The organism is Vagococcus acidifermentans (assembly GCF_003987655.1).
GTDB lineage: Bacteria > Bacillota > Bacilli > Lactobacillales > Vagococcaceae > Vagococcus_B > Vagococcus_B acidifermentans.
The window spans coordinates 1-115,343 of the sequence record NZ_NGKC01000010.1 but is presented as its reverse complement, the minus strand read 5'-3'; the positions used below and the strand labels follow the sequence as shown (position 1 = coordinate 115,343).

Genomic DNA, 115,343 nt, shown 5'->3' with positions numbered 1-115,343 from the left:
AATACATACCGGACTCAAATGCCGGCAGCATCTCTTTAACCGCCAGCAGCAGTTCGTTAAAGCCCGTTGTCGGCTGATTGAACTTCTCTGAAAGCAAACTGTAAAAGTACATCGGGCTGATGGTTTCTTTTGCCGGTGTCACCTCTGCTTGATTGCCGTAAATGAAGTACTCGGTCAGATGCAAGTTTTCTTGGGAATTTTTTTCTTTGGTTTCATCAGAATAAAGGCTCGGTAAATGGTCACCCCAGAAAACTACCAATGTCGGCCGGTCCAATTCATCCAGCCCTTGTAAGAAAGTTGGCAGAGAACGGGAAGAATAATAGATGCCTTGAGCATAATTGGTCAGCCCATTCTGGTTCTCATCTCCTGTCACTGGGAATTTTAATGACTCATAGACTCCTTCATACGGGAGATGGTTCTGCATGGTCACCAGGTGGACAAAGTTAGGCTGCCGGTCATCAGACAACTGCTCCAGCACTTTATTGTAAGCCGCTTCATCTGAAATATAGAGAGACGGACGCTCTGCGTCAGTAATGCTGCTTTCATCCAAAAACTTGTCAAAGCCTAACGTTTGATATACATCTTGCCGCTTATACATGGACGTGTTATACGGATGAATCGCGGTTGCCTTGTAACCTTGTTCTTTTAAACTGGACACAATCGAAGGAAAATGCTCAATTTTAGGCAAAAGCATGGTGTACGGTGTTGTCATCTGCGGTGCAAAAACTTCCATGGCAAAACCGGTCAGCGCTTCAAATTCAACATTGGCTGTCCCGCCGCCATAGTTTTGAGAAAGCATCTGCCCACTAAATGTACTATCCGCAATCTGACGGTAATCAGCCAGCGGGTCGCCCTCTACCGAAATGCCGTTAATCCTCAATGGATCAGAAAAGCTTTCCGACATAATGTAAACAATATTCGGCAGGATTTGTTCAGAACCGACAGTCTCATTTTTAGCCGCTGCTTTTTTGTTGTACTCGGATACTATATTATTAACAGATGCTTTAGTATAATCTTCTGGTTTATCCATGGGAGTGACTTTCAAATTGTACAAAAAGCCGCCCATAAAGCCGGTGTTGTAGTAATTCATCTTTTGGCTGTAAGGAATCCATGCAGCCGTTTTATTGTACGTTTTCCGCAGTAAATTGTGCTCATTATTGAAGTCGCTAATATAAACGAGCAGCATTGTGGACACAACCAGCGATATAATCCGGACTACCTGGCTTGTTTTTGAAAAAGACAAACTTTTAATCACTGCATACACGAATAAAAAGATGCTGGCTGCTGCGAAACAGATAATCACACTAAATGGTACCGTACCAATGATGTCCTTCATCAGACCAAACTCAGTAATCATTTTTAAATCATCCGGGTAAATCGGCTCCATGCGATAAAATAGCTTCCAATAGTTTGCATAGCCCAAAACAGCGAGAATCACCACATAAAAAATAGTGCCAATCAACCACGAACCGGCCGCACTAAGCAGGAAAACCTGAAAAACAAGTAAGACAAACGCACCAAGCAAAAACTTCTCAGTATGCCAGGATATTGCAAATTTAGTTGCCAACTCCCAGGAAAAATCATTTTGGCACAGTTGGAGATAGTAATTACTCGCCAAAACAATCAAAACGGTTGCGCAACTTTGCCCTGCCAGACGCCACTTTTTCAAAGGAAATATGTTATTATGAATGATATTTTTCATCATATCTTTATCACTCTTTCCGATCTTTAAACAACCCTAAAACTAACTAACTCATTTCCAAAACTCATCATACACCGTAATCGGCAAGTGACGTTTATGTTGTGTTTTGCGGTACCAGCTTTCGATGACCGCAGCCGCATCATCGCTGACCTCTTTTCCTTCTAGGTAATCATCAATCGCTTCATAACTGACTCCTAATGCTTCTTCATCTGCCAACAGAGGTCTCTCTTCCTCCAAATCAGCTGTCGGCACCTTCTCGTAAAGTGCGGGTTGCGCACCAAGTTCCTGCAGCAGCTGCCGTCCCTGGCGTTTATTCAAACGCGCCAGCGGTAAAATATCTGCCGCACCATCGCCGAACTTCGTGAAAAAGCCCGTCACATTCTCCGCTGCGTGATCAGTCCCGATGACTGCTCCTTTCATGTCGCCGGCAATAGCAAACTGTACAATCATCCGCTGGCGGGCTTTGATGTTCCCTTTATTAAAGTCAGTAATAGACAGCTCATATTTCAGCGAATTTACAGTTGCTTCCACCGCAGGTTTTATGTCAACTACCAACGTTTTATCAGGTGCAATAAACGCCAGCGCCTTTTCAGCATCTTCACTGTCGCTCTGTCTGCCATAAGGCAACCGAACAGCCATAAACTGATACGACTGGTCACCGGTTTCTTCTCTCATCTCAATCATCGCCAGCTGTGCCAGGCGCCCGGCAAGCGTTGAATCCTGTCCACCGCTGATTCCCAGAACGAAAGTTTTTAGAAAATCATGTTTCTTTAAATATGCTTTCAGAAAATCCACACTGCGGCGAATCTCCTCTTTCGGATTAATAGCCGGTTTTACATGCAGTTCATTGATAATTGTCTGCTGCAACGGTCTCATCCAACTTCCCCCTAAAAAAATATTTGTCATTTATTATATCACATAGTCTCCATATAACCGAAAAAAACAAATAAATATTCAAAGTATCCTTGTTAAATTGAACGGCGTGTCATTTAACTGAATGATAGCGAAAAGTTAAAAAAAATGATTTGTAAAAATTCAACATAAAACTGTACATAGCTACCCCAAAAACTTGGAATCTGTGCACAGTCTGATGAACTGGACTATAAAAGTTCAGCAATATCTTCATCAATAACCAGATCAGTAATAAACTTCATGTTGAGTAGAGTTTGAACACTTTCAAGCTTTTCTTTTCCTGTCGCTACAATGGCTACTCGGGGAATTTTTTTTATATCCTCTAGTTCAATGCCAAGAAGGCGTTGCGAGAAGCCCTTTTTCAAAGGTGTGCCATCAGCAGTAAAAATCGTACTCCCAATGTCTCCAATAGCGTGTTCACTTTTAAGCAGCTCTGCTTCTTCTTTAGAAATATATTTCAATTTTTTATAGGTTGATGAACGGATGGGATCACTCACTCCAAGGATTGCGAAGTCAACATTTTTCCCTTCATCGATAATTCCCTTAATTAATTCTGTTTGAAGAAGCATTTTTTTTACTTCTAAAGTATCTGCAATTGCTGGTGCATAGAAATATGAAACATCGCAACTGTATTTTTCAGACAATACAAATGCTAAATGATTGGAATGAAAGCGGACCTCTGAAAGTCCTATTCCACCAATCAAAGGTGTAATTTTCAAGTGATTCAAATTTAGAAAACTAGCTTGTGAAACGTATTCATAAAGCGTTGTTCCCCAGCCGATTCCCAATTTGCTGATATTTTTTAGCATAGGTTCGATGAGTTCGACACACAGCTTTCCTGCAGCAGCCTTCATTTCTTTTTGTGATTTTGCCGCAATCTTCACATTTTTTAAACCATACTTTTCAATCAAATGTTCTTGCAGCTTCAACAAATGCAATTCGTGATGTTGAATCGAAATTTTGACTATTCCTTTTTCTTTCGCTTCATGGAGTAAAGAAGCAACTGTCGGACGTGAAATGTTTAATTTTTTTGCGATTTCACTTTGTGTAGCCTCATCTTCATAATACAGCACAGCAGTCTTTAGCATAAGATCTTCTCTATCTAGCATCTGCCTATACACCTCTCTCTGTTTTCTGTAACATATGTTCATTATAAATTAATCTTTATCATATGATATCCGTGGATTCCATTGACTTTTCAACTTAATTATACTATGATTTTTACAAAAGTAAACGTATTTTTACAAATGTAAAAAGGAGTGGGTTCTCGTGTTAGTCAATTCAAAAGAAATGCTTTTAAAAGCTAGTCAAGAGGGCTATGCCGTACCAGCTACAAATTTTATTGACCTTGATTCTGCTAGAACATTTGTCACAGTCGCGGAAAAGCTGAACAAGCCTTTGATATTACCATTTGCTCAGGCTCATAAAGAATTAATATCGTTAGAAGAAGCGGCGTTAATCGGCAAATACCTAGCTGAAAAGGTTACCGTACCGGTCGTATTGCATCTCGATCATGGGGAAGACTTCGACTTCATCAAACAAGCTATTGATTTAGGTTTTACCTCTGTCATGATAGATGCCTCTAAAGAAAGTTTAGAAAATAACATCGCCATCACTAAAAAAGTCGTCGAGTATGCACACCAAAGAAACGTAACAGTAGAAGCAGAGCTGGGACATGTGGGAGCAGGGACTAATTACGAAAATCACGATAGGACGGATTCTATTTATACAGAGGTGGAAGATGTCCAAACATTCGTGAAAAAAACAAATGTGGATTCTTTGGCTATTTCGATTGGAACCGCTCATGGTGCTTATCAAGGAACACCAAGCATAAACTTCGATCGATTATCAGAAATTCGTGAAATAACGAATGTTCCATTAGTATTACATGGAGGTTCTTCATCTGGCCATACTAATCTTAGTCGTTGTGCAGTCAATGGCATTGCAAAAATAAATATCTTTACTGATTTTCTGAATGCTGCATATCAAAAAAACATGGATGGTCATCCAAAAGATTATATAGAAATGAAACAACTTTCCAACGAAGCAATGACAGAGGTTTTGGAAACTTATTACAAAGTTTTTGTGACGAAGAATGCGGAATAATGGAGGGAGCAAAAAAATGTCAAATAAAATCAAGTACCCGTTTTTTGTTTTTAATCCCAAATCATATTTATATGGTGAGGAATTAATAAAGTTAGCGAAGCGTGCTGATAAGCTTGCTTCGAAATATCCAGAGTGTTCTGTGCTGGTAACTGTCCCTTTTGCCGACATCTCCGCCGTTAAAAATGCCACAGAAAATATTATCGTGACTGCTCAGCATATGGATGGAATTAGACAAGGACGAGGGATAGGGCATGTATTGCCTGAATCAATTTACCATGCAGGAGCACGCGCAGTTTTCTTGAATCATGCAGAACGGCCAATGACAGTCGCCGCCTTGGCTCAAGCAATCAAACGCGCAAAAGAGCTGGGCATCGAAACAATCGTCTGTGCAGATTCTATTCCTGAGGCCAAAGCTGCCGCAATTATGGGTGCAGACGTTATTTTATGTGAACCAACTGATCTGATTGGGACAGGGCAAACGAGTGACAGCAGTTATATTGAACAAACAAATCAGGCAATTAAAGAGATTGACGAGAATATTTTAGTAATGCAAGCAGCTGGGATAAGCACGCCGGATGATGTTTACCGGACAATTGAACTAGGGGCTGACGGTACTGGATGCACTAGCGGAATCACTAATGCTGATTCACCAGCTGACATGTTAACTGATATGATCGAAGCTTTAGTAAAAGCTTATAAAGAAAGAGGGTAAATGCAATGACTGTAAAACATGAACAATTGTCACTTGAGACTCATTCAGGAAAAGTTACTTATTTAGATATTACGTTGCAATTAAGAAACGCCATCAAAGAATCCGGGATTCAAGACGGATTTTGTGCCATCACCACACCACATACGACTTGCTCAGTAATCTTTGAAGAATATGTACATGATAAAGATTGGAAAGGTGATGAATTTTTACAAGTCGATCAAAATCGGATTTTAGATAAACTGATTCCAAGACAATATACTGAATCAGATTATCTGTACCCTGGCCCCGCACATGTGGAATTTCTAAAAGATTTAGCCGCAAAAGATCCGAATTATTTGCCTGATCCAGTCTCAATTTTAAACGCAGATGCGCATATCAAAGCGTCTCTCTTTGGTGCCAGTGAAACAGTCATTATCAAAGATGGCGAACCGTTAATCGGTTCTGTCGGCTATGTGTATTTTGTTGATTGGGATCAAAATCGTGAGCGTACACGTACTTGCAATTTAATGATTATGGGAGAATAAATCTAGCCTGGAAGCAAGAGCCGTGTAAAAACATACGGCTTTGCTTCTTTTTTTGCTGGCAAATACGAAGAGTCGTCTGTTGGATTCCAAACTTTAATACTGACGTTGGTTATGTTGTCCCTTCCAAAGACAAATTAGTCACTGCTTTTTTCCATAAAACACGTTCATAAAATTCGATCCGTCTTTTGATATTCAACAGTTATGGATGACGTTTTTCAAATAAAGAAGACTCCGTGAAATCAATAATCTCATGGAGTCTTCTCTATCTTTAACTTACAGAACTATTACAAATCGGCTTTTTATTGCAAACCATCAAGAATCAGTTTCTGGAAATAGTTATTTCATCACCAATTGACAGTGTCGGAAATTTTGCCGGTTTTACCTGAATCGCACCAGGTAAGATTTCATTGTCGCCCTCTCGGAAATAGACAGAGATATGCCCCAATTCCTCAAAGTTTTTATTCGCCAGATTTCCCACATCCACAATCTCATAGCTGTCGTTGCCGAAAGATATATGACCGCCTGGTTTTAATGGGTTCTCTTCAGCAGTTAGTTCTTCATGAATCACACATATGGACTTAAGCTCATCCGGGACATTAGAACCAAACAGTATCACCAGATTTTCTTCTTCAAAGGCCGGCACGAGCTCGCCAATATCAATAATTTTTGCAGTATACATTTATGCACCTCACACATTATTTGTTCGTTCCACAACCTGTTTGTTTTCAATCTTTCTGTTACAGCAGCAACTGCAGCGGATTTTCCAAAATCTCGACAATCCTGCTCAAAAAAGCCGCTGCCGGAGCTCCGTCTGCTGCACGATGGTCGAACGACAAGCTAAGCTGTAAAACAGGGACGTTGACAGGTATCATCTGTCCGTCTTCTTCCTTCATTATACAGGACTTGGTCATGCCTCCAACACCTAAAATCGCTACTTCCGGCGCATTGATGATCGGCGTGAAGTTCTCGACACGCGAACGTCCCAACGAACTGATAGTAAATGTTCCGCCCTGCATGTCATCAGGATTCAGTCGTCCCTCTCTGGCTTTTCCTGCAAGGTCTTTTGCTGTTTTAGTCAGTTCAGCCAGCCCTTTATCCTGAGCATTTCTAATAACCGGGACCAACAATCCGTCTTTGACAGCTACTGCCAGACCGATATTGATTTCCTTGTGGAGATGGATACCGTCATCAAGAGCATGTGCATTGAAAACCGGAAACTCTTTAAGCGCCACTGTCACCGCTTTAACGATTAATTCTGTATAAGACAGACGCAACGCTGTCCGCTCTTCCACCACCGGCAACAAGTGCTGGCGCAGCTTGTCTATTTCAGACATATCCACCGAAGCATTCATTGTCACATGGGGAACAGTCGCTTTGCTTTGACTCATTCGATCTGCAACAACTTTTCGCATGCCTGACCACGGAATAACTTCTGCTGTTTCAGCTTTTTCTGTTTTTGCCGGTGCGGCGACAGGTACTGCCGGCTCCGGCTTGTATCTTTTCACATCCTCCGCTTGAATCCTGCCCCTCGGACCAGACCCTTCGACTGCAGACAAATCAATTTTCCGCTGTCTTGCCAGCCTTCTGGCAGAGGGAGTTGCCCGAATCAAAGTGGTTACGGGCTTTGATTTTTCTTCTATCGCGTCAGCTGCATTAGGCGTATCTGGCTGCTCTGCTTCAGAGACTCCCGACTCGTCTTCTTGAACAGATGGCGGTGCGGCATCAGGGACACTTTCCCCTTCCTCTCCAATATAAGCAACAATTGCATTGACCGGCGCACTGTCGCCGTCGCCAAGATAGCGCTTTAATAAAATGCCTTCTTCATACGCCTCAACTTCGATAGCTATTTTATCTGTCATCACTTCAAAAATCGGCTCGCCAATTTCTACTGATTCACCTTCCTGCTTTAACCAGGTTGTAATGGTACCTTCTGTCATCGTTGAACTTAATTTCGGCATTAACACTTCATGTGCCATGTCGTTCCCTCCTTAATTTCCTGTCATCAGCTTGCGGCAAGCGGTGATTATGTCCGTCACTTGCGGTACAGCTAATTTTTCCAGCTCAGGATGATAAGGAATCGGAACTTCTTTGCCGGCAAGCCGAACAACTGGCGCATCTAAAAAGTCAAAACTTTCATTTTCAACAATCACACTGGCAAGCTCGGCGCTAAATCCGCTGCGTTTGACCGCCTCTGTGACGACAACCGCTCTGCCTGTCTTCATGACCGAATGGACAATTGTCTCTTTATCCAAAGGCACCAGCGTTCGTGGGTCGACCACTTCGATATCAATGCCTTCCTTTGCCAGCGTTTCTGCAGCTTCAAGGGCTTTATGTACCATAATACCAGTAGCAACGACCGTGATATCCTTGCCTTCTCTTTTGACATCTGCCACGCCAATCGGCAATACATATTTTCCTTCCGGCACATCAGATGATGTCCGGTAACATAATTTATGTTCATAAAACATCACAGGATTGTTGTCAAGGATTGCAGCATGAAGCAAACCTTTTGCATCATATGCAGTTGCCGGCTGAATCACTTTCAATCCCGGAATATGTGCCGTCCAATTTTCCAAACTCTGTGAATGCTGTGCCGCAGCACCGGTCCCAGATCCTCCGGGTGTCCGCATAACCAGCGGAATTGTCGCTTTGCCACCGTACATATATCTGATTTTCGCAGCTTGGTTAACGAGCTGATCCAACGCAATTGTAATAAAGTCAGAAAATTGAAGTTCAAATACCGGGCGCATCCCCGTCATTGCCGCTCCAACCGAAGCACCGGCAATCACTGCTTCAGATATTGGGGTCGAACGAATCCTATCTTCACCGAATTCCTCGACCATTCCACGACTGACACCGAAGGCACCGCCGTAAACACCGATATCCTCACCCATCATAAAAACGTCTTCATTTTCTCTCATCGCTTCCGATAGTGCCTCTCTGACAGCTTCTGCATAGGTAATCTCTCTCATCGGGTATTCCTCCTAATCCGCATACACATTCTCATACAGCGTATCCAGTTCCGGCATCGGACTGGCTTTTGCATATGTTACGGCATCTTCAATTTTCTGTTTTGCCGCTAATCTGATGGATTCAGATTCTTCCTCAGTCAAGATGCCCGCATCAATAAACCGTTCTTTTGCTAGTTTGATGGGATCACGATTAGTCCGCCAATCAGCCTCTTCTTCTTTTGTCCGATACTTCTTAGCATCCGACTTGGAATGTCCTTTCCAACGATACGTGAGCGCTTCAATTAAAGTCGGTCCTTCACCTGCACGCGCACGTTCAACCGCTTCCCATGTCGTGTCAATAACAGCCATAATGTCATTGCCGTTAATTGTCACTCCCGGAATACCATATGCTTTTGCCCTATCGGAAATATTTTCCACATTCGTCATCTTTTTAACAGAACCGCTCATCCCATACTGATTGTTTTCAATAAAGAAAATAACAGGCAAGTCCCAAACCGATGCCAGATTGATGGACTCATGGAAACTGCCTTCGTTAGTGGCACCGTCTCCGCCATAACTCACCGTTACGGTGTCTGTTCCCTTCATCTTTGCTGTCAAAGCAGCACCTGTTGCAATCGGAAAACCGCCGCCAACGATACCATTCGCGCCCAAATTGCCTGTATCCAAATCAGCAATATGCATTGAGCCGCCTTTTCCTTTATTCGTGCCGGTCGTCCGTCCAAATAATTCAGCCATCATTGCATTGATATCCGTTCCTTTAGCAATGGTTTGACCATGCCCTCTATGTGTCGCGGTAATCCAGTCTGTTTTTCTTAAAACAGCACCACTGCCGGCTGCTGTCGCCTCTTGACCTACCGCTAAGTGCGTCGTACCATGTATCAGGCCTTTGGCAAACAGTTGGTCAACCTTTTCATCAAAATAACGAATTTCCCACATCGTGCGAAAAATTTTTATTAATTCTTCATCGGATAATTGCGCACGATTTGGTATCGACATCTTCATCATATACACTCCTTTAACAGACTAAATAAAGTCAAGAAGCATTTTACCTGTCGTTTCATCCGTGATGAGCGTGTTAATGAGTCCGCCGTTAATGATTGCATGAATACTTTCAACTTTATCTTTCCCGCCGCAGACGCCGATAACTTTCGGGATTTTAGCCAAATCAGCCAATGAAATGGACATGACACGTTCATTCCACAGACAATCGACCAATGCGCCGTTTTCATCAATAAAATTGTAGCAAATATCACCTACGATATCTTCTCTCTCAATATCCTTCGCCAGTTCACTTGTTTTTTCAGAAAGATAGGCTTTGGTCATCGTGGAATACACAGGAAGTCCCCCCACACCGACAATCGCAATGTCGACCTGTCTAGCCTGCTCAAATACTTTTTTGATAAATGACTGTTCCATGAATACTTTTTTAGCCTCTAAGGAGTCTACCGTGATTGGGGCATGCAACTCTACTGCATTTGCACGGCCGTTTTTGGCAAAAATCTGGCAAACAACATTGGCTTGAATATCACTGTGCTGCTGCCCCAAACCGCCAACAAGCGGAATAAACGTCACATTATCTGATTTGGTCTTCGAAAAAAAGTTTTCCGCAGCCTCATGGACAGTCGTCCCGGCAGACACCCCGATTGTCTGATTCGGCTGGATGATTCGAGATAAGTATTTTGCTGCAGTCGTTCCCAACTTTTTCTTTAACCGCTCTTCTTCCGTTGGAGCGACACAAATAACTTCTTCGAGATTATATTTCCGTTTTATTTTGTCCTCAATGTGTTTATACGGATGGATCATTTCATCATGAATAATAATTTCAACAAGCCCGATTTCTCTCGCTTTAGTTAAATATTTTGATACCAGCGAACGGCTAATATTGAATTCTTTAGCGATATCCGACTGTTTTGCACCGTCTTCATAGTATCTGGTTGCAATATTCGCTAATAATCTCATATCTTGTGAATAACTCATGGTATTCTTCCTTTCATTGTCTCTGCTGCACGACCAATTGCCCTTTCCTGCAAACAGCAAAATGCTTCTCCTAAATATTACTAAAAAACGCGCAGGAAGTACAACTTGGGGCGGTGTAACAGGCCGCTAATGAATGGTTGAATGAAACCCCCATCCGTAATAAGCTTTATTTATCGAATGTACTGTCTTGAAGTTTCCTCAACTGCCAGACAGTTGTTGATTCATCTAAAGTCACATCTTCCTCTGTTATGAACGTACCTGCTTTAATCGGTCGACGCGCTACGACCTCACCTGAAATCAACCCTATCGGAATATGCCCATTTTCCTTCATGTCGCTATGTGTTTCAAGTACTCCGCGAACACAGTAGCCACCGATGCCGTCCAGTTTTTCGCCAACTGCAATGTCTTTTTTCGTCACTGCAACAGTCTCCGAAATCGGAGCACCCAATGGTACAATGGCATGATCCTGCTGCAAGACAGCTTTGGCAATAGTTACTGGTGTTTCGAGACTGGCCAAGTGGAACGGTCGGTACAGCAAGTGATGATCCCGTTCGCCCTTCTTCATCAAATAATTCAGTTCATTGCGAACGCCTTCATTCTGTCCCTTGACAATCACAAACACACCTGGCGCCAGTCCGTCAACATATTCAACCACACCAAATTTTTCAAGAACTCCGCCGTTTTCCTTCAAGTTTAAATCCTGAATCACTGAATCCACATCGCCTGATATTCCGTGCATGCCGACTTTGTCCGGGACAAAACCAATTGCATTGGATAGTAAGTTCATTTCAGCCATTGTTTTAGTACCATCTTGAAATGCTGCCAGCATATGAGGAGCCATGTGTTTCTCTGCTGCTTCTTTTTCACACGATGACGGGTTCGCATCAACCCTCAGTTTATTGTTTTTCCCTTTTCCTGCAACCAGCACTTCCATACCCATTGATTTGGCAAACTCAAACAATTCGACAGTCGCCGCCGGTTCATCACCATCTGATCCTGTATAGACTAAACCAGCTGATTGATACAGTTTATGCATTAGCGGCCCAATTGTCACATCAATCTCAACATTAAGCAACACAAGCTGCTTTTTAGCAATCAATGTCTCCAATGCAATTTTCGCACCTACTTCGGTAACACCTGTTGCATCTACCACTACATCAACTGACTCATGATGGATAACTTCCTTGAAATCCGTTGTGACAAGAACATCATTACTCTTTTCTGATCCTGTTCGATACGCATCTGCAGCCACCTGTGCATAATCGAGTCGGATATCACTGATACCCGCAACGGCCATACCAGGTATCGTGGCTATCTGCGCAATCATACCGAACCCCATCTGTCCAGCACCGATGACACCAACCTTAATCGGATCATTTGCTTTCTGTCTTTCTAACAATTGTTGATAAATCGTCACGACAATAACCTCCTTAAACATTTGTTATTACATGTAACATATGATACAAACAAATCATACTTCATGCCTATACCAATGTCAATCTCGTGAACAACTTTTTGTTAAAAAACCTTAAATTAAAACATATTCCAATACACTTTCACAAAATTAACATATGTTCCAATATGTATTTTTTTACAAAAATTATTGACTTTCTAAATGACGGCTTATATCATGATAAGTGTAAAACGCTTACTTTTTATTGGAGGGATGTGTCATTAATACTTATTCTGGCTTGATGATTTTATTTATTGGATTTTGGTTGCTTCAAATAGGTCTCTCTTATTTTCAACACAAAAACTACAAAGAGGTGCTTAATGAAATCAAAAAAATGAAAACTGGGTATTTGGGGGTGGGAATAGCAAAAGCAAAATTTAAAGTTGGAAAAGGTGTAGTGACATTTCTGGTCACCGATGAAAACAAAGTGATTCTTGATTATCAAGAAATGTCAGGCTATACAGTTTTTGCCCGCTTTAAAAGAAATCAGCGTTTTGTAGGAAAAAAAGCTGAAGATATCAGGCAATCACTTAAAGGCAAGCAACAAATCACTGCTTTCAATCAAGCGTTGACACTCATTGATAAGGAACTTTTAAAAATGGAGGGATAGGAACATGGATTTCTTAGTTAAACTAGCGGAAAACTTCATTGGTATTTTTAATGCAGGAGGCGAGAATCTCGTTGGCCTGATTACCGGTATTCTGCCAACGTTAATTGTCTTGTTGACTTTTGTAAACGCTCTTATAAATTTAATTGGTGAGGAGCGTGTCACTCGGTTCGCTCAATTCTCCACTAAAAACATTATTTTACGTTACTCGGTCTTTCCATTACTTGCAGTGTTCTTTCTTACCAACCCGATGTGTTACTCATTCGGACGCTTTCTCGAGGAAAAACAAAAGCCGGCATTTTATGATGCGGCCGTTTCTTTTGTCCACCCGATAACCGGGCTGTTTCCTCACGCCAATGCCGGCGAACTGTTTGTTTGGACAGGCATCTCCTCTGGACTCACGACATTGGGGCTGTCCGTTATGCCGCTGGCTGTCAGATATTTCATTGTCGGTTTAATCGTCATTTTAATTCGCGGTATCTGCACTGAGATGCTGACAAAAATCATGTGGAAAGAACAAAACAACTCATAAAGTTAGGAGAGAAAATAAATGGCAAAATCAGTCATTGTATCTAAAGGAACTAAAGGTTGGGGCGGGCCTTTAACACTTGCTCCTTCCGGTAAAAAACAAATTGTCGCATCAGTGACCGGGGGCGGCATACATCCGGTAGCAAAAAAAATAGCTGATGCGTTAGGTGTACAGGCAAAAGACGGATTTAATGAAAAAGTCGACCCGGAGGAAATGATTTGTGCTGTCATCGACTGTGGCGGAACAGCAAGATGCGGCGTTTATCCGAAGCTAGACGTGATGACAGTCAATCTTCATTCAACGACACCATCCGGTCCGCTGATGAAATTCATCAACGAAAAGAATTTTGTCTCTGGTGTTACTGTGGATAATGTTCAAATAGCTGATGCAACAGGTGTTATCAAACCTGAAGTCTCTGCCGCTTCAGAAGAACCTGTTAAGAAAGAGAAAACGCCAACAGCAGAAACAACTGAACCTGTTGAGGAGAAAAAAGGTTTATTAGGGATAATTAATCGAATTGGCCGATCTGTTGGTAATGTGGTAGGTATTTTTTATCAGGCCGGGCGCGATACCATCGACATGGTAATTAAAAACATTCTGCCATTCATGGCATTTGTCAGTATGCTGGTCGGATTGATTAATTACACAGGCATTGGCAATGCTATTGCCGCGGCTGTTAAGCCGCTATCAGGTAATATTATCGGCTTGATTATTCTATCCGTTATCTGCTCAATCCCAATACTCTCACCAGTTCTTGGGCCAGGAGCTGTTATTGCGCAAGTTGTCGGTGTATTGCTAGGTGTTGAGATTGGAAAAGGCACGATTCCACCAGCAATGGCTTTGCCGGCATTATTTGCCATCAACTCACAGGCCGGTGCGGATTTTGTTCCCGTTGGACTAACTCTTGCTGAAGCTGAGCCATATACAGTCGAAGTGGGGGTGCCCGCTGTTCTGTTTTCCAGACTGCTGACCGGGCCGGTGTCCGTTTTGATTGCCTGGGTATTTAGTTTAGGCATGTATTAAAATAATCGAGTATAAGGTAAGTGATTATTTCACTTCCCGACCTCTCACACCACCGTGCGTACGGTTCCGTACACGGCGGTTCAGTATCTTGTGTAAACAGACTCCACTAATGAGCTTAAGGAAACTAAGCCCCATTAGTGGGGTCTTTTATTACTTATTGCCACGTATATTTTTTGCACGATATAGTTTGTTTTTCATCTTGATTCACGTATAATGGAACTTGGAGAGGTGATCTGATGGAAAATGACAAAATGAATTATGTCATTCGCTGCTCTTGCCGCAAACAGTTCACAGGTGTTACTTTCGAACCACCAACCGTTGCTTCCGGGTCTCCCAGTGCTGATGACCATATCGCCAATTCCAAGACAGAACCAGAGCCTCATGAAGTCCTAGGAACAATTTCTGGAAACTACGCAACTTTTGTCTGTCCTCATTGTCAAAAAACAATTACAAAAAAGCGCAAGCGTACAGGTTAAACCTGTACGCTTTTTATAACTGCCGCCGATTGATAAAAACCGACAGAAGAACACAGCATCCGCTAAAGAATCATCTTTTAGCGAACGCTGTGTTCTTCAAATCTTGATTAGTCAGTAACTGCTTAGCCGGTTTCATGGCTATTTTAGACAAATTACCAGACCGAAAGTCTCTCTTCAGGCGGCAAGTACATCTTGTCTCCCTCTTGGATATCAAACGTTTCATAAAAATCATCCAAGTTGGATAGTTGAATATTGGTTCTCAGCTTACTTGGCGCATGGTTGTCAATTAATAATAATTGTTTTTTGATCTCAGTGGTTGATTTCTCACGCCAAATACCACCTAAAGCAGTAAAGAATTCTTCCAAGTCTGCATCTTCTTCTTTTTTCAATGTTTCCAACGAAACCGAAATACCTGAAGAATCCGCCATGTTTTCGCCTACTGTTTGTTTTCCGTTCACTTTTCCGCCGGCAAATTTCAATCCGTCAAACTGCTTGACAAAAGCGTTGGTTCTTTTTTCAAATTCAGCATAATCCTCTTCAGTCCACCAGTCTTTCAGGTTGCCGTTTTCGTCAAACTTAGCCCCGTTCGGATCAAGCGCATGTGACAATTCATGCGCAATGACCGTTCCGATACCGCCATAATTTTGGCTGACTGTACGCTTGGCATCATAAAACGGCGCTTGCAATATGGAAGCAGGGAAACAAATCGAGTTGTTTTGCGGATAATAAAACGCGTTGACCTGATGAGCCGGGATTTCCCATTCTCCTTTGCCGCCCGCAGTTGAATATTTAGCAAACACTTCTTCAGTTTGTTTTTGCTTGAATGCAAACCAATTATCAAAAATACTCTTTTGAGTGTCAATGGTAATATCATTGTAGTAATTCGGCAAAGCTTCCGGATACCCGATCAGTATCGTTATCTTATCTAATTTTTTCAGTGCAGTTTTCTTCGTCTCATCCGACATCCAAGCAGAATTCTGAATCTTGACTTTGTATTCGTCAATAATGTTTTCCGTCATCTGAATGACATCATTTTTGGCGTCGCTTCCTAAGTACGTTTGACCATAGTATTGCCCGATAGCATCAGCAAACAATTCGCTGGCTGTGTCGTATGCTGCTTTTTTAGTCTCTGCCTTGCTCTCTTCGGACGATTTTTTCTTATCCGCATCATCTTTGCTGCTGCCGTTTGCGATGTCTTCGGAAAGGTATTCAGATGCATCTGACAACATATCAATATACATCCAGTCTTTCATACTTGCAAAATTTTCTTCATTAATAATCTCATTAATGTGTTCCAGATATACTGGATTCACGACATTGATTGTATCCGGGACAACACCGATTACATCTTGAGCAGCCTTGCTCAAGTCAATACCTTTAACAGCGGCTTTTGTTTCATCAAACGAAGACGGATTATACAAATTGATAAAATCAGATTTTTCTTCGGTTGTTTGCGAGTAACGAGCAATCAGTGAATCGAACGCAAAGTAATTGTCGACCATGGTCGCTGCTTCTTTTTTCGTCTTGCCGACTGCCAGCAGCAAGTTGGTAAATGTTTCTCTGTTCTCGTCACGCTCTTTTTTGCCTTCTTTACTGTCTTCTTCGTAATAACTTTTATCCGACAGCAGTATTGATGGCGTGTCGACAACCAGCAATTTCTTTTCGGAGTCTTTCATATCTGTCATCACAGTTAAGTTAATTGGCAATGAGTAATTACTGATTGTCAATTCGCCAAATGACTGGCTTAAATCCTCTAGTGACGACAGTTTGTCAACTGTTTCCAAGTATGGAAGAACCGGTTCTGCACCTTCTTTGTTTCTTCTATCCGTGTCTAGCATCATTTCATAAAAAGTCAGAAATTTTTGGACGTCTGGCGTGCTTGGCTCAAGTTCACCTGACAGCATTTTGTCAAAATCTTTAGCCAGCGAATCTGAAATCTTTTCTGATATTTCAGTGAATGCATTCACCGGTTTATCCTCATCGATTTTGGTCTCGGCCAGCCACTCCTGGTTGACACTGCCATAAAAATCATCTTTTAAATTGACAGTCTCTGCCTTTTTGGAACTTTTTTCCGTCGTATCAGCTGGTTGTGACGTTTTTTCGCATGCCGATACTCCTAAAGTCACCAGCAAAAGTAACATTAACCCTGAAAATTTCTTTCGTTTCACCAACAAACCCTCCATTTAATTTTATTATTTAAAGAAATTGTCATATAGTTGTATTTTTTAATTTATTAAAAAAACACAAAACATACGATTGTTAAACTACTTGTAGATTTTAACATATTACTAACTCTTTTTCAAAAAATAAAGATTAATAAAACGAAATAGTTTATTTACAGATCTTTTGTCAATTACTGGACATCAGCAATTTCTCAGAAATCCCTTAAGAAAGCAACAAAGCAGGCAGCTATGACCTACTTTCAATCAGACACTTTGCTTTTTTTCTTCCACAACAACCAATTGGCTGCGGTAATAAGTAGGAGGAATATTAAAATAGCAATGACAACATACGACCATGTATGAGACTGCTGTTTCAACGTCACATCTGTCGCATTTAATGCTTGCGCCTGTTTTTTCTCGATGTTGAAATCTTCTTCAAACTGCCAGTGATGTGTGAATCTGTCTTCCTGACCATCATCACTGACTGTAACAAATTCTCCAGTATCACTCTTATTGGCATAAATCATCAGAGATAAATGGTAGTCGCCCGATTCTAGTGCGGCACCATTTAAAGAGATAGGAAGAGAGAAATTGGAGTTGGGAGCTATTTGTAAACCGGATTTGTCTTCAGCATATAAGACTTCCGAACTGCCTTTTTTTGTGATTTCCGCCTGAATAGCCACTTGGTTGATATAGGTTTTCTGATCGTTTTGCACATTAGCTAAGATGACATTTCTGGCATTAATCTGATCCGCTTTAACCTCGCCCAGCAGCAGATGCGGTTCCACCTCGTTGAAATTTTGACGCATTAACAATGCGACAACATAAGAGTATTCATTTTTTATCGACAGCCCCTGCTCTGTTTTACCGGTTTCTTTTTCTTTGTCCAACACTTCCTTAAAGGTGATTCCGCCGGCAAGTACACCGTCAAACGGCTGGCCGGGCATGGTTACTTTGAAAGGCACTGTTGTTTCGCTTTGCGCCTTTAACTCCACCATCTCTTGAAACTCGACATAATCGCTTAAATCAATATCCAAACTGTCATCTTTTACCGAATTGCTTTTGCCATACTCAACCACACCATTGGAATTTGTGGTGGCGCTATTGACCGAAACAGCCACGGTAATGTCTTTATCCGTATCGTTCCGCAGCTTGACATGCAATTCTTCTTGCTGATTAGGGGGCAGCTGTAAATCGAAATAGGTTTTTCCTTTATCTGTTTGACTTTCTGGAATCACAGTCGTTACTGCAAAATTAAATTCACTGGCTGCAGCTGTAACAGTATGCCACAGCGCTAATATCAGCACACATAAACTAACTGCAAGTTTTTTTCTTCCCTGCAATTGAATCACTCCTCAACTATTATAAAGACTAATGAACAGAGTACTGCCATCCTCCTGTCAACAAACACTCCGTTCAGAAAGAGGGCTATTTCCACTCCGCTTGCGATAGTTCAAGCGAGTACAAATAGCCCTCATTCAACTTTACCAAACACTTATACAACCCTAACCCGACAGTGCCGGCATTTTTATTTGACTCTGCGTCAATTTGTTAAAAGCAGACTTCTCTCAGCACAACTTTTTCTCTTAATTACCCGGTACGTCTGTCAATGTCCAAACCAATTTGGTTGAATATTTTTCGGCGTATTTAGTGGTTGCACCCGGGACGTTTAATTCAATACTTTTTGCGCCTGTTTCAGCGTCTGTTCCCCAGTCCAGCAAATATGTGCCGGCACCATTCCCAGCACTTGCAACCATCACATTTTGCTGGGTCCCATCCGGATTCAGTGTTATTGTTTCCTGACCTGCGGGTTTACCCGATTCGGAAATTGTCACGACATGACCGTTTTTAAAGGTGATTTCAGCACCTGTCAGTTCTTTACCCGATGCAGAGGTAAATTGTCCGTCTTGATTAACTTTAAGTGTCCAGCCCGACTCTGTTCCGCGATTATCAGTCACCTGTACAAAGTTGGGACCCTCTTTGATAATACCGGTAGGATTACCTTCTTCATCCAAAGATTGATATTTTTGCGCAGCTGCATAGTAAACCTGATCTTCAGACGTGATTTTTTGTACGCCAAAATCTAAACTAGATGCAAAATCGATGGACAACGGGCCGTTAGTACCGGGATTCGGGCCTTCCGGATCAGTTGGATCAATTGGTTGGATTGGATCGGTCGGATCGGTCGGGTCGACCGGATTAGTCGGATCTTCGCTGGCTCTGAATTCAACCATACCGTTTGATTGATAGACACCGCCGTCTTCTGCCAATGTTTGTAGCGGTGCTGCTAAAACACCTAATGCAATAGCCGCTGCTGTTAATTGTTTTGTTTTCTTCATCTTGACATTCCCTCTTTAAATTTAAAAATTATTTGGTACATCTAATAATAACCATTCTAGTTTTCCTTTAAAGGTTCCTAACCGTTGATATTCTACTGGGATATCTGCTTTGATGCCGAGTTTTGCGCTTGGATTAAGCATGCCCGACAAGTCAGTCAACCCGTTTTTGTCACTTGTAAAAATCGTCACTGCCGATTCGCCTAATACAGTTGCATTTTTTTTGTTCACAAATGAAAGAACGCCCGGCATTTCGAAATCCCCCGCACTTAGCGGCTGTCGCTGTTTTAACTGCAATGTCCAGCCTGTTGATTTACGTTCATCCAATATAGCCAGTCCGGCAGAAGGCTTGCCGAAAGTCGTGACAAGTTGGTTGGAAACCTTGTGTTTTCCCAAATCAATCTTCTCAGGAGTCTCCTTAAAATAAAGTCTGCCCGCTCTGTAATAAAAATAAATATCTGTCGACTCTTCCGCAAAGACACCTTCCGCATTCCCTGAATCATGGTCGAAAACATAGCCCGCAATACTGACAGGTTCTTCTTTATAGCTGCTGCCGATTTCTCCAATCAGCTCTTTAGAAGGTGCTATGTCCCGTTTTTGCAAATCTTGATAGTGAATTGTGAGTGTTTTTTCTTTCGGTGCGGCAATTGTGAGTGTCACCTGATTGGTATCATGGAACGGGGCTGAGTCTTCTAAATATGTAAAATACATGGCTAATTGTTTCTTTGGTGTTGCATCATTCAACGTCATATCCAACTCGATGATTGTCTGCTGGCCCAGATTAAGATAGTCGATTAAGTCAACCACTAATTTGCGGTCAACCATCGTGACATCCTTGCCTGAAACCTGTTCGCCGTCGATTCTCAAAGACCCGTCCATATAATCTAATTCTTCCGGTAACACCAAACTGACTTGCGGCTTTCGGTCATCAAGGTAATCATTTTTTATTTCCAGCGTATTCTTCAACGTCACTTTGTCGCCTTTTGAAGCCTCACTAGCCATTGCGAATTCACCGTCATTCACACTGATTTCTGCACTGGAAGAAATATTGGTAGGAATTTGTGTGATAGCCAGCAAATTTTCCTGATATTTCGTACCTGTTGAGGAAGTAAATCCCCAATAGACACTTGTCGATCCGAATTGTTGGCGAAGATTCGTTACGGCATAAGAGGCACGTCCGACACCTTCCAAATCATAGCTCAACTCTTGACGTTCAGCATCCCAGTGCACAGTCAGCAGACGCCACTTACCATTCGATAAATAAGTGTTTGCAATGCTCACACCTGAGTGCTCACCGCTGCGATGATTATTATCGCCCTTTGGCGTGACAAAAGCCACGTGACCGTATCCTTTGTCTCCTGATATCTCTTTGTCCATCTGGTCTTTCGAACCGGTATTGAGATAGGTGTCAAACTCTATCGACAGCGCATTTCTGACATAAGGTTCACCTGACTTGGTGGAAAATGCGCCGATCCCCATGCCGGGAGAACCAATCACTTCATTCGGTGCGCTTGCCATCCTCGGATCATTTGTCAGCGTGAATGTCATCCCGTCTCCGGCATCAAACGAACGCCTGCCTAAATACAAATAGCTTTTAAAGGTAAAGTCTGACAGCAGGCTGATTTTCTTTTGCGACCAAATTGCCCCGTGCTGTGACTTGGCTTCCGGATTTAATTGCAACAATTTGCCGTCTTCTAAAATACTCGTGCTGCTCCCAATCGGTGCTTGAAATACTTTATCCAACGGAATAATATTCGGATCGTCAGGCAAGGAAGAAAATTGCTCGCTATTATGCTGAAAATCATCTGTATCAATCGTTTCACTTGTTTCTTCTGTAGGGACTTCCTGCATCGTTTCACGGGTTTGCGTTCTGATCTCCGATGAATCTTCCAGCGCACTTTCGACTGTCATCGTCTCTAACACTGACATTTCTTGCGGCAGCTGCTCATACGATGAATCAGACGCAAGCAACATATCACGCGATGAGCGTGTGCCGGCCGTAGCCGACAGAGCATCAACAGGGACAACCGTCGCAAAAATGAGTCCGCTGAGTAAATTGATTAACAGTATTTTTTTTAACATGCTTCTTCTCCTCTAACTGTTAATTGTCAGGGACATCTGTTAATGTCCAAATCAGTTTCGTCCGGTAAGTGACCGCATCTTTCGGCGTCGCCCCGGGTACTGATAACTGGATGGCTTTCGTCACATTGACTGTTTGAATGTGCCCGTCTTTGTCACGTTCGTTTATTGTTTCGACTGTTCCCCAGTAAACAACCCATGTTCCGGCACCGGCACCTTGAGCCGCCGCAACGACGACGGATTCGACACCTGGAACAAGGACGACTTCATCTTTCGCTGTTGGCTGCCAGACTCCTTGGACATTACTGTCGACTGTTGGATGGGTCAACTTGATTTGAGAGCCTGTCAACACTTCATTGACCGTCTTCTCCGTTGCCCGAAACTGCTCATCCTGTTTGACTGTCAGTGTCCAGCCACTGTTAGTCCCCCGATTATCCGACACTTGGACAAAGTTCGGCGTTTCCTTGTGCCCGTTCAGATACGTTTGCGCACGTGCAAAGTATACTTTGTCTTGATTGGAAATGCGGTTGACGCCGAAATCCAAGCTGGATGCATAGTCAATTGATAATGGACCTTGCGTACCTGTTCCGGGATCTTCCGGCGGAGTCGGGTCAACCGGATTGGACGGGTCCGGATTTTCTGGGTCGACCGGATCAATCGGGTCTGAATTCGGAATGAATTGCACTGTCCCGCTTGAATGATACTGTTCTTCCTCTTCTGCTTCCGCAAAGACGGCTGGCGATGATGCCCCAAACAATAGTGTCAGTAAAAGAATCAGCGGTCGTTTCTTGTTTATCATATGACTCTCCTTCCACTGATTAATCGTTGTTAGGTGTGTTTTCCAGCGACCAAACTAAGCGTGTCGCATATTGACGTGCCAATTTAACTGATTTACCCGGAACAAAAAGTTGAACGGCATCTTTGTTTGCTTCCGCATTTGAGCCGAAGCGATACACCCAAGTGCCGACACCTGTTTCCTGTTCAGCATTTACTGCTAAGACACTGGTTTGACCAGGTATCAATACAATTTCCGATGAAACAGTTCCGGGGGTATATTTCGGGTCAACCAAAGAAGTCACTTCGCACTTGGTAAATGTCAACTGTGCACCTGTCAATTCATCGCCATCAGCTGTTTTAAACTGCTCCGGCTGAGCGATACTTAATTTCCAGCCTTCAAGCGTGCCGCGTTTATCTGTTATTTGCACATAAGTCGGTTTTTTTGACCCGTCCTGCATCTCATCTGGTGCCGCATAGTAGGTTTGATCCAGTGTTGAAATATTTTGTACGCCAAATTTAAATTTGGATCCGTAATCGATAGACAGGGCGCCGCCAGTGCCTGGATCAGGGGGATCGACCGGAACAACCGGGTCGGTGGGGTCCGGATTTTCAGGGTCAACGGGCGGTGTGATACTGCCATCGCCAGATTCAAACGTAATCGTTCCTTCAGGCTGTGTATCCTTTGAAAATATTCCTTCTGCATGCACTTGGACAGCGGTTACAGAAGCGGTTAACAACAACATACCAGAAAGTGAAAGCATTCCTTTATTCATCACGCAGTGCCTCCCTTTCCTGTCACGCGGCTGACTAGCAAGAGCACAACTAACACAAAAAAAATCCCTGACGCACCCAAAAGCGGAGACGTTGTTTCTCCAGTTTTTGGCAGATTAGGCTTTTCGGATAAAGAGTAAGCCTGGCTGCTGTTAGCTGTTTCTTGTTCCTTTTCACTGTAGTCATACTCACCATAAAAACCAGTTTGTGCTGGTGATTGAATTTTATTTGTCTCTGCATTCATTTTAGTACTGAAACACATCCTTGACATAACTAAGAAACCAACATCTTCTTACAACGTACTTTTAATATCACCTTCCATTTCCATATGATATTTAATCGTTCCGGCCAGAAACTTAGTTACTATTATACTGAGCGGAAGAAAAAAAAATATTCAACTTTTTAGAAATAGGGACAAAAAAATGAATCAGAATTTCACTATTTTTATCCTCATATTTACAATGAAAAAAACTGCGCCGGAAATCCTTGATATTATCAGGAAACAAACAGGTTTTCCCTTTGTTCTCTGCTGCACGCAGTCATCGTTCAGCAGCTGTTCAAATAGCATTTTAATGACAAATATGATTCATTTTGCTGTTTAAACATAGTATTAAAATCGTTTTTGTTTTTCCCTTCAGACAGCGGTGTTGCTTCTACACTTTCCGAGAGCACAAAAAAATAGACCCCACTTTTACCGTGGAGTCTGTTAAGTACTGGCATTTCGTCAATCGGACTACTCTGCTGCGTTTTCGTCTTTGATACCGTATTTCTTGTTGAAACGGTCGATACGTCCGTCTGCTTGAGTAAATTTTTGACGTCCTGTATAGAATGGATGAGAATCGGAAGTGATTTCCACTCGAATCAGCGGATACGTGTTGCCGTCTTCCCATTCGACAGTTTCTTGTGATGTTTTAGTTGAGCCAGATAAGAATTTATAGCCTGTTTGAGAGTCCATAAAAACTACTGGATGGTATTCTGGGTGAATGCCTTGTTTCATATTTTTTCTCTCCTTTGCCCTGAATCATTTGCTGAAACAGAGTTATTTCCGTTTTACAACATTACTATACTAACATGATTTACCTGATTAGGCAATCATCTTTGTATTATTTTCGGTGATGATTTTTTCCAAACGACACATCTTTAAATGCTTCAAAAAAATGTTGATTGCTTTTTGTTTTTTTCAGGAAATTTAACAGCTGGCCTGTCACTTCAAGTGAATCGCCTGTCATGTTGCGGCGCAACTTCCAGATTTCTTCAAGATGCTCCGGCGTCATTAACATTTCTTCACGCCGCGTTCCCGATTTTTTGATGTCAATTGCCGGGAAAATTCTTCTTTCCGACAATTCCCGCGACAGATGAAGTTCCATATTCCCGGTTCCTTTGAATTCTTCATAAATCACATCGTCCATGCGGCTGCCGGTTTCAACAAGTGCTGTCGCAAGTATCGTCAGACTGCCGCCTTCCTCGATATTCCTCGCCGCACCGAAGAATCGTTTTGGTTTATAAAAGGCTGCCGGATCAATCCCGCCGCTCAATGTCCGTCCGCTCGGCGGAATCACCAAATTATAAGCACGTGCCAGACGCGTGATGCTATCCATCAGAATGACCACATCGCGTTTGTCTTCGACTAATCTCAAAGCACGGTCAAGTACCAGCTCGGCAACACGGGTGTGGTTTTCCGGCTGCTGGTCAAACGTTGACGACACGACCTCACCATTGACGCTTCTCTCAATGTCAGTTACTTCTTCGGGCCGTTCGTCAATCAAAAGAACAATCAAATCAACATCCGGATAGTTTTCACTGATGCCGTTAGCGATTTCTTTGATAATACTTGTCTTCCCGGCTTTCGGTGGTGCAACAATCAACCCCCGTTGACCAAAACCGACTGGTGAAAAGATATCTATCATGCGGGTTGCCAAGCGTCCGGGCTTGGTTTCCAACTGAATGGCTTCATTTGGATACAGAGCAGTCAAAGCCGGAAAATGAGGACGCTCCTTAGCTTCTTCAGGATTCTTCCCATTGACAGTATCAACGTGCATTAATCCGTAGTAACGTTCGGTTTCCTTTGGCGGACGGGCCTTCCCGGACACGCGGTCACCGTTACGCAAACCAAACCGTCTGATTTGTGAGGAGGAAATGTAGATATCCTCTTTACTGGGCGTGTAGTTTATCGGACGCAAAAAACCGTAGCCTTCTTGTGACACAATGTCCAGAATACCTTCCATCATAAAGAAGCCCTGTTTCTCGGCCTGAGCCCGGATAACAGCCAGCGACAGTTCTTTTTTATTCATTTGACTATAATACGGAATTTTAAATTCCTTAGCGTAACTGTATATTTCTTTCAGAGTTTTATTTTTTAACTCTCCCATTGTTAAATAGTCAGACATTTATTCCGCCTCATCTTTTCTAATATCTTCGGTTATTTCCATGTAGACATCTGCACCCAAATGACGCAGTTTTTCGATAATATTGTCATACCCTCTTAAAATATTATCCACATTGGCAATGCGGGTCGTACCGTTCGCCATTAAGCCGGCAATAATCAGGCAGGCTCCGGCCCTTAAATCACTGGCTTTGACATCTGTACCGTGCAGTTCGCTGTCGGGACTTCCGCTGATGGCAATCATGTTGCTTTCCACTCTGGCATTGGCACCCATACGGACTAATTCCGGTATATGATTGACCCGTTGTTCATAAATTGTATCGGTTACGAAACTTTCGCCATCCGCCTTTAATAAAAGCGGAGTGATTGGTTGTTGAAGATCAGTGGCAAAACCGGGGTAAGGTATCGTTGTGATATTAACTGGCTTCAATGATTTGACAGGGTGGACAGTGATGGCATCTTCTTCAATAGTCATTTCCACGCCCATTTCGACAAGTTTGGAGATGAAACTTTCCAAATGTTCATAAATCACATTTTGAACACGGATGCCATCGCCGACGGCTGCTGCCAGGGCTAAGTAAGTGCCTGCTTCAATTCGGTCAGGAATAATGGAATGACGGCATCCGTGCAATTCTTTGACACCTTCAATCCGAATCTCATTTGTACCGGCACCTCTGATTTTGGCTCCCATATTGTTCAAAAGTGTCGCAACATCAATAATCTCCGGTTCTCTGGCGGCATTTTCGATGATTGTCCGTCCTTCAGCTTTTACTGCTGCGAACATGACGTTAATTGTGGCACCGATGGAAACCATATCCATGAATATTCGCGTACCTTTCAATCCATCCTCCTGCGTCTTCAAATACGTTGCTCCATGTTCGGTACTGACTGTCGCACCAAGGGCTTCGAATCCTTTAACGTGCAAATCAATCGGACGCGGACCCAAGTAGCAGCCTCCCGGAAGTCCGACGACTCCTTCGCCGAACTTACCAAGCAATGCGCCCATGAAATAATATGAAGCCCGCAAGCTGTTTATCTTACCGCTAGGCATTGGGACAGAAACCATATTTTCCGGGTTGATCGTCATCCGGTGATTTTCAAAGCTGACCTGCACCCCCATCAGTTCTAGAATTTCTTTTAATGAATGCACATCCTTTATATCAGGAACGCCTTCCAGCACAACCGGGGAATCTGCCAGAATGGCTGCCGGAATCAAGGCAACCGCACTATTTTTAGCTCCGCTGATGGTGACTTCACCTTTTAGGCGGCGGCCACCATTTACTATCATTTTTTTCATAATGTCACTATTTCCTCACTTTGTTCTTCAAAAAAGCCGCTTAACTAAGCAGCTTTTACATTATCTCTTTATATGTCTGTTGCTATTCTACCATATTCTTCATAATTAACAAAGCTCTAACAAATAATAAAATAGTGATAAAAAAACTGATTATCCCATTTTAAAGGGACAATCAGTTTTATCTGTTTAATGAGTCAGTAAATTAGGCTTTGCCCTTTGAACCAAACCATTCGATACGTTGTTTCACAAGTTCAGTCACAGCTGCTGTACCAGGTGCCAACAGTTTGCGAGGGTCGAATCCTTTACCGATTTGGTCTTTGCCTTCTTCGATGTATTTGCGTGTTGCTGCCGCAAAGACTTCCTGACACTCAGTGTTGACGTTGATTTTTGACACGCCAAGTGAGATAGCTTTTTGAATCTGATCTAATGGAATACCGGATCCACCATGTAATACCAAAGGAATGCCTTCAGTAATATCAGCAATCTTTTCAAGTGTTTCAAAGCTCAAACCAGCCCAGTTTTCCGGATAAGAACCGTGAATGTTTCCGATTCCCGCTGCCAGAAAATCAATACCAGTGTCAGTCATTGCTTTACACTCTTTCGGATCTGCAAGTTCGCCGGAACCGATCACACCGTCCTCTTCACCACCGATGCTGCCGACTTCACACTCAACGGAAACACCTTTTGCGTGTGCTTTCGCAACAACTTCTTTGGCTTTTTCCAGGTTTTCGTCAAACGGTAAATGAGAGCCGTCATACATGACAGAGCTGTATCCCATTTCAATGCATTTCAGGGCATCTTCATATTCGCCGTGGTCCAAATGCAATGCAACAGGCACAGTGATTCCCATTGATTCGATTAAATCTTCTACTAGGTGAATACATACTTGATAGCCGCCCATATATTTTGCAGCACCCATTGATGTCTGTATGATGACAGGTGAATTAGATTCCTGTGCTCCTTGTAAAATTGCTTTTGTCCATTCCAGATTGTTGGTATTGAACGCGCCAACTGCATATTTGCCTGCGCGAGCTTTTTTCAACATATCCGCTGCTGATACTAAAGTCATTTTCAAATTCCTCCCAAGTGGAAAACTTTTTTGTTAAGTTATGTTCTTAACCGACATACACATTTTATCAGATATGACACGACTTAGCCAGTAAAAATCAGTCTTTTTATTGTTTTCTGAAAAAAATATTGTTTTCAAATCAATTTGATTCGTCTGCTGACGTGGCAGAAAATTTTTTCAGCTGCTGCGCGCTGGTCGGCCATCAGCTTCAATTTAAGGAACAGCCGCACCTTTATTAATATAAGCCGAATCCTTCGTCGCTTGTATCAATATAGATACTTTTTATCTGACTGTAGGCATCCAGCATGGACTTGTACGTTTCGCGCCCGATACCTGATTTCTTATAGCCGCCAAACGGAGAACCCGCCGGTATTTGATTATACGTGTTCACCCAGATGCGGCCGGTTTGTATGCCGCGGCTGACTTTTAGCGCCGTATTGAGATTGGCTGTCCAGACACCGCCGCCAAGACCATACTCTGAATCGTTTGCCAGTTGAATGACTTCATCTACTGTTTTGAATTTGATGACAACAGCTACAGGGCCGAAAATTTCTTCGCGGGCAACCACCATGTCGTTTGTGACATTGGTTAACAGTGTAGGTGCGATGTAGCAACCCTTGCCAAACGCCCCTTCTGTCAAACGGTGTCCGCCGGTTTTCACCTCTGCGCCTTCTTTTTTACCGATATCAATGTAATTCAGAATCTGGTCCACCTGTTTTTCATTGACCTGAGCACCCATTTGTGTCTGCTCTTCCAAAGGCAATCCGACGACCACGGCCTCAAACTCCTTCGCCAGCGCATCAACAAATTGGTCGTATATCCCTTCTTGTACAAAGATTCGGGAGCCAGCACAGCAAACTTGTCCTTGATTGAAGAGGATCCCCAGCTGCGCACCTTCGACGGCTTTCTCAAACGGCATGTCGTCAAAAAATATGTTGGCTGATTTTCCGCCCAGCTCCAGTGTGGCAGGGATCAAACGTTCCGCAGCGGCTTTAGCCACCGTGTAGCCGACCTCTGTCGAACCGGTAAAGGCCAGCTTGTCAAATCCGTCATGATGCAGCATGTATTCGCCTGATCTCGAGCCTTTGCCGGTAATAACATTCAGGACACCAGCCGGCAGCAGCGGCCCGATCAGTTTAGCCAGCTCCAGCAAGCTCAGCGAAGTGGAAGATGACGGGTGAATGACAATCGTGTCGCCAGCCGCCAATGCTGGCGCAAGTTTCCACGCTGCCATCAACAGCGGAAAATTCCACGGGATGATTTGACCGACCACACCAATCGGCTCCCGGATCACAATGCTCAGCGTGTCCTTGTCAAACGTCTGTGCCGTCCCTTCTTCGCTGCGTATCACACCTGCGAAATACCGGAAATGATCCGCACTCAACGGCACATCAATCGCTAACGTTTCACGCAAGGGTTTGCCGTTATCCAGCGACTCAACTTTCGCCAGATGCTCCGTGTTTTCGTCAATGACATCCGCAATTTTCAATAATAAATTGCTTCTTTCAATCAGAGGAACATTGCGCCATTCTTTCAGCGCTTCCGTCGCAGCTTTTACCGCAAAATCAACATCCTCGGCTGTTGCATCAATAAAATCTGCCAGCTTTTCGCCAGTTGCCGGTGAAAAGCTTGTCATTGTGTTGCCCTTTGAGCCGTCTGACCACTCACCATTAATGTAAAGTCCATAGCGCTCATCCAGTTTTACTAAATCAGACATTCATTATCCCTCCAATTTGTGAAAGTATACCTGATATTGTATGCGGTTTCATTATATTTGTCAACACATTTAGCTGAAATATCACGAAAAAGAACGTCTTTTATAATAAATAAGACGTCTTATTTAAGTTTTTTTGTCGGCGGAGAGTGTTTGTTACAGGTGAAAAAAAGACAAATAAGTGCTTGAAGCACCTATCTGTCTTTTATTTCTTTAATATAACAACTATTTATTTTGTCTGAAAACGCTGCTTAACGCTCTTCATCGTTAAGTTCGTCTTCATCCTCATCAAAGTCTAAAGAATCTTCCGAATCGTCAACGATGGTCAAATCCTCTTCCACGCCTTCTGGAATATCGTCTTCATCCAAATCATTGTCAGCACCGATTTCAGATAAATCTGAGGTGTATTCTTTGATTTCTTTGTCATCATCAAGCTCATCATCATCGTATAATTCATCATCTTCTTCTTGATGGATATCAGCATCTTCTGGGTCATCGTCGTTGTAGTCCACGTCCACACCAAGAAACGCGTTGACTTTTTTCCGTTTTTTACGGTGCGGTGTGTCCTCATCGTCTTCATCGATGGATGAAATTTCTTCGTCAATCGAATCGATTGGGTACCACGCGCGCAGTCCCCAGCGGTTGTCGCCCAGAGAAATAAAACTCCCGTCGATATTTAAATCTGTATAGAATTGCGGTAAGATATCCCTAATATCGCTGTCTGCTTTTTCCAAGAAATTTTGTATTTGATTCACCAAATCTGAAAAGTCAATAATATCACCACGCTGCTCCAAAATAGCATGTGCTACTTCAATCATGGACAGTTCGCTTTTATCTACACCATCGAAAACTTTCAATTCCAAATGATACACGTCCTTTCACAGTCTACTCCCTATCATACAATAATCAGCCATTAAAATGCAATTCTAATAGCTGATTTTCCAAAATATTTTTAAGCTGTAAAATTTAAGCGTAAATGATACACACCAAGCTTATCCGCACCGCCATACAGCTCATAGTCGACAAGGATGGAACCGGAAATCGGCTGGTCCCGCAAACTGACTCGCAGATTGCTGGTAAATGTCGATACTTCGATCATGCCGTAAGGTGTTTTATAGAAGGTGTCGTTGCGTTTTTGATAATCAAATTTCAGGCGCAACCGCATCTCGCCTGCTCTGATAAGCTGGACACTTCCGTCAGGCAGAATTTTGACCGTAACCGGCACCGCCTCTTCGGATTCTTCTTGGGGTTCCTGATAGCGGATATACAGCGTCCCGCCGATTTGCACGATTTGCCCCTTTGCTTCCAGGAAATACTCTTTCTTTTCTCCGCCCTGAAACATTTCTGTTTGAACTTGGATATGAACGGGGACCGTTTTCCTCGCTTCCATGCACTTCACCTCAATTACATATTTACTTTCTATTTTCAGTTGTTTTGGCAGATTTGTCAATATTGTTGCCATTTCTGTCAGATAGAGCGTTCATCTTTGTATCTTTTCTGTTAAATAGTATAATAAATGACGAATGACTAGTTTGTTAAAGGAGATTTGTATGACCTATCCATATATTTTGTTTGAACAGCCGACATTTACCCACGAACAGCGATTCGATCCGTTCATTTACACCGACCTATTGATACAGTATGCCGGTGAGCAGCAGCAGCCGCTGATACATGTCTGGACAATGCGCAACGAAGTCATTTTAGGCATGATGGACACCCGCGTCCATGATTTGAAGCGCGGTGTCGATGTGCTGCATGACTATGGCTATGAAACTGTCATCAGAAATTCCGGGGGGCTGGCAGTTGTTTCTGATGAAGGAATCGTAAATATTTCCCTCATCCTTCCTCAACCAGACAAAAAAATCAGCATCAATGATGCCTACGAGCTGATGAAACAGCTAATTGAAACCATACTGGCCGGCTACGATGTGCGCATTGATGCCTTTGAAGTCACTGATTCGTATTGCCCCGGCGACTATGATTTGAGCATCAACGGCAAAAAATTCGCCGGCATCGCCCAGAGACGCATAAAAAACGGCGTGGCGGTCATGATTTATTTGAGCGTCAACGGCGACCAGCAGAGACGCGGTCGTATGATTCGCGATTTTTATCAAGCATCTTTGGGCGGCGATTTTGGCAAAAACGGCTTTCCGCCGGTATTGCCGGAAAGCATGGCCAACTTAACCGAACTGGTCGATGACCAGCTGACTCCGCAAGCGCTCATCCGCAAATTGCAGGTGACCTTGCCGGACATGATTGCTTATGAAGAATCACATCTGGCCGAGTTTCTCAACTCTTCTGCGTTTCAAACGGACTATCAAAAACAACTGGCGCGCATGACGACCCGCAACCAGTTTCTGACACAATTAACGGGGGAATTAATATGAGCCGAGCTTACAGCGACATGACCTTACCAATCGAAAAAGTATTCCGGGACCCGGTCCATAACTATATCCATGTCGAACATCAAGTCATTCTTGATTTGATTGATTCCAAAGAATTTCAGCGCCTGCGCCGCATCAAACAGCTCGGGACGACCTCTTTCACATTCCACGGGGCTGAGCATTCCCGCTTTTCCCACTCACTTGGAGTGTACGAAATTACCCGGCGTATTTGTAATATCTTCAAACGGAATTTCCCGATTGAGGATAATCCGGAAAACGGCTGGGATGATTCAGAACGGCTGGTCGCCTTGTGTGCGGCTTTGCTGCATGACATCGGGCACGGTCCGTACTCACATACATTTGAAAATATTTTTGACACAAACCACGAAGAACTGACCACAGCCATCATGACATCTCCGGAATCGGAAGTGTATCAGATTTTAGCCCGTGTCGAAGCCGATTTCCCGGAAAAAGTCGCCAGTGTGATTGCCAAAACATACCCTAACCAGCAAGTTGTCCAGATGATTTCCAGTCAGATAGATGCCGACCGCATGGACTATTTGCTGCGGGATGCCTACTTCACCGGAACGGAATACGGCACATTCGACCTCACCCGGATTTTACGTGTCATCCGCCCGGACAAACATGGCATCGCCTTTCAAATGAGCGGCATGCATGCTGTCGAAGACTATATCGTCAGTCGCTATCAGATGTACATGCAAGTTTACTTTCACCCTGTATCCCGGGGGATGGAAGTCATTCTTGACCACCTGCTGAAATACGGCAAAAAACTGTATGCTAAACAACCGGACTATTTTGAACGGACGTCGATTTTACTTGTACCGTTTTTAAACGGCCGCTTCACGCTCAGCGATTATTTAAAATTGGACGACGGCGTGCTCAACAGTTATTTCACGCTGTGGAGTGAGTATGACGACCCGATTCTAAGCGATCTTGCCAAACGATTTCTGAACCGGAAACCCTTTAAATCAGTGACCTTTGACGCAAGCACCAAAGAAGTCCTGCCTGTGCTTAAGGAGATTATCGCCAAAGTCGGATTTAATGCCGAGGTTTACACAGCGGTTAATTCCAGCTACGACCTCCCTTATGACTTTTACCGGCCTGAACAGGAAAAATTCCGGACACAAATTGAATTAATCCAAAAAGATGGTACACTAATAGAGTTGGCACAAGCCAGTGATCTAGTGGCTGCATTGGCAGGGCAAGGGCACGGCGACCAGCGCTTCTATTTTCCAAAAGAAATGCTCGGCCAGGCGGATACCCCTGCAATCACCTTGTTTGAAGATGACCTGACTTATTTCAACAGCTACATTAAAAATGGTGCGATTCAACTAACTAAGAATTAAGGAGTTTTTACACACATGTCTATTAAAATGATTGCCATTGATATCGATGGCACGCTACTCAATTCACAACATCAACTGACGGACAAAGTGAAGCATACCTTGCAGCAGAAATCAGCAGAAGGCGTAAAAATCGTGTTGGCCACCGGCAGACCGACAATCGGCACACACCACGTCGTTCAGCAGCTTGGCTTCAACACGGATGACAACTTCATTATTTCCTACAACGGCAGCCTCGTCTCATCGGCAGGGTCAAAAAAAACATATGTCAAACATGGTCTGACTTACGACGACTTTCTGGAAATCGAAGTGCTGTCGCGGGCAATCGGTGTCCATCTGCATTTTCAAGACCAGCAGACGATGTACACATGTAACCGCGACATCAGTCCGTATACAGTGCACGAAGCGTTCTTGACACGTATTCCCCTAGTGTATCGAACGGTGGAAGAGATAACGCCGGAAATAGATATCATCAAGGCGATGTTCATCGACCATCAGGACGTGCTTGATGCAGCAGCCAAAAAAATCCCGGCCGCTTTTAAAGAAAAATTCACCACGGTCAAAAGTGCGCCGTTCTTTTTGGAAGTCCTTAATCCGCTGGCCAGCAAGGGCAATGCCGTCCGCGAGCTGGCAGGAAAGCTAAATATCCAGCCGTCTGAAATCATGAGTCTAGGCGACAATGAAAACGACCTGTCGATGATTGAATTTGCCGGTATCGGTGTTGCCATGGGAAATGGGCTTGACAGTGTCAAAGAAATTGCGGATAAAATCACACTATCAAACGATGAAGACGGTGTCGCCTACGCCATTGACAAATGGGCGTAACAACAAAAGTCTAAACGGTTAATCAATGTTACCGATTATCCGTTTAGACTTTTTTGCCACTGAACAACGGCCCACTTGTGGCTTCCGCGTTTCAGACGGTCGATTGCTTCACTGACTGGAAACCATTCCAAATGATTAAATGTTTCCAGCGGTGCCTGCTTGGCCTGCCAAGACTGCGCAACATAAAAATAGCCCGGATTGTGAAATGCAGTTTGGCGGTGGCGGGAATAAAAAAATTCGTCCGCCTGACCTAAATATGCGCCGACTTCGATGACGTATCCCAACTCTTCCATCGCTTCCCGATGCAGTGTTTCTTCCTGCGTTTCATCGCCTTCGATTTCGCCGCCCGGCAAAAAATAAGCTCCGTTAGGCGCCTGAACCAGCAACAGCCGGCTGTTGTCAGCACTCTGGATGATGATATATGCCGCAAAACGTTTCTGATAGACCAAATCGGCCATTTTTTCCCCGAAAACTGGTATGTCCATGCCTACTCTCCTACTGTTTCATACTTTTATCAGTCATTGCATACGAATGATTCTTTATTAATATAACACAAACAGCGATGCAGATGCCAGACAATAAAGTTACATGCCGCTTTTTGAAAAACAGATTGCCAAAAACCGAAATAATAGAGCAATTCTTCAAGTTATGTTACACTTGAATCGTAAAAAAAGAAAGGATGATGACACCTATGAAAATGGCTCACACCTGTGTGCGCGTCAAAGACCTGGAGGCTTCCCTTGATTTTTATCAGCGGGCCTTTGGATTTGTGGAAAGCAGGCGCCGGGATTTTCCTGAAAACAAATTTACACTGGTTTACCTCACACTGCCGAACGACGACTATGAATTGGAGTTGACATACAACTACGACCATGCCGCCTATGATTTAGGCAACGGCTACGGTCATATCGCCATCGCCACCGATGATTTGGAAGGACTGCACGCGCAGCAAAAAGCAGCAGGCTTCGATGTCACCGATTTGAAAAACCTGCCGGGCGTTCCGCCTTCTTATTATTTTATCGTCGACCCTGACGGCTACAAAGTGGAAGTCATCCGCGAAAAATAATGCACAGCCGGCCGCGTTAAAAACGGCTGGTTTTTTTTATGAAAAAACGCATGACACTCTGCCGTTTGCGTGACAGAGTATCATGCGTTTGTTTGTCTTCTAAGTTGATGCAGGTCGGAATTGACCAGCAGTGACGTTTTAAAAATTCATCAATGTCAAAATATCGTAATCCTTGATTTTTTCGCGTCCCTTCAAGTCGTCCAGTTCCACAAGAAACGCACAGCCGACCACTACTCCGCCAAGCTGTTCGACCAGTTTGATTGTTGCAGCTATCGTGCCGCCGGTTGCCAAGAGGTCATCGCAAATCAGGACTTTCTGACCCGGTTTGATGGCATCTTTATGGATGGTCAATACAGCAGAACCGTACTCCAACGCGTATTCGACTTCAATCGTCTCCCGCGGCAGTTTACCTTTTTTTCTGGCCGGTGCAAAACCGATGCCCAGCTCATAAGCAACCGGACAACCGATGATAAACCCGCGGGCTTCCGGTCCAACGACCATCTCCACTTCTTTTTCTCTGGCATAAGTGACAATTCGATTGGTCGCTTCACGGTATGCCGCACCATCTCCCATTAATGGCGAGATGTCACGGAAGATCACCCCTTCAGCAGGATAGTCCGGAATGCTTGCGATGTAGTCTTTTAAATTCATGTTGTTTCCTCCTGTTGTAAAAACCATTGCTTGATATCTTTTATATCACTGAATAAGAAAAATTCTTCTATGCGTATTTTTTCAGTCATTTCCTGATAAAACCGGCTTTCTGTCAGCGGCCGTGTTGCCGGACTTTCCACCCGTTTCATCAAGCCATCATCTATTGTAACAAATCCCAACTCAAAAAACACGTTAATCATGAAAATAACCGTTTGCCGTTTCAGCCGTAAAAAGGACGCCACATCATCAAGTTTATAGCGGACATCAATCACCTTGAATTGCGCAATCAGTTTAAATAATCTGCCAAACTGCTCTCTAGTCGGCAAGCCGTTCAAATAATATTCCTCCCGGCTTGTCACAAACAAATACAGACGCTTGCAGCCTGTCGCCTGCACCAGCTCTTTCACCAACTGTTGATTGTACGGACAGTCCACCAGTACTAAGTCGTCAATATGAATCGGGACATCGGATGACGGCACGCTGCCGTCTTTCAGCAGCAAGATTTTTTCTTCCGGCACCTGCTTCAGCAAATCCAGATTTTTTTCATCAAACAGCGCATACGCGACCCGCCCCTCAGGCAGCGGCATCTGCGACTGTCCCCGCTTGCCGCGGCAATCAAACACTTGCAGTCCCTCAACTGCGAAATCAGCAACCGCCAGCTGAGGTTTTCTGAATCCGTTCCACTCATTGACAGACAGTTGTCCCACAACTTGAACGTCATTGCCGTCAGCAAATTCATGAATGTCTGCTCCCATGCCGAAAGCAATACAATCCAATTCGTTTCCTTCGGTCACCATCTGGAACTTCAAATGACTGAAATCAGCGCCGATTTGTTTCGCTTGGCGGATTTTTTCCGGCATCAGTAAAAAGTACGGCGACGGATTGTCAGTGCCAAACGGCGCCAAAAGCTGCAATGATTGAATAAACGGCAGTGTTGCTTCCGAAACTTGAAGCCTCTGGTCAATCGTCAACTCCTGACCTTGAGACATGTCGATGCCCGTCTGCGTCACATAATCAGCCAAGCCGGCTTTGACATGGTCAAGATTATCCGCAGGCAGCGTCAGACCGGCAGCCATATGATGCCCGCCAAAATGTGTCAAGTACTCTTTGACAGAAGACAAGGCGTCATATAGATTTAAAGCTTCCGTGCTGCGTCCCGACCCCTTAACAGTCAGACCATCTTCGCTAACTGACAGCACAAGCGCCGGTCTGCCTGTTTCCTGCACGACACGGCTGGCGACAATCCCTAAAATGCCTTCGTGCCAGCCTTTCTTCGCCAGCACTTGCACAGGGGCCTCCGCCAGCTCCGAAACCATCTCCAGTGCTTCTGCTGTTTGTCGTTTCACGAGCTGCTGGCGCTCATCATTTTTCTGCTGGATAAAAGTCGCCAGATTAGCAGCCTCGACATCATCAAATGTCGTCAACAGTTCCACACCAGGTGATGCGTCACCGAGCCGGCCGATGGCATTCAGCCGCGGACCGATGGCAAAGCCCACTGTTTCTTCAGTGATGTCTGCCTGTGAAATTTTAGCGGTCTGGCAAAGCATCTGCAAGCCGATTCGCTCCGTCTGTTTAAGCGCTTCAAGTCCATGTTTGACCAGTACTCTGTTTTCGCCCGTCAACGACACCAAATCGGCAATGGTTCCGATTGCCGTGATATCTAAAAATTCTGCCGGCACCTCATCCAACAGAGCGGTCGCAACTTTGAAGGCCACACCGACACCCGCCAAATCACCGAAAGGATAACGGCCTTCAGGATGCCGCGGATGAACAATCGCATAAGCAGCCGGCAGCTCCGGCGGCAATTCGTGATGGTCGGTCACAATCACGTGGACGCCCTGCTCCATTGCATACTGAATGGCATCATGTCCCGCCACGCCATTGTCCACGGTCACAATCAGCTGAATACCAGCTGCGATAAACTCTTGATAAACGGCCGTGTTAGGACCGTAACCGTCTTTGAAGCGATTCGGCAAATAATACGTTACATCGCCCCCGATCAACTCGATAGCCTCTTTCATCACTGTCGTACTCGTGATACCGTCTGCATCATAGTCGCCGTACACGAGAATACGCTCGCCCCGGGCAACGGCATCCTGAATACGCTGAACTGCTTTTTCCATATCGTGCATCGCATACGGATCGTGCAATTCAGCCAGAGACGGATTAAAAAAAGCAGTCAGCTGTTCCGGCGAACGAATGCCGCGCTGCCAAAGCAGCTGTGATAGTGCTTCAGGCAAGTTGCGCGCCGCAAGCTCGGGAAGCAGCACATCTGCCTCATCAGTTGTTTCTTGTAATACCCATTTATATCGTGACTGTTTCACATTAACACTCCTGTCTGTCAGCATGACATCAAAAAAACAGACTATAAACAGTCCGCTTACCACTCTTAATATTAACATAAAGCAGAAAATCACTCAATAAAAGTTGACCCGAAAAGTACCAAAACCAGATTGTCACATGAACAGCCCTGTGTTAAGATGAAAAGTGTTTTAAAATAAAGGAAGGTGTTGAACATTCGCAAGAAATTACTGATCATCTTACTAATCGTTCTAGGGATTGAGCTGACATTTATCGGCTTTCAATTTTTGAAACCAACTCAGACTACCGACGTTACAAAAACTTCCGCATCAAGCCGGACCTCAGAAAAAGAAACGGCAACCACGGCTGACAGTTCGGAAACAAACGCTGACCCTTGGATTGAAAGCAGCGAAGAAATCAGCTTCCCGATTCTGATGTACCACAGTTTAGCGGAAAGCGAAGGCAACTCGCTGAAAATCCCGCCGGCCGAATTCCGTGAACACATGCAGTGGTTGAAAGAACATGATTACTACACACTCACACCGGAAGAAGCGTACAGAGTATTGACTGAAAACAAAAAGCCGGCTGAAAAAATCGTCTGGATCACATTTGATGACGGCTACCTGAACAATTACGAAGACGGCTTTCCCATATTGAAAGAACTGGACCTCAACGCGACTATCAACTATATCGTTGACAGACAGGGGGCGTCAACTTACATTGATGTCCCACAGATGAAAGAAATGAAAGACAGCGGACTGGTCCACATCGAGAGCCATACGATGAATCATTTAGAAGTGGACAAGCTGGCCGAGGCTGATTTAGCGTATGAGCTCAGTGAATCAAAAGCTTTTTTTGACAACACATTGAATCAGGAAACACTGCTGCTTTGCTACCCTGCCGGAAGGTACAATGAAACAAGCAAAACAGCTGCGGCTGATGCCGGTTATAAAATGGCTGTTACGACCGAACCAGGGTATGCCCGGGCATCCGACGGTTTGTTTGCATTAAAGCGCGTGCGAATCTCGCCGGGCTATGACGGCGAAGGATTTGGACAGTTGATTACTGCTTATCAATAGAAAAAAGAGATTTGCCATCTGGCAAATCTCTTTTTTAGCTCTTACTTGGTACCAAATAAACGGTCGCCCGCATCTCCGAGCCCGGGCACGATGTAGCCCTGTTCATTTAGTTTTTCATCCAGTCCGGCAGTATAAATATCGACATCCGGATGTGCATCCTGCAACGCTTTGACACCCTCAGGCGCTGCAACCAGACAGACAAATTTGATATTGGCTGCACCGCGTTTTTTCAGCATATCAATTGCCATAATAGCCGAACCGCCGGTTGCCAACATTGGGTCCACTACAAATAATTGACGTTCAGCAATATCAGCGGGCAGCTTCACGAAATATTCCACCGGTTCCAATGTCTCGTGGTCGCGGTACAAACCTACGTGTCCGACTTTGGCTGCCGGGATCAGTTCGAGCATCCCGTCCACCATGCCGATACCGGCACGCAGAATCGGTATAATCGCCACTTTCTTACCGGTCAATGTTTTTTGAATTGTCATGCCCATCGGCGTTTCGATTTCGATATCCTCCAACGGCATGTCCCGTGATACTTCATATGCCATCAGCATGGCAATCTCATTGACCACTTCGCGAAACACTTTTGTGCCGCAGCTTTTATCCCGAATGATTGTCAGCTTGTGCTGAATCAGCGGGTGGTCAATTACTTGGAATTTTCCCATATCAAGTCTCTCCTCTTGTTTTTATTCTTGTTTATTGTATCTAAAAATCAGTGAATTGGCTAGTCGCAAATGCATCTTTTTTATGAATAAAGAGGATGTTTTTTAGTCAACTCGGCAACTTGTGTTCTGACACCTTCAAGAATCTCTTCATTTTCGTAGTTGCTCAGCGCTTCAATGATCAGTTCCGCAACTTTCGTCGATGCCGCTTCATCAAAGCCCCGTGTTGTGATTGCCGGTGTTCCTATGCGGATACCGCTTGTTTCAAACGGACTCAATGACTCGAATGGAATGGTGTTCTTGTTGACTGTAATATTCACTGCATCCAGTACCTGCTCAGCTGTTTTGCCTGTAATGCCCAAGTCGCTGACATCAATAAGGAGTAAATGATTGTCAGTATCTCCGCTAATCAGCCTTGTGCCGATTGCCTGATTGAAGACACGTGCCATGGCTTTGGCGTTTGCCACCACTTGCTTCGAATAAGTGATAAATTCTTCGGTGCCGGCTTCTTTCAACGCCACAGCTTTAGCAGCGATGACATGTTCAAGAGGACCGCCTTGAATGCCCGGGAAAATATTGCTGTTGATTTTTTTGGCTAAAGCTTCATCGTTGGTCAAGATTAAGCCGCCGCGCGGACCTCTCAACGTTTTATGTGTCGTCGACGTGACGATATCCGCATAATCGACCGGATTTTGATGCAAACCGCTTGCCACCAGACCGGCAATGTGCGCCATGTCGACCATCAGTTTCGCACCGACAGAGTCTGCGATGTCCCGGAATCGTTTAAAATCAATGAAGCGCGAATAAGCACTGGCACCTGCCACAATCAGTTTCGGCTGATGTTTTCTTGCTAAAATCTGTAACACTTCATAGTCAATGACTTCGGTTGCCGGGTCCACACCGTATGATACAAAATGGTATGTTTTCCCGCTGAAGTTGACAGGCGAGCCATGGGTCAAATGACCGCCTGAACTCAAATCCATGCCTAAAATCGTGTCTCCTGCCTCCACAAGAGACAAATAAGCAGCCGTATTCGCTTGTGAACCGGAGTGAGCCTGAACATTGGCAAACTTCGCATTAAAAAGTTTGCACGCGCGTTCGATCGCCAGGTTTTCCACAACATCTACAAATTCGCATCCTCCATAGTATCTGCGTCCCGGATAACCTTCCGCATATTTGTTGGTCAATACGCTTCCCTGTGCTTTCATGACGGCATCGGAAACAAAGTTTTCTGAGGCAATCAGCTCAATATTAGCTTCCTGCCTGTTCTTTTCATTTTCGATAGCTTCCCATAACACATTGTCTTCAACACTTATACGCATCATATCACTCCTTAATTAAGATAGACACATTGTAACATATTTAAGACGGCGAATGAAGGCATCAAACTTTTAAAACGTTTTTTTATCGGCAGATTTTTGCAGCCGGTTCATGTAAGCCACACCGAGTCCTTCGGCCGGAAAAGTTTGAACGAAAATCACATCAAGATTTCTGTCCGGCGAATCCAGCTCCCGCAATCCTGCAAAGAGATTAGCCATTGACTGACTCACACTCCCGTCATCTGACAACTCATACACATTCGACGAAGGGATATCAAGCGACCGGATGATGCGGCGCGCTGCCAGAATACCGGCTTTTTTGCCATGCCGGCGGGCCCACGCAACAGCTTCGTGCCAGTTATTTTTTTGCCAATCAATCATCATCACTTCCGTATCAGGGGCGTAATGTTTGTATTTCATGCCCGGAGATTTTGGCTGCACATCTTTAGACACTTCCTGAACAGCAGTTCTGACCTCGCCGATAACTGCCTCCAGCTGTTCCTGCGTGATAGCTCCCGGCCGTAAAATAGTCGGCGGCTCATCCGCTACCGACATATCCAAAACCGTCGACTCAATACCAACGACCGTTTTGCCGTCGTCCAAAATGCCTGAAATTTTTCCGTGTAAATCATGGTAGACATGTTCAGCTGTTGTTGGACTCGGTTTTCCTGACGTATTGGCACTTGGGCCGACAAGTGGTACACCTGCCAATTTGATGAGTTGCAGTGTTTTTTTGTTATTTGGTACACGAAATGCACCTGTGGATAACCCGCCTGTCACAACCGACGGTAAAACACCTTGTTTCACCGGGAAAATCATCGTCAGCGGCCCCGGCCAGAAAGTATCCGCCAATTGCCTGGCTTTTTCTGAAAAGTTATCCACATACTGCCGCACGTCATTTTTATCAGCCAGATGAATAATCAGCGGGTTGTCGCTAGGTCTGCCTTTGGCCTGATAGACCGCTTTGACCGATGCGCTGTTAGTCGCGTCAGCCCCGAGTCCATAGACTGTTTCTGTCGGAAATGCCACCAGCTTTCCTGCACGAATCAGCGCCGCTGCTGTTGCAATGTCTTCTTCCTGAAATATTTTTGTTTCCACAGTTTATCCACACCCTTTTGTTTAGAAACTACAATTAAAAGTTGTTTTCATGGGACTTTCTCCACAAACTGTGGATATCCGATTTGTCAAGTGTGGATAACCTTGTGGATAGAAAATAATCCCTTTTCATTCGCGATTTAATCATGTTTTTTATCTATTTAGCTGTTTTAAAATAATTTTTATACACAGGCGGTTAGAAAATTCTCACCATCCGCGCCTGACCTGCCATATCCTGTTTGATTACTACCTGTTTTTCCGGATATGTCTTTTGAAACAGACTGCCGACAGCATCACCTTGCCGGTAGCCGATTTCCAAATAAATCCTGCCTGAATCACTCAGAACGTCCCGGCTTTGGGCGGCAATCTTCCGATACACCGCAAGACCATTATCCTCCGCAAACAGCGCCATCTTCGGTTCGTATGTCCGCACACTGGCATCCATCACTTCCCACTCATCCGAACTGATATAAGGCGGATTCGAGACAATCACGTCAAGACAGACGTCTTTCAGAACAGACAGCGTGTCTCCTTGTAAAAATGTCACATCAACACCATGCGTTTCGGCATTTTCCCGGGCGACGGACAGTGCAGCCGGCGATAAGTCGACGGCAAAGACTTCCCACGACGGACGATGTTTTTTCAATGTGACAGCAATAATGCCGGTGCCCGTGCCGATGTCGGCGACACGCAGCGGCGCATCACCGTTCTCTTGCAAAATCCATTCAACCAGTTCTTCTGTTTCCGGTCGCGGGATGAGCGTATCACTCGTGACTTTGAACCGGGCTCCGTAAAATTCGCAGGAGCCTATGATATATTGCGGCGGGACATCGACGAGCAGCTGCAGAACATCAGCTGACAGCTGCTGCTCTGCAGCGGTTGGCATCGGCTGGGACAGATTCAAAACCAACTCTGTTTTTGTCCAGCCGTTGCGCTCCATCAGCAAATATTCAGCTGCTGCCGCTTCTTTGCCGTGACTCTCCAAAAAAGAGGAAGCCCAGTTCAGGACTTCCAAATAAGTTTTTCCGCTATCCATTTAATTGCTCCAATTTTTGCGTCTGATCGTAAATAATCAGTGCATCGATGATTTCATCCAGTTTACCGGCTAAAATCTGGTCCAGTTTCTGAATAGTCAAGCCGATCCGGTGGTCTGTGACTCGGTTCTGAGGAAAATTGTACGTCCTGATACGCTCGGAACGGTCCCCTGTCCCCACAGCGGACTTCCGGTTAGCATCGTATTCGCTCTGGTTGGCTTGTTGTATCTCATCATAAACACGTGCACGCAAAATCTTCATCGCTTTCTCCCTGTTTTTCAGCTGGGAGCGTTCGTCCTGCATCGCCACGACGATTCCCGTCGGCAAGTGCGTCAGACGAACAGCTGATGCCGTTTTGTTGACGTGCTGGCCGCCGGCACCGCTGGCATGATAAATATCCACGCGAATATCCTTATCATCCAGCTCCACTTCCACATCTTCCACTTCCGGCAGGACCACGACCGTTGCCGTTGACGTGTGGACACGTCCTTGAGACTCTGTCTGCGGCACACGCTGGACTCGATGCGCGCCGCTTTCATATTTCAACTTCGAAAACACACTCTCTCCTGAAATCATCGCAATGACTTCTTTATACCCGCCGATACCGGTGATATTAGCTTCCATGACTTCAAACTTCCAGCCCTGGGATACCGCATAGCTTTGGTACATATTCAGCAAATCGCCTGCAAATAACGCCGCTTCGTCTCCGCCGGCAGCACCGCGGATTTCCATGATGATATTTTTATCGTCGTTATGGTCTTTAGGCAGCAGCAGCACTTTGATTTGTTCTTCCAACTGCTCCTTTTCCTCTTTTAAATCAGACAATTCTTCTTTTGCCAATTCGCGCATGTCATCTTCCAAGTTCTCGTTCAACAGTTCTTCTGTTTCTTCAATACCTGTCACTACTTGTTTATAGCGGCGGTAAACTTCTACCGTCTCCCGTGTGCTTGCTTCTTCTTTTGACAACTGCATAAAGCGTTTTGTATCGCTGACGACATCCGGGTCGCTCAACAGCTCGCCAAGCTCTTCATATCTGTCTTCAATCGCTTGTAACTGATCAAACATAATTATTTTTTTCTCCTTTTTACTCTATACTTAGTCTTTTTCTTAAACAGCTCGCATCTGACGCTATATCGGGGGATTGAGGTAATGCTTCCGGCAGACCGGAAAGTAAGACTCATTGCCGCCGATCTGGATTTGCTCGCCAGTGTACACTGGTTTGCCGTCTTGGAGCCGCAGATTCATAGTAGCTTTTTTGTGACAGAACCAGCAGATGGTTTTCAGTTCTTCAATTTTGTCTGCGTACAGCAATAAATACTCAGACCCTTCAAACAGCGAATTGCGGAAATCATTTTTCAGTCCGAATGCCATGACCGGAATATCCAGCTCATCCACAATTCTTGCAAAAGCCAGAACGTGATGCTTTTCTAAAAATTGAGATTCATCAATCAGTATGCAGTAAGGTTTTGGTGTTACTTGGCCAATCATCTCAAACACATCGGTTTCATGATAAATCGGAATCGCTTCCCGCCGTAATCCAATCCGGCTGGACACCACACCTATCTCATCCCGGTTGTCGAGACTGCTGGTCATGATGATGACTGATTTTCCTTGCTCTTCATAATTGTGGGCAACTTTAAGAATCTCAATTGTTTTGCCGCTGTTCATTGCACCATACTTAAAAAATAATTGTGCCATTCGTTCTGTCCCTCATCTCTAAAATCTTCCTATGCTAGTATACTGTAAAAAATTAAAAAAATCATCTCTAAAGTCAGGAATAACCAAAAAGCAAGAAGGAAAGCTGCCCGCCAAGCGGCCTTCTTCTTGCTTACAGCTTATCTCACGTCATAGACAGCCCTGTATGTTTTTTCCAAATGGTCAAGCAAATACTTGGGATTCAGTGCCTCTCCAGTTGCTTCACGAATCAGCTGGTCAGGTTTGCGCGAACCGCCAAACTGATGGATGTGCCGGGTCAGCCAAGCGCGAATCGGCAAATAGTCCCCGGCTAGTAACAGATCATCAACCGACAGCTCCTTGTTCATAGCCGCATATAATTGCGCCGCATACATATAACCGAGTGCATAGGAAGGGAAGTAACCGAAACTACCACCCGCCCAGTGAATATCTTGCAGGATGCCTTCCCCGTCATTTTCCGGACGAATACCCAAATATTCCTCGTATTTGTCATTCCAGATTTGCGGTAATTCTGCCACAGAAACATCTCCGTTGAACAGCATTTTTTCTATTTCATACCGGATAATGATATGCAGCGGGTACGTCAGCGAATCAGCTTCGATGCGAATCAAGCTGCTTTCTGTTTTGTGCAGTCCGTTATAAAACGTCTTGCAGTCAATATCCTGAAACGTGTCGCCGGTGATTTGCCGGAATATTGGGTACTGTGTGTCCCAAAAATGCGGATGTCCGCCAATCATTTTCTCGTAAAACAATGACTGGGACTCATGAATCCCCATCGAAACACCACCGGCAAGCGGCGTATAGTCATACAGCGCATCAATATTCTGCTCATAGATGCCGTGCCCTGCTTCGTGAATGACACCAAACACAGCCATTTGCACTTGGTTTTCCATCCAGCGCGTGGTAATGCGGGCATCGTTGCGGTTCACGTTCATCATGAACGGATGAACTGTTTCATCGAGCCGTCCGCGGTTGAAATCATAGCCTAACTGCGAAACCGCTTGGGTAACGAATTGTCTCTGCAGCTCTTTAGGCACCCGCCGCGTCAAAAAATCAGTTCGCGGCGCCTTCCCCTTCTCCGCAAGCAGTTGGCGCAGACGCAGAAGACCGTCTTTCAGCTCGCTGAATACGCTGTCCAGTTTTTCTGTCGTCATTCCGGGCTCATATTGGTCCAGCAGGACATCATAAGGGGTCTTTTCCTGTTTTCGCCAAAGCGGGATAAAAGTTTTGTTAAAATCAACGAGCTGTTCCAGTGTATCTTCAAATAGTTTAAAGTCGCCAGCCGCCCGTGCTTCCGCCCAGATGCTCTGCGCCTTGGATGTCAGCTCTGCATACGCCTGAAACTCTGCTGCCGGGATGCTGTGATTCAATTCATATTCTTCTTTTGCTTTCTCATAAACAGCTTGTCCGAACGGGGAAAGTTCGTCAGGATGGTTGGCGAAGTAAGCCATGAAATTGCCCATCTGCTGACCGTTCGCCTTGTCAAATGCCAAACCGGATAAATAACCTGAAACTTCCGCGCGATAGCCGGCACTTGCCGCCGGCATCCCGGTGTTGTTATCCCATTCCAGCAAACTTGTCGCCTGTTTCAGCAAGCTGATTTCTTTCAAATAAGATAAAAATTCAGTTTCCTTAGACATCATATCCCTGCTTTCACTGTCTTATTTTCTTGGCGGCCGCTCGCCCCAATACTGGAACAAATCCGTGCGCAGCGCCCCGTTGTATAATTTCCGTTTTTTTGTTGCTTTTTCGCCGTAATAAGTTTCAAACGCCAAGTCGCTGGTCAAAATATACTTGCTCCACGTTTTCAGCGGGCGGTACATGGTCCCCATATCGCGGTATAGTTGACGCACAGCTTCTTCCTCACCGAGACGCTCGCCGTATGGCGGATTGGCGACTATCACGCCATATTCCTTCGTCGTCGTAAAATCTGTCAACTGCATCTGTTTGAACGTGATGGCGTCCGCCAGTCCTGCTTCTTCCGCATTAGCTTTGGCTATCTCAATCATTTTGCCGTCAATATCCGTGCCGAGTATATCCAGCTCTACATCATAATCTGCCTGCGCTTCTGCTTCTTCTCTGACACGGCGCGCCGCCTCAGCATCAAACCATGCCCATTTTTCACAGGCAAAGTCACGATTGTATCCCGGTGCAAGATTGTGTCCAATCATGGCGGCTTCGATGCAGAATGTCCCTGACCCGCAAACCGGGTCGTAAAAAGGACGGTCCTTGCGCCAGTTCGTTAGCAGTATAATCGCCGCTGCCATATTTTCTTTGAGCGGCGCACCGCCTTTATCGAGACGGTAGCCGCGTTTAAACAAGCTGGGGCCGGTCGTATCCAGCGTCAAGGTCACGTGGTCTTTCAAAAGAGCGACTTCCAGCTGGAACAATGCCCCTGTTTCCGGCAACCGGCTGTAGCGGGAATAATGGTCGCTCAACCGTTTCACAATCGCTTTTTTGGTGATTGCCTGACAGTCTGACACACTGAACAGCTTGGATTTGATTGATTTGCCGGCAACCGGAAAATTGGCATCCAGCGGCAAGTAATCTTCCCACGGCAAAGCGGCTGTTTTTTCAAACAGCTCTTCAAACGTTGTAGCTTTGAACTCGCCCACGACGATTTTTACTCTGTCAGCCGTGCGCAGCCACATATTTGCAGTCATGATGGTGCGCATATCGCCGTCAAAAACCGCTTTGCCGTTTTCCACCTGACACTCTATCCCTAAGTTGCGAAGTTCTCTGCCGACCAGCGCTTCGATACCGCTGGCAGCCGTTGCAATTAATTTAAATCGTTTAGTCATAGGTTTTCTTCCTTTGTTTTGTTTGACATATTTCCATAAAAAAACCTTCCGTGAAAGGAAGGAACACCTGATAATCGCAGTTTTCTATAAGCCATGTTCTGTATCAGCACTTCTCAGGTCAAAAAATGCTGACGATAATCATCTGTCTACAGATTGCTCTGTCCCTTCTCTAAGTTCAGTTCCTTGAGAAAGGTGCCCCTACCATATGTTTGGGTTGCTCGCTCGAGGGGTTTACCCGTTCCACTCGATTTATTTCTAAATCGACTTCGTCACTGTGGCACTTTCAAGGGTACTCCAGCATGACTTGACGTTTTAGCTGTTTTTCCTGCCGTTATCCCCTTATAGGGAATACCTTAACTTATTTTTTCGTTAAGCACGAACACTACAAGCATCTCAGCCTGTGCGAGCATGGACTTTCCTCAGCCCGGTTCTGCGACCGAGCCGCGATTATCCGAAAACTGCGACGCATCATTCAATTAAAAACGCTTTGTGGCTTCCAAATCTTCTTCCGGTGCGGCAGCAGGCGCAACACCGCTACTTCTGGTTGCAGAAACAGGTGTGTCTTCCGCTGCTACTCTGGCGCCAAAAACATGTTTCTCAAGATTGGACAAACGCTTCAAAATATCAAAATTAGTAGCCGAGCTTGCTTTTGGCACATCCGGCTTGACTCTGGACAAGGTCGCCTGATTTTTCGTCAACTGGTCGACCTTGTTGACCAGGCGCTGATTTTCTTCTTTCAGCATAATCAGTTCCTTATTATACGATTCATAATCCTTTATGACATTATCCAAAAACTCGTCGACCTCAATGGGGTCGTAACCTCTCATTTTTGTCTTAAATTCTTTTTGAAGTATTTCACGCGCTGAATAAATCAATTTTGCCATTATTTACACCTCATTATTTCTCTCTGAAACTTCATATTTTGCACTTATTGTAACGAATAATACACGGAAAAGCAAATCCAATCACACAAATTTCAAGTTTAATCATTCTTTTTTAAATCTGTGAAAAAACAAATAAGATAATATTAATTTTCCTGATTTCTTTCCAATTCACACTGTGATTTGTTATAATGACGTACAGGAGTGTGAATTTATGTGGCAATAAACTATCCAATCGGTACTGCCGCAGGTCGTTTTACCGGCGACCCGCGCAAAAAAAATACCCGCATTTTGAAGAAAAAAACGGAATTCGGCAATCGCGGGATGTCTTTTGAAGAAGACATCAATCAAACCAACCAGTACTATCTGGCGAAAAGTATCGCCGTCATTCACAAAAAACCAACTCCCATTCAGGTAGTCAGCGTTGATTACCCGAAACGCAGTGCTGCAGTCATCACAGAAGCTTACTACAAAGAAGCTTCAACGACCGACTACAATGGTGTTTATCAAGGTAGATACATCGACTTTGAAGCAAAAGAAACGAAAAACACGACATCGTTTCCCTTGAGAAATTTCCATCAGCACCAAATCGACCACATGAAACAATGTCTCTCGCAAAACGGCGTTGTCTTCGTCCTTCTCTGGTTTTCCAGTTTGAAGCGCTGCTTCCTGCTGCCGGCAGAAGACGTGATCGACTGTTGGGATAAACACCTCCAAAACAGCAGAAAATCAATCCCGTTGACTCTCATCGAGTCAGCCGGATATGAAATCTCCCTGGGAATCGCGCCACGCATTCCTTACCTGGCTGTTTTGGATGAACATATGTTATAAAGGAGATTCATTTTATGGAAAAAGAGCCCATGCGCGCATCAAAGACCGGAAAGAAACGGGCGAAAAACAAGAAGAAAAGAAAGCTCGGTTTAATTATCGGGATCATTGTTTTGCTGGTCATTCTCATCCCGCTGGCCATCGGCTCCGGACTATTTTTTTACTATGTCAAGGATACACCGGAACTGGATTACAGTAAACTTGAAGACACATTATCTTCCAAACTATATGATAACAACGGCAACCTCATCCTTGAGTTAGGGGAAAAGAAACGCGAAACGATTAAATCCAATGAAATCCCGCCGCAGCTGAAAGACGCTGTCCTGTCAATTGAGGACAAACGGTTTGAAAAGCATATCGGCGTGGACCCGATACGAATTGCAGGCGCAGCAATTTCTAACTTTAGGGGGAATCAGTTACAGGGAGGCAGTACGCTCACCCAGCAATTGATCAAACTCTCTTACTTTTCGACAAAGACTGAAGATCAGACACTGAAGCGAAAAGCTCAGGAAGCCTGGCTCTCAATCCAGCTGGAAAAGGAAAAATCAAAAGACGAAATTCTCACTTACTATATCAATCGCGTATACATGAGTAACGGCGTTTACGGCATGCGGACGGCTGCCGAAACTTTTTTTGACAAGCCGATTACTGAACTGACACTTGCCCAGTACGCTTTATTGGCGGGTCTGCCTCAATCGCCTAACGATTATGACCCGTATGTGCACCCGGAAGATGCCAAAAAACGGCGGGACATCGTTCTGAATGAAATGCTCAAAGACAAAAAGATATCGCAGTCTCAACACGATGAAGCTGTGGCGACACCAGTTGATGACGGATTAATCGAACAAAAACCTGATTCTGAAATCATGAAAGTGGCGGACAACTACATCAAACAAGTTTTGGAAGAAGTGGAAGAAAAAACCGGCAAAAATGTCTACACGGCTGGGCTGGACGTCTACACCAATTTGGATATGGCTGCACAAAAATATTTATACAACCTAGTCAACAGCGACGACTCGCCGATTAATTTTCCAAACGACGACTTCCAGACTGCCGTTTCATTGATGGATAATACAAACGGACAGGTCCATGCACAAATCGGCGGACGCAAAATTAAAGAAAAAGGCCAGTTGATGTACAACGGTGCCGTGAGCAACAAACGGGACATCGGCTCAACAGCCAAACCGATTGTAGCTTACGGGCCGGCTGTCGAAACCTTGAATTATGGTTCCGGCCGTATCGTTGTGGACGAACCGTATACTTATGCAGACGGGACGAAGCTGAATAACTTCGACTTTAGATATAGAGGGCCAATGAGCATCAGGGCTGCGCTGTATGAATCAAGAAACGTACCGGCTGTAAAAACATTAAAAGAAGTCGGCAATGATGAATCTGCCGCCTTTCTCAAAAAAATCGGCATAGACGAGGCTGTCTATGAATCAACAGCGATTACGCTAAATGTCAGCATGGAGAAATTAGCGGCCGCCTACTCGGCATTTGCCAATGGCGGAACCTACTACAAACCGTCTTACGTCAACCGAGTCGTTTATCCGAACGAAACAGAAGAAGTTTTCGAACCGGAGGGCAAACGGGCGATGAAAGAGTCCACCGCCTATATTATAACAGATATGCTCAAAAATGTTATTCAGCAGGGTACCGGGACAGCGGCTTCCATCCCCGGGCTGTATCAGGCCGGCAAGACTGGGACATCGAACTATTCGGATGCCGATTTGCCAAAAGTAAAAGGCTACGGCAACCCGGATATCACCTTCGCCGGCTATACGACCAAGTATGCTTTAGCGGTCTGGACAGGGTACGAAGATTACAAACGGGCCATTTATCCATGGGAACAGCAACTAGCGATGGACATTTACCGCAACTTCATGTCCTATCTTTACACAGACATGGAAAGCACCGACTGGAAACAGCCTGACAGTGTGGTCAGAGTGGGGAACGAAGTCTATGTGAAAGACCATGTCAACGATCAATTTAACTATTCAAGAACTTGGACGACCACAACCGAAGTGACTGTCACAGAAGAAGAAACGACCGTCAGTTCGTCTGAAACATCAGAAGAGTCCGAGACGCCGCCATCAAGCAGTCAGACACCGCCTAGCGAGTCAGCTCCGGCGCCGACACCGTCTCAACCAAGCTCGGAACCGCCGGCTCAAAACAGCTCGGCTCCTCCAGCAAATAACAATCCGGACACAAATAAAAAAGAGTAAAACCTCAGACAGTGATACTTGCCCTCTCAATGCCAATGGCGTGAGGGGGCAAGTATCATTTTATCTGAGTTTTTTTCAAGGTAATGTATGTTGCTCATTCAATATCTCCCTGAGCTGGCTGCATCAGTCAAACGTTTAGCCCTTCAACATGTTTACGCGTTCTTTGATAGCTGGCGAATGGAACAAAAAACTGCCTGCTACAACAGAATCCACACCGTTTTCTTTACAGAGCAATACTGTTTGATGGTTTATACCACCATCGACTTGAATTATATAGTTCAACTTGTTGCGTCTTTTGTAATCTGCTAAATAGTTTGTCTTTGCCATAGTTTTTTCAATAAATGACTGTCCGCCTTTCCCTGGCACAACCGTCATTTGTAACACAAGGTCAACCAATGGTAAACACGCAGCGATTTGGTTGATCTCTGTCTCCGGATTTAAGGCAATGCCTGCGTTTATGCCGTGACTCTTTATTGTACGTAATAGGTGGAGAATATCTCCGTCAGATTCTATATGCAAAGTTATTTGGTCAACGTTGGCCTTGATCAGTTCTTGTACAATGTGTGTCGGATTTTGCACCATTAAGTGACAGTCTAAAAATAAATTTGTCCGTTGTTTGATGTCAGTTATCAGTTTAACGCCAAAACTAATATTCGGAACAAAATTACCGTCCATGACATCAAGATGAAGCCAATCAGCACCGCTTTTTTCCACGTCTCTGATTTTCTTTTCCATTTCCAAGTAGTCAACATCCAGAATCGAAGCACCAACTAGCATTGTTCAGTCACCTCAATGTCGCGAATCATCTTATTTCTCACATCATATTTTCCGCCTAAATATGAACTGCTGAGCCATGTGTTAACGATATTCAGCGCATCATCTTCGCTAATTACTCTTGCGCCCAGACACAATACATTGCTGTCATTATGCTCCCGAGTCATCCGTGCCGTAAACAAGTCGTGCACCAGTGCTGCACGTATCCCGTCATACTTGTTGGCTGCAATCGACATGCCTACCCCTGTTCCGCAAACCAAAATACCCAAAGCATCATCCAGTTCTCTCAGTTTGGTAATAACTCTTTTGACAGAAACCGGAAAATCCATGGATTCCGTAGTAAAACTCCCGCAATCAATGACCTCGTGTCCCTGTCCTGCCAAACATGTGACAATTGCCCCTTTTAATTCAAAACCTGCATGGTCGTTTCCTATGACTATTTTCACTATTCACGATACCTCCATTTGGAACTGACTGGTTCCTTTTTAGTTTGTTTTCTTATTCACAAATAAGCGTAAGATGATGACAACCTATTACTAAAAGAATAGGTTGTCACTAGCATTATTTAACGTCGTTGGATTTAATCATGACTTTTATTTCTTTGCCTGACATGACTGCATTAAATGCCTCCCGCCAATTTTCCAATTCAAAGACCTTTGTTATCATTTTATCCACTGAAATTGCACCTTTATCCAATAAATGAATCGCGATCGGCCAGTCTTCAGGATTTTGCGAGCGGCTGCCCACATAGCTGATTTCCCTTTGAATGATTGATTCTAAATCGACTGAATTAAATTTGTCTTTAAATAAGCCGACTTGAATCAGTTCTCCTTTTTTCTTGATGTAAGGAATACAATCATTAATTGCGTGAATCGAACCTGACGCATCATAAACTTTATCAACACCCGCACCGTCAGTGACTTGATTGATCAACTCTTTTAATGACTCTTTTTGTGTATCGATGATGTAGTCGGCGCCAAGTTCTTTTGCTAGTTCCAGCCTGTGCATGTCTTGAGTAATCCCTGAAACAATGACGGTCGAACCTATTTCTTTGGCTATTTGCAATAAATACAACCCTATCGGCCCCGGGCCAATAATCAAAATCGTATCTTTCAGTTCCAGTCTGGATTTTTGATACATCGCATGTACACAACATGCTAACGGCTCAGACATGGCTGCTCCTTCGTAACTAAGCGTATCCGGCAATAGATGAATACTTTCTTCTCTTGCCAAGACAAAGTTTGCCATACTGCCATTTTGTTGAGTGCCTAATCCTTTGCGGTACGGACACAAGTTATAATTTTTGCTTTGACAGTATTCACACTCGCCGCAGACTGAAAAAGTCGTTTCACTGGTGACCCTGTCGCCCACTTTGACCTTTGTGACGTCTTCGCCGACTTCCACAACTTTTCCTGAAAATTCATGACCTAATATGACTGGTGTCGTAGGATTACTGTACTCCCCTTTGAACGTGTGAATGTCTGAACCGCAGATACCGGTGTAGGCAACTTCGATTAACACTTTATCCTCAGTCGGCTTTGGGACCTCCAACTTAATCAGTTCCATTTGATCGTAACCGTTCTTCGTTTTACAAACTCCTATCATTTCCAAACGACTCATCTCTTTCTTTTTTAAATAATAGTAGAAACTAACTCCGAAATCTTGAACAGTACCCATTTCAAGAAGTTACCGCCTGTATCCAGATTAGTGATTTGAGCAGCCCCTTCCGGAAACTCGACAATTCCTTCAGCCATGGATGTAAGAATCGGAGAATAGTCGGTCGCCATCAAGAGCGCAAAGACCATCACAATCGTACATGTAATAACTGAATGCAAAATATTTCCTTTTCTGCTTGGAACAATCATCCCGACAAAGAACGGAATTGTGGCTAAATCACCGAATGGCAGGACTCTGTTGCCTGGTAAAATAACAGCTAAAAACAATGTGATCGGAACCATCAGCAGACCTGTCGCTAACGTGGCAGGCGCACCCGTGGACAGCGCCGCGTCCATTCCTAAATAAATCTCGCGGTCTCCATACTTGCTTTGTAATAATTTCTGGGCACTTTCTTGAATAGGAATCAATCCTTCCATCAAGATTTTGACCATTCGCGGCATTAAGAACATGACAGCCCCCATTGTCATTCCCATTTCGACGATACCGCCCAAGTCATAGCCGCCTAGAAAAGCAAGGGCAGCACCAATAATGATACCCATGACCATCGGCTCGCCAAACACACCAAATCTTTTTTGGATGGTTTCCGGATTGACGTCCAGTTTTTTAATACCTGGAATCTTAGCTACCAGTCGGCCAATCGGAATACCTAACATAGCATAACCAATCGTTGAACCGGTAGAGAAAGTGACGCCATCTAAACCATAGTATTCTTGGATTTGCGGGGCAGTTTTGTCTGCCATGATTTGAACCACTACTGTACAAATGATTCCCATTAATATCCCGAACAAGAAATTGCCGGTAACGATGTAACCTGTTGCGGCTACTGCACTCATGTGCCAATAATTCCAAATATCAATGTTTAACGTTTTAGTCCAATTAAACATCAGCATCACAATATTCACGATTAAAATAACAGGAATCATGACAGCGGCAATCGGCTGCGCCCACGTGCCTGCTGCGACAGTCGGCCAGCCGGCATCAATAATCGTTAAATTCAATCCAAATCGTTCCACCATGGCTTGAGCTGCCGGACCAACACTGGTCGTTAATAAATTAATGACGAGGTTGATGGCAATCATCCCGATACCCACTGTGATCCCTGAAAGCAATGCTTTAGTAGGCTTTACACGAAACACGATACCAACAATGAATATGATAATCGGTAACATCACACTAGGGCCTAAATTTAATATCCCTTGAACAACATTCATTAAACTATCCATACTGTATCATCCTCCGATTTTTTACTTGTTTAAAATATCCTTTGCAACAGAAACAATTTCGGCCTCCGCTTTATCTACCCCGATGCCAGTTAGAAACGCCATGCCTTTAATTGCCGGAATGGAATATTCTGTCGGGAACATCGTCGTTGATATTAACATGTCAGCTTCTGCCTGTTTATTCGCTGCCTCCGAAATTTTTATTTGAATAATTTCGGCAGGTATCCCGTTTGCTGCAAACAATTCTTCCACTTTTTTAACCACAATTGTTGATGTTGCAATTCCTGCACCACATGCGATTAGAACCCTAATTTTTTTCATCTTTCTGATCTCCCTCTTCAATTAATAATGTTTTAAGTTCATCAAAACTATTTAACTGTGTGAATTTTGTGATGACTTTTTCGTCTTGCAGCAATGCTATCAGTGTCTGCAACATTTCCAATTGGCTGTGCGGCTTCCTTAAACCTAAGACAAAGACGATTGTCACTAACACGTCTTGCGTGTTATCTTCCATTGATTGAAAAACCACCGGTTCATCCAGCACATAAACAGCAATAAATTCTTTCTTGACATAGTCTGCATCTGTATGGGGAATGGCTGCCCCGATGTTTCCTAGACTGATACCTGTGGGGAAAGTTTTTTCCCGTAAGGTAATCTTTTCAAGAAATTCCTCCGTGACAAATCCTTGTTTCAACGCATATTCATAAACGTCTTCAAACAAACTATCTTTTGACGCTATTTTTTTGTTAAAAAAAGACAATGACGGTGTTAAAAAGTTAAACAGTTCTTCATAGCTCATTTTTTTCCCTCCTCAATACTAAATTTACATAGTTCTCTTAATATTTCTGATTCAGTTGTTTTTTTCTCCACATCATTCAGCCGAGTAGACATAGATAAATTTAGTAGTTCATAAAGGACATTGATATGTTCTTCCTTGTCTATTGAGGACAACAAAACTATTGTTTTAATCTCACCTGCTTCACTGGCTATGCCGTGTTTTAAAACGGCAACACTGATTCCTAACTTTTTCGCACCAAACTCCGGACTTGCATGTGGTAAAGCTATCTTATTGCCTAACAAGACATACGACGGCAACTGGGGCATTTGATCAATAATCGTTTCAATGTATCCTTTTGTGATAATATCCTTATCGTATAAAATAGTGCCCAAATCATGGATGACTCTTTGCCAAGAAACTTCATTAGGGTAATACAGAACAGCATCCTCTGTTAATAAATCCTTTAATCCTACACCATATTGCGGTTTGCTTATGTAAGACTCGCTCACTTTTTTGCTGTTTTGGAGACTTTTTCTTAACATCGCTTCATTTTCAATAACTGCATATTTTTTGACGATATTTATGATTTCATCTACAGAAATTTGTTCTAAGAGATTCTCTTCGTCATAAGTCAAAACCTCATCTCTTAGCTGAACCTTATCTTTGTCTGATAAAAAGCTGTCAACTAAAAATACTTTTTTTTCAGTTTCCAGTGGAACAACAGAAAAAACATAATCAACATCTTCAATATCCGACTTGTAAAAACTTCTAGTCGACATTGTGCTGATAAACTCGATTTCCGGTAAAATCGTTTCCAGTGTCTTTTCTAAAAGTGAAGAAATGGAAAGACCATTCGGACAAACAATAATCGCTTTTTTGTGCTGATTTATTTTAAGCAGATGATCGTTACTCATTAAGTGTCCTGAGATGATCAGCGTGATAAAGAAAATTTCGATTTTCGGCAAACTTTTATCAAAAAATAATTCTAAAGGAAAAATTGATTTACTGACTAGGAAATAAATAGAACTCAAATCGGAATTGTCATTCATATTGAGATAATTATTATTCAGATTCATATCATATTTTATGCGGTAATAAGCCGGCGACATATGGACCATCAGTTTGTCAATTAGAGCCTGTTTATCCTGTATGGTTATAAACGCTATTTTTTCAAATTTATTGATGCTTTCTTCCACCGCATGTTTCATCTTCGTCAGCTGATTGACGGACAAAATGTTTTTTCGGGAGACGTTGGTCGTAAGCAGCTGTAGTGTTAAATAAAGTCTTTCATTTTCATTGATGTCTTCCATATCCCAAAACAGTTTGTCTGTTACGAGGTATTCCTTCGTATCAGACAACTCCCGTGCATTGATTTTGAAAGAGTAGTTAATCAATCTGCCCCTTTCTATCCTTCTGATAATAATAATCATCAACAAAGGGAGGGCCAGAATGCGGTCATCCGTATACTCAACTGATAATTCTTTTTCAATTTTATAAATTTTGTCTCGGAAATCTCTCAGCTCATCTTTGTCGATTTTAGACGCCTTTAGTATCAGCGCCTCGCCGATGCTTCTGGTATACAATTTTTCAATGATGTTTTTCAACACTAGCCGCTTGTTCCACTCATCGCCTTGAATAACATAACCGCTCGCCCGATCGAAATGAAGACTGAGATGATATTCATCTAAAAGCAGATTTAACTCTTTGACATCTCTAAGAATGGTGTTCTTGCTGACTCCCAGCTCGTCAACTAAATGGTCTAAAGAAAGGTATTCTTCACGGCTGAGAATAATCAACAGCGTCACATAGATTCGTTCTTCCATCGAAAGAATGTAATCTTCAACCGACAGTTCTGTCACATTGAACAGCTTGCTGAATTCAAAAATAACCTCCTCTTCAATTAAAAACTTTCCCTGTCTTGTCCTAGTAATAATGCCAAGTCCCTTTTCTTCAAGATAGTCATTGATTTTTTTTATCGTATAATTCAATTGCCCGCGGGACAATTCAAAACTTAGTGATAAATCCTTGCTTGAAATACTAGGGTTTTGTATCAATTTTTCCAAGACTTTCATTGACCGTTTATCTAATTCCATATCCCTTTTTCCTTTCTATACTTATAATCTATCGAAAAAACGCTTTCTGTTCAAAAGGTTTTAGTCACCATTTTTTCACATAGTCGTATGCAACATGAGACTCTTACAATTCATAAGCATCTTAATTGTACACTACTTTCTTGTCCCTGCTGGCTTTGCAACATTAATCATTATGTTGCATAAATACTTTATGCAACAAGGGAATTAAGCGCCAACAAATGCAAAAATACATAAAAATACCTGCAAGCCGCTAGGACATTTGAACTGCCGACGGCTCTAAAGCATACAAAAAACCGCCTTCCAGATGTTAAATGTTTGTTCAAACATCTGGAGGGTGGCTCCATACTAAATGTAAATTAACAGTGTGTTTACTTTCCCTTACGGTCTGTTTCTTTCTGGCCAAATGCACATAAATCGAGCAGCGGGCAGTCGTCGCATTTGGGACTGCGCGCAGTGCAGTGATAACGGCCGAATAAAATCATCGTGTGATGTGTCTGGACCCATTTTTCCTTTGGGATTTTTTTCATCAGCGTCTCTTCAACTTCAGTGACTGAGGCTGACTGCTTGCAAATCCGCAAGCGTTTGGATACACGCTCAACGTGGGTGTCGACTGCAATTGCAGGTACGCCGAAAGCATCGCCGGCAACCACATTGGCGGTCTTTCGTCCGACACCGGGCAAAGTCATCAACTCCTCAATGGTTTGCGGCACTTGGCCGCCAAAATCATCCAGCAGCATCTGTGCGGTCTTTTTAATATTATTCGCTTTATTTTTATATAAACCAATCGTCCGGATTTTGGCCATGACATCATCCAACGGCGCTGCTGCCAGCGCCTCCGGTGTCGGATAAGCCGCAAACAGCTCCGGCGTCGTTTTGTTGACCGAAACATCGGTCGCCTGTGCACTTAAAATAACTGCTATCAGCAGCTGAAACGGCGAATTGTGATTCAATTCCCCTTTTGCATCTGGAAATAATTGCTCCATGCGCTTAACTGCTTCTTGTGTTTTTGCTTTTGAAAGCACCTTATCCCCTCCCGTTTTTATCCGGCTCAAGCCAATTATATAGCGGTACTTCCGGCAGCTGCTCATCTTCCTGAACAGTCTGGTCCTGGATTTGTTCGCGCCTGCGGAGCTGGTCTTTTTGAACCTGGTCTTTCGTTTTCAGATTCTTCCGTTCCCATGCCAGCAAAATCCGGTCGATGTATTTCAAACTGTATGCCTGATTCAAGACTGCTTCCCGTAAAGCCAGCTGTATCAGCTCGACACTGTATTTATCTTCATTCAGCCACATGCCAATCGTTTCGATTTCAATCGGCGACAGCGGTCTTGAGAATTCTTTTTCGAACCGCTGGTACAATTCGCGGACATCATTTTTCTTTTCCTGCTGCTGTTGCTGCTGCTCCACTTGTTCGAAGTAATAAGCCACTTTTTGGAAAAACAGCGTCAGGTCATAGGCGTCCTGTGTTTTCCCCTCGGCATTTTTTTGTGTTTTAATGGCAATCACTTTTTTGGAAATCAGCGACTGGACAAGCTGGAACACCGTGTCCTGTTTTTCTCCCATCCGCTCGCCGACTTCTGCTAAATCAGGGAAAAAGTCTCCTTTTTGGGCATCATAACTCAACTGCAAATACAGCAGCAGTTCTTTGTCTGTCATCCCGATGCGGTGGTAACAGCTCAACACCAGATTGGAGATATTCATCTGGCCGGCTTCTAAATATCGGTACAAATCCAACACGACTCTCAACTCACTTTCAAGAAACAGTATAACAAAAAAAAGAAGAAGTTGGTATGCTCTTCTTCTTTCATTCTAATCACAACATTATTTCAGTGATTCCTGCATGATTTTCTCACACAAGTCATTATACGATATTCCGACGGCTTGCGCTTCGACCGGCAAAAGACTGGTCGGCGTCATCCCCGGCAGTGTATTGGCTTCAATGCAGTAAACTCGCTCATCCTGATCAACCAAGAAATCCACGCGGCCATAAACTTCAAGATGCAGCAATTCTTTAACCTGCCGTGTCATGTCTTGAATTGTGTGATGCAATTCATCGGAAATATCCGGTGGAGACACCTCTTCGGTGGCACCCGGCTGATATTTATTGCGGTAATCATAAAACCCCTGCTTTGGAATAATTTCAACAGCGGGCAATATTTGGTCGCCAAGAAAGCCGCATGAAAATTCCCGTCCATCAACAAATTCTTCAATAATAACTGTTGAGTCCAAGAAAAGGGCAGCCTCAACTCCTTGACGGCACTCTTCAACGGTCTGTGCAATCACGACACCAATACTGGAACCGCCGCTAGCCGGTTTGACCACACAGGGCAGTGCCAGGTGAGGCAACAAGTCGTCAAATTGGGAGACACTCTGAATCGTGTGGTACGCTGGTGTCCGGATACCGTGATGGGCCATCAGTATTTTAGACAAGTGCTTATCCATTGCCAAAGCTGACGCCAGAAAACCCGATCCTGTGTAGCGAATACCTAACGTATCAAATGTTGCTTGAACTTTGCCGTCCTCTCCAGTTTCGCCGTGCAGACCAATAAATACAATATCAGCCAATTGACAGATTTTCAGAACATGAGGTCCGAAAACTGACGACTGTTCATCCAGCACACTTTCGCCAACACTGGCTTCGATGGTATAAGTTGTAGTCATTTCCTTTTGTGCATCATAAACAGAAGCAAACGAGCTGAATGTGTCAAGCCCTAACGCCATGTCAATCAGAACAGCCTGATGGCCGTTGGCATTCAATGCCCGGCAAATACCCTGACTTGTCACTAGCGATACCTCTCTTTCGGTGGAATATCCGCCGCCAAGCACCACAATTTTCATCGTATCTCTCCTTTTCTTGATAGTATCTCCATTATAGCAAATTTTTTTGACACTTGTCGTTAAACAAAAGATTAATGAATGTTTAACAATCACATTTCTGTTGGTATTTCAGTCATACTTTTTATATACTAAACAGTGACAACACAACAGGAAAGAAGGGTCATTGTGAGTATCAGTGTCATTTTACTTGTCGCAGGCTTGATTATGCTCGCGCTTGCTGCAGCAGGCTATCGCGTCTTTCAAATCATTTCCTTGCGCAACACATCATTTCAACTATCCATATCGCCAGAAACACTTTCTCCCCAAAAAGAATACTTTTATGCGCATAGAAACGAACAGCTCGAATGGCTGGAAAAATGGGGCTACAAGACTGTCTACATTAAAAACAGTCAAAAAAAACGGTTGGCTGGCTATTATTTCGAAGCAAACGAACCAACAGATAAAACAGTGCTGGCAATACACGGCTACCGCTGCGACGGCGGTTTTGAAGAATATATGTACCACATCCCGATGTTTCTCGAAAAACTGCAGATGAATGTACTGGTCGTCGATAACCGTGCCCATCACCACAGTGAAGGCAACTATATCGGATTTGGCTGGATGGACCGGCTCGACTGCCTGCAGTGGCTGGACTGGCTGATTGAACAATACGGACCTCAGCAGGAAATATACTTGCAAGGGATAAGCATGGGGGCAGCGGCTGTCCTCATGACTGCCGGCGAACAGTCGCTGCCGGAGCAAGTCAAAGGCGTGATTGCTGACTGCGGCTTTTCGTCCGTCTCCGAAGAACTCCGCTATGTGATGAAGCAGGTGATGAAACTTCCGACCTTTCCGCTTCTTCATATTGCCAGTCTTTTTAACAAACTATTCGCGGGATTTTTCTTCTCCGAAGGCGACACGCGTGCGGCAGTGCAGCGCATCCGCATACCGGTGCTCTTCATCCATGGCGACACAGACACATTTGTCCCGACATCCATGGTTCATCAATTGTATCAGGCCTGTTCGGCACCAAAAGAACTTTATCTCGTCAAAAGCGCCGCCCATGCCGATGCCTATCTCAGCGACACAGAACGCTACTACCAGTTTGTCCGCTCATTAGTATACGGTCAGACAGCAAACAAAAATTTAAAAGAAGTATAAGACTGGGATTGCCACTGTTTTTTTCGCAGCAACTAAGGTATGATAGAGAAGTTATATTTTTATTTAGGAGGTTCTTTATGAACAAATCTGATTCATTAGAAAAAGCTCACACCAAAGAATGGTTCTTGCGGTTTGTCAAAGGCATGTTCATCGGGTCCGGTTTTATCCTGCCAGGTGTCAGCGGAGGTGCCCTGGCAGCAATTTTCGGCATTTATGAGCGGATTATTTCTTTTTTAGCGAATATTACCAAAAACTTCAAAGAAAACTTTTTCTTCTTCCTGCCAGTAGGCTTAGGGGGGATTACCGGCATCTTTTTACTGTCCTTTGTGGTCAGCTTCGCCATCGGAGAATATGAAACAGTCATCATGTGGTTCTTTGTCGGCTGCATCATTGGTACTGTACCGTCACTTTGGCGCGAATCAGGCAAAAAAGGCAGACAAACGCCTGATTATATCGTCATGGCTATCACATTTACTGTCGGGCTGCTGTTTCTTATTTACGGTCAGAAATTATTCAGCGGCAGCGTTGCCCAAAATTTCGGCACATGGATGATTGCCGGTGCGCTCATCGGTCTAGGTGTTATTGTACCTGGCCTTAGCCCGTCAAACTTCCTCCTTTATATGGGTATGTATAAAGCCATGTCAGACGGAATCAAAACTCTTGACTTCAGCGTCATGATTCCCATTGCTCTGGGCGGCGCCGTTTGTGTGCTTGGTTTGTCTAAAGTGATGGACTACATTTTCAATAAATACTACGCAAAATTGTACCATTTCATCATGGGTATCGTGTTCGCTTCAACCGTTATGATTATTCCAGTCGATTACAGCGGGTTTTCATTAACTGGTTATCTGGCCTGCATTATCTCCTGCTTTTTGGGTGCTGCATTAGGCTGGTGGATGAGCCGTCTGGAAGAAAAATACAAATAATAACAAAAAGCTTCTGTCCTTTGAGGGACGGAAGCTTTTTTATTGAAATGCCGAAAAAAAAGACATTATCTTCATATTCAACTTGACTGTATCAGCGTACAGAAAATTACCGCCATTCTTATACAGTTGACCGCCATTGTGAATCAAAGTCAGCGGATGTCTGTGAAAGTAAGTTTCCTTGGTCGTATTGCCAAGCATCGGCGAAAGAATATCGCGGGAATACGATTCTGCCAGCTCGACAGTATTGGTTTGACCGTTTTCTGCAATATATTGGATATAATTGATGCCAAAATTATAAGCTTGTACTGCCGTCCAGACATCGCATCCTTGGTTTTCAGCTTCTTGAATAACTTTTGCAAGATAAGCCACACCGGACTCAATACTCTCAGCGCTAGTCGTAATCTGGTTTCTCACACCGTATTTGCTTTCACTGCTTTGCATCACATCCAGATGATCCCCTTTTGTTTCTGTCAGAATGATTGCCAGAACAACATCTTCATAAGCAGAAATGCCATTTTTTTCTGCGGCATCCTTCACCATCTGTTCCCAGCGCTTCACAGAGTCGACCTGTTGTTTCGTCCGATACACAGAATAACCGGTAAGTGCCAGCACTGCGATAACCAGCACCAGCAAGATTTTTTTTAACACCTTAAATTTTTTTCTTCGCTTCCTCATTAACTAACCAGCCCGAACCTTTCCGATTTGGATTATATGCCAGTATCCATCATACTATGAACTTATGAATAATTCGACTATTTTATTTGATGGTTTATAGAAAACTTATACATTGAATCCAAAAAAACCGCCAGACATTCCCATGCTCTGGCGGTTCGGCTTGCCGATTATTTTTCTTGCAAATGCTGCTCGATACATTGGGCAACTTCTTCAATCGACTTGTTTTTGACATTGACAACAGTCGCTCCCAAGTTTTCATACAGCTCTTGCGAAAAGGCCAATTCATTTTTGATTCTGTCCAAGTTGACATACGCAGACTCCCCGCCCAGCCCCAGCGAACTGAGTCGCGCCTGACGCACATTCATGATGTATTCAGGTTCTGCCGTCAGTCCGATGAGACGCCGCGGTTCGATTTGAAATATTTCTTGGGGCACCGGTACTTCGGGAATCAGCGGCAAGTTGGACACTTTATAAGACTTATTCGCCAAGTACATACTTAACGGTGTCTTCGATGTCCGGGAAATCCCGAGAATCACAATATCCGACTTTAGAAAACCTTTCGCATCTTTGCCGTCATCATACCGCACGGCGAACTCGACAGCCTCGATACGATCGAAATATTCCCGGTCCAGCTGGTGCAGTGACCCGCTCTTATAAACAGGTTCGACATTCGTTTGCTCGGACACCATGCGAATCAAGTCGGACATGTAATCAATGTAACGCAATCCTGTCTTTCTGGCGAAAGTTGCGCAACGCTGATTTAATCCCTCATCCACAAGAGTCGTCACAACAATCGCTTTTTCCTGCAAGGCATCAGCCAATACCGGAACCAGATCTTCTTCACTGTTGATGAACGGAAATTTTTTGATTTCAATATCTGTTAATGTGGGAAACTGCGCCAGCACAGCATTTATCACCCGTTGAGCGGTCTCTCCGATTGAGTCTGACACCACAAATATCTTTGCCTCATTTTCATTTGCTCTACGCATTCTTTTCCTCCTCAATACCTATTTGAATAAAATGCTCCATCACACGCGTTTTAGAAATCTTGCCAATCACTTTTTTGGATGCTTTGTGCTCCACGACAGGAAGCGAGTCAACCTCATGCAACGTCAACAGCCGCCCTGCTTCCAGCACTGTCGTTTCCGGATCGCACATAATAATGTTCGGCATACGCGTCATGATGACTGCTACTGGGGTCTGATTATCATTAGTGTTCATCATACTCCGTAACAAATCTTTGCGGGAAACCAGTCCGACAATCTCCCCTGTTTCCTCGCTCACCACGTACAACGAGCCAACATCATACATGAATAAATCTGTGACTGCACTTTGAACAGTCGTATTGGGAGTGACAATAACCGGCGACAACATCATGTCACCAATCTTTTTATCAAACAGCTCTTCGTGCAGCAAAGGATCAAAGCTCAATCCTGAATAAATGTACCCTACTTTTGGCCGCGCATCTAAAATGCCTGTCATTGTCAGAACCGCCAAATCACTGCGCAGTGTCGGCTTCGTGAGCCCAAGCTGGGCCGCGATATTGTCCCCGCTGATCGGCTCGTTCTGTTTCACAATGTCAATAATTTTTTTCTGACGCTCACTTAATTCCATAACTGTTCCCCTTTATATCTTAGTTGTTAATTCCGCTCAACTCCCCTGATAGCACTTTGGGCTGCTGCAATCCGCGCCACTGGAATTCTGAATGGTGAACATGACACATAGTTCAGTCCGACATCGTGGAAAAATGCGATGGACTCGGCATCGCCGCCCAGTTCCCCGCACACACCTATTTTCAATGACGGTTTTTCCGCTCTGGCTTTTTCCACAGCAATCCGAATCAGTTCACCCACACCCGATTCATCCAGCGTTTGAAACGGGTCTTGTGCCAGTACACCGTCTTCCAAATATTGATTGATATATTTAGCCGAATCATCCCGCGAAAAGCCGTAAGTCATCTGCGTCAAGTCATTAGTGCCAAAGCTGAAGAAGCCGGCTGCTTCAGCTAACTCATCTGCAATAAAGCAGGCTCGCGGCAGCTCGATCATGGTGCCGATCGTGTAGGAAATTGAATCGCCGGTTTCCGCTAAAACGGCGGCTATTTTTTTGTTCAACCGTTCAGTCAGATCCGTTAACTCCCTTGTCATACCCACCAGCGGAATCATGATTTCCGGCTGCACATTCTGCCCCGCCTGCTTCAAACGGACAGCACTTCGGATAATCGCTTCTGCCTGCATCTCATACAACTCCGGATATGTCATCGCTAGTCTGCACCCGCGGTGGCCCAGCATCGGATTGATTTCTTTCAAGTCAATCACACGGCGCTCCAACTCTTGAACAGGCATATCCAGCTCTTTGGCAATATGTTCCAGTTCTTTGCGGTTAGTCGGTAAAAACTCATGCAGCGGCGGGTCAAGCAGGCGAATCACAACTGGGCGCTCTCCGGCCAGTTTGAATATTTGTTCAAAATCCGCTTGCTGAAACGGCAGCAGCTGTTGCAGCGCGTGCTTGCGTTCTTCAACAGTGTTTGCCAAGATGAACCGGCGCATCTCCAACAGACGTTCCGGACCGAAAAACATATGCTCCGTCCGTGCCAGACCAATCCCGGCAGCACCAAAAGCCAACCCTGCTTTAATGTCGTTCACAGTCTCCGCATTCATCCGCACAGACAGCCTGGCAAACTCGTCAGCCCAGCTCATGATCGTCCTGAAATTTTCGCCTTCTTCGGTCACTGTCGTCGGGATGTCCCCAAGATAAATCTCGCCGCGGCTGCCATCGACAGAGATGACATCACCTTCTGACAATTGGCCGCCGGGATACGTCACTGTTTTATGAAACTCGTCGATTTCCAAATCACCGCAGCCCGCCACACAGCATGTCCCCATCCCTCTGGCGACGACAGCGGCGTGCGACGTCATGCCGCCGCGGCTGGTGACGATTGCTTCACTGCTGACCATTCCCTGAATATCCTCCGGCGAAGTTTCCTGTCTGACCAAAATAACTTTCTCGCCAAGCAAGGCGTGCTCTTTAGCCGCATCTGCATCAAAATAAATTTTGCCCGATGCAGCTCCCGGGCTGGCCGGCAGACCGGCTGCTGAAACCAGCGTCGCAGACTTGAGGTCTTCATCGGAAAATACCGGATGAAGCAGCTGATTGACGGAATTCGGGTCAATCTTCATCAAACTCTTCTCTTTAGTGGTAATCCCTTCCTTGACTAAATCCACCGCAATTTTAAATGCTGATTGCGCGGTACGTTTGCCGTTTCGTGTTTGCAAAAAATACAACTTGCCTTTTTCAATTGTGAATTCAATGTCCTGCATGTCTTCGTAATGAGCTTCCAATCTGGCTGCTACCTTTTCAAACTCGGTATAAGCTTCCGGCATCGCAGTGGCTAATTCGCTCATCGGATTTGGCGTACGGATACCTGCAACCACGTCTTCGCCTTGTGCATTCAGCAAGTACTCCCCAAAAATCTTTTTCTCGCCGGTAGCCGGATTCCGTGTGAATGCAACACCAGTGGCACTGTTTGAACCACTGTTTCCGAAGACCATCAGCTGCACATTGACAGCTGTCCCAAGATCATCAGGAATATCATGAATCGACCGGTAAACTTTCGCCCGTCCATTGTTCCAAGAGCGGAATACAGCTTCGATGGCATCAAATAATTGTGTCTCAGGATTTTGCGGAAATTCTTTCTTTTTAGATTCCATGTAGATTGATTTAAAACAAGTTACGACTTCTTTTAAATCTTCCGCTGTAAAATCAGCGTCCGACTCATAGCCGTGTTTAGTTTTGAAAAAATCTAAATAGTTTTCAAACCGGCTGCTGTCTATTTCATAAACAACGTTTCCAAACATCTGCAGCAGACGACGGTAACAATCATAGGCAAATCGTTCGTCATTGGTTTCCTGCGCCAGACGTTCCACATTTTCATCATTTAATCCGAGATTCAAAATAGTATCCATCATCCCCGGCATCGAAAATTTCGACCCGCTGCGAACAGACAAAAGCAGCAAGTCCGTCGCACTCGAAAACGCCTTGCCTGTTTCCTTTTGAAGATTTGCCAGAGCTTGTTTAACTTCATGGATCAGTTCGTCCGTCAGCTGCTGCGTTTCAAGATACTTCATGCACGCTTCTGTTGTCACTGTAAATCCTTTGGGAACCGGCAATCCTAAATTGGTCATTTCAGCCAAGTTAGCCCCTTTACCGCCCAGCAAACCTTTCATGCCCGCGTTGCCTTCATCAAATCGATACACAAATTTAGCCATAAAACCCCTCCTAAGAGCAATTGATGTACATTACTCATTATATAATACGTCTTATTTAAAATCAATAAGACATTCTATTTTTCTGTTAATACATGTCATAATCAAAAAAACATGTGATTTATCAGTTAGAAAGGAAATATGACCTGTTATTGAAGCTGTTAAGATAATTCTTCCGCCGGCCTCCGCCACGTGTAAAGATTAAAATCTGCCATCAACACATTATTTGGAACCTGCCGGACCATTTGATGAAAAGAAAAACCCGAGCGGCTGTACAGATTATTCAAAACTGCTTTTTCCGCCATGCAATCAAGGCGTATCTCGGTGATTTGCGACGGGCGATATGTTTTCACAGCTTCCAGCAGCTTTTGACCTTCATTTTTTCCCGTATAGCTGTCTGCCAGCGCCACCTTATGCAAATAATAGACGCCGTCAATGCGTGCATCCCCCCATAATCTGACGTCCCAATCAGTTGGCTCTTCATAAAGATAGAAAACGCCTGCCGCCTCTTGTTCCTTCATATAAAGATAAACGGTGCCATTATTGATCCTCTCGTGAATCATGGGCAGTTCGCCGTCTTCAAGGACATGTGCCCATTGAAGAGAGCCTGTCAACTTAATTCGGTGAGCAGCTTGCTTCAAAATAGTATTAACTGTCTGCACATCATTTGCAAGGGCTGGTCTAATCGCCATCCGCATTTTCCTCCTTTGGTGCTGCAACATCTCTTTTGTCGCCGGCTAATGTTCTTTCCAGTACAATCGTTTGACTTAAGACTGAATGTAATAAAAGTGTACCATAGTTCCATATAATTGCTGCCAATATTTTGCTGATATAATAGAACTTTTTAACACATAAAAAATGGGACTGATAGTTTTTTATCAATCCCATAAATCGTATAGCCATTTTTCAACCCGTTACAATTTCCCCGACTAATCCGGCCGGGCCAGCGCAAATTTTTCACCGAACTTTACATACTCATTTCCTGCCAGACGTCCCACAGGCAATAAGTTTTCAGCCAGCACGTATTGTTTGTCTGCATCATAGACTTCCTCAGAAAGATAGACTTCTAGCGCTTCAATCAAAAACATGTCGCTGACAACAGCTGTTTGCTCGCGGTTATAAACAGGAACATACTGATAAACTTTCCCTTCAAACCGGATAGCAGCTTCTTTAATGCCTGGAACCGAAACATGCTTGCTGGGTTCCATTTGCAAGTCAACTAGGGACAGCTCGCTTTCAGTCATTGGCAGGCTGGCTGCTGTTTGATTCATTTCGGCAGTATTCTTTTCTGAAACAATGTGAATGACGGCCTCGCCTGTCTCTTTCAAATGCACAGCTGTATCTTTAGGCTTGCCGTCTTTTCTAGTGAATGTTACTGAAAAAAGCGGGACTTGATCACTCACCAAATTAAAAAAGCTAAACGGCGCCACATTAACAGTTTGACCATCCGGCTTCAATGTGGTGATCCAGGCAATCGGCCGAGGCACGACACTGCCTGATAAAAATTTATATTGTTGTTTTTTAGTTAGTGTGTGAAATGAAAATTGATGCATGAAAATCGCTCCTTTTTTTACAGTCTATCATGTTCCTTAGAATTTCACTATAATATTGACTGTTTTCTCACTCCCTAAACTCTTTCTGTTACAATATATATATGACTAACGAAATGAGGGAAACATATGACAGATAAAACAATGACGTTGATTACAGAATTGACCAATATCCCATCGCCGACGGGACAAACACGTGAAGTCATCACGTTCATTCATGACACGTTGAGCACGTACGGCTATCAGCCTGCCCGGGACAACAAGGGCGGATTGACTGTCGCCGTTCAAGGAAAAAACAACCAGCAACAACGGTACATCACTGCTCATATCGACACACTCGGGGCAATGGTGCGCGCCATCAAACCGGACGGCAGACTCAAAATAGATTTAGTCGGCGGTTTCCGATTTAATTCTATCGAAGGAGAGTACTGCACGATTCACACCCAGAGCGGCAAGACAATTACCGGAACTATTCTGATGCACCAGACAAGTGTCCATGTCTACAAGGATGCCGGCACAGCAGAACGAAATCAGGAAAACATGGAAGTCAGACTGGATGAAAAAACCTTTTCTAAAGAAGAAACAGAAAAACTCGGCATTCAAGTCGGTGACTTCATCAGCTTTGAGCCGCGGACATGCCTGACAGATTCTGGATTCATCAAGTCGCGTCATCTGGACGACAAAGTCAGTGCAGCTATTCTCATGCGCTTCTTGATGACATATGCCAAAGACCAGACTGAATTACCGTACACAACATATTTTTATTTTTCAAATAATGAAGAAATCGGCTATGGCGGCAACGCCAATATCCCGAAGGAGGTCGTGGAATATTTAGCAGTTGACATGGGAGCCATGGGAGATGACCAGCAGACAGATGAACATTCGGTGTCGATTTGCGTCAAAGATGCCAGCGGTCCGTATCATTTAGGGCTTAGAAACCACTTCGTCCAGCTGTGCGAACAAAACCATATCCCATACCAGCTTGATATCTATCCTTATTACGGCAGTGACGCCTCCGCTGCGATGCGGGCCGGTGCCGATGTCAAACACGGATTGATTGGCGCCGGTATTGATGCCAGTCATGCATTTGAAAGAACACATACCGATTCAGTCAAAGCAACAAGCAATTTGGTAACAGCTTATCTTTACAGTCAGCTTTCTATCTGATTTCTAATAGTATTAAAAACTTCCATGTATTTTTCACTATTTGCAAGAAACATCAGGGGCTTTGCTTGACTCTTTGCACAATTACGGGTAAGGTAAGTACATAAGCTTATATTATAGTGCGGGAAATTAGTGTCACAAAACCGCGATGAGCAGGCAATAAGTAGGTTGCTTAAGTCTTTCCTACTAACACATTCTAGAGAGATTAGCCGTAATTATTTCTGATGTCTTTAGACCTGCCTCTCATTGTAATATCAAGCAGTTGACCCGTTGTTTAAAAATGCGACACTCATTTTTAAAAAAGGCGATTGGCCACAAGGGAAATCCCCTAATGGCACAAACTGATGTGAGGAATAATCTAAGGAGGAAAATAATTATGTCAGTCATACTAAAAGTAGAAGAAAGAGCTGTCAGACCGCGCTCAATCCGCAAAAAATTGCGTAAAGAAGGCCGTGTGCCAGGTTCTGTATACGGAAAAACAATTGAGGACGTTACTATTTCAGTTGACGCACAAACACTGGATAAAACTATTCGTCAAAATGGATTAAACGGTGTTTACACGTTGGACGTCAATGGTAAAAAAATCAATACTCTGTTGTTTGACTACCAGTTGGATACATTCACTAAAGACTGGGTCCACGTTGAATTTTTAGCTGTTGACATGAACGAAGAAACAGAAGTCGAAGCAGAACTTTCAGTCGTTGGAACAGCCAAGGGAATGAAAGAAGGCGGTATTCTGGAACAAAGCCTGTATTCTGTTGTTGTTTCCGCAACACCTGACAAATTGCCTGAGCAAGTTGAAGTAGATATTACAGACCTTGCAATCGGTGATGCACTGACGATTGCAGATATTCCAAAACATGACGATTACACTATCGTCAATGACCCGGAAGAGCAAATCCTCGTCATTGGTGCACCTAGAGCTATCGAAGAAATAGAAGAGACTGAAGAAGGAGAAGCTCCGTCAGAAGAAGAGTAATCCTTTCAATCAAAATATTCCCCTGCAGGCCTAGGTTGCCCGCAGGGGTTTTGTTTTATGCTGACGGCAGGCACGCTCGTCTTCTTTTGCGAAACGTGGTTAACTATTTGTATTCATATATAGGAGGATGATACACATGATACAAATTACAACTGGTATTGAACATTTGGCTGAACTTGAGACACCTCGTAACACGCATCTGATTTTAGACCCGCTGGATGGTAAGCCGAGGCCTTTGGTGCTGATTTGTCCGGGCGGCGGCTACCGTTTGATTTCCGTTGAGGACGAAGGACGGGCGATAGCTGACTGGATGCATCAGCTGGGCTATCATGCCGCTGTCTTGGCCTATCAGGTGCTGACGATTAATCCCGTTGATTTTCTAAATGGCTTGGAGCAAACGATGCAGCATTTGCGCTCACTGCCTTATGTCAGCCATATCTACGTCATGGGCTTTTCAGCAGGCGGTCATGTTGCCGGCCTTATCAGCACAGCTATTGATACCCGGCCGGACGGCATGATGCTGTCATACCCTGTCGTCTCTATCGCCGGGGAATGCGCCCATTGCGGCAGCCGGGATATATTTCTCGGTACAAGTGGTGAAAAAGCAGAAGACTATTCGATTGAACGTCTAGTTGACCGGGCCACTCCTCCTGCGTTCATCTGGCACACTGCTGCCGACCCGGTCGTTCCAGTGGAAAATAGTTTGACCTTAGCCCGCGCGCTGTCCAAAAACAACATCCCTTTCGAGTTGCATGTCTTTCCGGAAGGCGGTCATGCGCTAAGCATTTCCGGGGATGTGCCGCATACGCATCAGTGGAAAAATTTAGCAGAAAACTGGCTGAAAATGCAGTCGGAAAAACATGGCAGCTAATAATAATTAACCGGCAGATAAGATGTCTGCCGGTTTTTTATCGTCTGCGTTCTTTGCTGTTCAGAAATACCGCTGGTAAATGTCGCGACAAATGCTAAAATGTCATTTACTCCCATAACTGCCTTTCTATTTTTCAAAAAACTCCAATCATAACAGCAAATATGTCTGGCTGTTAAGATTGGAGCTTTTTTATCTTTATATCTGCAATCTCTCTAAACGATTTGTGCGCCTAATGTTCCTTTCATGTGTTTCAATGCCCAGTCATGTCCGACCGGGTCAAAACTTTGGACAGCTTGTTCATGAACCACTAGTTTATAACCTAAATTGTAAGCGTCAATCGCTGTATGCAACACGCAAATATCCGTACAGACACCCGTCAGATGTACTGTCTGGATGCCCCGCTCCCTCAGGCGGATATCCAGATCTGTGCCGCTGAATGCTGAATAGTGACGTTTGTCAATCCAGTAGACTGTGTCTTTGTCCTTTTCCGCCTGATACAATGGTGCCAGCGCCCCGTACAATTCCCGGCCGGCTGTGCCGATGACATTGTGTGGCGGAAACAGGTCGTTCTCCGGATGATACTGGTCAGCCGGGTCATGCCCGTCAATGGCAAACACGACGAAATCACCGTTAGCGATAAACTGTTTCGTCAAACTTACCAAATGCTGCTCAATTTGCTGGCCGGCTTTGCCGGTTGTTAATTTACCGTCTGTTGCAACAAAATCGTACGTATAATCAATTGAAATCAATGCTTCCATTTTTATTACCACCTTTACGCTAATTCTTTCAACAACGACATGACCATGTTGGCGGATTTTTTTCCTGCTTCAACAATAAATGTGTCAAAATCAACACTGGCACCGGCATCAGCGACATCACTGACCGCCCGGATGACAACAAAAGGCACTTGGTACCGAAAAGCCACTTGCGCAATTGCCGCCCCTTCCATTTCATTGGCCAAAGCTTGCGGAAAATGTCCCTTGATTAGACGAATCTTCTCTGCACTGCTGACAAATGTGTCGCCTGAAACGATTAAACCGACATGGATGTTCTGCCCGTTTTTCCGTGCTGCCTGTGACGCGGCCTCAATCAGCCGTGTGTCCGCTTCATAGTAAAGCGGCATGCCCGCCATCTGTCCGTATTGATAGCCGAATGCCGTCACGTCCACATCCGAGTATGCTACCTTGTCCGAGATAACCAGATCGCCGATTTTCAGCTGTTGGCCGATGCCGCCAGCCGATCCTGTATTAATCACAACATCCACTTGGTAACGACTAATCAGCAATGTGGCTGTGACGGCAGCCAGCACTTTGCCGATACCGGACAGTGTCACAATGACTTCGTGCTCATTGATTTTTCCTTTGTAAAAAGTTGCGCCGGCTTCTTCCCAAACTTCTGAGTCTGTCAGCTGTTCGGATAAAAGCACCACTTCCTCCGACATAGCTCCGATAATCCCGATTTTCATTGACCGTCTCCTTATAAATAAAATATGGCATACGCCGTTATAGCCAGTAATATAATGACAACCACAATCGCCAAATTCAGCCAGCGGTTGCGTTTTTTCGCCTGATTATAATCCTTTACCCGGCGGCGCGTCAGCAGTTGATGGTCCTCTTCCTGAAAGCGGATATCATCCGTGCGGTCGTCCGGCTTTTTCTTTTTGTTAAACACATACATCCTCCTCAGTTATCAGGACATAAAGCTCTCCCAATAAAGAATAGCATACATTGTCTTTGCATCACAAATAGTACCTCTGACAATCTCCTGTTTGGCCTCGGCCAGTGTTAATTCGATAATCTCCAAAAATTCATCCTCGTCTGGCGGCAGCGGGTCGGCCGATTTTTTTAAATCCGTCGCTAAAAATAAATAGTGGCGTTCATCGCAAAATCCGGGCGATAAAATAAAATCAGCAATCGGAGAAATGCTGCCGGCAATGTAATCTGTCTCCTCTTCAAGTTCGCGCACTGCTACCGCCTCGGGGTCTGTCTCCCCTTGTTCGATTTTGCCCGCCGGGATTTCGAGTATTGTCCGTTCCAGCGGCTTGCGGAACTGTTTGACGAGCACTATCTTCTGCTCAGCAGTCAAAGCAAGCAAACCGACGCCGCCATTATGAAATACCAATTCACGTTGTGCGGTCTTGCCGTTGGGCAGTTCCACTTCGTCTAAAGCAACATCAATAATATTGCCTTTAAAAATTTCTTGTCTGTTTATTGTTTTTTCATTAAAATCCATAAGCTTCTCCTTGAATCTGTCTATAAATGTGGTTATGATTAAATTTATAATACCTTTAAGTGACAGTTATTTCAATTGAATTTTCTCAATAGCTGATTCAACTGTCTTATTTTCAAGAAATCAATCTGAGGACTGAGTATTAATTTTTTCAGCTGTGCTAAAATAAACTCAGATAATCAAATTTTGCAACAGGAGTGAGTTCAGTGAAAAAAAGACGAAGTTTACTAAAAACTATTTTCATAATAATAGCCGGCATCTTTCTGCTGTACCTTGTATCAAACTACTTTTACTGGAATTGGCACATGATCATCCGCTCAATGATAGTCCCGCTGATTATCATTATAGTTGGTATTTACTTCCTGAAAAAAAGCTTGACAGGGAACCGCAGCAGCGAAAGCGACGATATTCCTTCATTGTCGCCTGAAAAGGAATCGCACTATGTGGAATTGGGTATGACCGAGCAGGAAATCACTTTTTTCCGCGAAACAATGGCATCTGCTAAAAAACAAATTAAACAACTTGAAAAAAATATGAACAGCCTGTCAAAATTAAAAGCTATCAATTTGCGAAACGACACATTGAAAGCATCTAAAGCCATGTTTAAGGAAATGGTGAAGGAGCCGACCAAGCTGCATCAGGCCGACCGCTTCCTCTATGCCCATTTGCCGAATATCGTCGAGCTGACGGACAAATACATCGAAATCAACGACCACGAAATCAAAAACAAAAGCACCTATGAGGCATTGAACGATAGTGCCGAAGCCATTGATGCGGTTTCAAAGCTAATTGTTGAAGACTACAACCGGTTTGTATCAGATGACTTGGAAGAATTGGAAGTAGAGATATCTATTGCCAAACAAAATATAAACAGGGATAATAGCCTTAAGGAAGACTTGCAGTCCGATAATGACAAAGAGGAGAATCATGTATGACCGACGAACTAAACAAACAACCCGTGACCGATGTCACTCCGGTAAATGATACATTAGAAGATTTACTAAGCAACCCGTTTTCAGACCCTAACGCGGCGAAGCTGACAGCCAGCCAGAAACAGGAATTGAAATCCCTGGCCGACCAGAATGCTTCTGTCAAAATCCTTGACAAACTGCCCGAAGACCGCAAAAAACAAGCCATCGATTTAGCTGCACAAATCGATACGAACGACAGCCAGGCGGTTCTGAGCTACGGGGCGGCGGCCCAGCAGAAGCTGAGCGAATTTTCTCACAGCATGCTGTCGCATGTTCAAACGCAGGACATCGGCCCAGTCGGAGATTCATTGACCGAGCTGATGTACCGGTTGAACGAAGCCAGCCCGAGTGAGCTTGAAGCCCAAGACCGCAACGTCTTTAAACGCATTTTCGGCAAGGTGAAACAGTCCGTTTATGAAATTACCGCCAAGTATCAGAAAATCGGCGCGCAAATCGACAAAATTGCCGTAAAGCTGGATAAAGAAAAAAACGGTCTGCTGCACGACAACCAAATGCTGGAAACCTTGTATCATAAAAACAAAGACTATTTTGATGCGCTGAATATTTACATCGCTGCCGGCGAGGTAAAGCTTGACGAACTGGTGACGACAACGATTCCAGCAGCAATGGAAGCTGCTGAAAAAAGCGGCGACCAGATGGATGTGCAAATCGTCAATGACTTGAATCAATTTGTCGACCGCTTGGACAAGCGGACACATGACTTGCGTTTGGCACGGCAAATCACGATTCAGCAGGCACCGCAAATCCGGCTGATTCAAAATACCAATCAGGCGCTGGCTGAAAAAATTCAAGCGTCTATCAATACAGCCATTCCGCTATGGAAAAATCAAGTAGCTATCGCATTGACACTTCTGCGTCAGAAAGATGCCGTGACGGCACAACGTCAAGTGTCTGAAACGACCAATGACCTGCTGAAGAAAAATTCAGAGATGCTGAAGATTTCTGCCATTGAAACAGCTGAAGAAAACGAACGCGGTATTGTCGATATCGAAACCTTGCAAAAAACACAAAACGATTTGATTGAAACCATTCAGGAAACACTGCGTATCCAAAAAGAAGGTAAGGAGAAACGCAAGAATGCCGAAATCGAATTGGCAATCATGGAAGAAGATTTGAAGAACAAACTGCTCGAAATGACCAATAATTAAACTAAAACCATCTCTTGATTTAACTATCAAGAGATGGTTTTTGCTCACACGCCGGCTTCTCTGCTTAATAAATCTATCAAACTGTTTTTTCCAATAAACCTCAGCATCACCCTCGGTACCAGCAAGCACAACAGGAGCACCAGCGCAAACACGCCGGCAACAGGCAGTAGCGGGATGACAAACGGCATGGCGTCGCTGTTATTAAGCTGGAACAATCCATAAGCTATGGCGACACCGCCGGTCGACACAAACAACAGGGACAAGATGCCGTACCCTGCACCCTCCAACATCACCAGTTTATTCAGCTGCTTGCCTGTCATACCGATACTTTGTAAGATAGCAAATTCATGCTGGCGTGTCATGATGCTCGTGGTCATGACGTTGACATAGTTCATAATACCCAGCAGCGCCAGCATCCCTGCCAGAATCACACCGAATACCGTCAACTGTTTTTCTGATTCTTGCATCGCGTCATAGCGCGCAATCTTGGATTCCACATCGATTTCTTTATCATCGGAAATCAGTGCCAGCAACTGCTTTTCCAGCTGACGGTCGTAAGATTCATCATAAATGATTTCAATTGAATCAATCAGCGGGTCATCTGTCAGCTTGGCAACTGCCTGTTCACTGATGAGCATCTCCGGATAAAAACCTGAATAACTAGCAGATGGCAGTGCATTGCTGGCATCAATTGCGGCAATCCGAAATCGCTGTGTACGCTCACCGTTTACTACTTCAAAGTCAGAGCCACTCACATCAGCCAGTGCCTCTGCTGTCTTCCAAGTAGTCCGCAAAACCGCTGTTTTCCCTGCAAGAAAATCGTTCTTATTAACTGTTAAATTCCCGCTAGCTGCCAGCTCATCAAAATAAGCTTCATCAATACCGGAGGCAACGCTAATAAATTCCTCAGGCTTTTCTGCCATGCGTTTCAGCCCCTGCTCATAATTCTCGAACATCATACCGCTGTCATACATCTGCTTGACATACGCATGGAACACCTCATCCTGTTTAGGAACGACCACTTCTGTCGCAGTCAATTCATAAACTTTCTTAACTCCTGTTGTCTTTTTAATCCGGTTCATCAGCTCCGGCGTGAATTTTTGCTTTTTAACATCATTAGCTGCTGTTTTATTCACTAATGTCATGTCATTAGCCATTATATAATCTAATACCCGGTCTGCGCGATTGCTGTCTAGAAAGGTAAAAATCGTCAAAAAAGCGGTCAAGCCGATAAACAAGGACAAAAATACGATGACTGCCTGCTTTTTGTCGCGAAAAAGATTTTGCCAAGCCATGTCAATCAGACGTTTCTTGCTCTTGCTTGTTCCCGCCCGCTTGTTTGATACGTTGGTGTAGCGGGCTGCTTCAATTGATGAAAAAGTTCCCGCTATGCGGGCAGGCTTGCGGGCACTGATATAAATAGTCAATAATGTGAACAGCCCTGAGCCAAGAAAAATCAGCGGGTGAAAGCTGACTGATTGACCCAGCTCATAGTTTGACGTGCTTTCCAAAAGGGAAGGCACCAGTCCGAATGACAACAATGCCCCTGCCAGCAGACCAAGCGGAATGCCGAACACCGAAACTTTCAAAAGCTGCATGAACACCAGTTGGCGTAATTGCCGGCTGGTTGCGCCAATCGTCCGCAACAACCCGTAAAACCTGATATCCTTGTAAATGGAAATCGTCAGTATGTTGTAAATCAGTAAATAAGAGCTGACGATTATCAGCAATATCAGTGCAAACAGCACAAGCAGCATCCGGCGCGTCTCACTTAAAAGCTCAGTGTCGGCAAAGATGACTTGCGGCGAGACAAGGCCGGCCTGCGCCTCCATTTTCTTCACGTCAGCTTCATTAATCAGCGGATTGTGAAACGTCAGAAGCAGACGACTCTTATCCAAGTCGGTCACAGCTGCCTTAGTTTTTGTGAAAAATTGCTCCGAAACAAAGCCGCGGTTGCGGTTTGAATAGTCATTGTAATATCCCGACAGTGTAAACGTCCGCTGGACAAGCTCCTGATCAGTCGCATAGGTCAACGGCAGGACCATGCCGACTTGCGGCTCGTCTATCCCCATTTTCTTCAAAGCCTTCACTGAGAGCAGCAGCTCCCCTTCTTTTTGCGGATAGTCGCCTTCGACATATGCCAGTGCCGGTTTGAACTGTTGCTCCCACCCTGTCCGGTCAGTCCACGCCAAAGTTGTGTCCACAGCTATGCCGTCAAATTCAGTAATCGTGGCGCAGCCTGCCAAAATACCAGTATGCTTGACATTTGGTATCTGTTTAAATGCCGCAATTTGTTTGCCGGTCGGCCCGGGAACAGAAGCATCGTACAAACTACCCTCCAACTTGACATTCCGCTCTTTGACTGCTTCCAAGTAACTAATACCCAGACTGAACACTGCTGTCAGCATAAATCCGGCCAGAATCACTGCCGCAATCAGCGACACATTCCGCTGGCGATTACCTTTGAACTGAGTGCGGGACAGCTTCCAAATATTTTTTTTATTAGGTACTGGAATCATTGCGCATCACCTGCTATCCTGCCGTCTTCAATGCGGATGATACGGTTTGCCATCTGAGCGATTTTTTCATCATGCGTAATCATCAGGACTGTCTGATTGTATTTACGGCTAGTGGCATTCATCAAACCTAACACATCCAGACTGGTGACGCTGTCAAGATTCCCTGTCGGTTCATCAGCTAGTACGATAGCGGGTTTCGTCGCCAGCGCACGGGCAATAGCCACACGCTGCTGCTGCCCGCCCGACAGTTTTCCTGGCAGCACATGAATTTTATCCGTCAGACCTAATAGATGCAAAAGCTCGTTGACATAGGCCTCATCGACGTCACCGCCGTCCAGTTGAATCGGTAAAACAATATTGTCATAGACAGTCATGAGCGGCAGCAGATTATACTGCTGAAAAACGAATCCGATCTTCCGTCTACGGAAAATCGTCAATTCGTCCGCAGATAACTGCGAAATATCTTGTCCGTTGACGTATAGTTTACCGGAAGTCGGCGTCTCCAGTCCACCAATCAAATGCAGCAAGGTTGATTTGCCGCTGCCCGATCTACCGACGATAGCAATGAACTCCCCTTGCGAAACTGTCAGCGACACATTATCAACCGCTTTGACGAGTGTCTCTTCTTTTCCGTAATGCTTGCTCAGCTGCTCTGTTTTTAATATCTCCATTTTATTGACCTCCCTACATTCTTGGAATATACATCAAGCATACGAAAAAAATCTGTCAGAGAGCTGTCCAGAATGTGACAGTTCTGTCAGATTTTAGTTCGCGGCAAGTACAGAGCGAAGCAAGCACCCGCCCCTTGCGAAAGAACACTCAAATAACCATGCTGGGCCGTCAATACTGTTTTGGCCAAATACAACCCGATACCCAACCCGGCCGCCCGGCTACTCGCTGTACCGCGGTAAAACCGGTCGAAAATTTGTGCTTGCTCTATTTCCGGGATTCCCGGTCCTTCATCGCAGACAGTGATACAATGAAAAAATTCGTAGCGTGTTACAGTCACACTGACTTTTCCTTGGACGGGCGAATACTTCACCGCATTATCCAAAATGTTCAACAATGCTTCTTTCGTCCAACGCCAGTCAAAGAAAGCAGTCGCGTCTGTGTCCTGATACTCAAGCGTGACCTGTTTTTTTAAAGCAGCCAACTTCATATCTTTGACACTTTCCCTGACCAACAAACCGATTGGCTGGTCTTTGACAGCAAGCTGGATAAGCCCCTGCTCCAAATAGGACGTCCGCACCAGCGATTCAACAAAATCAGCCAGTTTTTGAGCCTGCTGTTCAATTTCCCGGGCTAAATCATTGCCGCCTGCAATTTGTTCACTCAGTAGCTGACTGTACAGCAACACATTGGACAGCGGTGTTTTGAGTTGATGGGCGATGTTGGAAATAGTGGCCTGAACTTCCTGCATGGCTTCCTGACTGTCAGAGGCATGTTTTTGTTGAATTGACAGAAACTGATTGAGTTTGTCTTCAATAAGAGAAAGATATGCTTCATCATACACTGTTTCAAGCGGCACACCGGCAATCGCCCGGTTCAACTGCTGGTCAAGCCGTGCCAACAACTGTCGGCTTTTTTTCCGCTGACAGTACGCATAAACAAGCGACATCAAGGCAACTGCCACACAACTCGTGATAACAACTATCATAACCTGCCCTCCCAGCGGTACCCGATACCGTACACTGTTTTGATAAATTGCGGTCTCGTCGGACTGTCTTCAATTTTTTGACGCAGCCGCTTAACGGTGACAGACAAGGCATTTTCATCCACAAACTCACTATCGACCGACCAGATTTTTTCAATTAACGTTTCTCGCTGCAACACCTGATTTTCATTGGCAACCAAATATTTCAATAATTTCTGCTCCGTTTTGCTCAATTCAATCAGTTCATTGTCTTTTTTAAACACCATGCTGTCAAAATCAAAGAAAAAAGCGCCCCGCGTATACGGCAGCGGCTGACCGGCAGTTTCTTCATACCGCCGCAGTACTGCATCCACACGTGCCCTCAAAACCATCAGACTGAATGGTTTGGTGATATAATCATCAGCACCGTAGTCCAACCCTGTCACAATATCAATCTCCAAGCTGCGCGCAGTCAAAACAATCACCGGCACACGCTGTGTCTGTCTCACTTCCCGGCAAAAAGAAAAACCATCGCCATCCGGCAAATTGACATCAAGCAAAAGCAAGTCATAGCGGTGGTGCATCAGACTGTCGCGGGCTGCCGCAAGCGATGACACCCGTTCCACGCGGCGCTGCGGGTTGGAAAGTGCCAGTGCAATACCTCGGCTCAATGCTTCATCATCTTCTATAACTAATAGTCTTTTCATTTTGTCAGCTCCTTCCTTATCGGTTATGATTGGCTCTATCGTACCATTAAACCTTTCTTTTTCAAACCTGTGTTTAAACTATAAAGCATGGCACCTGTCCTGTTGACGGCGTCATGCTTTAAAAAATCCCCTCTGCTTCGTCTGTTTCCCACAGCGGCAGTTTGATTGGCTCAAATGTCTTCGGCTCCAAGTTCGTGATGGTAATTCCCAAGAGGCGGATGCCTTTATCAAGGAGTGTGATGTCTTCCCAAATGGCCTGCGCATGAAAAAAAATCGTTTCCTGCTTTGAAATGAAATCAGGCAGTGTTTTGCGCTTTGTCACTGTCTCGTACGCGCTGTCCCTGACTTTGAGCACGACCGTTTTACCGTGCATTTGATGTTTGTCCAGCGATTTTTCCACTTTAAACGAAAGCTCGCGCAACTCGCGTGTCACCTCTTCCTCAGTGGTCAGCACCTTGCCGAATGTATGCTCCCGCCCGATTGATTTACGCTCCCTGTAAGGAACGACTGGCGCATCATGCACACCTCTGACCTTCCGATAGAGCGAGTAGCCCATCTTGCCGAACTCGCGAATCAGATCCATCTCTTTCATGTCGTACAAGTCGGCACCTGTAAATATCCCCAGCTCATGCATCCGCGGCACTGTTTTTTTACCAACTCCGTGAAATTTTTCAATCGGTAATTTCTTTAAAAACTCTTCGGCATTTTCCGGTAAAACAACTGTCAGCCCTTTCGGCTTTTCATAATCCGATGCCAGCTTGGCAAGAAATTTATTGTAGCTGACTCCCGCTGAACAGGTCAGATGTACTGTTTCCCAGATATCCAGCTGAATCATCCGGGCAACCCGGATAGCGCTTTTGGCCTGAATCTTGTTTTGCGTCACATCCAGATAAGCTTCGTCAAGTGACACCGGCTCTATCATATCTGTATATTTTTTAAACACTTTATGAATCTGCTGGGACACTTCAGCATAATGTGCCATGTTGCCCGGGACAAATGTCGCGTGCGGACACAGCTCGTAAGCTTTTTGCGCGCTCATCGCCGAATGGATGCCATATTTTCGTGCTTCGTAGTTTGCTGTTGTGACGACACCGCGTCCGCCAGTATCGTGAGGGTGGCGGGCAATGACCAGCGGCTTGCCGACAAGCAACGGGTTGTCCCGCTCCTCAACAGATGCATAAAACGCATCCATATCAATATGGATGATTTTCCGTGACGTATCTTTTTTTAAAGGAAACTTTAAGTCCGCCAATCGCCTTCCTCCTCTCTCCCTTTTATTATAGCGTAATTGGACGGCAAACGGGATGAGAAGTGCTTTATCAGCAAGTCCCGCTTGATAAAACTTAACAGTTGTTATTTTAACGTAGGTTATTGACAATCATTTTTCACTGTGTTAGATTTATTAAAATCACATAAAGGAGTGAGAAACACATGACGAGCAGCGTTTACCTGACAGTCCAGTCAAGCTGTTGTTGTATGGTGCATGAAAGCAGCATACTGATTCGTCGTGACTATTAACTGTTATTACTCTTAGCTGATTCGGAGCCGGCAGATGCCGCTTCTGATAATTTTAATGTACAAGAGGTGCAGCGATGATAGCCTGTACCTCTTTTTTGTACTTAAAAAGGAGGAATGAAGGAGCTGACAAATGAACGACTAAGCACGTTAATACATACTAAACAAACAGGGGGAACTACCATGACAAAAAAAATAACTGCATTTTTGCTATCGATACTGACTGTTACTTTTTTCCTCGCCGGTTGTCAGAAAAAATCAGCTGAAACGACCGGTCAACACGTGCTTCGTGTCGGAACAGAAGGCACATACGCACCTTTTTCCTACCATAATGATCAAGGGGAGCTGACCGGCTATGACGTTGATGTCGCCCGGGCAGTTGCCAAAAAAATAGGCTATGACATAGAATTTGTCGAAGCCCCGTGGGATGCCATGCTGGCGGCTTTTGATTCCGGCAAGTCCGATGTCATCTTTAATCAGGCTGGCATAACTCCGGAACGTGAGCAGAAGTATCTCTTCTCCACGCCTTATGCGATTTCCCATCCTGTGCTGATTATTCATAAAGACAATCATAGCATTACCGGTTTTTCGGATGTTCGCGGCAAAGTCCTAGCCCAAACGCTGATGAGCAACTATGTCGAACGTGCTGAAGAGCTGGGCGCGACTGTGACGGGAACGGACGGATTCAGCAAAACTGTCCAACTGGTCAGCGAAAAAAGAGCGGACGGCACTTTGAATGATGACATTGCTCTGTATGATTACTTGAAACAAAAACCCGATGCGCCAGTTAAAATCGTCAGTGTAGCGGATGATGCGGTCAAATCAGGGGCAATGCTGCATAAAAAAGACCGTGACCTGCACAAAAAAATTGACCAGGCTATCCAGGAACTGCTTGCTGACGGCACACTGGCAAAGCTGTCCGACACCTATTTCAATAAGGACATTTCAAAATAAGGAGCTGCGATGGAACGTATATGGGTAATTAGTCAACAGGCGGTCTTGCCGATGACCAAGGCGCTCCTGCAGGTCACCGTGCCGCTGACGCTGCTGTCATTTTCCGCCGGCTTCATCTTGGCAGCTTGGGCTGCGCTGGCAAGAATTTCAAACCGTCTTATTTTAAAACAAACTGCCGCAGCTTATGTCTGGCTGTTTCGCGGTACGCCGCTGTTGGTGCAGTTGTTTGTCTGCTTCTTCGGTCTGCCGTCTGTCGGGATACAACTGGATGTCTGGTCTGCCGCGCTGATCACCTTCTCGCTGAATACCGGTGCTTATGCTTCGGAAAGCATTCGTTCCGCTATCCTAGCGGTCCCCAAAGGACAATTTGAAGCCGCCACTTCGCTTGGCATGAACAGGTGGCAAGTCATGCGCTGGATTATCGCACCTCAAGCATTAAAAATTGCATTGCCGCCATTGTCCAATAATTTTATCAGCTTGGTAAAAGATACCTCATTGGCTGCAAGCATTACACTTGTGGATGTCTTTATGACCGCTCAGCGCATTGCCGCACGGACTTATGAACCGCTGCTCTTGTACAGTCTGGCTGCTGCTTATTACTTGATTGTTTGTACCGCCCTCAACTATTTGCAGACACATCTTGAAAAAAAGCTGACAGTTTATTGATTTATCTAAAAAATGGTTATCTGCCTTTCGTATAGCAGATAACCATTTTACTATTTTTAATCCGCAAACAGCGGTTCGTTAAAGACGATTTTTTTGCCGTTCTTAGCCACTGCTGCAGAGATGCCGTATGGCACGACGCATCGCGGGTACGCGTGGCCAAAGTTCACGTTATACAAAATAGGCAGAGACGCATCGGCAACAGTTTCCAGCAAAATACGGCGGTATTCCTGATAATAGGCTTCATTTTGCGGTTTACCGACGATGACCCCGTTTACAGCGTCAAATATACCTGCCTTCTTCAAAGCCAAAAGCTCCATCCTGAATGATTCCGGCGTAGGCTTCACTTCACTCGTTTCAATAAATAAAATATTATTTTGCCAATCGGAAATCGCCGGGAAAATCTGATACCTTTCGCAAAAAGCTTTTGTATCAGCATCAGTCAGCAGCTCATAAAGACTCTCCAAGCAGCCGCCCAGCAGTTTTCCTTGAAAATCACGTGTCCCTCGTTGAAGCAGTTCAAAACCGTGACATTCCTGATGAACAACGCGAGGCTGACCAATAGCATTTTCCGAAAAATCAGTCCGTTCTTCATACCAGATGTCACTGGCGATAATCTCGTCGGCACCGTGAAAATAGCTTTTAAACCAGCTGGCAGTATACGGCAGCATCCCGTCAGCCAGCTCGGCCAAGTCAGTGAGAAAGGCCGGCCCGTAATAGGTGGTCAAGCCCAGCCGGTAAAACATCAGATGGTTGACCGTTGTATCGGAAAACCCGCTGAACAGTTTCGGCTGGCTTCTGACCAGCAGCCGAAATTCAGCATCTGCCATCAAGTACGGCAGTATTCTATAGGTATCAAAACCGCCGATGGCGCAAATAATCCCCTTGATTGAATCATCTTTAAACGCCTGCTTTAAGTCACTGGCACGCGCTTCCGGATGGTTCTCCAAATAAGCTGTTCCCTTTAACGCATTCGGCATGAAGACTGGGGCCAGTCCGAATTGTCTCAGCCTTTTTATTCCTAGTTCCAATTGATGACGGCAGCTGTCTTCGCCTAAAATGCCGCTTGATAAGCTGACAATAGCTACTTTGTCGCCAATTTGTAATTTTTTTGGTTTAATCATCGTAGCCCTCCAAAAAGTTTTATGAAAAGGCGGCGATTACCTTAGTTATAGTCTGGTTGTTAGAGTGGCAAATCATCAACTGCCTCTTCTATCGCAATCAAATCCTCTTCTTTTTCAAGAGAAATCCCCAGCTGGGAACAAAAGTCCCACAGGCAGGTAACGAGCGGATCCAGCCGCACATGAATCGTTCGCGGACGGCCATAAGAATCAATAAAATTACCAACAGCGCTGATAACTTTATCAAACAACTCCTTGTCAGTTTCCATTAAGTCAACAAACACAAGCATCTCGCTCTCCTCATCTGCACCAATCAAAAGACAGGCAAATGACTCCGGATGCTCTTCATCAGCCACTACCGGAACATAAAAAGCCGTGATTTCCAGTGTCCGGTCCACAAACTTTTTCTTCTTGTACTTGCTGATCAGCAGTTCATTCGTAAAAGGAATGTCTTCGTATGGACGCAAATGTTCAAAATTGTACGGAAGTACTGAAACAACCGGCTGATTGTCTTTTAAGCTTGTTACCACATGAATATTTCTTCCTGCTAAATCGGCAGCAACCAAATCGCCTGATGCCAATGCAGCAAAAGCCGGCAGGAGCTGTTCATAACACTCAATCATCAGAGATACTTCATCCGGATGAAATTGTCTGGCAACTTTACCGATCCCAAATGCGGTATACGACAGCCAATTTTTTTTCCCTCTGAACTTGTACCCCAGCTGTTTAATCAGCGCGTACTCTTCTTCGGACAACTCATTCCGGTCGTTATAATAACCAATCAACGCTTCCTGTGTTGCTTCGGGGAAAGACAGCGGATCGACAACTGTTGACATACCGGAAAGCATACTTATCAACGCTTTTTGTCCCTTCTCCGTATGATAAACAGCAATGCCGAAACATTCTTCGTTTTTTCCCATGACGCTGACAACAATCGGTACGGGATGATCTGCAAGATGCAGAACAATAAGATCACCGTCATATAAATGTTTCCAAGGGGCAACTTGCTGAATCTCTATTCCTAAATCAAAAAGTTTTCTCCACTGTTCAAGCTGTTCCATCGAACTCCTCCTCATAAGATTCGCATATAGCCGTTCCAAAAGACATTATCATCAGTATACCATACAGTTGCCTGATACTCTTGAAAAAAATTACCTCTACGCTGCGTTTATGTTATAAGCGCCATTCAGACTTTTTTTGTTTTCACTTGCAGCTGCTGGCTTAATCATGCTGACTGCCCGAAAGCAGTTCCTCAATTTCTTCTACTATTTTTGGCTGTTGCAAAAACAGCGCAATCTCCAGAATGTTTTGCAATTTCACTTTGCCTTTCAGCTCATCTTCAAACATGAACAGAATCTTGGCCTCATAAGCTTCGACCAGCAACTTGTACCCGCACATCTGAATGCCCTTCGACAAATTGCGCAGCAGGGATAAATACTTTTTAGCCTGCGGGGCATCCTGTTCTATAATCATTCTGTTGATACAGTTTGACAGCAAGGCTGCAAACAGTTCATCGCTGCCCCGAAACATCGCATATCTTTCCCTGACTCCCAACGCCTCGTTTAACAATGAGCACATCAAGTCATAAGGCAGCAGGTAACAAGTGTTCGCAAAAAATGCCAAATCCTTCAACGTCCATGTACGCAAGTCCGAAAAATAGCGAATCACCAAAGCCAGCTCTTTTTCCTGCGGCGGATTCCCTTGTCGAAAGTTTTCCAGCAGTTGATAGCTTGCCTGCTGGACCCTCTCAACACCGACAGCCTCTCTTTCTAACAATTGCACCAGCTTCTGAAAAGAATCATTTTGCGACGTATTCCACGTTTTCGCAATCAAATATTGGAAATGCTCATCCTCCGGCGGCTGGTAACCATTCATAATCCATTGAAATTCATCCATTGATATCATCAAATGCTGCAGCACTAAGTAAAATTTTTCCGCACTGATGGAGCGTTCGCCGTTTTCAAACTTAATGGCATTCGTTTTGGAACAGACACCGGTATAAACATGTTTGATGGACAAGTCTTTGCCTTGACGGATGTGTTTAATGGTTGGTCCGTACATCAAAAAATCACCTCTCACAGATTAGTCAACTTTAGTTTACCTCTTAGCAGTTTGTTTAGCTAGCCGATTTACCATAGATGTAACAAGAAGGAGGTTTTTAGAATGCTCTCAGTTATAAAACAGCATCGCCTATTTGCTCAACTGACCAGTATCAATCTGCTTTCCGGAATCGGTGACAGACTGTTTTATACAGCCATGCTGACCTTAGCTGCTTCCTTGCCGCAAGCCGATTTGGGTATCGTGATTGTCACTGTTTCAGAATCATTGCCAATCTTATTCAGTTTTCTGCTTGGGAATCTGGCCGACAGAATGCCGCATAAATCTCAAAAACTGCTGCGAAACGCGATTGGGCGCGCAGCAATCTATCTAGTCATCGGCCTGCTCATCCGCTACGACAGCACACTGAAAATCATCGTCATGATGGCTGCCTTGAATTTTTTATCCGATTTGCTGGGAAATTACTCGTCAGCATTGGGAGCGCCGTTCATCAAACTGTTAGTACCGGCAAAGAACATGGAAAGTGCGCAAAGCCTAGTCAGCCTGACCTCACAATTAGTCGCCGTTGCAGCCAATTTTGCCGGCTCGTTTTTATTGGGGATTGTCATGATTTCAAGCATCGCCTACATCAACTCAGCTGTCTTTATGGTCACAGCTATCGGTTATGCGCTGATTCAAAAAAAACTCGCTGACAAAGAAACAACCATCACGATGGTGACTTCACATGAAAATATTTTGGCAACAACGCTTAAGACCATTACTAAAATTGTCAAAAACCGGCCTGTTTGTCATGATATCATGCAATTGGCACTGGTCAACGGCTTCTTTGGCGGTTTGACACCTGTGTTTGTCATGTTTCTCAACCAGCATCCTGAGCAAGTCATTTTTTCAAACGCCATGACCATTTCCTTACTGTCTGGACTCAGCACTTTATTCATTATTATCGGGAATATACTCAGTCCGATAAAACTGAGACAGTTCAGCAACAGACAGCTGATGACCTTTGCCGACTCTTTTATCTGTTTGACTGCAGCCGGTTTCCTGATGTCGAATCTGCTGACCATTTTGCTGGCAATGTCCGGTCTGTCGTTGCTGCTCGGTATGATTCTGCCGAGATTTACAGCCAACATCATCAGCAGCTATCCCCCGGAAAACTTAGGCGGTATCATGACGACTGTTAATTCATTATTGGTGATGGCCCCGCCCCTCACCGGCCTGCTCTTTCCGGCGATAGCACTTGTCAATTTGAAAGTCGTCTATCTTTGTTTTTTAGGTTATGGCATCGTTGTCATGTTTATTGGAAAAGCAGAATAATTTGGTACTTATCAAGACAAGCCTTTCAACGCTAAAGTTAAGAACTTGAGACAATCAGTACTGAATTTACTATAACCGGACACTCACCACACAAGTACACAAAAAAACGTCAAATAAAGGCTAGCTTTTCAAAAAAGCTAGCCTCCTTACACGTTTTCAATTAATTTATTTGGCAATCAGTCATAACTTGCACTCATTTTCGTTTTACTCGGTTTTAGTTGCAGCACCTTTCTATTTCAGTTTAGTCATATGTTTTTCACATTCTTCAGCTTACTTGAATTTAAATGTCTGAAAAACAGCTTTATTGACAGTCCATTTCTCTACCCTAAGTTTCAGCAAACATTATGCTCCCCGACTAAACTGGCTATTGTATAATTCATAATAGAAACCTTTACTCGCCATTAACTCATCGTGATTTCCTGTTTCAATAATATCACCGTCCTTCATTACTAATATCTTATCAGCATCACGGATTGTTGATAGACGGTGAGCAATTACAAAAGAGGTTTTATCTTTCATCAGTTCATCCATTGCATCTTGGATAATTAATTCTGTACGGGTATCAACGGAGCTTGTTGCCTCGTCCAAAATAAGAAGCGGTGCATTTTTCACCATCGCACGAGCAATTGTCAGTTGCTGCTTCTGCCCTTCAGAAAGCGTGCTTGTATCATCAAGTACAGTGTCGTATCCATGTGGCAACGTCCGAATAAAATGGTCTACCCCGACTTTTTTACAAGCAGTGACAACTTCTTCAAAAGGCACATCCTGTTTGCTATAGACTATATTCTCCAGCACTGTCCCTTCAAAAATCCACGTATCTTGCAATACCATACTAAACTTATCACGTACGTTCGCCCGTGTTAATTCGTGTGCTGGCACCCCGTCTAGCTTTATACTACCGTCATTTAATTCGTAAAACCTCATTAATAGATTAATCATTGTCGTTTTCCCTGCACCGGTCGGACCAACAATAGCCACCTTTTGTCCTTTTTGTATCTTACTGGAAAAATCATGAATAATCATTTTATCAGAAGTATATCCGAACTTGACGTGTTCAAACTCGACATCTCCTTTAATATCGTCAAGCTTTTTAGTAATATGATGCTCAGTCGCTACTTCTTCTTCAGACAGAAATTCTTGGATACGTATGCTCGCTGCCGAAGCCGTCTGCAAATCTGAGATGATCTGTGTCAGTTGAGACAAAGGATTATTGAATTGACGAATGTAGACAGTAAAGGCAACAATAACACCAAATTCAATGCGTCCCATTAATACCAGAACCGCTCCTAATACACATACAACAACATAACTCAAATTACCGATGAAACTCATCAACGGTGTCATAATCCCTGATAGGAAATGCGCTTTCCAGCCGTTAGTATAAAGTCTGTTGTTTATTTTTGAAAATCCTTTTCTTGCGTGGGCAGATGCATTATAAACTTTAATCACATTATGCCCCGAATAAGCTTCTTCAATATAACCATTTAAGTTTCCTGTCTCTTGTTGCTGCTTGTCAAAATATGGTTGAGATCTAACTGTGATGAATCTTACAATAGAAAATCCAACCAATGTGACTAATACTGCCGACGTAGCCATAATAACATTCGTAGTCATCATCATAATAAATGATCCTACGAGTAAAGTTACTGACGAAATAACAGTTGGTAAACTCTGGTTAAGTGTACGGCCAATCGTATCGACATCGTTTGTGATCCGACTTAATACATCTCCATAACTTATTCTATCAAAATAAGACAGGGGCAACCTGTTTATTTTCTTCGCAATCTGATTCCGTAAATCATCGTTTACTCTTTGTGTCACACCAGCCATCAAATAGCGTTTGATATAGTTAATAACAAAACCGATACCGTAAATACTCATCAATATCGTACCAATTTTTCCAATAGCCGCAAGGTCAATTGTACTGTGCAGACCTTCAAGAATGAGATTGGTGATGATTTCCAGCTGTTTAGGACCTATTAAGATAAAGAATGCCCCGACCACTGCCAGAATAAGGACAACAACAACTGATACTTTATACGGTTCACTATAACGAGCAATTGCCTTTAGGCCCTCGAACTTTTCCTTATCTTGTTTCAATGTCCAATTCCTCCTCAGTTAACTGAGATTTTGCAATCTCGTAATATATATTACAGCTTTTTAAAAGCTCTTTATGTGTTCCGATACCTGCTACTTTTCCTTCATTTAACACGATAATTTTGTCTGCATCCATGATTGTCCCAACTCGTTGTGCCACAATCAATGTGGTCGTTCCACTTGTATGTTTTTTTAGTCCTTGGCGTACGAGGCTATCTGTTTTGTAATCAAGTGCAGAGAATGAGTCATCAAAAATTAGAATTTCAGGATTTCTCGCTACTGCACGAGCTATGGAAACACGTTGTTTTTGACCGCCGGATAAATTGGTACCAAGTTGCGCTACAAAGGAATCAATCCCATCGGGAAGTTTCTCTACAAACTCTTTGCCCTGTGCCACTTCAAGTGCAGTATAGATGTCGCTGTTGCTTATCTCATCTTTGCCATTGTTGCCAAAGTTGACATTGGAAGAAATACTGCCGCTAAACAAGACCGCTCGTTGTGGAACATAGCCTATTTTATTATTCAATGCCTCCATGTTATAATCCTTCACATTAACGTTGTCAATTAATATTTCTCCTTCACTCACATCATAAAACCGTGGAATCAAGTTGATTAGAGTTGACTTTCCGCTTCCTGTAGAACCAATAAATGCAACAGTTTCACCAGGCTCTGCCGTAAAGCTAATATCTTTTAAAACATACTCTTCTGCTTCCGGATATCGGAAACTGACATTCTTAACCTGAATTTTACCTTTGGTTTCTAAATTTTCATCAGTAATAGCCCCATCTAAAATAGTAGGTTTTGTATACAATACCTCATTCACCCTTTTAGCAGAAACGGACGCGCGGGGCAACAGCATAAAAAGAATGCTCATTAACATAAAGGCTGCGATAATCTGTAAAGCATAAGATGAAAAAACAACCATGTCACTAAAAATAGTCAGTTGATTTTCGGCTGCTGCGTTGTTGATAATAATCGCACCCAACCAATAGATACCCAGACTAATTGACGACATTGCAAAATTGAGACTAGGCTGTAAAAAAGAAAGGACGCGCGTAGCAAACAAATTATTTTGAGCTAGATTTGCGCTAGCTTTCTCAAATTTTTCTTCCTGATAGTCTTCTGCATTATATGCTCGCACTACTTTGATACCTGTGAGACTTTCCCTAGTAATGCGGTTGATGTCATCGGTAAGTTCCTGTACTTTTTTAAATTTAGGGATAGCAATAAAGACAATCAAAAGTATCACAACTAATAAGAATATAATGCCCCCTCCCACCAATGCAGACCATTGCCAGCTTTTACCGGCAATCTTGTCTATGGCTACTATTGCTAAGATGGGGGACTTAATCAATACTTGCAACCCTACAGCAATAAAAAGCTGCACTTGCGCTATATCATTCGTGGAACGAGTAATAAGGCTAGGAGTTGAAAAACGATTGATTTCTTCCATAGAAAAATCTTGCACTTTATTAAAAATTGCAAATCTCAATTCCCTTCCTAAAGAAGCAGCCAGCTTTGCTGCCAGATAACCAACAATAACTGAGGAAGCAACGCTCCCCAGCGAAATAAGCAACATCTTCCCACCTGTAGAAGTTATTTGGCTGACTTTTGAACCAGGCGTTTGTACTAACATTGTGATCTTTGACATATATTCTGGGATAGTTAAATCCAGTTGTACTTGCAGCAAAATCAGAGCTACTACAAATATAAGAGTTATCCAATCTTTTTTTCGTAAATACTTTAGATTTTTAATCATTATTATTTCCTTTCATATTTGTATTTTTTAATTTCACAATTTCTTTTTTTAGTTTCACAATCTCGTTTACTAACAAATTAATTTCGTTACTGTTCAACTCTACAAATTCCTGTGTTTTTTTCCCTAGCATGTAATAAGAGCTTTGCAACTTTTCTTCTAACTCTTGCAGTTGTTTAGTCAACATGATTAATTTGTCTCTATCGCATTGCATGGCGCACCTCCTGAGTTTCTTATCTTTATCGTAAGAAATAAAGATGCTGCAATCAACTTTCAAAAAAAGCATTTTGTTCTAAATCGAACAAAATACTGAAAGTGTCTCGAAATAAATTGAGGCAATCATGTAATAAGCCAAGATTAAAAGAGAATAACTAGTCCGGATATGGTACACTTAAAATACAAAAAAAAAGGAAATACAAAATATGGAAATTAAAAAGACGAAAATAAACAGAACAACTATTACTTTATATAAAACAATGTTAGAACTCTTAGAAAGCCAAAGCTTTGACGATATTACCGTCAATGACATTTGTCAAAGTGCGATGATAAGCCGCTCTACGTTTTATTCTTATTTTAACGATAAGTACGAATTAGTCATTTTTACATTGCAGCAAGAACGAGCGGCGCTTGAAATTGTGAAGGGAAAAAATATTGAACAAAATTTGTTGAAATTATTATACCGTTTCAAAGAAAAGAAGTGCGTATATAAAAACTTGCTGCTGGCACAAACAAATCGAGAATTAAGTCAAATGATTATGGAACACACAGGCAAATTTGTTAGACATGCTATAGAAAAAACAGCTGTTTCAGAAGAAGCTCTGAATCTTCAAACCACTTTTTGTACGAGTGGTATTTCAGGTATCGTCATCTGGTGGTTAAAAAATGATTTCCCTATCACTGAAGAAGCACTGACACAATATATTCTTGATTTTACTAATATCACATAACATCATATAAGTTAGCCAATTGCAAAAATGTCATCGTTATTTAATTTACTGATAACTCCTGTTGTGGGATATTACACTGAGCTGAGCGAAACAACATGCCGGCCTGTACTAGTACGGCAGCAATTTCTTCCAACCAGCACTCTTCAAACAGCTTGTGGGCGTAACAATCCAGGCATTGTACAATGCTCATCAAGGCTCGGTCGTCAATCGGGATAACGCTGACTTTGAAAACAAAGTGGTAAACCTGAACTTAATGTCTTTCATTTGTTCTTCATACTCTGATTTAAATGAACGCGAACCGTTTCTGTCACCAAAATTACCATGATCAAGGTCAGAATGTTCATAGTTTATAAAACAGTTGCCTCAGCCTGAACAAGGAATTGATGCAGATTTCCATTGGTGCAAAATATTTTACGCTACCAAAGCAGCAACTTGATAAAAAACATAATGGAACTTAAAAAAATCCGTACATTGGGTTCATCTACAAAAAAAGACCTCTTCAATGTCAACAATCGACATTGAAGAGGTCTTGGTGCTAATTTAAAAGCACTATTTATTCAAATTATAAAAAGCTTTCAATCCTTTGTAAACTGCCACTTCGCCCAATTGGTCTTCAATTCTCAGCAACTGGTTGTATTTTGCAATACGGTCAGTACGTGACAGAGAACCTGTCTTGATTTGGCCGGCGTTTGTTGCCACTGCAATATCAGCAATCGTTGAATCTTCTGTCTCGCCTGAACGGTGAGAAACAACTGCTGTATAGCCAGCTTCTTTCGCCATTTCGATCGCTTCGAATGTTTCAGTCAGTGTACCGATTTGGTTTACTTTGATCAAGATAGAGTTACTTACACCCATATCGATAGCTTTAGACAATTTTTCAGTGTTAGTTACAAGCAAGTCGTCACCAACCAGCTGAACTTTTGAACCAAGACGGTCTGTTAATTCTTTCCAGCCATCCCAGTCGTTTTCGTCCATACCATCTTCGATTGTTATGATAGGGTATTTGTTGACAAGCTCTTCCAAGTAGTCAACTTGTTCGGATGACGTGCGTTTAGCGCCGGCTTCGCCTTCAAATTTAGCGTAGTTGTATACACCGTCTTCATAGAATTCAGACGCAGCACAGTCAAATCCTAACATCACATCTTTTCCTGGCTCAAGACCGGCAGCCTTGATTGCTTCAAGGATAGTTTCAACGCCGTCTTCCGTACCGGCAAAGCGTGGTGCGAAACCACCTTCATCACCTACAGAAGTTTCCAGACCGCGGGATTTCAAAATTTTAGCTAACGCGTGGAACACTTCTGCTCCCCAACGCAATGCTTCTTTGAATGTTGGTGCGCCGACAGGCAAAATCATGAACTCCTGGAAAGCGATTGGCGCATCAGAGTGAGAACCGCCGTTAACGATGTTCATCATTGGAGTTGGCAGCACTTTTGTGTTGAATCCGCCTAAGTAGTGATACAAAGGAATCTCCAGATAATCAGCAGCTGCACGTGCAACAGCGATGGAAACACCAAGAATTGCGTTAGCGCCCAGTTTCCCTTTGTTTGCTGTACCGTCAAGCTCGATCATTTTCTTGTCGATAGCCATTTGGTCTCTTACATCATAACCAATCAGCTCTTCAGCAATAATATTGTTAACATTGTCAACGGCTTTGACAACACCTTTACCAAGGTAGCGAGATTTGTCTCCGTCACGCAATTCAACTGCTTCGTACTCACCAGTTGATGCACCTGATGGAACCATTCCTCGGCCAAAAGCACCACTTTCTGTATAAACTTCTACTTCGACTGTAGGATTTCCACGTGAGTCTAAAACTTCGCGAGCGTAAATATCAGTAATAATTGACATGTTATTCTCTCCTTCGGATTATTTTATAGCTAAGGAATTACTTCCATAGTTCTATTGTAAATGTTTTTTAAATTCTTTCAACTAAAACCATTAAGAAATCAGGCAAAATTACTTGATCAGCGTACTTCCTGTCATTTCAGACGGTTTTGCCACACCAAGCAAGTCGAGCATCGTCGGTGCGATGTCTGCCAGCCGGCCATCCGTCCGTAGTTCAACGTTCTTTTTCGTCACGATGACCGGTACCGGTACTGTCGTATGAGCTGTATGCGGATTGCCTTCCGGTGTCGTCATGGTTTCCGAGTTGCCGTGGTCGGCAAAAATGATGGCGTAGCCGCCTTTGGCAAGAATGGCATCCACGACACGTCCCAGATTTTCATCCACTGCTTCGATTGCTTTGATAGTCGGTTCCAGCATACCGGAATGTCCAACCATGTCCGGATTGGCGAAGTTTAAAATAATCGCGTCATGCTTATCCGCTTCAATATCAGCAACTAAGGCATCGGTCACTTCATAAGCACTCATTTCCGGTTTCAAGTCGTAGGTTTCAACTTTTGGCGAATTGATCAGAATGCGGTTTTCACCTTCGAATTCCTCATTACGTCCACCGTTCATAAAGAATGTCACATGCGGATATTTTTCTGTTTCTGCGATACGCAGCTGTGAAAGTCCGGCATTTGACAACACTTCGCCGATAACATTTTTCATTTCCTCAGGCGGAAACGCAATCTCTGCAACGATGCTTGGGTTATAAAGCGTCATCGTCACAAACTTGACGTTTTGTGGATGATTCGAACGCTCAAAGTGTTCCCATTCCTTATCCGTGAATGCGTTGGACAATTGAATCGCGCGGTCCGGACGGAAATTGAAGAAAATCACCGCATCATCGTCGGACACAGTTGCAACAGGCTGGCCGTCTTTTTCGATAACCACAGGGACAACGAACTCATCGTTCACACCAGCTGCATACGATGCTTCAATAGCCTTGACCGGGTCAGCCGCTTTGACACCTTCTCCCTGCACAATTGCCTGATAAGCTTTTTCTACACGCTCCCAGCGCTTGTCACGGTCCATCGCGTAGAAACGTCCGGAAACTGTGGCAACTTCACCATAATTCAACTCAGCCATTTTATCGACCAGATCCTGCATATAGCCCGCAGCAGAAGTCGGAGGAACATCCCGTCCATCTAAAAACGCGTGCACAAAGGTTTTCTTCACACCTTTAGCTTTGGCTGTTTCCAGCAGCGCATACAGGTGATTCTGATGGCTGTGGACACCACCGTCGGATAGCAACCCGAACAGATGCAACGCAGAATCATGTGCGATAGCGTAGTTCATCGCATCCAGCAGTGCTTCATTTTTCTGGAATTCGCCATCTGCAATTGCTTTGTCAATCCGCGTCAAACTCTGATAAACGATACGGCCTGCGCCGATATTTGTGTGCCCAACTTCCGAATTTCCCATCTGACCATCGGGAAGCCCGACATCCAGACCGGAAGCTTTCAGCTGACTATGGGGAAACTCGTTCCAATAACGGTCAAAATTTGGTTTATTTGCTTGTGCGACTGCATTGCCCATGACTTCATTTCTTAAGCCAAAGCCGTCAAGGATAATCATCGCTACTGGTGCTTTACTCATATTATTTTACTGCCTCCAAAAGTGCCAAGAATGATTGTGGTTCTAAGCTGGCGCCGCCCACTAGAGCACCGTCAACATTTTCTTTTGCCAAGTATTCAGCAATATTTTCCGGTTTGACAGAACCGCCGTACTGAATGCGGACTTTTTCTGCCACTTCTTTGCCATAAAGTTTTTCAACAGTTGCACGGACAACGCCGCAAATGTCATCTGCAATGTTGGCATCTGCAGATTTGCCGGTACCGATTGCCCAGATTGGTTCATACGCAATGACCAATTCACTGACTTGCGCATCTGTCAATCCAGATAAACCGGCAGTGATTTGTCCTTCAATCCACTCGGCTGTTTTACCTGCTTCATATGTTTCAAGCGACTCGCCGCAGCAAAGAATCGGTGTCATCCCGTTGGCAAAAATCGCTTTTGCTTTTTTATTGATGTCTTCATCTGTTTCATGGAAGTATTCGCGACGTTCCGAGTGTCCGATGATGACATACGTCACACCTAAATCAGCTAAAGCCGCTGGTGACGTTTCGCCTGTGAAAGCACCGGCATTTTCAAAGTAGCAGTTCTGAGCAGAAATCTGCAATTCTGTGCCTTTTGCTTCAGCTACAAGCTCTTGTATGAACAGCGCCGGCGAACCGACGACAGAATCCACGATATCTTTTGAAGGAATCGCACCTTTGACTGCCTCGGCAAAAGCTTTCGCTTCAGCTGCGGTCTTATTCATCTTCCAGTTGCCAGCAATAATTGGTTTACGCATAGTCTATTCTCTCCCGTTCTTTATTTATCAGAAATTGATGCAACACCTGGCAGCACTTTGCCTTCCAAATATTCAAGAGAAGCTCCGCCGCCGGTTGAAATATGTGTGAATTTATCTGCAAAGCCGAGTTGAATCGCTGCTGCTGCAGAATCGCCGCCGCCGATAACTGTCGTTGCGTTCTCAAGGTTGGCAATTGCTTCGCAAACACCGATTGTACCGTTGGCGAAGTTGCTCATTTCAAACACACCCATCGGTCCGTTCCAGACAACTGTTTTTGCACCGTCAAGTTCTTTGGTGAACAGGTCAATCGTTGCCGGTCCGATATCAAGACCCATGAACCCTTCCGGCACAGCACCTTCATGAACCTCTGTCGGTACGTCATTGCTGAATTCTGCTGCACACACAGAATCAACCGGTAAAATCAGTTTGTCACCGGCTTTCTCAATCAAGCTCTTAGCCAAATCGATTTTATCGGATTCCACAAGCGATTTGCCGATGCCGATACCTTTTGCCGCGTAAAACGTATACGTCATGCCGCCGCCGATTAAAATTTTGTCAGCTTTTTTAATCAGGTTTTCAATTACACCGATTTTATCTGACACTTTTGCGCCGCCTAAAATCGCCACAAACGGACGTTTCGGCTCATCAACCGCACCACCGATAAACTTGATTTCCTTTTCCATCAAGAAGCCGGCTGCAGATGGCAGATTGGAGGCAATTCCGACGTTTGACGCATGCGCACGGTGTGCCGTTCCAAAAGCATCATTAACAAATACATCACCTAGCGATGCCCAGTATTTACCAAGTTCAGAATCGTTCCCGCTCTCTTTTTTGCCGTCAATATCTTCAAAACGTGTGTTTTCAACAACAAGCACGTCGCCGTCCTTCATATTGGCAATCGCATTTTCCAACTCTTTGCCGCGTGTTTCCGGTACGAAAGTAACTGGTTTTTTCAACAGCTCTGACAATCTTTCAGCAACTGGAGCCAACGATTTGCCATCTTTATCTTCTTCTGTTTTGACACGTCCTAAATGAGAAAATAAAATCGCTTTGCCGCCCTGCTCAATAATGTAGTTGATTGTCGGCAATGCCGCAACAATCCGATTATCGTTGGTTATAACACCATCTTTCAACGGCACATTGAAGTCAACACGGACAAGAACCTTTTGACCTTGTAAATCTAAATCACGAACTGTTTTTTTAGCCATAAATTTAACCCCCTAAATAACATCAATACAAAGAAAAAAGGGGAAGCGCGTTAGCTTCCCCGCTTAATGACTACTTTTCGAATACATGTTGCAAGTAGTATCAAATTAACCTAATTTTGCAAAGTATTCTAATGTACGTACTAATTGAGCAGTATATGACATTTCATTGTCATACCATGAAACAGTCTTAACTAATTGTTTGTCGCCAACTGTCATAACTTTTGTTTGTGTTGCATCAAATAGTGAGCCGTAAGTCATACCGATGATATCTGAAGATACGATTGGGTCTTCAGTGTAACCGTAAGACTCGTCAGACAATTCTTTCATTGCAGCATTGATTTCATCAACAGTAACTTCTTTTTCAAGTACAGTAACCAATTCAGTTAATGAACCAGTTGCAACAGGAACGCGCTGAGCTGCACCGTCAAGTTTGCCATTCAATTCAGGAATAACTAAACCGATAGCTTTGGCTGCACCTGTTGTGTTAGGTACAATATTGATTGCTGCTGCACGTGCACGGCGCAAGTCTTTATGAGGAGCGTCCAATGTGTTTTGATCGCCTGTGTAAGCGTGAATCGTTGTCATCAAGCCTTCAACAACACCGAATTTGTCATGCAACGCTTTTGCCATTGGTGCCAAGCAGTTTGTCGTACATGACGCACCAGAGATAACTGTTTCTTTACCTGTCAAAGTGTCATGGTTAGTGTTGAAAACAATTGTCGGAACGTCATTTCCGCCTGGTGCAGAAATAACAACGCGTTTAGCTCCGCCCTTCAAATGTTTTTCAGCGCCTTCTTTAGAAGTGAAGAAGCCAGTACATTCAAGTACGATTTCTACTCCTAAATCTCCCCATGGCAATTCTTCAGGATTACGGTTCGCCAGTACTTTGACATCTTTACCATTTACTTTGAAGTAGCCGTCATGCACTTCAACGTCACCATTGAAACGTCCTTGAGTTGAATCATATTTCAAAAGGTGTGCAAGTGTTTTAGCATCTGTCAAGTCGTTGATTGCAACAACCTCGATACCTTCAACATCTTGAATACGGCGGAATGCCAAACGTCCAATACGTCCGAAACCATTAATACCTACTTTTACTGTCATGCAGATTTCCTCCTTTAGAAAATCAAAAAAAATTTTTATTTTTAAAGAGTTGCCTCTTTTAAAATCTGATTTGCCGCTCCCTCATCTGTAATCAGCCACGTCTGTTTCGGTGCATGTTTGATATATGCCCGAATAGCTGCCGCCTTTGACTTCCCGCCGGCGACTGCAATAATGTAGGGTATTCTTTTCAAGTCTTTCAGCTGCAAGCCGATGCGCGGAATTTTATATACCACTTCGCCCTGATCATCAAAGAAATAACCAAACGATTCAGCAACAGCATTATTTAACCGCAGCATTGATAGTTCTTCTTGTGACATGCCGCGCCGCTCAGCCATTCTCATGGCGTTGCCAATACTGTGAATGACACAGTTCGACTGCTCAATCAATGCCAGCACCTTTTGAACAGACGGTTCCTGCAGTAGTGGACGATACGTTTCCGGACTGACCTGTTCAGGCACATACAATGCACGAAAATCGCCCCCGGAGTTTTCAGCCATCAAGGCACTGATTGAATTAGCCTGAATGCTGACTGATTCGCCAATGCCGCCTCTTGCAGGGACAAACAAATTATGCCTGTCTGACTTTTCAAGCGGGCGCATCTGTTCAGCGACCTTAGCCATCGTAGTCCCGCCCATCACCGCAATAACATTATCCCCCGCAGGCAGAATTTTGTCTAGCGTTTCGGTCACCATGTCCCCAAAGCTGTCCAGAACTCTCGGTTCCGAATCGCTGTTGCCTGACACAATCAGACAATGGTCGATGTTTAACAGGTCTGCCAGCTGCCGCTCTTTTTTTCCGCCGCCGAGAACTTGGCCAATCATACCTTCGAGACTGCGGTATACTTCCAAACCCTCCGCAGTCAAAGACATACCGCTTTTAGATACATCAATCAGCTGCAGTTTTTTTAAAAAATCCGTTTCTGTACGCAACACGCGCTCTGTGATGCCGATATGGCTGGCCAGTGTGCGTCTGCCGACTGGCTGCATCCAATATATATGCTGCAATATTTGAAATCGTTCCTCAATAACTTCTTTAATATCAGGTGCTATGCGTTCTAATATTTGCATTTCGCGACTCATTGGCAGTAGCCCCTTCCATAGGACAAATATTGTCCAACAAAGACTCAAAACGACCCATTACGCTTAAAAAAAAGGGCTGAAACAAATTATACGTGGTATTTGTATCACCCTTATGTTGTCATTCTAACAGTTTTTTTTATACAATTCAAGTAAAAGGGACAAGAAATTGTGTTTCCATTCCGTGGTCTTCTTCAATCATATCTTTTACGTTTCGAAGATGCCGGAATGCCAAGCTGGTCGCGGTATTTCGCCACTGTCCGCCGTGATATCTCCACACCTTTGTCAGCAAGCATTTGTGCAATTTTTTGGTCTGACAGCGGTTTGGCTTTATTCTCATTTTCCACCATCTTGACGATATCATGTTTGATATTTGCCGCAGATGTTTCTTCATCGTTTGCCTGTGACAATGCGGTTGTAAAAAAAGAGCGGAGCTCAAACACACCAAAGCTCGTCTGGAGGTATTTGCCGTTGACACTGCGGCTGACTGTCGATTCATGAATCCCCAACCGTTCAGCCACTTCCTTGAGCATCAGCGGCTTTAACGGATGGTCCGGCTTCAAGAAAAAATCTTTCTGGCGCGACACGATTTCCTGTCCCACATTCAAAATCGTGTCTCCCCGCTGTTGAAGACCGCGCTTAATCCAGTCAAAATCAGCTTTCTTTTCTTTCATGTACTTCTGCACTTCTTTATCAGGAACTTGCTTGAGTTCATCGTAATAAGCTTTTTGAAAAATAAGACGGGGCCGACTGCGTTTAGTCGATAACACTTTGAGTGATTCCGACTCTTTGTCCACTTCAACAATCAAATCAGGTATCACATATAACTCTCTATCAGAATGAAAGACCGCACCCGGATTAGGCGACAACCGCTGAATGTAATCAAAAATTTTCTGAATATCCGATAAACTGATACGATACATTTTTTCAATAACTTGCCAGTGACGGTTCGCAAGATTCTCAAAATTTTCTTCCAAAATCAAGTACGCTAGTGACGGGGCTTCATTATCACGCTCCGTTTGCAGCATCAGGCACTCCTGTAAATTTCTGGCTCCGACACCGGCCGGATCCAGCTGCTGGAGCAGGGTCAGCGCATCCACCATCTCAATATAAGAGGCCTGTGTTTTATCGGCAGCCTCTTCCAGCGAAATGGTTAAATACCCGTTCACATCAATAAATTCCACCAGAAACAGCATCAATTGACGCAATTTGGTATCACGGTAGTTCAAATGAATCTGCTCAATCAAATACTCAAATAAAGAACCCGACGTATCAGGAATTTGCGATAAGTAATCACGCTCGCCGTCCTCCATGCCGGTATGCTTCGATTGCCGTATCGGCATGTCGTACTGGTCTATGTCGATTTTTACATCAATCAGAGGATTCTCCAATGATTTTGCTTCTAAAAATGTCAGTAATTCGTCAGTATTGTACTGAAGCATTTGAATCGACTGCTGCAGTTGCTGGGTCATGGCTAGTTTCTGCGTCTGAGTCTGCTTCTGTGACATAGTCTGCTCGAATCTCATGCTTCTCAATCTCACTTTCTTAAAATTTTTCTCTTGCTATTTTTGAAATCTTTGATAAACTATAACTCAGGTATGCGTCCTTAGTGTAGTGGATATCACACAAGATTCCGGTTCTTGAGACAGGGGTTCGATTCCCTTAGGACGCGTTTTCTTATTGGATTATAGCATACATTTACCGACTTGTAAGCAACAATCCCTTAGATTGAGTGGCTGACGATAGACAGAGACTTTGACCAACTTGCGAAATTTCGCAAGTTTTTTTTTATTTTAAACAGCTGCACAACAGAAATAAAAGCAATCATGCGTTCATCACTGCCTCGGTCAAAACCGGCGTGTTTTGAAAATAATGGTTACAATTGAAAAGAAATATAACTATTTTTTTACGTTTCTTCTTTTTACCGTCTGATATCCTCATGATGATTTTTTTTACGGTGCTGTTTTTGTTTACACCAGCAGCTGTTTTTTGACGGACTATAAATCATCTCATGCTATAATTCTTTTAAAGGGGGGATTATGATGAAACAAATCTTTGTCATACTAATTGCAGCTGTATTTTTCCTAGTCGGTTGTACGACCAAAAACACTGCCTCTGACGGCGAGCAGGTGGCTAACGCTCTCTACGACCTTAAATTGAAGTCAGCGGATGACAAAACCGTTCTAACAAAAGAAAACTCGAATGTTCATATTTACAAGAAAGATGGTGTTTTTTATGCACTGTTTACCATACAGCCGGAACCGCCTAAGACGGAGGAAACTGTTTATAAAGTGACATCATCAGCAGGTGAGATTACCAAATCGGATGTAAAACAGGTGCCGGACTTTGACCGGTCAATACTTGACGGTCTGGACAGTGAGTATGAAAAAAATGACGTGTCTTTCGCGGTAGAATAAAACCGTCACAACATGATATTTCCATGATAACCGGATTTGACATTTTTAATCAAAAATACATCTCTAGTCCCATTACTCTTTTTGATTTCGGCTTTATAGTAGATAGAGGTTGCATCAGCAACAATTTGTCTATATAAAGGAAATGAGTTATATGCGTAAAATAATAGCAGTAATTGGTATTTTGATTATTGGGTTTATTTCATGGAAAGGGTATGAGTACTATCGTTCGACCTATGTCGGCGAAGACTACTATGCAGTTGTCACAGCTCCGCTTCCTGAAGAACAAGATATCTTGAGTCAAAGCGGCGAAGTGATGGGCAGAGGATATGAGTATCATTTGCAGGCTTTTAATACGGCGGGGAAAGAACGCCAGATAACAATCTCTATTACCACATCAGGCGACTATAAAAACGGATCCGCTCTGCCTGAAGGTACTGTTTTGAGAATCAATGCCAGTAAAAACCGCGTCATCGAGCAGCAGCAGATTTCAATCGATGATGTGCCGGCTGCCATTCAGTCCAAACTTCAATAGCCAGCTGGCATTATGCAACGCTGTTTCTTGGAAACAGCGTTTTTTTCTGTTTATCTTCATTATATGACATTTACAGATGGGGTTGTCATCGCAATCAGACTGTTAAATCACACTCTGGCCATGAAAGTACAAAGAACGCAATCCTTTCAAAAACAGCTCATTTTTTTAACATTGATGCCTTTTTAGTGTATGATAAAAGAAAAAATTGGAGGGCTGATCATGTCTGAAGATCGTGTAGCAGCTTTTACTGATGGGGTTATGGCCATCATTATCACCATTCTTGTGCTGAATCTCGCACCGCCCGACAGTGATTCGATACGAGCCTTATTCAGCATTGAACACAAACTGATTGTATACTGTTTTAGTTTTATTGTGATTGCTGTCTATTGGAACAATCACCACCATCTGTTTCAACTTGTTCAAAAAGTTGACGGAAATGTGCTGTGGGCAAATAATTTTTTTCTCTTTTCCCTGACACTTTTTCCTTTCAGTGCCTCATGGGTCAGCAGCCATCTGTTCAGTCTGATTCCGCAATTGACGTATGGCTGTGTCATTTTATTAGCGGACATTGCTTATTGGATTCTCTTGAGCACACTGAAACGGGCAGAAAAAATGCCTGCCGCTATGAATGAGCTTTTTTCATCCTACCATAAGTCCCTGATTTCGATTGCCATGAATATTCTGGCGCTTATTTTAGGTTTGTTCCTCAATCCGGTTTTGGTAATGGGGGTCAATTCCGTGATGATTCTTCTTTGGATCATACCTGAAAAGCGGATCGAGTCTTTTTTAAATTAGGACAGACAAAAAACCTATCCCGACTATTTAATCGCAGGATAGGTTTTCGTTTATCATTTTTTCAACTGCTGCAGTTCGGCTTTGCGGTCCTCTGCGCATCTTAGAAGCTGTTCGGAGAAATTTTCAAGAACCATTTTTGCCCCTTTGTATGTGTGTCCGCCAAGGCGAATCACATCATCCGGATTGTAAATTGCCTGCCGGTGATTGAATTCTTTAAAAAATTCTTCCACTAGAAAACTGGGTAAATAAAAATGGTTTTGCGCACAAAAAGACTGGAGGTAGACGTAGTCGTCGATTGTGATATAGACATCGTCGAAACTGTCAAAGCTTTGATAAAAATCAAGATTCAGGTCTCGTTTGACCAATATCTCATTAATTTTTTTATTCAATAAAATCAGTGTGTCAATCTCTTTCATTTTTTCCCGAATCTTCTCATGTTTTTCTTCCCTGCTCAGTATAAACTTATTGTTTATCGATGTGGCAACCATCGCAATAAGAGCACCGATACACACGCTGAATATCTCAATCATAGGAACTCCTCTTTCGCCGTTTTTAGATAAATTCAGTATATAGAAATTTCGGAAATAATTCAAATCAAATAATTTGACCTTTATTGACCAATAGGGTACACTTTTGTCTAGATAGACGAATCAATAAGTGTTAAAATAGTTGTTGATTTAATCACTGAACTAACAGGAGGAATTACAATGAATCTAATACCAACAGTCATCGAACAATCGTCTCGCGGCGAACGTGCGTATGATATTTACTCCAGATTATTAAAAGACCGTATCATCATGCTTAGCGGCCCGATCGACGATAATGTCGCAAATTCGGTTATCGCTCAGCTGCTGTTTTTAGATGCGCAAGATTCTGAAAAAGATATCTTCATCTACATCAACTCTCCGGGCGGCAGCGTGTCAGCCGGTCTGGCGATTTTTGATACGATGAATTTTGTCAAAGCGGACGTGCAGACTATTGTGCTGGGCATGGCGGCTTCCATGGGGAGCTTCTTGCTGGCTGCCGGTACCAAAGGCAAACGCTACGCTTTACCAAACGCCGAAATCATGATTCACCAGCCGCTTGGCGGTGCGCAAGGACAAGCAACTGAAATCGAAATTGCCGCGCGCCACATTTTGAACACACGCGACCGTTTGAATCGGATTTTATCAGAACGGACGGGACAACCGATTGAAGTCATTGAAAAAGATACTGACCGCGATAATTTTATGTCTGCAGAAGAAGCCAAAGAATATGGCTTGATTGATGAAGTCATGGAAAATAGCGCGTCACTAAAATAAAGTGCAGTGACGGAGCCGACTAATTATGAATGAAATCAAACCCGAACTGACAAACACAACAACCGGCATCATTATCGGTCAAGCCGATGCCCCGGTTAAAATCATTGAATTTACGAACTTGCGCTGTCCTTTCTGCAAACAGTGGTGGGATGAACGCAATGACCTATTAAATCAGTACGTAGCTGAGCATAAGCTTCAGCGCATTATCAAATTGTTTGATAAAGAAAAAGAAAGTCTGCGGCCCGGAAATGTCATGCATCATCATGTACCTAAAGAACCGGACGCTGCTCTGTCTGCCATTGATGCCATTTTTGACACACAGAATCAGTGGGGAACTTTGCAGACACTTGATGACATTGCCAAATTTGCCGAAACTGAACTGCATTTGACTCTACAAGATTATGAACAGACAGCACAGTCAGTCATTGATGAAGCGGATGCTGCGGGTATTCGTTTTATACCGACGATGGTCATCAACGGCCACGTATTCGATCAAAAAATTTCTGCAGCGGAGCTTATTGCTTTGCTTGAAGGACGCTAATATGGATACTCCCCCTCCATTCAGTCAGATAAACTGAGTGGAGGGGGAGTATTTTAGTTTGATATGTTTTTAGACGATACATAAAATTTACATTAATTTTTCAAAAGAAGACATAGCCATGCGGAAATGGATTGCGCGATACAGACAGCTGGACATTGATATCCCGCTTGTAATGAACGATACCGTCACACATTATTGGTTGCAAATGACCCGCTGATTCAGGTATATCCGGAAATTTCCGGCTGGTAATTTTATGCTTACATAAACCAAATGCGGTGCAGCCGTTGCTCAGCTCGCCCGGGAACTGAAAAAAGATTCACAATATGCTATCATGATATTAAAGATAACTATAAATCGTTCAGTATTCATATCGCCTCAAAACAGCAGCTGCTCAGTTCATCACTATGTGTCGCATTGTATTGCATATATACAAAACTATGTTAATAAGGAGGCCAATATCACAATGGACATACTACAAACCATACAAACACGAAGAAGTATCAGACGCTTCAAATCCGACATGATTCCAAAAGAAATACTTGACAAGATTATCACAGCTGGCACTTATGCTCCCACAGCAAGAAACACACAGTCGCCGATTATTATTGCCGTAACCAACAAAGGCTTGCGTGACAAACTTTCCAAAATAAACGCTGAAATCATGGGAACCGAAGACGATCCTTTCTACGGAGCGCCTGTGGTCTTGATTGTATTAGCAGATAAAACTTGCCGCAATCGTGTCTATGACGGTAGTTTGGTAATGGGCAATCTGATGCTTGCTGCCCATCACCTCGGTATCGGAAGCTGCTGGGTTCACCGAGCAAAAGAAGAATTTGAGCGTAAAGAAGGACTCGACATACTCAAATCACTCGGCATAGATGGCGATTATGAAGGAATAGGCCACTGTGTGCTGGGCTACGTAGATGGCGACTACCCTGAAATGCCGGAGCGAAAAGAAAATTGGGTATATCACATCGATTAAAATCAGACAGCAGACGACAACCAAAAACTGTTTTAACCACGCATAACACGCGTGGTTTTCTGCTTTAAAACTGATTTTTAATCAGCAAAAAGCCGTTGAGATGTATCAACGGCTTTCGTATGTCTTACTCACGCACTTTCTTGTTTCTAAAAATGTAAATCAGTAAACCTATACCGACAATCAACAGACCAATAAACTTTGCGACTCCATTGTTTTTCTCACCGGATTTTGGCAAAATCTTGCCTGCTTGAGATGGTGTTGAAGGTAAATCTCCTGCTTTTTTCTTTATCACTGTATTACAAAGAATGATATTTCCTTTATCGTTATCATCAACACGTTGAATGTAACCAATTGGAACATCTTTCTCTTGGACTGTATAAGAGATTTCTTCCCCTTGTTGATTTACGAGTGCCACATTTTCCCAGCAGTAAGTCCAGTTATTTTCCTGATTGAGAATGATTTCTTTGCCCTGTTCTTTCCCATCGGCTAATAGCTGCACTTTGACCATTTCCGGACGCAGTTTAATTAAGTCTTTTTCATCATTCCAAAACTTGGTAACACGGACGCTAGTTTTCTTAGGTGCATATGTGTTTGTGATGTCATACCCGTCGATCTCAGTGGTATAGTCCGCAACAGCATTTTCTGTCACAGTATACGTGATATGTTTGCCATTGGCATATTTCGCCAAGTCCTTAAATGTGTAAGACCAGTTGTCGGCCTCAGTCACTTCTTGACTGTCGATGACCTGACCGTCAGCCAACAAGTTGACTAGGATTTTGTCCGGCCGTTTGCCGTCAGTGTTGTTGTCGTCATGCCACGTTTTCTTCCCTTTGATTTGCACCACTTCCGGCGTGTGCGTGTTGGTCAAGGTCACTATCTGACCGGTCACTGCCGTGCTGGTAGTATAGCCTGTGACGCCGTCCGTTTCTTTGACCGTGTAAACGATGTCCTTGCCGTTCTCTTTCTCCGGCAAGTCGCTCCAAGTATGGCTCCAGTTATTTGCTTCATTCAGTGTCACTGCTTTGCCGTAAGGCGCATCATTTTTATGCAGCTGCACTTGAATGCTCTCCGGACGCAGGCCATCTTGGTTGTCACCGTCCACCCAGACTTTCTGCACAGACCGGTTGGTTTTCTTAGGCGTGTATGTGTTCATGATGTCATACCCGCTGACTTCTGTAGAATAACCCGGGACGGCTTCTTCTGTCACTGTATACGTGATGCCTTTGCCCCCGGCATATTTCGCCAAGTCCTTAAATGTGTAAGACCAGTTGTCGGCCTCAGTCACTTCTTGACTGTCGATGACCTGTCCGTCAGCCAACAAGTTGACTAGGATTTTGTCCGGCCGTTTGCCGGCATTGTTGTTGTCGTCATGCCATGTTTTCTTCCCTTTGATTTGCACCACTTCCGGCGTGTGCGTGTTGGTCAAGGTCACTATCTGACCGGTCACTGCCGTGCTGGTAGTATAGCCTGTGACGTCGCCCGTTTCTTTGACCGTGTAAACGATGTCCTTGCCGTTCTCTTTCTCCGGCAAGTCGCTCCAAGTATGGCTCCAGTTATTTGCTTCATCCAGTGTCACTGCTTTGCCGTAAGGCACATCATTTTTATGCAGCTGCACTTGAATGCTCTCCGGACGCAGGCCATCCTGGTTGTCACCGTCCACCCAGACTTTCTGCACAGACCGGCTGGTTTTCTTAGGCGTGTATGTATTCATGATGTCATACCCGCTGACTTCTGTAGAATAACCCAGGACGGCTTCTTCTGTCACAGTATACGTGATGCCTTTGCCGTTGGCATATTTTGCCAAGTCCTTAAATGTGTAAGACCAGTTATCGGCCGCAGTCACTTCTTGACTGTCGATGACCTGACCGTCAGCCAACAAATTGACTATGATTTTGTCTGGCCGTTTGCCGTCATTGTTGTTGTCGTCATGCCATGTTTTCTTCCCTTTGATTTGCACCACTTCCGGCGTGTGCGTGTTGGTCAAGGTCACTATCTGACCGGTCACTGCCGTGCTGGTAGTATAGCCTGTGACGTCGCCCGTTTCTTTGACCGTGTAAACGATGTCCTTGCCGTTCTCTTTCTCCGGCAAATCGCTCCAAGTATGGCTCCAGTTGTTTGCTTCATTCAGTGTCACTGCTTTGCCGTAAGGCGCATCATTTTTATGCAGCTGCACTTGAATGCTCTCCGGACGCAGGCCATCCTGGTTGTCACCGTCCACCCAGACTTTCTGCACAGACCGGCTGGTTTTCTTAGGCGTGTATCTGTTTGTGATGTCATACCCGTTGATCTCGGTGGTATAGTCCGCAACAGCATTTTCTGTCACAGTATACGTGATGCCTTTGCCATTGGCATATTTTGCCAAGTCCTTAAATGTGTAAGACCAGTTATCGGCCTCAGTCACTTCTTGACTGTCGATGACCTGACCGTCAGCCAACAAGTTGACTATGATTTTGTCCGGCCGTTTGCCGTCATTGTTGTTGTCGTCATGCCACGTTTTCTTCCCTTTGATTTGCACCACTTCCGGCGTGTGCGTGTTGGTCAAGGTCACTATCTGACCGGTCACTGCCGTGCTGGTAGTATAGCCTGTGACGCCGCCCGTTTCTTTGACCGTGTAAACGATGTCCTTGCCGTTCTCTTTCTCCGGCAAGTCGCTCCAAGTATGGCTCCAGTTATTCGCTTCATTCAGTGTCACTGCTTTGCCGTAAGGCGCATCATTTTTATGCAGCTGCACTTGAATGCTCTCCGGACGCAGGCCATCCTGGTTGTCACCGTCCACCCAGACTTTTTTCACTGTTCGGCTTGTCGGCTGTTTGTAATTACTGACATCAAAAGTAAATCCTTCTTTGTCTGTTTCGTTATTGATTGTAAAGTAACCATCGTTAGGACGAATCACAATTTTTTCATCAGAATAACCTTCTGGCACTGAAACTTCTACAATTCGATATTCGCCATTGTCTAAGCGAGTGAACATGACTTCACCGTTGCTGTCAGTCTTTCTTTCATTGACGCCGTCTTTCGGAGTGTAATCCAGATATTCGCCTTTATCGTCTTTTTTCTGCAATTTGAAAGTAACGTCTGAAAGTTTTTCTTTCGTATCTCCATCAATTTTTTTGATGAGAACACATCCAGTTTTGACAATTTCTAATCCGCCGTGTACGTCAAAAAACTCAACAATGACTTCGTTTGTCTCGTCATTACCCTCGACCCATTTCAGCTTCGCCTTATTGACATATTCCCCTGATACTCCTCTAACATCTACATCAAATGAGACACCTAATCCCACAATGTTCCCATTTGACGGTCCGCTTGGACTATAGACTTCTTTCATCTTCTCAGCTTGTTTCTGGTCAATCACTTTATCCGTGACCAAACTATCAACATAAGCTTCGAATCCTGCTTGGCCGCCAAATAAATCGTAGTAAGTGATACCATTACCCGGAACTGTACCAAAACTAATCAGTAATGTGTTGTCATGTATACCGTAAGCCACTTTACCGCTTGTTTCCATCCGTTCATAAAATTGATCAAAACCTTCATCTTTTTGCGGCGTCATTTCAACGGCCAGATTTTTTTCGACTAAATCAATCGTCTTATGCGCCAAATCGCCTAGTTTCCCATCCCGAGTCGGTACATAAACCGGAACGTTAATAGCCGGTATACCAGCCAAAAATGTTTGAGGCGCCAGTTCATCTATGAACATCATTTTTTGTTTCGTCTGTATCGGGTCGCCGTTAAACATATTCCGCAGTTCATCTAAGTTGAACGATGTGTTCCAGTGGATGACATTTTGATTTGAGAATTGTTTACCTTCTTTATAAAAATCATCAAAGCGCTCTGGAAGTTCCGGAATATCTACCGGCTGCTCCGGGTCATCAGGTTTGTCGTTCGGGTCCGGCTCAATGTCTATCTCTATGGTTAGATTGCCGTCCACTTCAATTTCTATGCCTGTTCCCTCTTTTAGTAAGTTTCCTTTAAACATAAAATACCCATTTTCGGCGGAGTCGCTTAAAGCGGCCTTTTCATTAAGTACAGCGTGTATTTTTCCGTTTTTTATCTGCCATGTTCCCAATATATCGCCTGTCGAATTATCTAAAATATTCAACAAGGAAGAATCCGGAATATGAATATACTCTTGATTTGGCAAAGTAACGTCAAAGTAGTCACCATCATTCACGCTAGATAAATCATCTATCCGATAACGGTATATAAATTTCACCTCATCTCCTACAGTGAAATCAGGACGTGGGACTTGTTCCACGCCATCAATAACAACTGGTTCCTCTTTGCCGTTGTGAATGACATAAAAATCATTTTTTTCTTGTGTAATCAATCCTGAAATGTCTGAAGCAGCATTAACATTTTTTTCTGGTATCAATAAACTAGTGACCATAACACCGAGCATAAGCAGACTGGCAACGACCCTACTTAACACCCTAAATCCGTTTTTGATAGCCATTTTATTATACCCTCCCCCTCTTCTTGAAACATCATAGAACAAATACTGAAATGAGTTGTGCAGATACATTTCAATGCGTCAGCAGCTGACAAAACAACCCGATTTTCAAAATAGCATCCTCAGATGACTGACAACAGTTGGGGTACTTACAACGAAAAATGACAAAAAACACTCTGTTTGCGACGGACAAAATACCGAGTTGCAGAACGAGTGTCTTTATTAAGCAATTATTCAAATACAGATTTACTATTTTATGATGACTCACACGAATTTGACCATGACTTCATAAGCATCTATTTTGCCTCAGAATCATGCACAACCTCTTTTCACCTAATTAGCTCTTTTAATAATGTTAGAGCACTATATAACCACAAATGCGATAAAAGGTCAATAAAGATGAATAAACCATCATTTTCAACTATATTATAGCATTATAATATCATAAAATGTTAAAAACTTAATATTTTAAACTATTTAGTCATTTTAGTATTATTTTTTTGTGCAGTTCTTCTTCAATTAATGGCAACTGAACATTTAATTAAACCGTAGCACTCTATATCATTTGTAGATTCTATGGTGCACTTTTATAATCATCTTATAAACAGATAATCAACGCATCACATTTTATTAGACAATCCGATATAACCCGTCTGTATCATATCGTGCCGGACTATAATCAACATCGTATACTTTACTTACAAGGGAGGGGAAACTATGCTTGCTGAATTCAATCAAGTCATTGATTACATTGAAGACCATTTGCAAGATAATATATCCGCAAAAACTATCGAAACGATTACAGGTACATCAGATTATCATTTTAGAAGAATGTTTTCTTTTCTTACCGGGATGCCGCTGAATGAATATATTCGCAACAGACGGTTGTCCATGGCAAATCAAGACTTGCTTTTAGGAGAAAAAGTAATCGATGTTGCATTTAAGTACCGGTATCAATCAGCCGATGGATTTTCGAAAGCTTTTCAAGACTGGAGCGGCTTCAGACCATCTGATATATCCAAAAACAAAAAGCAGAAATTTTTCCCTAAACTTGAATTTTCATTTAGAATACAAGGAGGAATTTCAATGGAGTTTCACATTGAAGAAAAAGAACCGTTTCGTCTCATCGGAGTCGCCAAAAGAGTATCCATGCAATTTGAAGGCCAAAACAGCGACATCATTCAACTCGCACAATCCATTTCAGATGAGCAGAAAAAAGAGATGCATAAATTGGGAAATTTATACCCTCACCAAGTTATTAATGCATCTTACAATTTTGACGAGCAAAGATTTGACGAGAAAAGTTCTTTAGATCACTTGATTGGTTTCTTATCAACTAAAGAGAGCAGTCGTCCCGATTTGACACAAATTAGTGTTGACAGACATTTGTGGGCCATCTTCCCAGTAACAGGGGAATTTCCCAGTGAGTTACAAAAAACATGGGCGAGAATATTTTCAGAATGGTTGCCCGCTTCAAGATATGAATTAGTCGAAGCACCTGAAATATCATTTACAAAATACGACGACGATTCTACTATTAAGTATAGTGAAATCTGGATTGCTGTCAGAGAGAAAATGGTTCGCTAGAAAGTAGAACTGAAAAAATGTAGGGACCCTCAAAAGTTAGACCAAAAAATCTAATTTTGAGGGTCCCTACATTTTCTAAAAACTCATTCTCACGTCTTATCTTTGATAGCATCAATGACAAAACAAGCAGTATCACAACAGTACTTCCTTCTAACTGCCCTCTATTACCATTTATAATACCCGCTCGGAATTAATACCAGACTAGAAAAACAATATGTTTATGATAAAGTCCATATAATTGTGTAAAAGATAAAAGGCCATGTAACAGCCCTTTTACGGTACAATGTTTTTAACCACAAAAACATACCTAGGAGGACTTTACATGACCCAAGTACATTTTACTCTGAAAAGCGAAGAGGTTCAAAGAATGATTGACCATTCAGTAAAAGATGAGGTGTCTAAAAACATTTTGACTACCGTATTCAACCAGTTAATGGAAAGCCAACGAACGGAATACATTCAAGCTGAGGACTACGAACGATCAGAAAAACGTCAAAGCCAACGAAATGGCTACTATGAGCGAGAGTTTACGACCCGTGTCGGAACACTTGAATTAAAAGTACCTAGAACACGTGATGGCGGATTTTCACCATCAGTATTTGAGCGTTATCAGCGAAATGAAAAAGCGCTGCTTGCTGCCATGCTTGAGATGTACGTTTCGGGTGTTTCTACTCGTAAAGTTTCTAAAATTGTTGAAGAACTCTGTGGGA

The 115,343-nt window shown here is 43.8% G+C and carries 109 protein-coding genes, 1 tRNA gene and 1 other RNA gene (1 of these 111 running past the window's edge); 34 read left to right on the top strand and 77 right to left on the bottom strand.

All coding sequences use genetic code 11. The features are described 5' to 3' along the window. The 3 genes from CBF27_RS09755 to CBF27_RS09745 all read right to left on the bottom strand — a co-directional run. On the bottom strand, nucleotides 1-1,702 hold the 5' portion of the coding sequence (locus CBF27_RS09755) for an LTA synthase family protein (protein WP_126814134.1). 146 nt of this gene lie to the left of the window's left edge; 1,702 of the gene's 1,848 nt are visible here — the first part of the coding sequence; the start codon lies at nucleotides 1,700-1,702; its stop codon lies off the left edge, out of view. Between the two features lie 51 nt (nucleotides 1,703-1,753). After that, the gene (gene nadE, locus CBF27_RS09750) at nucleotides 1,754-2,578 is read right to left on the bottom strand and encodes an ammonia-dependent NAD(+) synthetase (RefSeq protein ID WP_126814111.1); all 825 of its coding nucleotides are present in this window, start codon (nucleotides 2,576-2,578) and stop codon (nucleotides 1,754-1,756) included. Between the two features lie 224 nt (nucleotides 2,579-2,802). Continuing rightward, a complete protein-coding gene (locus CBF27_RS09745; RefSeq protein WP_126814110.1) occupies nucleotides 2,803-3,723 on the bottom strand; it encodes a sugar-binding transcriptional regulator in 921 nt (306 codons plus the stop codon). Between the two features lie 160 nt (nucleotides 3,724-3,883). Here CBF27_RS09745 and CBF27_RS09740 point away from each other — a divergent pair, with 160 nt between their 5' ends. From CBF27_RS09740 to CBF27_RS09730, 3 genes are read left to right on the top strand one after another with little or no spacing between them, the layout of a single operon-like run. Next, entirely contained in the window at nucleotides 3,884-4,720 is an 837-nt protein-coding gene (locus tag CBF27_RS09740) for a class II fructose-bisphosphate aldolase (RefSeq protein ID WP_126814109.1), read from the top strand. Nucleotides 4,721-4,736: 16 nt separating this feature from the next. Beyond that, on the top strand, nucleotides 4,737-5,432 hold the full coding sequence (locus tag CBF27_RS09735; protein ID WP_126814108.1) for a triose-phosphate isomerase: 696 nt from the start codon (nucleotides 4,737-4,739) through the stop codon (nucleotides 5,430-5,432). 5 nt (nucleotides 5,433-5,437) lie between these two features. Then, complete coding sequence (locus tag CBF27_RS09730) at nucleotides 5,438-5,956, top strand: YjbQ family protein (RefSeq protein WP_126814107.1); 519 nt, start codon at nucleotides 5,438-5,440, stop codon at nucleotides 5,954-5,956. A 319-nt stretch (nucleotides 5,957-6,275) separates the two neighbouring features. Here the strand turns inward: CBF27_RS09730 and CBF27_RS09725 are convergent, their stop codons facing one another. The 6 genes from CBF27_RS09725 to CBF27_RS09700 form a co-directional block, all read right to left on the bottom strand. Then, nucleotides 6,276-6,635, bottom strand: coding sequence for a PTS glucitol/sorbitol transporter subunit IIA (locus CBF27_RS09725; protein ID WP_126814106.1), 360 nt, complete (start codon nucleotides 6,633-6,635; stop codon nucleotides 6,276-6,278). Nucleotides 6,636-6,693: 58 nt separating this feature from the next. Beyond that, nucleotides 6,694-7,932, bottom strand: a complete 1,239-nt coding sequence (locus CBF27_RS09720; RefSeq protein WP_126814105.1) for a dihydrolipoamide acetyltransferase family protein — start codon at nucleotides 7,930-7,932, stop codon at nucleotides 6,694-6,696. Nucleotides 7,933-7,944: 12 nt separating this feature from the next. Next, nucleotides 7,945-8,928 carry an alpha-ketoacid dehydrogenase subunit beta gene (locus CBF27_RS09715; RefSeq protein ID WP_126814104.1) on the bottom strand — a complete coding sequence of 328 codons (984 nt, stop codon included), beginning with the start codon at nucleotides 8,926-8,928 and terminating at the stop codon, nucleotides 7,945-7,947. A 12-nt stretch (nucleotides 8,929-8,940) separates the two neighbouring features. Further along, nucleotides 8,941-9,930, bottom strand: coding sequence for a thiamine pyrophosphate-dependent dehydrogenase E1 component subunit alpha (locus CBF27_RS09710; RefSeq protein ID WP_170175076.1), 990 nt, complete (start codon nucleotides 9,928-9,930; stop codon nucleotides 8,941-8,943). A 21-nt stretch (nucleotides 9,931-9,951) separates the two neighbouring features. Beyond that, nucleotides 9,952-10,905 (bottom strand): sugar-binding transcriptional regulator, encoded by a 954-nt coding sequence (locus CBF27_RS09705; protein WP_126814102.1) that lies wholly within the window; start codon nucleotides 10,903-10,905, stop codon nucleotides 9,952-9,954. A gap of 166 nt (nucleotides 10,906-11,071) precedes the next feature. Beyond that, nucleotides 11,072-12,322, bottom strand: coding sequence for an NAD(P)H-dependent oxidoreductase (locus CBF27_RS09700; protein ID WP_126814101.1), 1,251 nt, complete (start codon nucleotides 12,320-12,322; stop codon nucleotides 11,072-11,074). A gap of 277 nt (nucleotides 12,323-12,599) precedes the next feature. Between CBF27_RS09700 and CBF27_RS09695 the strand changes: the two genes are divergently transcribed. From CBF27_RS09695 to CBF27_RS09680, 4 genes are all read left to right on the top strand, one after another. Then, complete coding sequence (locus CBF27_RS09695) at nucleotides 12,600-12,968, top strand: transcriptional regulator GutM (protein WP_126814100.1); 369 nt, start codon at nucleotides 12,600-12,602, stop codon at nucleotides 12,966-12,968. 4 nt (nucleotides 12,969-12,972) lie between these two features. Beyond that, nucleotides 12,973-13,497 (top strand): PTS glucitol/sorbitol transporter subunit IIC, encoded by a 525-nt coding sequence (gene srlA / locus CBF27_RS09690; protein ID WP_126814099.1) that lies wholly within the window; start codon nucleotides 12,973-12,975, stop codon nucleotides 13,495-13,497. Between the two features lie 18 nt (nucleotides 13,498-13,515). After that, entirely contained in the window at nucleotides 13,516-14,517 is a 1,002-nt protein-coding gene (srlE, locus tag CBF27_RS09685; protein WP_126814098.1) for a PTS glucitol/sorbitol transporter subunit IIB, read from the top strand. Nucleotides 14,518-14,753: 236 nt separating this feature from the next. Beyond that, a complete protein-coding gene (locus tag CBF27_RS09680) occupies nucleotides 14,754-14,993 on the top strand; it encodes a hypothetical protein (protein ID WP_126814097.1) in 240 nt (79 codons plus the stop codon). A gap of 152 nt (nucleotides 14,994-15,145) precedes the next feature. Here the strand turns inward: CBF27_RS09680 and CBF27_RS09675 are convergent, their stop codons facing one another. From CBF27_RS09675 to CBF27_RS09610, 14 genes are all read right to left on the bottom strand, one after another. After that, complete coding sequence (locus CBF27_RS09675) at nucleotides 15,146-17,161, bottom strand: M13-type metalloendopeptidase (RefSeq protein WP_170175075.1); 2,016 nt, start codon at nucleotides 17,159-17,161, stop codon at nucleotides 15,146-15,148. Nucleotides 17,162-17,415: 254 nt separating this feature from the next. Then, on the bottom strand, nucleotides 17,416-18,498 hold the full coding sequence (locus CBF27_RS09670; RefSeq protein WP_126814095.1) for a WxLIP family cell surface protein: 1,083 nt from the start codon (nucleotides 18,496-18,498) through the stop codon (nucleotides 17,416-17,418). A gap of 243 nt (nucleotides 18,499-18,741) precedes the next feature. Continuing rightward, nucleotides 18,742-19,494: a WxL domain-containing protein gene (locus CBF27_RS09665; RefSeq protein ID WP_126814094.1), complete on the bottom strand. Its 753-nt coding sequence runs from the start codon at nucleotides 19,492-19,494 to the stop codon at nucleotides 18,742-18,744. A gap of 21 nt (nucleotides 19,495-19,515) precedes the next feature. Then, on the bottom strand, nucleotides 19,516-21,573 hold the full coding sequence (locus tag CBF27_RS09660; protein ID WP_126814093.1) for a lectin-like domain-containing protein: 2,058 nt from the start codon (nucleotides 21,571-21,573) through the stop codon (nucleotides 19,516-19,518). A 19-nt stretch (nucleotides 21,574-21,592) separates the two neighbouring features. Further along, nucleotides 21,593-22,369: a WxL domain-containing protein gene (locus CBF27_RS09655; RefSeq protein WP_126814092.1), complete on the bottom strand. Its 777-nt coding sequence runs from the start codon at nucleotides 22,367-22,369 to the stop codon at nucleotides 21,593-21,595. A 19-nt stretch (nucleotides 22,370-22,388) separates the two neighbouring features. Next, nucleotides 22,389-23,120 (bottom strand): WxL domain-containing protein, encoded by a 732-nt coding sequence (locus CBF27_RS09650; protein ID WP_126814091.1) that lies wholly within the window; start codon nucleotides 23,118-23,120, stop codon nucleotides 22,389-22,391. Further along, nucleotides 23,120-23,389, bottom strand: a complete 270-nt coding sequence (locus CBF27_RS09645) for an EF2685/EF0750 family sortase-dependent surface protein (RefSeq protein ID WP_126814090.1) — start codon at nucleotides 23,387-23,389, stop codon at nucleotides 23,120-23,122. The genes CBF27_RS09650 and CBF27_RS09645 overlap by 1 nt, the downstream gene beginning before the upstream one ends. 462 nt (nucleotides 23,390-23,851) lie before the next feature. Then, nucleotides 23,852-24,115 carry a type B 50S ribosomal protein L31 gene (locus tag CBF27_RS09640; RefSeq protein WP_126814089.1) on the bottom strand — a complete coding sequence of 88 codons (264 nt, stop codon included), beginning with the start codon at nucleotides 24,113-24,115 and terminating at the stop codon, nucleotides 23,852-23,854. A gap of 106 nt (nucleotides 24,116-24,221) precedes the next feature. Continuing rightward, nucleotides 24,222-25,505 carry a transcription termination factor Rho gene (rho, locus tag CBF27_RS09635; protein WP_126814088.1) on the bottom strand — a complete coding sequence of 428 codons (1,284 nt, stop codon included), beginning with the start codon at nucleotides 25,503-25,505 and terminating at the stop codon, nucleotides 24,222-24,224. Then, nucleotides 25,506-26,798: a UDP-N-acetylglucosamine 1-carboxyvinyltransferase gene (locus CBF27_RS09630; RefSeq protein ID WP_126814087.1), complete on the bottom strand. Its 1,293-nt coding sequence runs from the start codon at nucleotides 26,796-26,798 to the stop codon at nucleotides 25,506-25,508. 202 nt (nucleotides 26,799-27,000) lie between these two features. Then, nucleotides 27,001-27,867: a class II fructose-bisphosphate aldolase gene (locus CBF27_RS09625; protein ID WP_126814086.1), complete on the bottom strand. Its 867-nt coding sequence runs from the start codon at nucleotides 27,865-27,867 to the stop codon at nucleotides 27,001-27,003. A 235-nt stretch (nucleotides 27,868-28,102) separates the two neighbouring features. Beyond that, nucleotides 28,103-29,584: an aldehyde dehydrogenase family protein gene (locus CBF27_RS09620; protein ID WP_126814085.1), complete on the bottom strand. Its 1,482-nt coding sequence runs from the start codon at nucleotides 29,582-29,584 to the stop codon at nucleotides 28,103-28,105. 248 nt (nucleotides 29,585-29,832) lie between these two features. Next, nucleotides 29,833-30,444 carry a DNA-directed RNA polymerase subunit delta gene (gene rpoE, locus CBF27_RS09615; protein WP_126814084.1) on the bottom strand — a complete coding sequence of 204 codons (612 nt, stop codon included), beginning with the start codon at nucleotides 30,442-30,444 and terminating at the stop codon, nucleotides 29,833-29,835. An 89-nt stretch (nucleotides 30,445-30,533) separates the two neighbouring features. Next, a complete protein-coding gene (locus CBF27_RS09610) occupies nucleotides 30,534-30,971 on the bottom strand; it encodes a YwiB family protein (protein WP_126814083.1) in 438 nt (145 codons plus the stop codon). Between the two features lie 160 nt (nucleotides 30,972-31,131). Between CBF27_RS09610 and CBF27_RS09605 the strand changes: the two genes are divergently transcribed. The 3 genes from CBF27_RS09605 to yidA are packed head-to-tail and all read left to right on the top strand — an operon-like array spanning nucleotide 31,132 to nucleotide 34,154. Then, entirely contained in the window at nucleotides 31,132-31,968 is an 837-nt protein-coding gene (locus tag CBF27_RS09605; protein WP_126814082.1) for a lipoate--protein ligase family protein, read from the top strand. Continuing rightward, nucleotides 31,965-33,332: an HD domain-containing protein gene (locus CBF27_RS09600; protein WP_126814081.1), complete on the top strand. Its 1,368-nt coding sequence runs from the start codon at nucleotides 31,965-31,967 to the stop codon at nucleotides 33,330-33,332. Before CBF27_RS09605 ends, CBF27_RS09600 begins: the two co-directional genes overlap by 4 nt. A gap of 15 nt (nucleotides 33,333-33,347) precedes the next feature. After that, nucleotides 33,348-34,154 carry a sugar-phosphatase gene (gene yidA, locus CBF27_RS09595; RefSeq protein ID WP_126814080.1) on the top strand — a complete coding sequence of 269 codons (807 nt, stop codon included), beginning with the start codon at nucleotides 33,348-33,350 and terminating at the stop codon, nucleotides 34,152-34,154. A 35-nt stretch (nucleotides 34,155-34,189) separates the two neighbouring features. Here the strand turns inward: yidA and CBF27_RS09590 are convergent, their stop codons facing one another. Continuing rightward, nucleotides 34,190-34,639 (bottom strand): NUDIX hydrolase, encoded by a 450-nt coding sequence (locus CBF27_RS09590; protein ID WP_126814079.1) that lies wholly within the window; start codon nucleotides 34,637-34,639, stop codon nucleotides 34,190-34,192. 206 nt (nucleotides 34,640-34,845) lie between these two features. Here CBF27_RS09590 and gloA point away from each other — a divergent pair, with 206 nt between their 5' ends. After that, entirely contained in the window at nucleotides 34,846-35,220 is a 375-nt protein-coding gene (gene gloA, locus CBF27_RS09585; RefSeq protein WP_126814078.1) for a lactoylglutathione lyase, read from the top strand. Nucleotides 35,221-35,358: 138 nt separating this feature from the next. Here gloA and CBF27_RS09580 read toward each other — a convergent pair whose 3' ends face one another. Together CBF27_RS09580 and recJ are read right to left on the bottom strand one after the other, a co-directional pair. Further along, on the bottom strand, nucleotides 35,359-35,871 hold the full coding sequence (locus CBF27_RS09580; RefSeq protein WP_126814077.1) for an adenine phosphoribosyltransferase: 513 nt from the start codon (nucleotides 35,869-35,871) through the stop codon (nucleotides 35,359-35,361). Then, nucleotides 35,868-38,195: a single-stranded-DNA-specific exonuclease RecJ gene (gene recJ / locus CBF27_RS09575; protein WP_126814076.1), complete on the bottom strand. Its 2,328-nt coding sequence runs from the start codon at nucleotides 38,193-38,195 to the stop codon at nucleotides 35,868-35,870. The genes CBF27_RS09580 and recJ overlap by 4 nt, the downstream gene beginning before the upstream one ends. Before the next feature lie 183 nt (nucleotides 38,196-38,378). Here recJ and CBF27_RS09570 point away from each other — a divergent pair, with 183 nt between their 5' ends. Continuing rightward, a complete protein-coding gene (locus tag CBF27_RS09570) occupies nucleotides 38,379-39,251 on the top strand; it encodes a polysaccharide deacetylase family protein (RefSeq protein ID WP_148112294.1) in 873 nt (290 codons plus the stop codon). A 41-nt stretch (nucleotides 39,252-39,292) separates the two neighbouring features. On the opposite strand, the gene upp is transcribed toward CBF27_RS09570, so the two are convergent. The 10 genes from upp to gpsB all read right to left on the bottom strand — a co-directional run bounded on the left by upp (nucleotide 39,293) and on the right by gpsB (nucleotide 48,747). Next, nucleotides 39,293-39,922: a uracil phosphoribosyltransferase gene (gene upp, locus CBF27_RS09565; protein ID WP_126814074.1), complete on the bottom strand. Its 630-nt coding sequence runs from the start codon at nucleotides 39,920-39,922 to the stop codon at nucleotides 39,293-39,295. An 80-nt stretch (nucleotides 39,923-40,002) separates the two neighbouring features. Continuing rightward, on the bottom strand, nucleotides 40,003-41,241 hold the full coding sequence (glyA, locus tag CBF27_RS09560; protein WP_126814073.1) for a serine hydroxymethyltransferase: 1,239 nt from the start codon (nucleotides 41,239-41,241) through the stop codon (nucleotides 40,003-40,005). 69 nt (nucleotides 41,242-41,310) lie between these two features. Then, nucleotides 41,311-42,336, bottom strand: a complete 1,026-nt coding sequence (locus CBF27_RS09555) for an L-threonylcarbamoyladenylate synthase (protein WP_126814072.1) — start codon at nucleotides 42,334-42,336, stop codon at nucleotides 41,311-41,313. Between the two features lie 193 nt (nucleotides 42,337-42,529). Next, a complete protein-coding gene (gene prmC / locus CBF27_RS09550) occupies nucleotides 42,530-43,369 on the bottom strand; it encodes a peptide chain release factor N(5)-glutamine methyltransferase (RefSeq protein WP_126814071.1) in 840 nt (279 codons plus the stop codon). Beyond that, nucleotides 43,362-44,432 (bottom strand): peptide chain release factor 1, encoded by a 1,071-nt coding sequence (gene prfA, locus CBF27_RS09545; RefSeq protein WP_126814070.1) that lies wholly within the window; start codon nucleotides 44,430-44,432, stop codon nucleotides 43,362-43,364. The genes prmC and prfA overlap by 8 nt, the downstream gene beginning before the upstream one ends. Nucleotides 44,433-44,495: 63 nt before the next feature. Further along, nucleotides 44,496-45,065: a thymidine kinase gene (locus CBF27_RS09540; protein ID WP_126814069.1), complete on the bottom strand. Its 570-nt coding sequence runs from the start codon at nucleotides 45,063-45,065 to the stop codon at nucleotides 44,496-44,498. A gap of 137 nt (nucleotides 45,066-45,202) precedes the next feature. After that, nucleotides 45,203-46,702: a carboxypeptidase M32 gene (locus CBF27_RS09535; protein WP_126814068.1), complete on the bottom strand. Its 1,500-nt coding sequence runs from the start codon at nucleotides 46,700-46,702 to the stop codon at nucleotides 45,203-45,205. Nucleotides 46,703-46,723: 21 nt separating this feature from the next. Then, nucleotides 46,724-47,863 (bottom strand): THUMP domain-containing class I SAM-dependent RNA methyltransferase, encoded by a 1,140-nt coding sequence (locus CBF27_RS09530; protein ID WP_126814067.1) that lies wholly within the window; start codon nucleotides 47,861-47,863, stop codon nucleotides 46,724-46,726. Between the two features lie 82 nt (nucleotides 47,864-47,945). After that, nucleotides 47,946-48,322: RNase P RNA component class B (gene rnpB, locus CBF27_RS09525), an RNA gene on the bottom strand. A 17-nt stretch (nucleotides 48,323-48,339) separates the two neighbouring features. Further along, nucleotides 48,340-48,747, bottom strand: coding sequence for a cell division regulator GpsB (gpsB, locus tag CBF27_RS09520; RefSeq protein WP_126814066.1), 408 nt, complete (start codon nucleotides 48,745-48,747; stop codon nucleotides 48,340-48,342). Nucleotides 48,748-48,960: 213 nt separating this feature from the next. Between gpsB and recU the strand changes: the two genes are divergently transcribed. Beyond that, entirely contained in the window at nucleotides 48,961-49,575 is a 615-nt protein-coding gene (gene recU, locus CBF27_RS09515; RefSeq protein ID WP_281273685.1) for a Holliday junction resolvase RecU, read from the top strand. A gap of 14 nt (nucleotides 49,576-49,589) precedes the next feature. Continuing rightward, nucleotides 49,590-51,797 (top strand): PBP1A family penicillin-binding protein, encoded by a 2,208-nt coding sequence (locus CBF27_RS09510; RefSeq protein ID WP_126814065.1) that lies wholly within the window; start codon nucleotides 49,590-49,592, stop codon nucleotides 51,795-51,797. A gap of 135 nt (nucleotides 51,798-51,932) precedes the next feature. Here CBF27_RS09510 and rpe read toward each other — a convergent pair whose 3' ends face one another. From rpe to CBF27_RS09460, 10 genes are all read right to left on the bottom strand, one after another. Next, nucleotides 51,933-52,574 carry a ribulose-phosphate 3-epimerase gene (gene rpe, locus CBF27_RS09505; RefSeq protein WP_126814064.1) on the bottom strand — a complete coding sequence of 214 codons (642 nt, stop codon included), beginning with the start codon at nucleotides 52,572-52,574 and terminating at the stop codon, nucleotides 51,933-51,935. Continuing rightward, nucleotides 52,568-53,017: a ribose 5-phosphate isomerase B gene (gene rpiB / locus CBF27_RS09500; protein WP_126814063.1), complete on the bottom strand. Its 450-nt coding sequence runs from the start codon at nucleotides 53,015-53,017 to the stop codon at nucleotides 52,568-52,570. The genes rpe and rpiB overlap by 7 nt, the downstream gene beginning before the upstream one ends. A gap of 115 nt (nucleotides 53,018-53,132) precedes the next feature. After that, nucleotides 53,133-54,191, bottom strand: a complete 1,059-nt coding sequence (locus CBF27_RS09495) for a zinc-binding dehydrogenase (RefSeq protein ID WP_126814132.1) — start codon at nucleotides 54,189-54,191, stop codon at nucleotides 53,133-53,135. Nucleotides 54,192-54,202: 11 nt separating this feature from the next. Further along, nucleotides 54,203-55,471, bottom strand: a complete 1,269-nt coding sequence (locus tag CBF27_RS09490) for a PTS galactitol transporter subunit IIC (protein ID WP_126814062.1) — start codon at nucleotides 55,469-55,471, stop codon at nucleotides 54,203-54,205. 21 nt (nucleotides 55,472-55,492) lie between these two features. After that, a complete protein-coding gene (locus CBF27_RS09485; protein ID WP_126814061.1) occupies nucleotides 55,493-55,789 on the bottom strand; it encodes a PTS sugar transporter subunit IIB in 297 nt (98 codons plus the stop codon). Then, the gene (locus CBF27_RS09480; RefSeq protein ID WP_126814060.1) at nucleotides 55,776-56,267 is read right to left on the bottom strand and encodes a PTS sugar transporter subunit IIA; all 492 of its coding nucleotides are present in this window, start codon (nucleotides 56,265-56,267) and stop codon (nucleotides 55,776-55,778) included. Before CBF27_RS09480 ends, CBF27_RS09485 begins: the two co-directional genes overlap by 14 nt. Next, the gene (locus CBF27_RS09475; protein WP_126814059.1) at nucleotides 56,264-58,339 is read right to left on the bottom strand and encodes a BglG family transcription antiterminator; all 2,076 of its coding nucleotides are present in this window, start codon (nucleotides 58,337-58,339) and stop codon (nucleotides 56,264-56,266) included. The genes CBF27_RS09480 and CBF27_RS09475 overlap by 4 nt, the downstream gene beginning before the upstream one ends. Before the next feature lie 368 nt (nucleotides 58,340-58,707). Beyond that, nucleotides 58,708-59,361 carry an endonuclease III gene (gene nth, locus CBF27_RS09470; protein ID WP_126814058.1) on the bottom strand — a complete coding sequence of 218 codons (654 nt, stop codon included), beginning with the start codon at nucleotides 59,359-59,361 and terminating at the stop codon, nucleotides 58,708-58,710. A 1-nt stretch (nucleotide 59,362) separates the two neighbouring features. After that, nucleotides 59,363-60,073 (bottom strand): DnaD domain protein, encoded by a 711-nt coding sequence (locus tag CBF27_RS09465; RefSeq protein ID WP_126814057.1) that lies wholly within the window; start codon nucleotides 60,071-60,073, stop codon nucleotides 59,363-59,365. Between the two features lie 84 nt (nucleotides 60,074-60,157). Then, a complete protein-coding gene (locus CBF27_RS09460) occupies nucleotides 60,158-61,174 on the bottom strand; it encodes a D-alanine--D-alanine ligase family protein (RefSeq protein ID WP_126814056.1) in 1,017 nt (338 codons plus the stop codon). 165 nt (nucleotides 61,175-61,339) lie between these two features. Between CBF27_RS09460 and CBF27_RS09455 the strand changes: the two genes are divergently transcribed. Both CBF27_RS09455 and CBF27_RS09450 read left to right on the top strand, forming a co-directional pair. After that, nucleotides 61,340-62,314, top strand: a complete 975-nt coding sequence (locus CBF27_RS09455) for an alpha/beta hydrolase (RefSeq protein ID WP_126814055.1) — start codon at nucleotides 61,340-61,342, stop codon at nucleotides 62,312-62,314. 77 nt (nucleotides 62,315-62,391) lie between these two features. Continuing rightward, entirely contained in the window at nucleotides 62,392-63,240 is an 849-nt protein-coding gene (locus CBF27_RS09450; RefSeq protein ID WP_126814054.1) for a DUF368 domain-containing protein, read from the top strand. A 39-nt stretch (nucleotides 63,241-63,279) separates the two neighbouring features. On the opposite strand, the gene CBF27_RS09445 is transcribed toward CBF27_RS09450, so the two are convergent. The 7 genes from CBF27_RS09445 to CBF27_RS09415 form a co-directional block, all read right to left on the bottom strand. Further along, complete coding sequence (locus tag CBF27_RS09445) at nucleotides 63,280-63,915, bottom strand: lysozyme family protein (RefSeq protein WP_126814053.1); 636 nt, start codon at nucleotides 63,913-63,915, stop codon at nucleotides 63,280-63,282. Nucleotides 63,916-64,082: 167 nt separating this feature from the next. Then, on the bottom strand, nucleotides 64,083-64,904 hold the full coding sequence (locus CBF27_RS09440; protein WP_126814052.1) for a pyruvate, water dikinase regulatory protein: 822 nt from the start codon (nucleotides 64,902-64,904) through the stop codon (nucleotides 64,083-64,085). Continuing rightward, the gene (locus CBF27_RS09435) at nucleotides 64,897-65,529 is read right to left on the bottom strand and encodes a CBS domain-containing protein (protein WP_126814051.1); all 633 of its coding nucleotides are present in this window, start codon (nucleotides 65,527-65,529) and stop codon (nucleotides 64,897-64,899) included. The genes CBF27_RS09440 and CBF27_RS09435 overlap by 8 nt, the downstream gene beginning before the upstream one ends. A gap of 26 nt (nucleotides 65,530-65,555) precedes the next feature. Continuing rightward, nucleotides 65,556-68,183 (bottom strand): pyruvate, phosphate dikinase, encoded by a 2,628-nt coding sequence (ppdK, locus tag CBF27_RS09430; RefSeq protein ID WP_126814050.1) that lies wholly within the window; start codon nucleotides 68,181-68,183, stop codon nucleotides 65,556-65,558. Between the two features lie 158 nt (nucleotides 68,184-68,341). Continuing rightward, nucleotides 68,342-68,872 carry a hypothetical protein gene (locus tag CBF27_RS09425; protein ID WP_126814049.1) on the bottom strand — a complete coding sequence of 177 codons (531 nt, stop codon included), beginning with the start codon at nucleotides 68,870-68,872 and terminating at the stop codon, nucleotides 68,342-68,344. Then, a complete protein-coding gene (locus tag CBF27_RS14150; RefSeq protein ID WP_170175073.1) occupies nucleotides 68,862-68,999 on the bottom strand; it encodes a hypothetical protein in 138 nt (45 codons plus the stop codon). The genes CBF27_RS09425 and CBF27_RS14150 overlap by 11 nt, the downstream gene beginning before the upstream one ends. A 110-nt stretch (nucleotides 69,000-69,109) precedes the next feature. Beyond that, complete coding sequence (locus tag CBF27_RS09415; RefSeq protein ID WP_126814047.1) at nucleotides 69,110-69,733, bottom strand: flavin reductase family protein; 624 nt, start codon at nucleotides 69,731-69,733, stop codon at nucleotides 69,110-69,112. A gap of 126 nt (nucleotides 69,734-69,859) precedes the next feature. Between CBF27_RS09415 and CBF27_RS09410 the strand changes: the two genes are divergently transcribed. The 3 genes from CBF27_RS09410 to CBF27_RS09400 all read left to right on the top strand — a co-directional run bounded on the left by CBF27_RS09410 (nucleotide 69,860) and on the right by CBF27_RS09400 (nucleotide 72,744). Then, entirely contained in the window at nucleotides 69,860-70,897 is a 1,038-nt protein-coding gene (locus CBF27_RS09410; protein ID WP_126814046.1) for a M42 family metallopeptidase, read from the top strand. 373 nt (nucleotides 70,898-71,270) lie between these two features. Then, complete coding sequence (locus tag CBF27_RS09405) at nucleotides 71,271-71,873, top strand: 50S ribosomal protein L25/general stress protein Ctc (protein WP_126814045.1); 603 nt, start codon at nucleotides 71,271-71,273, stop codon at nucleotides 71,871-71,873. Between the two features lie 136 nt (nucleotides 71,874-72,009). Next, nucleotides 72,010-72,744 carry an alpha/beta hydrolase gene (locus CBF27_RS09400; RefSeq protein WP_170175072.1) on the top strand — a complete coding sequence of 245 codons (735 nt, stop codon included), beginning with the start codon at nucleotides 72,010-72,012 and terminating at the stop codon, nucleotides 72,742-72,744. 212 nt (nucleotides 72,745-72,956) lie between these two features. On the opposite strand, the gene CBF27_RS09395 is transcribed toward CBF27_RS09400, so the two are convergent. The 4 genes from CBF27_RS09395 to CBF27_RS09380 are packed head-to-tail and all read right to left on the bottom strand — an operon-like array spanning nucleotide 72,957 to nucleotide 74,976. Next, on the bottom strand, nucleotides 72,957-73,502 hold the full coding sequence (locus CBF27_RS09395; protein WP_126814043.1) for a cysteine hydrolase family protein: 546 nt from the start codon (nucleotides 73,500-73,502) through the stop codon (nucleotides 72,957-72,959). A gap of 14 nt (nucleotides 73,503-73,516) precedes the next feature. Continuing rightward, nucleotides 73,517-74,209, bottom strand: coding sequence for a 5'-methylthioadenosine/adenosylhomocysteine nucleosidase (locus CBF27_RS09390; protein ID WP_126814042.1), 693 nt, complete (start codon nucleotides 74,207-74,209; stop codon nucleotides 73,517-73,519). Between the two features lie 11 nt (nucleotides 74,210-74,220). After that, nucleotides 74,221-74,415, bottom strand: coding sequence for a hypothetical protein (locus CBF27_RS09385; RefSeq protein ID WP_126814041.1), 195 nt, complete (start codon nucleotides 74,413-74,415; stop codon nucleotides 74,221-74,223). Nucleotides 74,416-74,433: 18 nt separating this feature from the next. Continuing rightward, nucleotides 74,434-74,976, bottom strand: a complete 543-nt coding sequence (locus CBF27_RS09380; RefSeq protein ID WP_126814040.1) for an NUDIX hydrolase — start codon at nucleotides 74,974-74,976, stop codon at nucleotides 74,434-74,436. Nucleotides 74,977-75,179: 203 nt separating this feature from the next. Here CBF27_RS09380 and CBF27_RS09375 point away from each other — a divergent pair, with 203 nt between their 5' ends. Beyond that, entirely contained in the window at nucleotides 75,180-75,908 is a 729-nt protein-coding gene (locus CBF27_RS09375) for a 5-bromo-4-chloroindolyl phosphate hydrolysis family protein (protein WP_245986028.1), read from the top strand. Next, nucleotides 75,905-77,113, top strand: a complete 1,209-nt coding sequence (locus CBF27_RS09370; RefSeq protein WP_126814039.1) for a toxic anion resistance protein — start codon at nucleotides 75,905-75,907, stop codon at nucleotides 77,111-77,113. Before CBF27_RS09375 ends, CBF27_RS09370 begins: the two co-directional genes overlap by 4 nt. A gap of 44 nt (nucleotides 77,114-77,157) precedes the next feature. Here the strand turns inward: CBF27_RS09370 and CBF27_RS09365 are convergent, their stop codons facing one another. The 5 genes from CBF27_RS09365 to dinB all read right to left on the bottom strand — a co-directional run bounded on the left by CBF27_RS09365 (nucleotide 77,158) and on the right by dinB (nucleotide 83,224). Next, complete coding sequence (locus tag CBF27_RS09365) at nucleotides 77,158-79,632, bottom strand: ABC transporter permease (protein ID WP_126814038.1); 2,475 nt, start codon at nucleotides 79,630-79,632, stop codon at nucleotides 77,158-77,160. Next, the gene (locus tag CBF27_RS09360) at nucleotides 79,629-80,303 is read right to left on the bottom strand and encodes an ABC transporter ATP-binding protein (protein WP_126814037.1); all 675 of its coding nucleotides are present in this window, start codon (nucleotides 80,301-80,303) and stop codon (nucleotides 79,629-79,631) included. Before CBF27_RS09360 ends, CBF27_RS09365 begins: the two co-directional genes overlap by 4 nt. An 86-nt stretch (nucleotides 80,304-80,389) precedes the next feature. Continuing rightward, entirely contained in the window at nucleotides 80,390-81,289 is a 900-nt protein-coding gene (locus CBF27_RS09355) for a sensor histidine kinase (protein ID WP_126814036.1), read from the bottom strand. Next, a complete protein-coding gene (locus tag CBF27_RS09350; RefSeq protein ID WP_126814035.1) occupies nucleotides 81,286-81,972 on the bottom strand; it encodes a response regulator transcription factor in 687 nt (228 codons plus the stop codon). The genes CBF27_RS09355 and CBF27_RS09350 overlap by 4 nt, the downstream gene beginning before the upstream one ends. A gap of 118 nt (nucleotides 81,973-82,090) precedes the next feature. Beyond that, nucleotides 82,091-83,224, bottom strand: coding sequence for a DNA polymerase IV (dinB, locus tag CBF27_RS09345; RefSeq protein ID WP_126814034.1), 1,134 nt, complete (start codon nucleotides 83,222-83,224; stop codon nucleotides 82,091-82,093). Between the two features lie 446 nt (nucleotides 83,225-83,670). On the opposite strand from dinB, the gene CBF27_RS09340 reads away from it, so the two are divergent. Next, entirely contained in the window at nucleotides 83,671-84,441 is a 771-nt protein-coding gene (locus CBF27_RS09340; RefSeq protein WP_126814033.1) for an amino acid ABC transporter substrate-binding protein, read from the top strand. Nucleotides 84,442-84,450: 9 nt separating this feature from the next. Beyond that, the gene (locus CBF27_RS09335; RefSeq protein ID WP_126814032.1) at nucleotides 84,451-85,107 is read left to right on the top strand and encodes an amino acid ABC transporter permease; all 657 of its coding nucleotides are present in this window, start codon (nucleotides 84,451-84,453) and stop codon (nucleotides 85,105-85,107) included. Nucleotides 85,108-85,163: 56 nt separating this feature from the next. Here the strand turns inward: CBF27_RS09335 and CBF27_RS09330 are convergent, their stop codons facing one another. From CBF27_RS09330 to CBF27_RS09320, 3 genes are all read right to left on the bottom strand, one after another. Then, nucleotides 85,164-86,228: a S66 family peptidase gene (locus tag CBF27_RS09330; RefSeq protein WP_126814031.1), complete on the bottom strand. Its 1,065-nt coding sequence runs from the start codon at nucleotides 86,226-86,228 to the stop codon at nucleotides 85,164-85,166. Between the two features lie 59 nt (nucleotides 86,229-86,287). Continuing rightward, nucleotides 86,288-87,286 carry a DUF7309 domain-containing protein gene (locus CBF27_RS09325; protein WP_126814030.1) on the bottom strand — a complete coding sequence of 333 codons (999 nt, stop codon included), beginning with the start codon at nucleotides 87,284-87,286 and terminating at the stop codon, nucleotides 86,288-86,290. Between the two features lie 160 nt (nucleotides 87,287-87,446). Then, nucleotides 87,447-88,286 carry an Rgg/GadR/MutR family transcriptional regulator gene (locus CBF27_RS09320; RefSeq protein WP_126814029.1) on the bottom strand — a complete coding sequence of 280 codons (840 nt, stop codon included), beginning with the start codon at nucleotides 88,284-88,286 and terminating at the stop codon, nucleotides 87,447-87,449. 102 nt (nucleotides 88,287-88,388) lie between these two features. Between CBF27_RS09320 and CBF27_RS09315 the strand changes: the two genes are divergently transcribed. After that, on the top strand, nucleotides 88,389-89,597 hold the full coding sequence (locus CBF27_RS09315; protein ID WP_126814028.1) for an MFS transporter: 1,209 nt from the start codon (nucleotides 88,389-88,391) through the stop codon (nucleotides 89,595-89,597). Between the two features lie 342 nt (nucleotides 89,598-89,939). Here the strand turns inward: CBF27_RS09315 and CBF27_RS09310 are convergent, their stop codons facing one another. From CBF27_RS09310 to CBF27_RS09300, 3 genes are read right to left on the bottom strand one after another with little or no spacing between them, the layout of a single operon-like run. Next, nucleotides 89,940-91,697, bottom strand: coding sequence for an ABC transporter ATP-binding protein (locus CBF27_RS09310; protein WP_211334647.1), 1,758 nt, complete (start codon nucleotides 91,695-91,697; stop codon nucleotides 89,940-89,942). Further along, nucleotides 91,684-93,453, bottom strand: coding sequence for an ABC transporter ATP-binding protein (locus CBF27_RS09305; protein WP_126814026.1), 1,770 nt, complete (start codon nucleotides 93,451-93,453; stop codon nucleotides 91,684-91,686). Before CBF27_RS09305 ends, CBF27_RS09310 begins: the two co-directional genes overlap by 14 nt. Beyond that, complete coding sequence (locus tag CBF27_RS09300; protein ID WP_126814025.1) at nucleotides 93,446-93,664, bottom strand: hypothetical protein; 219 nt, start codon at nucleotides 93,662-93,664, stop codon at nucleotides 93,446-93,448. The genes CBF27_RS09305 and CBF27_RS09300 overlap by 8 nt, the downstream gene beginning before the upstream one ends. A gap of 208 nt (nucleotides 93,665-93,872) precedes the next feature. On the opposite strand from CBF27_RS09300, the gene CBF27_RS09295 reads away from it, so the two are divergent. Further along, nucleotides 93,873-94,397: a TetR/AcrR family transcriptional regulator C-terminal domain-containing protein gene (locus tag CBF27_RS09295; RefSeq protein ID WP_126814024.1), complete on the top strand. Its 525-nt coding sequence runs from the start codon at nucleotides 93,873-93,875 to the stop codon at nucleotides 94,395-94,397. Nucleotides 94,398-94,946: 549 nt separating this feature from the next. On the opposite strand, the gene eno is transcribed toward CBF27_RS09295, so the two are convergent. The 7 genes from eno to rpoN all read right to left on the bottom strand — a co-directional run bounded on the left by eno (nucleotide 94,947) and on the right by rpoN (nucleotide 103,551). Continuing rightward, nucleotides 94,947-96,245: a phosphopyruvate hydratase gene (eno, locus tag CBF27_RS09290; RefSeq protein WP_126814023.1), complete on the bottom strand. Its 1,299-nt coding sequence runs from the start codon at nucleotides 96,243-96,245 to the stop codon at nucleotides 94,947-94,949. Nucleotides 96,246-96,353: 108 nt separating this feature from the next. Continuing rightward, on the bottom strand, nucleotides 96,354-97,880 hold the full coding sequence (gpmI, locus tag CBF27_RS09285) for a 2,3-bisphosphoglycerate-independent phosphoglycerate mutase (RefSeq protein WP_126814022.1): 1,527 nt from the start codon (nucleotides 97,878-97,880) through the stop codon (nucleotides 96,354-96,356). Nucleotide 97,881: 1 nt separating this feature from the next. Beyond that, nucleotides 97,882-98,637, bottom strand: a complete 756-nt coding sequence (gene tpiA, locus CBF27_RS09280) for a triose-phosphate isomerase (RefSeq protein ID WP_126814021.1) — start codon at nucleotides 98,635-98,637, stop codon at nucleotides 97,882-97,884. Nucleotides 98,638-98,657: 20 nt separating this feature from the next. Further along, entirely contained in the window at nucleotides 98,658-99,845 is a 1,188-nt protein-coding gene (locus CBF27_RS09275; RefSeq protein WP_126814020.1) for a phosphoglycerate kinase, read from the bottom strand. A 105-nt stretch (nucleotides 99,846-99,950) separates the two neighbouring features. Continuing rightward, a complete protein-coding gene (gap, locus tag CBF27_RS09270; protein WP_126814019.1) occupies nucleotides 99,951-100,949 on the bottom strand; it encodes a type I glyceraldehyde-3-phosphate dehydrogenase in 999 nt (332 codons plus the stop codon). 41 nt (nucleotides 100,950-100,990) lie between these two features. Beyond that, a complete protein-coding gene (locus CBF27_RS09265; RefSeq protein ID WP_126814018.1) occupies nucleotides 100,991-102,028 on the bottom strand; it encodes a sugar-binding transcriptional regulator in 1,038 nt (345 codons plus the stop codon). A 191-nt stretch (nucleotides 102,029-102,219) separates the two neighbouring features. Further along, on the bottom strand, nucleotides 102,220-103,551 hold the full coding sequence (rpoN, locus tag CBF27_RS09260; RefSeq protein ID WP_126814017.1) for an RNA polymerase factor sigma-54: 1,332 nt from the start codon (nucleotides 103,549-103,551) through the stop codon (nucleotides 102,220-102,222). A gap of 74 nt (nucleotides 103,552-103,625) precedes the next feature. Here rpoN and CBF27_RS09255 point away from each other — a divergent pair. The 4 genes from CBF27_RS09255 (at nucleotide 103,626) to CBF27_RS09240 (ending at nucleotide 105,769) form a co-directional block, all read left to right on the top strand. Continuing rightward, nucleotides 103,626-103,697, top strand: a tRNA-Arg gene (locus tag CBF27_RS09255). Nucleotides 103,698-104,067: 370 nt separating this feature from the next. Further along, nucleotides 104,068-104,442 (top strand): hypothetical protein, encoded by a 375-nt coding sequence (locus CBF27_RS09250; RefSeq protein ID WP_126814016.1) that lies wholly within the window; start codon nucleotides 104,068-104,070, stop codon nucleotides 104,440-104,442. A gap of 151 nt (nucleotides 104,443-104,593) precedes the next feature. Continuing rightward, the gene (locus CBF27_RS09245) at nucleotides 104,594-104,974 is read left to right on the top strand and encodes a YxeA family protein (protein WP_126814015.1); all 381 of its coding nucleotides are present in this window, start codon (nucleotides 104,594-104,596) and stop codon (nucleotides 104,972-104,974) included. Nucleotides 104,975-105,193: 219 nt separating this feature from the next. Continuing rightward, on the top strand, nucleotides 105,194-105,769 hold the full coding sequence (locus tag CBF27_RS09240; protein WP_126814014.1) for a TMEM175 family protein: 576 nt from the start codon (nucleotides 105,194-105,196) through the stop codon (nucleotides 105,767-105,769). 53 nt (nucleotides 105,770-105,822) lie between these two features. Here the strand turns inward: CBF27_RS09240 and CBF27_RS09235 are convergent, their stop codons facing one another. Continuing rightward, nucleotides 105,823-106,299: a hypothetical protein gene (locus tag CBF27_RS09235; RefSeq protein ID WP_126814013.1), complete on the bottom strand. Its 477-nt coding sequence runs from the start codon at nucleotides 106,297-106,299 to the stop codon at nucleotides 105,823-105,825. Between the two features lie 177 nt (nucleotides 106,300-106,476). Between CBF27_RS09235 and clpP the strand changes: the two genes are divergently transcribed. The 3 genes from clpP to CBF27_RS09220 all read left to right on the top strand — a co-directional run bounded on the left by clpP (nucleotide 106,477) and on the right by CBF27_RS09220 (nucleotide 108,593). Further along, entirely contained in the window at nucleotides 106,477-107,070 is a 594-nt protein-coding gene (gene clpP / locus CBF27_RS09230; RefSeq protein ID WP_126814012.1) for an ATP-dependent Clp endopeptidase proteolytic subunit ClpP, read from the top strand. Between the two features lie 25 nt (nucleotides 107,071-107,095). Beyond that, nucleotides 107,096-107,611, top strand: a complete 516-nt coding sequence (locus CBF27_RS09225) for a thioredoxin domain-containing protein (RefSeq protein ID WP_126814011.1) — start codon at nucleotides 107,096-107,098, stop codon at nucleotides 107,609-107,611. Nucleotides 107,612-108,074: 463 nt separating this feature from the next. Beyond that, entirely contained in the window at nucleotides 108,075-108,593 is a 519-nt protein-coding gene (locus CBF27_RS09220) for a nitroreductase (protein WP_126814010.1), read from the top strand. A 124-nt stretch (nucleotides 108,594-108,717) separates the two neighbouring features. Here CBF27_RS09220 and CBF27_RS09215 read toward each other — a convergent pair whose 3' ends face one another. After that, the gene (locus CBF27_RS09215) at nucleotides 108,718-113,049 is read right to left on the bottom strand and encodes a Cna B-type domain-containing protein (protein WP_170175071.1); all 4,332 of its coding nucleotides are present in this window, start codon (nucleotides 113,047-113,049) and stop codon (nucleotides 108,718-108,720) included. 714 nt (nucleotides 113,050-113,763) lie between these two features. On the opposite strand from CBF27_RS09215, the gene CBF27_RS09210 reads away from it, so the two are divergent. Continuing rightward, nucleotides 113,764-114,633 carry an AraC family transcriptional regulator gene (locus CBF27_RS09210; RefSeq protein WP_126814008.1) on the top strand — a complete coding sequence of 290 codons (870 nt, stop codon included), beginning with the start codon at nucleotides 113,764-113,766 and terminating at the stop codon, nucleotides 114,631-114,633. A gap of 322 nt (nucleotides 114,634-114,955) precedes the next feature. Then, nucleotides 114,956-115,343 (top strand): transposase (locus tag CBF27_RS09205; RefSeq protein ID WP_211334624.1); only part of this gene is annotated, 388 nt, incomplete at its 3' end.

Bases quoted from the DNA above. Each gene is read 5' to 3' on its own strand.
- ppdK (WP_126814050.1), bottom strand. From the start codon at position 68,183: ATGGCTAAATTTGTGTATCGATTTGATGAAGGCAACGCGGGCATGAAA.
- CBF27_RS09370 (WP_126814039.1), top strand. From the start codon at position 75,905: ATGACCGACGAACTAAACAAACAACCCGTGACCGATGTCACTCCGGTA.
- CBF27_RS09410 (WP_126814046.1), top strand. From the start codon at position 69,860: ATGACAGATAAAACAATGACGTTGATTACAGAATTGACCAATATCCCA.
- CBF27_RS09360 (WP_126814037.1), bottom strand. From the start codon at position 80,303: ATGGAGATATTAAAAACAGAGCAGCTGAGCAAGCATTACGGAAAAGAA.
- CBF27_RS09425 (WP_126814049.1), bottom strand. From the start codon at position 68,872: ATGGCGATTAGACCAGCCCTTGCAAATGATGTGCAGACAGTTAATACT.
- CBF27_RS09680 (WP_126814097.1), top strand. From the start codon at position 14,754: ATGGAAAATGACAAAATGAATTATGTCATTCGCTGCTCTTGCCGCAAA.
- CBF27_RS09695 (WP_126814100.1), top strand. From the start codon at position 12,600: ATGATTTTATTTATTGGATTTTGGTTGCTTCAAATAGGTCTCTCTTAT.
- gpsB (WP_126814066.1), bottom strand. From the start codon at position 48,747: ATGGCAAAATTGATTTATTCAGCGCGTGAAATACTTCAAAAAGAATTT.
- CBF27_RS09325 (WP_126814030.1), bottom strand. From the start codon at position 87,286: ATGGAACAGCTTGAACAGTGGAGAAAACTTTTTGATTTAGGAATAGAG.
- CBF27_RS09235 (WP_126814013.1), bottom strand. From the start codon at position 106,299: ATGATTGAGATATTCAGCGTGTGTATCGGTGCTCTTATTGCGATGGTT.
- CBF27_RS09460 (WP_126814056.1), bottom strand. From the start codon at position 61,174: ATGAAAATTGTGGTGCTTGGCGGCGGATATTCCACCGAAAGAGAGGTA.
- CBF27_RS09445 (WP_126814053.1), bottom strand. From the start codon at position 63,915: ATGAGGAAGCGAAGAAAAAAATTTAAGGTGTTAAAAAAAATCTTGCTG.
- CBF27_RS09225 (WP_126814011.1), top strand. From the start codon at position 107,096: ATGAATGAAATCAAACCCGAACTGACAAACACAACAACCGGCATCATT.
- CBF27_RS09405 (WP_126814045.1), top strand. From the start codon at position 71,271: ATGTCAGTCATACTAAAAGTAGAAGAAAGAGCTGTCAGACCGCGCTCA.
- CBF27_RS09650 (WP_126814091.1), bottom strand. From the start codon at position 23,120: ATGAATAAAGGAATGCTTTCACTTTCTGGTATGTTGTTGTTAACCGCT.
- CBF27_RS09215 (WP_170175071.1), bottom strand. From the start codon at position 113,049: ATGGCTATCAAAAACGGATTTAGGGTGTTAAGTAGGGTCGTTGCCAGT.
- CBF27_RS09495 (WP_126814132.1), bottom strand. From the start codon at position 54,191: ATGAGTCGTTTGGAAATGATAGGAGTTTGTAAAACGAAGAACGGTTAC.
- tpiA (WP_126814021.1), bottom strand. From the start codon at position 98,637: ATGCGTAAACCAATTATTGCTGGCAACTGGAAGATGAATAAGACCGCA.
- CBF27_RS09350 (WP_126814035.1), bottom strand. From the start codon at position 81,972: ATGAAAAGACTATTAGTTATAGAAGATGATGAAGCATTGAGCCGAGGT.
- CBF27_RS09390 (WP_126814042.1), bottom strand. From the start codon at position 74,209: ATGAAAATCGGGATTATCGGAGCTATGTCGGAGGAAGTGGTGCTTTTA.
- yidA (WP_126814080.1), top strand. From the start codon at position 33,348: ATGTCTATTAAAATGATTGCCATTGATATCGATGGCACGCTACTCAAT.
- CBF27_RS09580 (WP_126814077.1), bottom strand. From the start codon at position 35,871: ATGAATTTAAAAGACTACATCGCAAGCATTCCGGACTATCCTGCTGAA.
- prmC (WP_126814071.1), bottom strand. From the start codon at position 43,369: ATGGATAGCGGAAAAACTTATTTGGAAGTCCTGAACTGGGCTTCCTCT.
- CBF27_RS09625 (WP_126814086.1), bottom strand. From the start codon at position 27,867: ATGACTTTAGTATCAGCAGCGGATATGTTGAAAAAAGCTCGCGCAGGC.
- CBF27_RS09535 (WP_126814068.1), bottom strand. From the start codon at position 46,702: ATGTCTAAGGAAACTGAATTTTTATCTTATTTGAAAGAAATCAGCTTG.
- CBF27_RS09735 (WP_126814108.1), top strand. From the start codon at position 4,737: ATGTCAAATAAAATCAAGTACCCGTTTTTTGTTTTTAATCCCAAATCA.
- CBF27_RS09605 (WP_126814082.1), top strand. From the start codon at position 31,132: ATGACCTATCCATATATTTTGTTTGAACAGCCGACATTTACCCACGAA.
- CBF27_RS09745 (WP_126814110.1), bottom strand. From the start codon at position 3,723: ATGCTAGATAGAGAAGATCTTATGCTAAAGACTGCTGTGCTGTATTAT.
- CBF27_RS09275 (WP_126814020.1), bottom strand. From the start codon at position 99,845: ATGGCTAAAAAAACAGTTCGTGATTTAGATTTACAAGGTCAAAAGGTT.
- gap (WP_126814019.1), bottom strand. From the start codon at position 100,949: ATGACAGTAAAAGTAGGTATTAATGGTTTCGGACGTATTGGACGTTTG.
- CBF27_RS09240 (WP_126814014.1), top strand. From the start codon at position 105,194: ATGTCTGAAGATCGTGTAGCAGCTTTTACTGATGGGGTTATGGCCATC.
- CBF27_RS09250 (WP_126814016.1), top strand. From the start codon at position 104,068: ATGAAACAAATCTTTGTCATACTAATTGCAGCTGTATTTTTCCTAGTC.
- CBF27_RS09335 (WP_126814032.1), top strand. From the start codon at position 84,451: ATGGAACGTATATGGGTAATTAGTCAACAGGCGGTCTTGCCGATGACC.
- CBF27_RS09660 (WP_126814093.1), bottom strand. From the start codon at position 21,573: ATGTTAAAAAAAATACTGTTAATCAATTTACTCAGCGGACTCATTTTT.
- CBF27_RS09640 (WP_126814089.1), bottom strand. From the start codon at position 24,115: ATGAAACAAGGCATTCACCCAGAATACCATCCAGTAGTTTTTATGGAC.
- CBF27_RS09490 (WP_126814062.1), bottom strand. From the start codon at position 55,471: ATGGATAGTTTAATGAATGTTGTTCAAGGGATATTAAATTTAGGCCCT.
- CBF27_RS09330 (WP_126814031.1), bottom strand. From the start codon at position 86,228: ATGATTAAACCAAAAAAATTACAAATTGGCGACAAAGTAGCTATTGTC.
- CBF27_RS09450 (WP_126814054.1), top strand. From the start codon at position 62,392: ATGAACAAATCTGATTCATTAGAAAAAGCTCACACCAAAGAATGGTTC.
- CBF27_RS09265 (WP_126814018.1), bottom strand. From the start codon at position 102,028: ATGAGTCGCGAAATGCAAATATTAGAACGCATAGCACCTGATATTAAA.
- CBF27_RS09655 (WP_126814092.1), bottom strand. From the start codon at position 22,369: ATGATAAACAAGAAACGACCGCTGATTCTTTTACTGACACTATTGTTT.
- srlA (WP_126814099.1), top strand. From the start codon at position 12,973: ATGGATTTCTTAGTTAAACTAGCGGAAAACTTCATTGGTATTTTTAAT.
- CBF27_RS09665 (WP_126814094.1), bottom strand. From the start codon at position 19,494: ATGAAGAAAACAAAACAATTAACAGCAGCGGCTATTGCATTAGGTGTT.
- CBF27_RS09300 (WP_126814025.1), bottom strand. From the start codon at position 93,664: ATGCAATGCGATAGAGACAAATTAATCATGTTGACTAAACAACTGCAA.
- prfA (WP_126814070.1), bottom strand. From the start codon at position 44,432: ATGTTTGATCAGTTACAAGCGATTGAAGACAGATATGAAGAGCTTGGC.
- glyA (WP_126814073.1), bottom strand. From the start codon at position 41,241: ATGCGTATAAGTGTTGAAGACAATGTGTTATGGGAAGCTATCGAAAAT.
- CBF27_RS09715 (WP_126814104.1), bottom strand. From the start codon at position 8,928: ATGAGAGAGATTACCTATGCAGAAGCTGTCAGAGAGGCACTATCGGAA.
- CBF27_RS09620 (WP_126814085.1), bottom strand. From the start codon at position 29,584: ATGTCTGATTTAGTAAAACTGGATGAGCGCTATGGACTTTACATTAAT.
- CBF27_RS09315 (WP_126814028.1), top strand. From the start codon at position 88,389: ATGCTCTCAGTTATAAAACAGCATCGCCTATTTGCTCAACTGACCAGT.
- CBF27_RS09610 (WP_126814083.1), bottom strand. From the start codon at position 30,971: ATGGAAGCGAGGAAAACGGTCCCCGTTCATATCCAAGTTCAAACAGAA.
- CBF27_RS09440 (WP_126814052.1), bottom strand. From the start codon at position 64,904: ATGCGTAGAGCAAATGAAAATGAGGCAAAGATATTTGTGGTGTCAGAC.
- CBF27_RS09645 (WP_126814090.1), bottom strand. From the start codon at position 23,389: ATGTCAAGGATGTGTTTCAGTACTAAAATGAATGCAGAGACAAATAAA.
- CBF27_RS09400 (WP_170175072.1), top strand. From the start codon at position 72,010: ATGATACAAATTACAACTGGTATTGAACATTTGGCTGAACTTGAGACA.
- nadE (WP_126814111.1), bottom strand. From the start codon at position 2,578: ATGAGACCGTTGCAGCAGACAATTATCAATGAACTGCATGTAAAACCG.
- CBF27_RS09220 (WP_126814010.1), top strand. From the start codon at position 108,075: ATGGACATACTACAAACCATACAAACACGAAGAAGTATCAGACGCTTC.
- CBF27_RS09485 (WP_126814061.1), bottom strand. From the start codon at position 55,789: ATGAAAAAAATTAGGGTTCTAATCGCATGTGGTGCAGGAATTGCAACA.
- CBF27_RS09320 (WP_126814029.1), bottom strand. From the start codon at position 88,286: ATGTACGGACCAACCATTAAACACATCCGTCAAGGCAAAGACTTGTCC.
- CBF27_RS09380 (WP_126814040.1), bottom strand. From the start codon at position 74,976: ATGGATTTTAATGAAAAAACAATAAACAGACAAGAAATTTTTAAAGGC.
- CBF27_RS09395 (WP_126814043.1), bottom strand. From the start codon at position 73,502: ATGGAAGCATTGATTTCAATTGATTATACGTACGATTTTGTTGCAACA.
- CBF27_RS09705 (WP_126814102.1), bottom strand. From the start codon at position 10,905: ATGAGTTATTCACAAGATATGAGATTATTAGCGAATATTGCAACCAGA.
- CBF27_RS09725 (WP_126814106.1), bottom strand. From the start codon at position 6,635: ATGTATACTGCAAAAATTATTGATATTGGCGAGCTCGTGCCGGCCTTT.
- CBF27_RS09710 (WP_170175076.1), bottom strand. From the start codon at position 9,930: ATGAAGATGTCGATACCAAATCGTGCGCAATTATCCGATGAAGAATTA.
- CBF27_RS09435 (WP_126814051.1), bottom strand. From the start codon at position 65,529: ATGGAATTAAGTGAGCGTCAGAAAAAAATTATTGACATTGTGAAACAG.
- CBF27_RS09210 (WP_126814008.1), top strand. From the start codon at position 113,764: ATGCTTGCTGAATTCAATCAAGTCATTGATTACATTGAAGACCATTTG.
- CBF27_RS09720 (WP_126814105.1), bottom strand. From the start codon at position 7,932: ATGGCACATGAAGTGTTAATGCCGAAATTAAGTTCAACGATGACAGAA.
- CBF27_RS09295 (WP_126814024.1), top strand. From the start codon at position 93,873: ATGGAAATTAAAAAGACGAAAATAAACAGAACAACTATTACTTTATAT.
- rho (WP_126814088.1), bottom strand. From the start codon at position 25,505: ATGTCTGACTATTTAACAATGGGAGAGTTAAAAAATAAAACTCTGAAA.
- CBF27_RS09245 (WP_126814015.1), top strand. From the start codon at position 104,594: ATGCGTAAAATAATAGCAGTAATTGGTATTTTGATTATTGGGTTTATT.
- rpe (WP_126814064.1), bottom strand. From the start codon at position 52,574: ATGCTAGTTGGTGCTTCGATTCTGGATGTTGACTACTTGGAAATGGAA.
- CBF27_RS09305 (WP_126814026.1), bottom strand. From the start codon at position 93,453: ATGATTAAAAATCTAAAGTATTTACGAAAAAAAGATTGGATAACTCTT.
- CBF27_RS09600 (WP_126814081.1), top strand. From the start codon at position 31,965: ATGAGCCGAGCTTACAGCGACATGACCTTACCAATCGAAAAAGTATTC.
- CBF27_RS09540 (WP_126814069.1), bottom strand. From the start codon at position 45,065: ATGGCACAATTATTTTTTAAGTATGGTGCAATGAACAGCGGCAAAACA.
- rpoN (WP_126814017.1), bottom strand. From the start codon at position 103,551: ATGAGATTCGAGCAGACTATGTCACAGAAGCAGACTCAGACGCAGAAA.
- clpP (WP_126814012.1), top strand. From the start codon at position 106,477: ATGAATCTAATACCAACAGTCATCGAACAATCGTCTCGCGGCGAACGT.
- CBF27_RS09480 (WP_126814060.1), bottom strand. From the start codon at position 56,267: ATGAGCTATGAAGAACTGTTTAACTTTTTAACACCGTCATTGTCTTTT.
- CBF27_RS09365 (WP_126814038.1), bottom strand. From the start codon at position 79,632: ATGATTCCAGTACCTAATAAAAAAAATATTTGGAAGCTGTCCCGCACT.
- eno (WP_126814023.1), bottom strand. From the start codon at position 96,245: ATGTCAATTATTACTGATATTTACGCTCGCGAAGTTTTAGACTCACGT.
- gpmI (WP_126814022.1), bottom strand. From the start codon at position 97,880: ATGAGTAAAGCACCAGTAGCGATGATTATCCTTGACGGCTTTGGCTTA.
- CBF27_RS09475 (WP_126814059.1), bottom strand. From the start codon at position 58,339: ATGGAATTAGATAAACGGTCAATGAAAGTCTTGGAAAAATTGATACAA.
- CBF27_RS09355 (WP_126814036.1), bottom strand. From the start codon at position 81,289: ATGATAGTTGTTATCACGAGTTGTGTGGCAGTTGCCTTGATGTCGCTT.
- CBF27_RS09630 (WP_126814087.1), bottom strand. From the start codon at position 26,798: ATGAAAAAAATGATAGTAAATGGTGGCCGCCGCCTAAAAGGTGAAGTC.
- CBF27_RS09510 (WP_126814065.1), top strand. From the start codon at position 49,590: ATGGAAAAAGAGCCCATGCGCGCATCAAAGACCGGAAAGAAACGGGCG.
- CBF27_RS09530 (WP_126814067.1), bottom strand. From the start codon at position 47,863: ATGACTAAACGATTTAAATTAATTGCAACGGCTGCCAGCGGTATCGAA.
- CBF27_RS09340 (WP_126814033.1), top strand. From the start codon at position 83,671: ATGACAAAAAAAATAACTGCATTTTTGCTATCGATACTGACTGTTACT.
- CBF27_RS09730 (WP_126814107.1), top strand. From the start codon at position 5,438: ATGACTGTAAAACATGAACAATTGTCACTTGAGACTCATTCAGGAAAA.
- srlE (WP_126814098.1), top strand. From the start codon at position 13,516: ATGGCAAAATCAGTCATTGTATCTAAAGGAACTAAAGGTTGGGGCGGG.
- gloA (WP_126814078.1), top strand. From the start codon at position 34,846: ATGAAAATGGCTCACACCTGTGTGCGCGTCAAAGACCTGGAGGCTTCC.
- CBF27_RS09590 (WP_126814079.1), bottom strand. From the start codon at position 34,639: ATGGACATACCAGTTTTCGGGGAAAAAATGGCCGATTTGGTCTATCAG.
- upp (WP_126814074.1), bottom strand. From the start codon at position 39,922: ATGGGAAAATTCCAAGTAATTGACCACCCGCTGATTCAGCACAAGCTG.
- CBF27_RS09415 (WP_126814047.1), bottom strand. From the start codon at position 69,733: ATGCATCAATTTTCATTTCACACACTAACTAAAAAACAACAATATAAA.